Raw genomic sequence first — 115343 nt, 5'->3', positions numbered from 1 at the left:
GCATTTCGTCGACCACCTTTCCGTGAACAATGTGCCAGAGCGTATAACAGGTGTAGACCGCGCCGTCGATTACTTCATTTTTTACCGTTTTCAGCGTAGCGCCCGCTTTGGCGTCTACAGAATCGGCCAGATTCTCGGTCCCTTTTCCAACCAGATCCTCCATCGCTACATCTTTCAGGAGTGAGTTCGGGTTGTTCAGGATGTCCTGTAACTTGTCGTAATCTTCCTGCTTGAATTCCCGGTGATCCATCTTGGTCAGTACTTGTCCCGGCGGAAAATCATACCGGGTGTAATTGCCCAATAAATCCCAGTAGAAATTGATATACACTGGTTTGCATTCGCCCGTCAGACAAACCGGTGTAAATACATTGCGAAAGAAGTACGACGGTTGATCTGACTCATCGAAAGCCAGTTTCAGCGTATAGGAAGTCGTGTCGTTTTCGGTGATGGTAAACTCACGTATTTTGGCTGGCTTTTGGGCAAAAGTCGCTGGTCGTTCCGAAAAGCCGGAAAGCATCAGCAGAATTAGTATAAAAGCCGTTGAGGGTACCATTTCCATTATTGATTTGAAACCTGTGTAGAAACCTATAAGGTCTCAAAGACCTTATAGGTTTAGGCTATTCGTTTACTTCCAGTCCGGGTTTTGCTGCAATTTTGAATTGGCATTCAGCTCGTCCTGCGGAATTGGGAAGTATTTGTTTTTCGCCTGTACGGTACGAGTTGGGTAAACACTATTGACCGCTTTGGGAATCACGGTCAGGTATTTGCCGGTACGGGTGAGGTCATACCAGCGATCGCCCTCCGCGAAGAATTCCCAGGCACGTTCCTGAATAACCGCATCAACAAACGCATCTTTGCTCAAACCCGTTTGCAGATCAGGCAATCCGGCCCGTTTCCGCACAGTGTTGATATAACCGTATGCCGTTGGTGTTGCACCGTTCAGGCGGGCTTCTGCTTCGGCAGCAATCAGGTACATATCGGCCAGTCGGAAAATGGGAATGTTCGGAATCAAACCAATCGTTGAAACAGGGTCCTGGTATTTCTTGATCAATACGCCATCGGCTGTAATAGGCGTAATGCTTTTTTGCGGAAGGGTTTTGCCGTTTTTATCCACATAGGTCGTGTCGAGCAAAAGCCGGCGTTTATCCTGCGGGTTGAACGAATTGTAGAAAGCCTGATAGGCGAACATCGACCCGAACGTTGTTTTGCCGTATTCCGGCCCGGCACTGGCAGGCGGGCCACACAAACCCGTTAACTGGTGCGACCGACCCGGCGAAATCGGATCAACTTCATACGCCCACATATTCTCGATGCGAGCCGCATCTTCCTGATCGTATTTATACACATTGCGGACATCCGGCATCAGGGCGTATTTTCCCGATGCGATCACCGCCTGTGCTTTTTCGAGCGCTTTTTGCCACTCTTCGTTATACAAAGCCGCTTTTGCGTAAAGCGCATTCACCACTTCCTTAGATGGACGGCCTTTATCAACCGCCGGATACGAGGGCAAACCAGCTGCAAAGGCCAGGTCTAAGTCGGCATAAATCTGTTTGTACACATCGGCTTTAGGGCTTTTTCCAATAACGGCATCCGCTTCCGAATAGCTGGGTGTCGTTTTGATGGGTACATCCCCGAAGTTTTTGGTTAACATCCAGAGGTAGAACGCCCTCAGGTAGTAAGCCTCACCGATGATCTGTTTTTTGCGGGTTTCGTCCATGACGGCCGCCGGGACCTTGGCAATGATCCAGTTCGCTTTTTCAATGCCGTCGTAACCCGATGTCCAGATTTGCTGGGGTGCTTCATTGAGCCGGGAATTACTTTTCTGCGTCGTGTAGTTAACGTCGTAGGTGAAAAGTGTCAGTGTATTACGGCCCACAACCCCCCGTGGGTAGGTCTGGTCATCGCTAAAATCGGCGATCAATGTTCCGGCGGGACCACTGTACATATCCGCAAACGGATCGTAAGCCGCTATGAGCCCTTTCTCCGCATCGGCTGCGGTTTTGTAGAACGCTTCGGTATAGATGGACGAATAAATGGTTTCGTCCAGTTGGCAGGACGCCAGGCTGAAGGCAACTAATATAGGAATAAGTATCTTTTTCATTTGCTTAAAGAGCGAAAGAGTGAATGGGCGAAAGGGTGAAGGATTACAACAGTTGTGAATTGTATGAATGCGATTTATTTGCACGTTCACTCATTCACTCTTTCGCTCATTGATTAAAACGTTACCTGAAGACCGCCCAGAAATGATTTGGCTTGTGGATACACCAGATTGTCGATACCAATGGCGGTATTTGAACCCGCATACGTGTTAACTTCCGGATCAAAACCACTGTATTTAGTGATCGTGAAGAGGTTGTTGGTGCTCACATACACCCGAATTTGCTGGAGTCCTTTGATGCGCGGCAGCGTATAACCCAACGTCAGATTCTTGCAACGCAGATACGAACCATCTTCAACCACCTGACTGGTTACGGGCAGGCGACCTGCCTGAAAACCACTCACATACTGATTGCTTGGGTTGGTAGCCGACCAGCGATTGGCAAGCCCTGCCAACTGATTCCGTTGACCCAGTGGCATTTCGAACGAAAGACGGCTCGCGTTGTAAATGTCATTTCCCTGTGACCCCGACAGAAACATATTCAGATCAAAGCCTTTGAACGATAGATTGGTAGAAAAACCGTAAATGAATTTCGGGTTCGGATTTCCGGTAATCACCTGGTCCGCAGCCGAAATAGTGCCGTCGCCGTTGATGTCCTTCACTTTCAGACCACCTAAACGACCGTCATAACCAGGGAGAATGGCCTCGCCGGTTTGATTGATTCCGTCGAAAACATAGGTTTTGAAAACGCCCAGTGGCTGGCCAACTTTCAATACCGAATAGGCCGTAATAAATCGCTCCTGCGTTGTGCCGCCGTCCAGATCCAGCACCTTATTGCGGTTCATGGTCATGTTGCCAGAAACATTCCATTTCAGCGGGCCATCCAGAATCCGGGCATTTACGGCGAATTCCAGTCCCTTGTTTTCCAGCGAAGCAAAATTACCGGTGATCGTGCCGTAGCCAGAGCTTAACGGCAGGCCTTTCACATACAATAAGTCTTTCGTGGTCTTCTGATACGCATCGACAATGACGCTGATGCGGTTATTGAGTAGGCTAATGTCAAGACCAATATCTGCCTGAGTAGACTTTTCCCAGCGTAAATCGGGGTTGGCGATACCCGATGGGTTGATGCCTGTTGCAAACGTGTGGTTAATGTTGTAATCGCTGCCTGAAGCCGAAACCGTCGCCAGAGATTGATATGGATTTAGGCCACCGGCATTTCCGGTAATACCGTAGCTGGCACGCAGTTTCAAATCTGAAAGCCAGGAAATGTTCTTGGCAAACGGCTCCTCAATAATCCGCCAGGCTCCGGAAATAGCCGGAAATAAACCGTATTTGTTGTTTGCTCCGAATCTGCTGGACCCATCGACTCGGGCGGTCAAGTCCAGAAAATACTTGTCTTTGTAGCCATAATTGATACGGGCCAGATACGAGTCCAGTCGGGTACGAGACCGGCTGCTGGTAATCGTTCGGGTTAACGCCAGTTGCAGGGCTTCGTTCTGGGTGGCATCGTTCGGGAAGCCAGTGGCGTTAATTTGATTGGAATTATTGTCCTCCGATTGGGAAGCTACTACTGCCGTCGCTTTAAACGAATGATGCTGAGCAAACAGGGTGCTGTAGGTCAGGATGCTTTCGTGCAGCAAAGCCAGCCCGTTGTTATTCACCTTAAACCCTGATCCCGAATTATCATTCAAATCCGCTTTGTTAACAATCGAACGGGGCGAATACCCATCGCGCAAACTACTTTGCAGATCCGTATTGAACGATGCCCGATACGTTAGACCCTTCAGAATGGTGAAATCAGCATAGAGGTTGATGAGGGTCCGTTTGATGGCGTTCCGGTTCAGAACACTGGCGAAGTTGAGCGGATTGGTAACTTCCCGATACTGACCGCCAGCCTGCTCGCCAAATGGAAAGATCGTACCATCAGCACGGTAAGGCACCAGCGTTGGTGGTGCACCGATGGCCGCGCCGAGGATGGAAGCCGTGACAACACCCGCGTCACCGATTGTTTCAGAACCGGTCGTGATACCGGAGTTAATAGCATAACTGCCTAAGATACTGGTTCCTACTTTTAGCCGTTCACTTACTCTGTGGTCAACATTCAGCCGATATGAATACCGTTTGAAGGCCGAGTTAATGATGATACCGTCTTGATTGAAGTAACTAGCTGAAAGTGCTAGCTGGGTTTTTTCGTTTCCGCCGTTGATCGACAACTGGTGATTTTGGATGGGTGCCTCACGGAAAATGAGATTTTGCCAGTTAGTGCCTTCACCCAACGATGAAGGATTGGGGTAGAAATTGTTTTTGAAAACCTCGTTTTCCAATTGCGCAAATTGAGCTGCATTCAGAACCGGTAAGGTTTTATTTACTTTCTGCACCCCATAATAGCTGTCGAGCGTTACGCGGGTAGCGCCGGTTTTACCGCGCTTGGTTGTAATGAGCACAACGCCGTTGGCGGCCCGTGACCCGTAAATGGCAGAAGCAGAGGCATCCTTCAGAATTTCGACCGACTCAATATCGTTCGGATTGATGGTCGAAAGCGGACTGACATCGTTAATGCCGCCACTGTTCGAAATCTGGATACCATCCACGACATACAACGGTTCGGAACTCCCGTTAATCGAGTTTGTTCCCCGAATCCGTACACTGACGTTTCCGCCGGGAGCGCCCGTGTTCTGATTCACCTGAACCCCGGCAACCCGCGACTGGAGCCCCTGAGCCACGTTGGCAACTGGCGTTTGCACCAGATCAGCGGCTTTTACCGACGCAATAGCGCCCGTCGTTTCTATTTTTCGTTGCGTACCATAACCCACGACCACAACTTCGTTCAGCGACCGGTCGTCGGACTGAAGTGTCAGGTCGATCGTTGAGCGATTCCCTACCGTAACATCCTGCGAGACATAGCCGATGAAGGAAAATGTAAGTACTGCCGCTCCGTTTTCGGTCGATACGTTGGGGAAAGAATACCGGCCTTCTGCATTCGTGGTCGTACCGCGTTGGGTATTCTTCAGAATGACACTGACACCTGGCAACGCATTGCCGTCTGGTCCTGTTACACGCCCACTGACAGTAAGGCCCTGAGCCAGCACACCCGATGCCGCTGCAAGAACCGTTAGTCCCAGACAGAAGAGGAGTCGTATTCGTTTTTTCATGAGGTTAGTTATAGGAATAATTAAATTTTTTGGTCCTGGCGTCTGGTCCTTTCTTCTGTGGTCGTAAGTATTAAAAAAGACCCAAATCACACGGAAGTTGCCTATTCCAGCGCTGTTTGTTTGAATTTCTCTTCAGAACTGCCTTTTGTCAAGGAAAACTTTACTTATTTTTCTGGGAACATTCCCAATTTAAATTGGGAATGTTCCCAGAAAAAAATGACCTTTAAGTGCTGGTTTTAGATTTCTAATATAGTTAATTCGGAAAAGTACAATTTTATGCAACAGCACCTGCCCACTATTATCGACATTGCCCGTCAACTGGGTATATCAAAATCGACGGTATCCCGAGCCTTAACGGCACATCCTAATGTAAGTGCAAAAACTCGGCAGCGGGTGCTGGAACTGGCCGAACAACTGGATTATCAACGGAATCAGTTAGCCATCTCACTCCTGACCAATCAGACCCGGACCATTGGTATTATGGTGCCTGAATTCATCAGCTTTTTCTTTCCAAAAGTGATTATTGGAGCGCAGGAAGTGCTGGCCGAAGCTGGCTACAATGTCGTAATCTGTCACTCCAATGAATCGTATGAAACAGAGGTTGAGAATGCTAAAGCACTGCTGGCCAGCCGTGTAGATGGGTTGATCGTGTCGCACACAAAAGAAACCCGCAATTTTGACCACTTCCGCATCTTTCAGCGGAAGGGTGTTCCGGTCGTGTTTTTCAATCGGGTCTGCGAAGACATGAATGTGTCGAAAGTTACGGTCAATGATTACGACGGGGCTTTTCGGGCTGTTGAGCACCTGATCCAGACCGGCCGACGGCGTATTGCCCACCTGGCCGGGCCAGACAGCCTGCCCAATAGCCGTAATCGGCTCAATGGTTACCGGGATGCGTTGCGGCATTATGGCATTGCCGAAGAACCTGAACTGGTCATTTCGTATGACCTAACGCTGGAGAAGGCCAATATCTACGTGAATCACCTACTGAATCTGCCTCAGCCACCCGACGCGTTGTTTACGATCAATGACCCCACCGCAATCGAAGCACTCAAGGTGATCAAAAGCCGGGGGCTGCGCATTCCCGACGATATTGCCATTGTTGGATTCAGCAACGATCCGATTTCTGCGTTGGTCGAGCCGGGGATAACAACTGTTTCTCAGCCTGTTAGTGAAATTGGCCAGCAGGCCGCTGCCTTATTGATGGAGCAAATAACGGATAAGGACAATACTATCCCTCCGCGAACAATTGTGCTGGAAACGCAGCTCATTATAAGAGGATCGACGGTGTATTAAGCGCACACGGTTCACACGGTCCGAAGACCGTATCACGAAAACAAACGATCTGTGTTAATTTTTTGACAAAAAAAATGCTGAATAATAACAGCTTGAAAACAGTAGATTAAAATACGGGTAATGTTTAAGCGCTTCCTTTGTGCTTCGAAAATAGCCTATGAAGATCGTTCTGTCAGTTGCCTTGGTTTTGGTTGAAATTCAGGCGATTATCCCTAAATGGTGCCGATCTCACGGGCGCTTAATCCAATGCTTATGAAGATGCTACTATGCCTCGTAGCCTGTTTCGTTGGCATACTTTCCTTTTCAGGATTTGATGTTAATGTTATCCTCTCTCAATCAACAACAATCGATTCGCTGGGTGCCTGTCAGGGAGTGAGTTACCAGTCGGGCAAGGCCTACCTCTACGGCGATCGTGAAGTGGGTGTGATTCGTACCTATGCAGTTGGCAAAGATGCGCTGACCTATGCAGGTCAGGAAGTTAAATTAACGGTAGAGGGAAAGGATGTTATCAATCACCCGACCGGAATAGCGTACAATAAAACCGGCCCAACCTTCATCGGCAATAGTATACGATTGAACCCCGAAGGTACCCAATGGCGGGCAGTGATCTATTTGGTGAACTGGGCGGGACTGCTCCGTACCGGAACGCTCGATGGTAATTTGCTGAGTACAATTGAAGATGATGCCTGTATTCAGGGCACCCGGCCCGAATATGTCCAGTACCAGAAAAAGTGGTACGTGGCTACTGCCGACTATGGCGACAAACGCAATGAAGTCCGGCTCTACGATCCTGTCTTGCTGGCAAAAGCCAAAAAAACCAGCGAGCCAGGTGTGGTTGTGAAAAAATTTACCTGCTCACCCTGGGTGCAAAACCTGCACTGGATTCCATCGAAAGGGGTACTCGTGCTGATTCAGAATCAGATTGAAGGACGTCGCTGGCGATTTACGTTCGTGGATTTGAAAAAATCCATTGAGTCTGGACAAGAACAGGTTATCAAGGTAATTGACGTGGATAAAGCCGATGAATTAGAAGGCTTTACGCTCCTGAACGATCTCAGGACGGGGATTGCTGTTACGTCATCCCGCAGCAATAATGTGCATTTTATGAACCTCAGCTGGTGAGGTTTCCAGGCGAGCTTACCAAAATCTAATTCCAACATACAACTTGATATGAATCACTACTCAATTCAGTTGAGCAGAGGACTCTTGTGCCTGCTGCTACTGCTTAGTCCACTCGTCTATCGACCGGTTTGGGCGGCTAATGCCTCGCTCATGTCGGGCCAGACCAGCCGGTTAGTCAAACTGACGGGGATTGTAACGGACGAACAAAATCAGCCAATTCCGGGTGTCAATATTGTTGAAAAGCAAACACGCAAAGGTACCGTTACGGACGCTGCGGGACGGTTTACTATCGATGTGAATGCAGGGTCAACACTGGTCTTTTCGTCAGTCGGTTTTGCCACGCAGGAAATTGTCGTTGGTTCGCAATTAACACTGACCATAACACTGAAAGAAGACGTAAACCAGTTGAGCGAAGTCGTGGCGGTGGGGTATCAGACGTTGCGGAAGAGTGATGTTACGGGGGCCATTTCGAACGTAAAAGCCAGAGAGTTAAACATTGCTGCCCCAACGCTCGGACAGGCGCTGGTGGGTAAGCTGGCTGGTGTCCAGGTGTCGCAGGTAGGCGGTGCTCCGTATAATTCGACCAAAATTCGGGTGCGTGGTATCGGGTCGATCAACGCCAGCTCGGATCCGCTCTACGTCATTGATGGATTTCCGGCCGGTAACGACGTGTTTATCAACCCGAACGACATCGAAAGTATCGATATTCTGAAAGATGCGGCTTCGGCGGCTATCTACGGGTCACGGGCGTCGGGTGGGGTTGTTATCATTACGACCAAACGCGGTAAAGACGGCAAAGGGAAGTTCGATTATGAATATCAGTATGGCATCAACCAACTGGCTAAGAAAGTAGATCTGCTGGATGCCAGTGGCTTTGCTCAGGTGATGATTGATGGCCGGAACAACACCTACCGCGATCTGGTCCAGAACAGTGGTAAGCCCTGGACCGACGCGATGTTCTCCGACGACAATGCCACCCGCATCGCTAAGGTCGGGAATGCCAGCTCCGTCAGTATCCCGACCGATATTTATGATTTCGCCAGTCAGAAACTCATTACTCCAAAATACAATACGGATTGGCAGAATGAGCTCTACCGGAATGCTCCCGTTAGCCGTCATAACCTCACCTTCTCGGGTGGTAACAATGGGGTTCGCTATCTGTTGAGCGGTGGGTATCAGAATCAACAGGGTATCATTGTCAATACCAAGCAGGAACGGGTCAATTTCCGGGCGAACATCGATGGCGATATCAGCAAGAAATTCAAAGTGGGGGCCAGCGTGTTTGTTACATCGACCAGCAACCGCGAAGTGCAGGAGGGGCGCTTCAACCAGGGGCCAATTCTGGGTGCCTTGATTTATGCTCCAATTTTCAGGGCTTACGATGACAAAGGCAATCTGGTGAAAAATGAAATGGCCTCCCAGCAACCTGTTTATGGGTATCAGACGATCGAAAATCCGGTTGCGATGGCGATGGAAACCAACATTACGCGTAAAGGTCTACGCGGTACATACAACGGTTCGGCCAGCTATGAGATCATTCCGGGCCTGGTTGCCAAAGCCAGCCTCGGTCTACAAACCTATAACGAAAAGTATAGCTACTATTTGCCAACCAGCCTAAGCAACGGGAATAATCCACCCTATTCGCCCCAGGCCATTGCGGCTGCAACGGCCTCTGCACTACAGCTTACGACTCAGAATGTATTGGCTGAATTTACGGCGACCTACGCAAAACAGTGGGGCAAACACAGCCTGAACGGTCTGGTTGGATATACGGCTCAGAAAACAAACCTCGACCAGATCAGTGTGTCGGCGCAAGGGTTTCAGAACGACGCCATTCAGGAAATTACAGCTAAGGGAGCCGATCCAACGAACTTTTTCCTGAACCTGCCTCCCGCGCCGGGTAGTGGGGTTCCAAATACAACATCTTCACTATCAACAAGTAGCATTGGATTTACTGGAACCGGCAAACAGGAAGAAACGCTGCTTTCCTATCTGGCAAGGGCCGAGTATAACTACGACAGCCGGTATTTCCTGACGGCCGCGTTCCGTACCGATGGATCGTCGCGTTTTGGGCCGCTCAATCGCTGGGGTAATTTCCCGTCGATAGCGGGAGGCTGGACTATCTCGAACGAACCATTTTATACAGACTGGCTGGGCGCAGCCTCGACGCTCAAACTTCGGGGAAGCTGGGGGCTCACCGGAAATTATAATGTGGGTAACTACAATTACCTGCAAACGATGAATAGCCCTACCGGAGCCGTATTTGGATCTGGAACGATACAGACGGCTTTCTATTCAGGAGCCATCAAAGACCAGAAACTTGGCTGGGAGTCGACATCGCAGTATAATCTTGGTCTGGATGTCGGTCTGTTCAATAACCGGTTATTACTGATTGCCAATGGTTATCTAAGTGACTCGTATAACCTGTTGTTTAATCAACCGATTTCGGCTATTTCGGGTACGACAAGTATCCTGACAAACCTGCGGGATTCTAAAATTCGCAACCAGGGCGTTGAGTTACAGATCGATGGTCGGGCTGTTTCGACCCAGGATTTTAAACTGAATCTGAGTGGTAACATCTCCTTCAACCGCAATAAAGTCCTGAACATGGGTGGGGCCAATACGATCCTGTCGGCAGGTGCCGAGCGTTCGTACATCACGCACATTACGCAGGAAGGCCAGCCGGTGGGCATGTTCTATGGATTTAAGGCTATTGGAATGGTGCGGCAAAAAGACATGGATAATATTGCCGCCGACAATGCGGTGTATAACTCGGCCACCCAGTCGTTCCCGGCGGGTTATGTTCTGAAAGGGCCCGCTCGCTCAACGGCATCGACCAACCCGCTTCGGCCCGGCGACCTGATTTTTCAGGATGTAAACGGCGATGGTGTTGTGAATGATGCTGATAAGCAGGTGATTGGGTCACCGTATCCAAAGTTCACCTATGGTTTTTCGGTAACGGCCACCTACAAAGCATTCGATGCGAATGCTTCATTTAACGGTATATATGGTAGCCAGGTGCTCGACGGGCAGGATTATTACCTTTTCAATATGGAAGGCTCAGGTAACCAGTACTCGGTTGTGGCTGATCGCTATCGGTCAGAAGATCAGCCGGGCAATGGCCAGATTTTCCGGGCATCGCGGGGCGGTACACAGAGCAATAGCACCCGTCTTTCGACTTTCTATCTGCAAAATGGCTCCTACTTCCGTTGCGCAAACATCACACTGGGCTATAACCTGCCTGCTGCACTCATCAGCAAAGCGCAGGTAAGCGGTCTGCGCCTGTATGTTAACGTCAATAATGCCTTCACGATCACCAAATACAAAGGATATAACCCTGAAGTAGACTACAACAATGGCGCTAACCTGGCTCCTGGTGTCGATTATGGGAAATATCCGCTGGCACGTGGCTACAACATCGGTGCAAAAATCACTTTTTAAGTAATCAATACCGGGCTTTGTCAGATGAATAATGAGGATCTCTATCCAGTGTTCATCTGACACGGTTCACTGGCCAACATAATCATGAACTTTAGATCATCACTTCGATACATACCCCTGCTGACGCTGTTTTTGCTAGGATCGTGCAGTCAGGATTTTCTGGTTGAAACCAACCCCAATGCCATTGCAACGGCGGATTATTACAAAACCGAGAATGACGTACTGTTGGCACTAAACGGCGTATATAATGCCCTGCGCGACAATAGTGGCATTGCCGAAGGAAGTGGGCTTTATTCGGAAGAACGCTCCGACAACACCGGGCGGAACGACAATCAGTCAAACGCCGGAGAGCCGTTTCAGTTTAACGCATTCGCGATTTTACCGAGCAATTCCTACCTGCAAACGCACTGGACGTCGTTGTATCAGACCATTACCCGCGCCAACTATGTGCTGGCTGGCTCCGAAACCGTGACCTACGCCAAAGCGGATACGAAAGTCCAGTATCAGGCCGAAGCCAAATTTATTCGGGCCCTGATTTATTTCCATCTGGTACGGAAATGGGGTGATGTACCGCTTGTCACAAAGCCACTCACCACTACCGACGATGTGATGACGAATACCTTTCGCGAGAAAAAAGAAAAGGTCTACGCTCAGATTGTAGCCGATCTGACAGACGTGATCAATAGTTCGCTACCCGACGTTCGGACATCGGCCGATAAGGGACGCGTTTCGAAAGTGGCCGGTAATGCGCTGTTAGGACAGGTATACCTGACCATGGCAACGACGCTCGATCAGGCTAATCGGGCAGCTAACCTCAATCAGGCCAAGACCTATTTGACCAATGCCTACAGCAAGCGTACGTTCGGACTGCTGAAAGAAATTCCATATGCCGACGTGTTCGATGTGAGCAAAAAGACGGCCAATCCCGAAGCGATTTTTCAGATTGTCTATAAGCAGGGCGACATTAACTATTCGTCGAGCATCGCAGCAAACAATCAGGCGCAGGGCGAAACGATCAACTCACTGAAAACCGCAACGGGCGTTGGCGGTAACGTGACGCCCGATCTGGTAAAAGATTATGAAGAAGGGGATTTGCGGAAAGATTTTTCGATCAAATACGCGAATGCCGCTGTGGTGAAAGACTATTTCATCACCAAGTTCCGGGATGCGAGTTCAACGGCTGGCACGAGTGGCTACGGCGGAAACGACTGGCTGCTGATTCGCTACGCTGACGTGATTCTGATGCTGGCCGAGGTGAATCTGTATCTCGGTGACGAGGCTACGGCTATTAGTTTGCTTGATCAGGTACGCGACCGGGCAAAGCTGCCGCTTTATGCCGTTGCGAAAAGCAATGCGGCCTATAGTGCGAAATACCCAACGCTCAAACTTGCTATTCTGCACGAACGTCGCGTTGAACTGGCCTTCGAAAACCAGCGCTGGTTCGACTTACTTCGGTTCTTTGCCCCCGATGAACTGGTAACGTATTTCCGTGCCAAATCCCAGGCCGATTTTGGAGCAGCTCAGCTAACCAACTTTGGTCCGAAAGATTATTATTATCCGATTCCGTTCAATGAATACAAACTGAATCCAACCGGGATGGCCCAGAATCCTGGGTATTAAAACATGTTGACAATGGGAGGGATGCTTTCAGCGTCCCTCTTTTTTATACCATGAACAAGAAACTTTTTATTGGGCTGCTTTGCAGTACATTTCATACCCTTCTGGCTCAATCACCAAACGGGTTTCAGCCAGCCTACCGCCTGTTGAGTACGGAGAATAAAGTGGCTGATAAAAACTATTATTTGCTCACGGTTATTCAGCGCACACCGGCAGTACAGAAATTGCTCAAGCGGGATACTACACTTCAAACCATACTGCGCAAACGGGCCGATCTAATCAAAGCACATGCCCAGGATACCTGTCGAACGCCGGGCTCACTGATGACCGGATTCCGCTGGTCGACCAATGATTCGCTTCAGGTTATCACAGCGATGCAGACCCTCTATGCACAAAACAACGATATATTCGATAAACTCGTCAATAATCACCTCCGACCATCAGGTACGTACCAACGCTTCACCAATCTGCCTAACAAAGAGTTGCTGATGCGGGCCTGGGGGCAATATATACTTGGTATTAACTACAGTATCGACCAGTTTGGCTTAGGAAAAAAAATGCGGTATCCACGTATCGACTCGGCCAATTACCCCGTTAATGGGCGCTACTACGGGACCGTTCTGAAAGATTTGTTTGCTTATCTGGCCGAACAGGCCGATACAATGACACTATTTTACCAACCTTCGCTGGCGGTAGCGATGCAATTGATGGATGTAAACGATCGCGACGAACCCGCCCGGCACGAACCGATGGAACATCGTGACAACCAGAAGGCATATGCACAGGTGAAACAGACAATCTGGAAAAACTACAGATACGCGGCTATCGTCGTACCTGGTAACGGACCCGAGCTTACGACGACGCCCCTTAGTCCACTCAATAAAATGCGGCTGGATTTGGTTGCTGGTCGATATCGAAAAGGATGGGCACCGTTCATTGTGGTGAGTGGGGGTTATTGTTATCCCTTTCGCGGACCGTATGCAGAAGCTGTCGAAATGAAGAAATACCTGATTAAGAGACATGCCATTCCTGAATTCGCTATCATCATCGACCCTCACGCCCGACATACAACGACCAATCTTCGGAACGCCAACCGGTTGATGATCCGGTATGGTTTTCCAGCCGATAAAATTTGCGTATTTACAACGACACAAAGCCAGACAGAGTACGCCAATAATACAGCCTTCGACGAGCGTAACCGCCGGGAGTTAGGCTATCTGCCGTATCGAGACAAGAAACGCATTTCACTGCACGACATCGAATTTTACCCGACGCTGGAAAGCCTGCATATGGACCCCAATGATCCACTTGATCCGTAGTTATTTACGTCGCATGCTACACTGACAATGCCATTTGGCCCGTTATTTTAGCTGCCTTTAGTCCAGTTGGGCCGCTTTAAGAAAGCCACGAAGCGTTTGTAGATCGTGCTTTATGGCGGCTAAAACGGTTTCCCTGGGCATGGTAAGCTGCCGTTGGCCCGTGTCGGCCCCGCCCAGCGGAAACTCGTAATGGATTGACATTGGTCCCGAAAAACTGTATTGTTTCAGGAGCGCGAAGTACGCCTTGAAATCGACCATACCTTCGCCAAGTGGCACAACCTGATCGTGCCATTTATCGGATTTCTTCACCCAGATAAAATCCTTGATGTCAATGCACCGGATGTGTGCTTTCAGAACATCTAATCCATTGACCCACGACATGCCGCCTTCTGCAACGGCGTGTTTGATATCGTACTGACAGCCCAGCCAGCGAGGGTCGATGTCTTTGATGAGCTCCCACAAATCCCAGACCGCTGCCCCAACTCGTGTGCCGGCATGATTCTGATAGGCACCGTGAATCCCATATTTCTGGTTCAAAGCCGCCAGTTTCTGCAACTGCTCTTTATAACGGTCGAGGCTTTGGGCAACCCCTAAAGCCCGGTCGTAATTCAGGTAAGCTGTCCGGTAATTAGGAATGCCAAGTCTGGTTGCCGTTTTTAAGATCGGTTCGGTAAGCGGATCGTCCGGACTAATCACGTCAGTCGTGATCATGGGTACGTCTAAACCTGCTGTCCGAATAACCGATACGGCTTTGGGTAGATCGTCTACAACACGTTCGGGGGCAACATGCCCACCTTTCCGAACGGTCAGATCTACGCCGGAAAATCCCAGATTAGCGGCCGTTTCAGCCATTTCTGGTATGGATAACCAGTGCAGATGTTTGGAGAATATACAGATTGTTGAACCCTTGCCAGCCATCGGAGGCAAGGGCTCAGTGGCCGCAAAGTCCAGTGAAGGCAGTACTAGCCCGGCTGTCGCTACCGAACCCATAAATTGCCGTCTGCTTATAAAATGGGCTTGCTCTGTTCTCATCGATCACGGGGACAGAATCTGGCTTTAGGCAGGCTATCGCCCTCGAGTTGTGAGGTAATAAACCGGAATCCCTAACCCTGCAATTAACAGGCCCATACCTGTATTGAAGGTTTTGGTGTAAAGCAGAATAGCACAAATAGTCAGTGCTGCAATGATATAGAGCGCTGGCACAAGCGGATAACCGAACGCACGGTAAGGCCGCTCTGCATTTGGTTCGGTACGCCGAAGCCGGAACAGACCCGCAATAGTGACCATGTAGAAAAGGAGCGATGCAAACGTGCAGTAATCGAGCAGATCGCCATATTTCCCGGAAAGACACAGAATGGATGCCCAGATGCACTGAAGCCATAATGCCCGGCCCGGAACGGCATTTTTGTTGAGGTGCGATGCCTGCTTGATAAACAGACCATCTTTAGCCATCGCATAATAGAGTCGTGCTCCGGCCAGAATCAATCCATTATTACAACCAAAGGTCGAAATCATGATCAGAACGGCCATGATCGCAACGGCTACATTTCCGAAAACTGTTTCGACGGCCGCCGTTGCAACACGGTCGGCGTCGGCAAACTGGATGCCCCGGCCTACAATGTCCGTAGCTGTTGGTAAGCCTTTGAGAGGCAACAGAGAAAGGTAGGAAACGTTAGCCAGGAAATAGATCGTTGTGACAATGAGCGTCCCGAAAAACAGAGCGAGCGGAATATTTCGGCGCGGATTTTTGATTTCTCCGGCAATGAACGTTACGTTGTTCCAGGCATCGGCCGAAAATAAAGAGCCAATCATGGAGGTGCCAAAAGCGAGAATCAGGGCCATGCCCGCTAACGGAATAACGTCGCCCGTAGCCGATGTGCTGCTCGCATCCCAGGCATTGCTGAGGTTGGTTGAGAGCAAGCCACTGCTCAGTCCGATCGTAATTCCGATGACAATCAAACCAAGCAGAGCAATCAATTTGGCCGATGTAAACACGTTTTGAATCAATTTGCCACTCTGTACGCCCCGGCTGTTTAGCCAGGTAAGTAATACCAGGCTGGCAATGGCGAAGAGTGAGCCCAGTGTAACTTTAACCGGCCCCAGCGCCAGTAAAACATTGTCGGGACCCAATGCCGGGATAAAGACCGCGGTGTATTTTGTGAAGGCTACCGCTACGGCCGCAATGGTGCCCGTCTGGATGACCATAAAAACGGTCCATCCGTATACGAAGCCCGTCAGGTGGCCATAAGCACGTTGAATGTAAATGTACTGCCCGCCTGCTTTGGGCATCATGCCTGCCAGTTCGCCATAGCTGAGTGCTGCGGCCACCGTTAACACGCCGGTTAATACCCAAAGCATCAGCAGCCAACCCGATGAACCGAGGTTACGGGCCATGTCGGCAGTGACTATAAAAACACCCGAACCGATCATCGAACCCGAAACAATCAGGGTAGAGTCGATCAGGCTCAGTGAGCGTTTAAATTCGGTTGGTTCTGTGGTCTCATTGACCGACGAAACGGGTTGAGGTACGTTTTCTGACATTGAAGAAGAAGATATATTGACAAGAAGCGGTCTATTGTGCAAAAAAACAAACCTTTGCCCGTAAATGCCTAGTAACCGCATACTAAAAATTCTGGGAGTCGGCTTGATACCAGAATTTATTTTGCATGTTAGCGCCTGATTAACCCGCTATTTATAAGGATGATTATTTATGAAAAAGCCACCGACTATTCCTGAGGATGAACTGGTTGAGGCTCTGAAAGCCCGTAGCCAGAAGGCATATTCTGTTCTTTATGACAGATATGCGCCTACCTTGCTGGCTATCATCTGCAAAGTAGTGAAAGATAATGACGAAGCCGAAAATGTTCTTCAGGATACATTCGTAAAAATATGGAGACACATTGATAGTTATGATGCCGGTAAGGGGCGGCTTTTTACGTGGATACTAAACATTGCCCGTAATACGGGCATCAATTTCCTGCGTTCGCAACGAAATTCGGATCATACCGACATCCAAACACTGGCCGATAGTGTACATACAGATAGGAACGCTATATCCGATGCAATCAATGTTAATCACATTGGCGTAAGCGACACCGTAGCCCGGCTCGACCCGAAGCTTCGCCAGATGATTGACCTGATTTATTTTGAAGGCTATACTCAACAGGAGGTAGCCGACCATTTGAAAATGCCATTAGGTACGGTTAAAACCCGTACCCGTATGGCATTGCAACAACTGAAAGACCTATTTGACCGATGAGATTTAACGAGCAGGAATACCTCCAGTCCGATCAACTTGAACAGTATTGTTTAGGATTACTTAGCCCTGATGAAGCCGCGGAGTTAGAACAGTTAGCGCGTACTTATCCGGCCATTCGCGATGAGCTGGACCGGCTTACGTTGCTATTGGCCAATTATGCTATCGACGAACCCGTTACGCCCAGCCCGGCTCTGAAAAGCCGGGTGATGATGACACTGAGCCAACTTGGAGAAACGCCAACGTTCGATTTAAACAATTTGCCGCTCATTAATGCCTTCTCCGATGCTGACCAGTGGCAGCGGACGGTTGAAGCGATTCAGCCTCCCGAAACGTACAAAAATATCTTCGGTCATGTGCTCCGGCAGGATCAGGAAGCGGAACTGTTTTTAGTCTGGGTGCGCCACAGCATCAATCCAGAAGATCATCACGATGAGCAGGAGAGTTTCCTGATTCTGGAGGGTCGTTGCGAATGCTCCATCGGTGGAGAGCTGGTGCAATTATCGGCGGGCGATTACCTGTCGGTTCCGCTTGATCTGGAGCATACTGTTCGGGTTATTTCCGAAACACCCGTTAAAGCCATCATTCAGCGGTTGAAAGCCGCATAACGTAGGTTGTCAGATCGTTTTTTGACGGTAGTAGCAACACCCCGAAAGTCCAGAATTTTCGGGGTGTTGCTATTCATCCGGCAGCTACAATTTCCAGAGCGGGTGAGATTAAAGGCACGCGGACCAGAAACTTCTCGTCGTCGTGATGTACTATAACCGACGAATGATCCAGTAGCTTATACTTCATCATGATGTTCTGCAACCCAATCTGATTAGACGGAACGGCCAGTTTCTTTTTCTGCAAATTGTTTTCCACATACAGGTTATTGTCCTGAGTGTAGAGCCTGATTGTTAGCGGGCGATTCACCGAAATGACGTTGTGCTTAATGGCATTCTCGAAAAGAATCTGTAGGGTCAGCGGTGGAATCAGGTAGCGCATGTAAGTCCCTTCCACTGTATTTTCCATAAAAATGCCGTCCCCGTAGCGGGTTTTAAGCAAGTGGAAATAGGCGTTAATGAATGAAATTTCGTCAATAAGCGGGCACAGATCACGATTATTCTGCTGGAGCAAATAGCGGTATACCGACGAGAGTTCATCGAGAAATCGCTCGGCCTGTTCGGCATCGCTGGTGATCAGCGATGATAACGAGTTCAGGTTGTTGAACAGGAAGTGCGGATTTATCTGGGTTTTCAGTGAATCGAGCTGACTTTGAAGGTTCACTTTCTTTAATTCCTGCGCTTCGGTAAACGACACTTTCCAGCGTTGATACAGATAAACCCCTTCGTAGTAGGCTGCAACCTGGATCGTTCCGACGACCGATACGAGGGTATTGAAAAAATAGGGCTTAAAAAGCAGGTAGTCTTCCGATGGCCAGAGCCCTATGATATGGTAGAAAAACGTTTGCGTAATTCGGATGATACTCGAAAAAATAAAAAACCAGATGAGCTGATACAATACCCGCTGGCGGGTTTGGGCGAGTTCGGGATAATGTCGGCGCGACAGGATAATGCCCCATCGATTCAATTCCCAGACAATAATGGTTCCCAGGGTGAAAAAGAACGGAATACGCCAGTCGTCGGGGTATGGCATGTTGGTATAGCCATACATCATCCACTGACCCGCCAGGGCCAGCAACGGAACACCGACAATGCGCATCCACTTATCGTTCAGTTTCTGCATTTTATCTGCTTAGCCATTCGGTAAATTCGCTGGCACGGTCGCGATTCACTAGTACTTCGTGTTCTATTCCAGGGTTCAGGTCTACTTTAAGCCGCCCGTTCAGGGAGTGATGAATACGCGAAATGGACATTGTCTGAACCAGGAATTCGTCATTAAGACGGAAAAAGAAAGCTGGGTCAAGTAGGTTCTCCAAATCGTTGAGGCCGTAATCGATCAGGTAGCTGGTTTTGTTTTTACCACACAGATAGGTTGCCTTACCTCTGGTATAAAAATAGGCAATATCGGCTGTATCAATGGGAATCATTTGCTGGTCATGATTTACCAGAAACTGACTCCTGGCGGTTTCCTGCCAATTCTGTTTTTTGAGATCATCGATAAGTAGACCAATATCGATTGCGGTAACATGCCTGACTACGGATGCCTGTTGAAATTTATGGAGTGCCTGGTCTAATTCCTCTTTTTTGATTGGCTTAAGCAGATAATGCAGACTATTACCTCTGAATGATTTAATCGCAGATTCATCGTAGGAGGTGGTAAAAATAACCGGGCAAGTGATCGTAACCAGATTGAAGATTTCAAAGCTCTGCCCATCTGCCAGTTCAATGTCCATCAAAATCAGGTCGGGCTGAGGGTGCGTCTGGAGCCACTCAACGGTTGATTCAATACCATCAGTAACGCCGATTACGTCAGCAGGATACTCGCTCAGGCTCAGTAACTTCATTAACTTCTGAACGGCCAGAAATTCGTCCTCAACAATCAGGATGTCCATAGTTCTAAAATTATACGCCTTTGAATTAAAGACCAATTTTCTCCTCGAAAAATGCACCAGGCGGTAAGGCGGGATAAATAAGGCTTGAACCGTAATTCTGACCGCCTGGATTGAAAATATGTGTTGACAACACGCTCTATATTCGTAAGGAGAGCAGGTTATAGATTCCTTCGTATTGCGATTCAAGGGGTAGTTCTCGTGGGTTATACAGTGAATTCTACCAGTTGTTCATTGACGTTGGCTAGCCGTATTGAAGGCACCTACTTTTGTATCGTTCAATCGAACAAGAAACAAACAACAACAAATAAGCTAATGAAAACTTTCCTCTATTCTGTCGTATTGGCGCTGATTTTACTCGGTGCATTTTGTGGACTTCTGCTTCTTACGGCCCAATCAGCCAATGCCCGTCCAACGGGTGATCGTCCAGACGAAGCATTTCGGACTGCTGTTTTTAAGGCACATAATCAAGCCATGGTTTATGTGCTGGTTGATAAGCTTAACGATCAACCTAGTGTTATTAAAATTAAAAATAAGAATGGCCAACTGGTATGGGATCAGGTTGTTTCTAAAAAAACAACCAAATTCCGACTCAAACTAAACCTGACTGAACTACCCGACGGTCAGTATACGGTTTCGGTTGTCAGCGGTAAGGACAAAATGGATTATCCCATTTTGTTGTCGACTTCGGCTCCGATCGATGCTAAACGCGAGATTGAAGTCAACTAGTTGACGGCATGTCTACAATGAATGTAGCTCAACGCTGATCATGATCCTCAATAACTAATCAGCCGCCCTGCTAAGTCAGGTAGCGGCTGATTTTTTTTGTTTAGGGTAGGGAGCCGATGTGAACTGGAGCGATTTCCTGAATTGATATTTGCCATCGTGTGCTTGATCCGCTGAAACCTGTATCACTTTTTAAGCTGTTGCCATAGGCGTCTGTGCTTAGTTGGCAGATAGGTATAACGCTGGATAAAGAAAAACAAATTGCTGAAATCCAATACTATATCGCTGGTGTAAATAGTAGTGAAATCCATTTTTCGCTAAACTATTTCCTTTAACCAATGAAAACGACACATACTAAGTCTACTCTCAATTCAGGTACACGTTTTCCGATAACTATATTGCTATGGGACATTGCCGGGCTAGTGATTTATGGGGGAATTGCCTCATTTCTATGCTGAGTCTGAATCACCTTACTTCAATCTCGTCCACCATTAACTGTGCTGCCTTGCCCGGATTCCGTAATCCGGCGGGCACCCGTCCGATGTTCCGGGCAATAATTCGTACGTAGCGGGATGTGATAGGGGAGAAGTCAAATGGTAATCGTACAAAGCCTCTTTTTCCGGATTCTGCAGCATTGGTTTTGGCCGTGAGTACGAGCTGGAACGTTTTTCCATCTTCCGAAACCGAGATTTCAACCTGTTTGGGTAGACAAACATTCTTCGCAGTGTATTTCAGGAAACCCACCCGAACGCTCTCGATCGACTTTGACTGGCCAAGGTCGATCACGGCGTTGATATCATTGCTGAACGACACGACACCAGCTACTTCGTAGCCTCCCATGCCGCCAGTAACGCCATCGGTCAGGCTGTAGTTTTTGTCGGGTCGCCCGGCGCTGGGCGCATTCAGAAGAGTGTATGGCTTTCCGGTCGCTTTCGAGACAATATAGTCTTTCCGCACTTTGGCTAGCTGACTCAATGGCGATCCGTCGGCAAACGTTGCCGCCCTGATCGTTGTTGATTTGTCTAAAACAAGCGTTTTTTCGTATTGGAGCGATTCGCCGGAAGGGATGCTACCGTCGAGTGTGTAGCGAATTTGCGGAGCCTGTTTGTCTGCTGATAGCGCAATCTCAACCTTTCCATCGGCCGTTGGTTTGGCGGAGAAAGATACGTCATAAAACGTGCGGGCATAATTAACGTTCAGCGTTGATAAACGCTCAAAGAGTACCGGTAATCGCCGGGTAAAATCCTCGTAATTTTTCTGGTTCAGTGGGGTCCAGACTACTTCGGCAAGGGCAGCGGCTCTGGGCCAGAGCATATAGTTCAGTTGATCCCAGGTACTGATATATTCCGTCCAGATATTGCCTTGTGCTCCCAGAATGTGGGTGGCTTCGGCGGTCGTTAGTTCGGGCGGTGTGGGGTTATACGAATACACTTTAGCCAAAGGTAGTGAACCGCCAAATCCCGTTGGTTCCTGCGCCGGATCGCCCTGAAAATGGTCGAAATAACAGAACTGGCCCGGTGTCATAATAACATCGTGTTGTTGGCGGGCGGCTTGTATGCCGCCTTTTATACCGCGCCAGCTCATTACTGTAGCGTTGGGCGATAACCGAATACTGGGCCCGTTTCCCTCCAGAATCTCATCCCAGCCAATTATTCGTCGACCTTTTGAGGTCACAAATTTGTCGATGCGGTTAATAAAATAGCTTTGCAGGCCATTCTCGTTTTTCAGCCCTTCGCGTTTAATTAGCTGCTGACAAAACGCATTCTTTTGCCATATCGTTTTAGGGCATTCATCCCCGCCGATATGAATGTATTTGCCCGGAAACAGATTTATTACTTCCGTCAGTACATCCTGCAAAAACGAGAATGTTTTTTCTGTTGGGCAGAATACATCATCAAAAACGCCCCATTTGGTCGCTACCTGATAGGGGCCGGGGGAGCAGGCCAGTTCAGGATAAGCGGCCAAAGCGGCCAGCGCATGACCGGGTAATTCGATTTCCGGGACCACATTAATATACCTGGAAGCAGCATAGCGAACAACTTCACGAACCTCGTCCTGCGTGTAATAGCCTCCATAGGGTTTTCCATCAAATACCTGTGGATCATAATCATCGTAGTGGCCGACAATGGTTTCGCGACGCTGTGCACCGATCTGCGTTAGTTTCGGGTACTTTTTAATCTCAATTCGCCAGCCCTGATCATCAGTTAAGTGCCAGTGGAAATTGTTAAACTTATGCATGGCCATCAGATCCAGGTATTTTTTGATCAACGGAACCGGAAAGAAATGCCGGCCAACGTCAAGGTGTAGCCCACGGTAACTATAGCGTGGCCGATCCTGAATGCGGCAGGCCGGAATCGAAAGCGTGGTCAGGTTTGTGGCCGGTACTGGATGTCTTGTCGCAAAAATCGCTGGTGGAAGCAATTGATACAGTGTTTGAACGGCGTAAAAAAAACCTTTAGGGCTCGACGCTTCAATGGTTATGAGTTTGTTGGTGGCGTCGATTCGGTAACCTTCGTCGCCAAGGGTTGTATCCGTAGAGGGGATGAACTCGATCAGATTTTCCGGCACCGTCAATTTATTGACATTGCGCACAGACAGGCTCATGCCGGTGCTACGATTCATGTGATTTGCCAATGTGTCGACTATCGCTTTGAGGTCGGGCTGGGCAATTGGCACGCCAATAGTAGTCGAACGACTGATGATAAACTCACCGGCACGGGGTTCGAGTTGGGCTGGACGAGGAATAATCGAGTAACGCTCAATCGATTGGCCAAAGGCGGATGTCAGCACCCAAAACAGGCCGAGAAACACAACAAGACGGTTCAACATAAACACAACAAAATGGCAGGTAGTAACCTATGGCATCAACGTGTAAAGGTATTCAAACCATATAGACGCACCTCATTCCAGTAAACTTCTTCTGGAAGGCCATATTGTTTTGTCAATTTATTGACGAAGACGTTTTCGGTGATTTTCGCCGAAACGCTTTGACTAAAAAATAGATGCCTCCTGCAAAAGCGCCTAATGCCAGTAAGCCAACCAATACGGCTGCAAGTCCCTGATTGGAGCAACTTAAATTACAAGCTAAACCAGCACCCAGAAAGGCCAGGCCCACACCCACTAGAAAAAGGAGGATGTAGGCTGCCGTATCGGCATTTGCCGGGCGTTGATTGTGCTTTTGGCGTGATAACCGTCGCTCTTCGCGTAGTGCTTTACGGGTGAGACGTGTGCTTCTATGGTTATCGGGATTTATCTCTTTCTGGTTTTCTACTCCATCGATGGCGCCTTCGACCCGACTACTGGCTGCCCATACTGAGAAACTGTTTTTTTGAGGAGTGACGAAATGCTGGCAACGATTGCCCAATACTATTGACAGTATAAAACTGGCTGTAAACAGATAGAATGAGCTTCGTACGCGTAAGTCGTAGCTTCCTGTTTTTGTCAGAAAGGGTGTTGCTGCTTGGCGAAAGTAGTTTTTCTCAATCGCTAGAGCACCTATCGCAATGGCAACTACACTAAGCTCAATGAGCAAGCCTGGAAGTGCCGGAAGGAAGCGAAAGCCAAAACGTACGCCTATCCAGCCTTTTATGATTTCCAGAATAATTATCAGCGAGATGGCCGACCATGAATGCTGGCGAGCCCAGTATGACAGTTTTTTCATTTTTTTTGCGTGGCCTGTGGATCTCTTGATCGTGAATAGTAATGGAATATATTGGCTAATAAATGTAAATAATATAACTTATCTTACTCTATAGTTTTGAGAAAGAATAGCATGATTAGGTTAGCAACGCCACTTTCTGTTCCTAATGAATCTGAAAATACCCTTTTTATCCTTACTGGTTTCAGTCTATCCTTTGAGCTTTGTTTATGCTCAAATCTCCGTTAATCCAGGGCCCGCCGAAACTCACCATTATGCCATTGAAATGGCCGGAATCCGCGTTGGAACGATGACTGCTATTCGCCAGCTACAGGCGGGTAATCGTACGACTTACACGCTTATCAGCGATGTGAACGTGTCATTATTGGTGTATACTGTGAAAATTTATTACAAGGTCATTAGCCAGTTCGAGGGCAAAAAACTAACGCTGTCAACCGTCGAAGCACACACAAATCGAGGTAATTACGCATCACGGACTGAATGGAAAGGTGATCATTATGACATCTCTGCCGACCAATACAAGTACAAACGGCAGGCAACGGAGTCGCAAAACATTGATTTTTCCGTTTCCTCATTGTACTTTTACGAACCTACTGGACGCAGCAGGGTGTATGCCGAGTACTTTGGCGATTATTTTGCCTTTACTCAAAAAGCTCCCGGAACATACCGAGCTATGCTCAATGACCGGGAAGATGAGTACCTCTACCAGAATGGTCGATTGGTAAAGGTGATTAAACATAACTCAATAAAGAATTTTGTAGTGCGGCTGCTGGATTAGTGCAGCAAAGACAGAACAGGAAGAGGAGCGAGATGCCGCAGAGTATCGATTGCCGTTCAACGTGAACGGCCGAAAAGCGTACCAATCGTACCCACTGTTGTCAATGACGAAACTGATCCTGATGGTTACAGCCGGAATCGGCTGCTTAATCACCCTTGCCAGCCTGTCGGCCGTTGCCCAAACCAGCCATTTTCTAGCGCTCAATACGAGCAATCTGTCCTCTGAAGCTTCATTTTCTTCCAAAATCAACCTTGAGAAGGTTGTTAATTTTTGCGGAGAAAATCTGCCTACAAATCACCCGGCAATTTCTACGCACTGGACCCGAACCCTTATTCGGCAAGCCGCATTGGCCAGTAGCCTGACTTTGCTTAAACGTAGGGCTGCCGTCGTATTTCCGCTGATTGAACCAATCCTTAAACAGTATCGAATTCCGTCTGATTTTAAGTTTCTACCACTTCTTGAAAGCGCTGTAACAAACCGGGCTGTTTCACGGAAAGGCGCGGCTGGTTTCTGGCAGCTAATGCCTCAGACAGCACAGTCGTTGGGTTTGAGCGTATCGCGTCGCCATGATGAACGGTTTAACCTTCGCAAAGCAACTCATGCTGCCTGCCGCTATCTCAATGAATTGTACGATCAACTGGGCTCCTGGATGCTGGTAGCAACGGCATACAATGCCGGGCCGAATTATATCCAGCAATTGAGCCGTAAACATCCCGATGTTCATCCAATGGCATTGCCCTACCGGGCTGCCGAAACCAGAGCCTATCTATTTCAGACTGTGGCAATTAAAGAATTACTTACCCGGCCGGAAGCTTATCATGACCACTTAAGCAGTCATCATATTGCGGCTCTGAGTGATTCTGAAACGCCCGTTCCTTCCTCGGAGCGAGCGTCTATTCTGGCATCATTCGACATAGATGAAGCCACAATGTCGGCTGCTGTTGAAAGCCAGTCAGGAGAAACGGAACTGGCATTTATTGCTGATTCGACTACAACGGTCGTACTGTTAACCGAAGATGAGTCTTCTGTGGATGGAGTGGAATCGACAAATTCGGTAAGTAGTCCGATGGATGTCCCGCAGAAACTCAGTAGCGGCCAACCTGTTTCGTCCGAAGTAACGGTTCAGTCAGATCGACTGGTTACCAGGAGTTTAAGCGAGGGTTCTTTGACCGAAGGGCAGTTGTATATATTTCAGGTTGTGCAGCCTGTTACGATCAATGAACGGGCTTTTGCCGTTGGCGATGTAATTCATGCCCACGTCGAATTGGTCGATGCGGCATCGGGGCGAGTTTTTTTGCGTACAGACCGTCTTATAACTGCGCAGACCCAGGAAACAATCCCGTTAAAATTAGTCGCTACCGAGCAGCCAAAGCATCCGGGCGTTGCTGTTCCATCCCGGATTGATGGGTGGCGATTAACGTGGGAGCAACTTTAGTTTTTAATACAGTACAAACGGTAACGGGGTGATTGGACTTAGCTAAATCCAATCACCCCGTTACCGTTTGTACCAGTTTTTTTCAATGAACAACCTCGTGACTAGCCAGCACTTTAGGGCCTTGCCGGTTGATTTCTGAGACGTATGCTTCGCTCGTGATGCTCGCCGACAGGAAGGCCTGTTGCATGGCCGCGCCAACATGCTCGGCGGTCCGGGCATCGCGGCTAAGTGCAAACATCGATGGACCTGACCCCGAAATACTGCATCCCAACGCACCGTTTTCCAAAGCAGCCTGCTTCACTTCATTAAATTCCGGAATCAGGATAGAACGTACAGGTTCAATAATGACATCGACCAGCGAACGACTGATCAGCCCATAGTCGGGTGTCATCAGACCAGCAATCAGACCGGCCACGTTACCCATCTGTATGATTGTGTTCTTTAGCGAGACTTCATTTTTCAGAATGAACCTCGCATCTTTTGTATTAACTTCAATGTCAGGATGAACGATTGTACAGAATAACGTTGCCGGCGTTTCAATGCGAACGACATCAAGCGGTTGATAACTCCGAATAACGACAAAGCCGCCCAGTAAAGACGGCGCGACATTATCGGCATGGGCTGAACCACAGGCGATTCGCTCACCCTCCATAGCGAAGGGTAATAGTTTTATCGTTGGCAATGGCCGACCAAGCAATTCATTGATGGCATAAACACCAGCTACAGCGCTGGCTGCACTAGAGCCTAATCCACTGCCGAGCGGCATTTGTTTTCGCAGCACCACATCAACACCAACATCCGTTCGGTTAATGTGCTGAAGGTACGACTGAATGGCGATGCCAGCCGTATTACGGCCTGTCTCGCGAGGTAGTCGGCCTTCATCACCAATGATGTCGGTAATCCGAACCCCTGGTTCTGGGTTGGCAGTCAGGGTAATCTGGTCGCCGGGATTATCGACAGCAAAACCAAAAATATCAAAACCGCAAGCCACATTGGCTACGGTAGCAGGAGCAAATACTGTAATTGAATCCACGATGGAAGAGGGAGCAACGTCGCCACAAATTTAGCGTTTTAGGCCGGAAAATCAATTTCTCTGCTTCCTCGCCTAAAACAACGTAGCCAGACAACCTATTTTTTATCAAAGGTTTAGCGAGCCGAGTTATCGATCCGTTCGGGGTTTAAAGTTGCAGTACTTTGGTCAGCCAGGAATTTGAAGAAATATTACCCATGCATTAGTCGTTTAATACTATAGTTTTACTATGGATTTTAAGTCGTTATTCCGTTTTTTTTATACATGTGTGGGGGCAGTTGCCCTACATGCCTGCACGGGTATTGGTCCCGCTACAAATTTATTCCGCCCATCGTCTCCACATGACCAGTACGGCCAATCGCTGAAAGAAGCCAAACTCGAACAAACGGCATTGGGCGCTGATTGGGTTGCGGCTGGCGAACGGGCGTTACAGGATTCGCTTACGATCTCGATTCCGTATCGTGAACGGGGTTATTTTTCGGCTAATAAACCCACTGCAGTTGGTTACCGGATGAGTGCCCAGCGTGGTGATCGGTTTCTGGTACGTGTTGAAACGCAGGGCCAGAAAGATATGCAGGTATTTATTGATATTTTCGCGTTGGACGACCACAACCGGACCAGCCTGATAGCGGCCTCAAAAGCCGATACGAACGTGCTGGCCTGGGAACCCCGACGGACACAGAAATTTCTGATTCGTATCCAGTCTGAATTACTGAGAAGTGGTAGCTATACTATTTCTATTACACGGGAACCGGCACTTAGCTTTCCCGTTCAAGGCCGGGATAGTCGCCAGATCAGCAGCTTTTTTGGCGCATCACGCGATGCAGGGCGAAGGCGGCACGAAGGTGTCGACATATTCGCACCCCGAGGAACGCCTGCTGTTGCATCGGTTGATGGCATTATTACGAGTGTCAGTACAAACAGCTTAGGTGGAAATGTGGTGTTTCTGTCTGATAATCAACGTAACATTCGGTTGTATTATGCTCACCTGGATCGATGGAATGTCAATGCAGGCCAGCATGTAACCATAGGTGATACAATTGGGTTTGTTGGCAATACGGGTAACGCCCGTACAACGGGGCCTCATCTGCATTTTGGTATATACGGGTTTAGTGATGGAGCTACAGATCCCCTTCCGTTTATCCGACTCGGCCGTGGACCAGCTCGTCAGGCGCTGCTGACTGTATCTCGATTAGGTGATTCAATACGGGTTTCGTCAGCTCGTACCTTTGTTCGATCTGCGCCTTCCAGCGATGCCAGCATGGTCAATGAACTGAGCAAATCGACGGCGCTGATGATTATTGGCGGTACTGAAGCCTGGCTCCGTGTTGAACTCCCCAATGGACAAACCGGCTACGTGGCCAGTAATACAACTGAACCCATGCAACGTCCGCTTCGTCGCTGGGCTCTTACTGCACCATCTGATTTGCTGGATGCGGCCGACAGACGGGCAGCTGCCATGAAGACCTTACCAACCGGTTACTCTGTCGATGTACTGTCTACATTCGCTGGTTTTCAACTCGTTCGTGGTACCGATGGGCATACGGGCTGGTTAGCTCCTACAACTGCTCCGTAACTGCGGCATAAATTATTATTTAGAAGTGCTCTAAATTACGAGTTGCTTTGTATATTTGTGCATCATTTAGCGTGATCATGACGAGTAACCTACCGGCAACGTACCAGGTAATATTTAAAACAGATAAAGGGGTTGTTTATCAGTGCGATGCATCGAATCGGCTGATTCTTGAATTCTGGGACACCCACACAGCACTATCGGCGCGCGATTTTACCCATTTTCGGCGCATGGTCGAAACGGTCGACATTCGGCAGATGGCTCTGAGCACTGATGCTGCTTATGATCTCGAAATTTTGACGCCACCCCGCTCTGAGCGCTGCTATGTACTTACCCTCTGTGAGATTGTTCACCTGCGTGAATTGCTCAATGGAGCTAAACTTATGCTGGAGCTTAATGCCATGCTTCGTGAGTGTGGTTGTTCGTTAGCAGAATAACTATATATAGACTTCTTCTAAATTTTCTGATAATCAACCGGCTGTGTAACAATGGCCGGTTTTTTGTTGTTTTTTTGTTAATAAATTATCTCACCGCATACGGTAGCACACTATGAAAGACCTAGCAAGACTTCGTACGTCAATCAAGGAAAGCGTCGAATTAGCCCTAAACCAGCAGATACAAATGGAACTGATTTCTTCATCGAAATACCTGGCGATGGCGGGCTGGTGCGACCGTAACGGGCTGGACTATAGCGCAGGCTTCTTCTATAAACAGTCAGAAGAAGAGCGTAAGCATGGCATGAAGCTTTTTCATTATCTCTGCGATCAGGGAGCAACGGCTTATTCGCCTGAAATACCGGCAGTAAGTCAGGAGTTTGATTCGTTGCGTACAGTCTTCGAAGCAGCATTAGACCAGGAAATTGCAGTTACGGATTCAATCAATCGCATTATCGGTATCTGCCGTCGTGAAAACGATTATACTACTGAAGAACTCCTGAAGTGGTACGTGAAAGAGCAGATGGAAGAAGAGTATATCGCCCGTCGGTGCCTTGATCTTTTCGATCAGATTCCTGCTGATCAACTCTATTATCTGGATAAAAAAGTATCAAGCGTTACGTATCCCGATAACGTTTTTGAAGGGTAATTTTTTGCGAAAAAATAAAAGCGGCACTCTATCCGGGTGCCGCTTTTTTGTTAGAGGGAAGGTGAACTATAAATACTAAACAAAGGTCGATACAGTGAGAATGATTAGTTCAATACAGCACACTGTAGACCGGCTCGTGTCAGAAGCCGGATTATGTCGGACTCGGTGAGTGAGTTTGTTTCGATTCGCAGGACGCAGTCACAATCCTCAAGATCAATGCTCCAGCGACACACAGCATCGGCAGCTTGCCCCCGCAGTTTGCACAACTGGCAGGCCACCTGATGGACCCGTTGGTCGGTATTGATGTTGGTTCGAAAAACAAGTACGTTTAGCATACACCATACCGGGTTAATTCTGTGCGTTGCGGAGCATTTCGAACCAATGTAGCCGGGCTACAGCCTGGTTGAGCATCTTTCTTAGTTCAATCAGCTCATTTACCCGAAAACTGAAACTCAGGTAGCGGGAAGGTGTACTGAGATGAATGCGGTCTTCGTGCGGATGAGCATCGAAATAGGCCTTCGTATCAATGCTTCTTACATTCCATTCCAAAGCCAGAAAATCGTCGTAACAAAGCCATTGCGTGATGTTATTGAATTGTAAGGCGATATTATGCGTATCATCAGATGCCGTATGCCCATAGAGCACAATGCGTCCACTAGTAGATTCTGATAAAAGGTGACATTGACATATCATACGAGTTGAGATTTATAGAACGTTCTGTTTATATAGCTTCAACCGCAGCGATCTGGTGGGCAGTGGCTGGTTAAGGGCTAAACAGAACAGTGTTGTTCGAAGCATGATTTTATAACAAACCCAGATTATTGTCTGGATGGTTGAGGACGCCGTCGTTGACTGCACAAACCTATTCGTTGTTTATAATGATTCCAAATTATTTATCAGATTATTTGGAATCATTATAAACAACGAATAGGTTTACGACCTTAGCTTACTGATCACCTAAAGCAGCTTTTCTTATGCAAGTGGCCTTGTTTACTTCATTGGTATTGCTGGGGTTGAGTAATGTTGTAGCACAACCCCGCTCTGAAGATATTGCGGCTATTAAAGGCCAATGTGGCTGCCATGATGTAAGCTTTTTATACGCAGAGACCTTTGCCCCCGACAAGGCTTATTCTTTCAAAGATCGCTATGCGGCTAAAGGTGTTGAATGGGTATTTGTGGAAGAAGAATCCGGCCCGGCTGATCGACCTACGAAACTAGTGATTCAGCACCTATTGGTTATTGGTGATACACTGATCATTAAACACTGGCGGGAAGACTGGATCTATCAGAATACCAGTCTGCTTAAGTTTGATCAGAATGCGTCCTGGAAGCGGGCCGATATTACACCGGCGCAGGCAAAAGGGCAATGGACGCAGAAAGTATTCGAAGTAGACGATAGCCCGCGTTATGAAGGGTCAGCCACCTGGATTCATGCTGATGGTCGGCATTATTGGGAAAATACGGCTGATGCTCCGTTGCCGCGCCGGGAATACACCAAACGCACAGATTATAATGTCATGCGCCGGACGAATCACCATGAAATCCGGCCCGATGGCTATATTCATGAACAGGATAACGACAAGATTATTCGTTCGGAAGCGGGCGATCAACTAGTTGCTTCAGAAAAAGGCCTTAACACGTACCACCGGATCGACGAAAAAAAATGCCAGGCCGCCAAAGTCTGGTGGACTAAAAACAGGGCTTATTGGGCTGATGTCAGGGCTGTCTGGAATGAGGTATTAGCCAACCGAAATACGGTTGCTATCAAAGGACAGGTAAAAGGCAATGTGCTAAGCCGTGAGCTGGACGAATTGGGAAACGCGTATCAGAATCAACCTGTTGCATCAGAAGCGAACAAACAACTCATTCGTCAGACGATAGAAAAGTATTTCAAGTAACGGTGTCCCTTGATCTGCGTATAGAAATAAATACGTTAGCCGATGCACAGCTTATTTGCCCGGTGTATTCTGGCTAACAACTCGTATCGAATCACTGACAGTAGCCGCATTCCAGGACGTATCAACCGGAGCTTTGACCTCAAGGGTGTCACAGTCTTCAAGGCGTTGTTGTAAATTTTTAATCTGACCCTCCTGTTGGGTAAGGTTCCGTCGAAGGTCCTGCGTAGCATCCTCCAGCCGCTGATGCCTGTGATAAGCCACCGCGAGCAATGCTGCGATGCCTAATAGCAGAACAAATACTACGGTCAGGAGTGAATAAACGACTCCTCGGCTTGCAGCAGTCATGAGGTGTAGGCGGGGTACAGGGGAAAGCTGCAAATAAACAAAAAGCTACGACCATAAAAAAGCCTATAACTGGAATGAGTCATAGGCTTTTTTACTTAGGTAACAGAAACGCTTACCGTGCTGCGCCGTAGTCCTGACCGGCACTCTCCGGGAAGTTCTTCATAATACTAGTTACTGTTTCGCGGAAGGTCTGATCGCGGTCGCGTTCTTTATTCCGGTTATTGAGCTGACCGGTTGCCCAGCCCTGCCAGATGATATCGTTCGTTCGAGCATCCGCAACGTTAACTACAACACGGTTTTCTTCATATTGCCGTGAGTAAACGTTATTACCCATACCGCCATACCACCACGAATAGGGCGAGTACATGTTATTCGACTGGATCTGTTGACGATCACGCGAGTCCGTAAAGAAACGGACAATGAGGTCGGCTTCGCCCTGGGTTACTGGTTTATAGCCACGAGCTTTAAGTGACTGATCCAGTGCATCAGCAATCCTGCGTTGATTCAGGTTACTGCCTACAATTGGATCGGCGTTACGCTGACGGTCGGCTTCAATGCGGTAAGTTGCAAATTGCCGAACGTTCACTTTAGGGTCATAGTCATACTTAACCGTAATGGCCGGAGCGCAGGACGCCAGCGTACCGGCGATAAAAAGACTGCTGATTATGCCTTTGAGTTTCATTTGGTTTGAATCGTTATGTGCTGTCAAATCGATTAGTTAACGCTGAGAAATCCGTCGTTCGTATATGACAATTGAATAACTAAATAAAGAAACAATTCGTTCCGATTTCTGAACGTAAAGTAAGAGAGTGAAATGGTTGTAAACAACTGGTAATCAGTAATTAATTATATTTTAATTGGCAGGCAATATTGGCGTGCCCAATCCGATATTCTGTTCGTCGCCAGAACGGTTTACTCTCGGATTTAGTATAAAAAAAACACGGCCGAATCAGCCGTGTTTTTCCATAATCCAGAAAAAAGTTTTTAAGCGCTGGCCAGAGCCTCGGCACCACCCACGATTTCGAGAATCTCGGTTGTGATGGCTGCCTGACGAGTCCGGTTATAAACCAGTCGGAGCTCTTTCAGAAGCTCTCCTGCGTTTTCAGTTGCTTTATCCATAGCTGTCATCCTTGCCCCATGTTCCGATGCATTAGAATCCAGCACAGCTTTGTATAATTGAATCTTCAGCGTTTTCGGAATCAGCTCAGTAATGATCTCTTTTTCCGATGGCTCGAAGATGTAATTAATGGCCGGAGCGTTCGAACCTGCCGGAGCTTCTGTTGCCACAATCGGCAGCATTTGCTCTGTCCGCACGATTTGCATGGCCGCATTTTTGAACTCGTTGTAAATGACTTCAACAACGTCGTATCTACCATTGGCGAAGCCGTTCATGGCTTCTTCTGCGGCAGTCCGTACAGTAGCGAAACTCAAAGAGCCGAATGCATCTACGTGTGACGTATTTACTTTAAAGCCCCGGCGCTGGAAGGCTTCTGCCCCCTTTTTGCCAATGGCCATAATTTCGACGTTACCCGAACGAGCCTGCGACGCATATTTTTCATCAATTACAGTCAGTGCGGCTTTGACAACGTTTGTATTGAACGCCCCGCACAATCCGCGATCCGACGTGATAACGATCAGGAGTGCCCGCTCAACAGGGCGTGCCTGTTTGTAGGGGCTTTCTGACGCGGTTTCTGCACCCGCCGATACTGTGCCAAGCATCTGACTCAGTTTCTTCGCGTAGGGGCGGAGTTGCGTAATGTTATCCTGTGCCCGACGTAACTTGGCAGCCGCTACCATTTTCATGGCTTTGGTTATCTGCTGCGTTGAATTGATCGATGTTATCCGGGCGCGTACTTCTTTTAGTGATGCCATAGCTAGTTTTCAGTTTTCGGTTCTCAGTTTTCGGTTGCTGTCGCCAGAATGAACCTATGCGGTCAGCAAACCGAAAACTGAAAACTGAAAACCAGTTTAGTATTGTGCCGACAGATCAGCAGCTACTTTCTTGAGCGCAGCCGTTGCTTCATCGGTAAGCTTACCCGCCCGGAGGTCATTAAGAACCGCCGGATACTGGGCGTTCAATACCATGGCGAACTCACTTTCAAATGCTTTCACTTTATTGACGGGAACCCGGTCGAGCAACCCATTCGTAGAGGCATAAATGATCGCTACCTGCTGTTCTACCTGAACCGGCGAATACTGAGGTTGTTTCAGTATTTCCTGATTCCGGCGACCCCGTTCGATGGTCAGCTTCGTCGACGCATCAAGGTCTGAACCAAACTTGGCAAAGGCCTCCAGCTCACGGAACTGGGCCTGATCAAGTTTCAGTGTACCGGCCACTTTCTTCATCGATTTGATCTGGGCGTTACCACCTACACGTGATACCGAGATACCTACGTTGATGGCTGGCCGGATTCCTGAGTTGAACAGGTTCGACTCCAGGAAGATCTGCCCGTCTGTAATCGAAATTACGTTGGTTGGAATATAAGCCGATACGTCACCAGCCTGCGTTTCGATGATCGGAAGAGCCGTTAATGAACCACCACCTTTTACTTTATCCTTCAGGGAAGGAGGCAGATCGTTCATGTTTTTAGCGATCTCATCGTTCGAATTGATCTTGGCGGCCCGCTCCAGTAAACGGCTGTGCAGGTAAAACACGTCACCTGGATAAGCCTCACGGCCTGGTGGGCGACGCAGTAGGAGTGATACTTCGCGGTAAGCAACAGCCTGTTTCGACAGATCGTCATAAACAACCAGAGCGGGGCGGCCTGTGTCGCGGAAGTACTCACCGATGGCGGCACCCGTAAACGGCGCAAAGAACTGCATTGGTGAAGGATCCGACGCGTTGGCTGACACGATAACCGTGTAATCCATAGCTCCTGCCTTACGCAGTGTTTGCTCTACCTGCTTTACGGTTGATGCTTTCTGACCGCAGGCAACGTAGATACAGAATACAGGCTGGCCTTTATCGTAGAATTCTTTCTGGTTGATGATCGTATCGATGGCCACGGCAGTTTTACCTGTCTGACGGTCACCGATGATCAATTCGCGCTGACCCCGGCCGATGGGAATCATGGCATCGATCGCTTTGATCCCTGTTTGCAGCGGCTCATTTACGGGCTGACGGAAAATAACACCCGGCGCTTTCCGTTCTAGAGGCATGGGAAACAGGTCGCCCTGAACAGGACCCATACCGTCAATTGGATGGCCAAGCGTGTTTACAACCCGACCGAGGATGCCGTCGCCAACGTTTACATAAGCGATTTGATCGGTGCGTTTAACGGTATCGCCTTCTTTAACGTCCGAATAATCGCCGAGCAATACAGCTCCAACGTTATCTTCTTCGAGGTTCAGCGCCATAGCCTGAAGCCCGTTGTTGAACGACAGTAGTTCACCGGCCTGCACCTTCGAGAGGCCGTAGATACGCGCTACGCCGTCGCCGATTTGCAGCACCGTACCGACTTCTTCGAGTTCAGCCTCGGTTTGTGTACCGGCTAACTGCTGGCGCAGAATGGCTGATATCTCGTCGGGTCTTACGGATTCCATATAAGTAGGATGAAATTTAGAGATTGATTTTCGGCCGCAAAGGTACGATTAAAATTTGATAAAAATGCGATGATTTTTATAATCAATGGCTGAATGTTAGACTTTTCCGATAAATCGGTATATAATGTCTAAACCATTGAGCGAACAATTAAACCGTTTGTCCAAATTTGGAGTATTTTAAGAAAGTAAGATTAGCAAAAGCAGACAGTTTGCGCTACTTTTATTGGCTATACAGAATAGTCTTTTTAGGGTAAAATACAGTACCTTGCGCGTTAAGGATCAGGGTTAAATTTTAGTGAAAGTGTTGTTCTCCAAACTTTTCTGCTATCTGTTCACGTTTTATCAATAAATCAGTTTAGTGCATATCACTCCGTTTTTAGTTCGCATGAAGTTCAACCAATGGATGCTGGCCAGTGTTGCGTCAGCTGTTTTTGTCGCCGGTGCTGCGACTGCCCAAGTTAAAAAGCCAGCTGTTAAAAAGCCCGTTGCGGCTAAGCCCGCTTCTGCCGCTAAACCAGCCACAACTGGGGCGTTAGTATCATCTCAGGATTCAATTAGCTATAGTATTGGCCTTTTTATGGCGCAAAATCTGAAACAGCAAGGCATGACCGACCTGAATAGCGCATTACTTACACAAGGTCTTGAAGATGCATTACAAGGGCAAAAGACTAAATTGTCTCAGGAACAGGCAGGTCAGCTACTGAATGCATATGCCCAAAAACAGATGGCCGTTCGGAATGCCGAAAGCCTGAAAGTCTCTTCTGAAAATAAAAAGATTGGTACCGCTTTTCTAACCGAGAATAAAGCGAAGGCAGGTGTAGTGACAACAGCCAGTGGATTACAGTATTCTGTTGAAAAAGAAGGAACCGGTGCTAAACCAACAGCCACGGATCGGGTTAAAGTACATTATACGGGTCGATTGCTGGACGGAAAAGTATTCGATAGCTCCGTTGAACGTGGTCAGCCCGCCGAATTTGGTGTGAACGAGGTCATTAAAGGATGGACAGAAGCGCTCCAGTTGATGCCGGTTGGTTCTAAATGGAAACTGTACATTCCTTCAGATCTTGCTTATGGCGATCGGGGAGCTGGTGCTGATATCAAACCAGGCTCAACACTGGTATTTGATGTCGAATTGCTTGATATTGTTAAACAATAAGTGAATGGTGAATAAACGAATGAGTGAATTCGTAAGGAATACAGAATTAATTCACTCATTCGCTCATTTATACATTCGCAATTAACTTGGGTAATGTAGATGAAGAAGTATCTGGTGACCCTATTGCCCGTGCTGATGCTAAGCTTTCAGCCGGATTCGCCTTCAGGAGCTTCCACTCCGGGCGGTGCACCCCTTCAGGGGGCGCTAACGTCGTCTCCAACAGACGACCTGAAACCATCAATCTCGCAGGAGAAAGTAGAAACGCTGGTAGCTAAACTACTAACAACCTACCATTACCGCAAGGTACGGCTGAATGACTCACTGTCATCCGTCGTATGGGATAATTACTTGAAAGAGGTCGATAACAGCAAAACATACCTGCTGGCGTCTGATGTGGCCGCTTTCGAGAAATATCGTTACCAGATTGACGATGCACTCGTTAATGGTGATCTTACGGCGGCCTATGATCTCTACAATGTATTCCGGAAACGTTACCAGGAGCGTAGCGATTTTATCAAGGACCAGCTTAAAAAACCATTCTCATTTACTGCCGACGAAACGTTCAATACCGATCGCGAAAAAGCCGCCTGGCCTAAAACGGTAGATGAACAAAATGAACTCTGGCGTAAGATTCTGAAAAATCAGGAGCTGGAGCTTCGTCTGGGTAGCCGTAAGGATAGTGCCGTAACGGCCTTGATGACGCAACGCTACTCGAACCTCGACAAAGCAATTAACCGCATTAAGAGCGCCGACGTGTTTCAAATGTACATGAACTCGTTTGCGGAGGCTCTTGACCCACATACAAATTACCTGTCGCCTACCAACGCCGATCGTTTCAATCAGGAAATGAGCCAGTCGCTGGAAGGTATCGGAGCTATGCTTCGCGAAGATGGCGATTATATTCGCATCACCGATGTTCTGCCCGGTGGACCGGCTTTCAAGAGCAAACTGCTCAATAAAGACGATAAGATCGCTGGTGTAGCACAGGGCGATAACGGACCAATGGTCAACACCATGAACTGGCAGGTCGATGATGTGGTCAAACTCATTAAGGGGCCTAAAGGTACGGTTGTACGATTGCAGGTTATTTCGCCTAATGCGTTGGCAGGTGCTCCCCCCAAAGAGATTCGGCTGGTACGCGAGAAAATCAAACTGGAAGAGCAGCGCGCCAAGAAAGAAGTCATTGAAGTATCCGACAATGGTCGGCCTTTCAAGATCGGCGTTATCAACATTCCGATGTTCTATCGTGATTTTGAGGGAGCCCGGAAGCGCGAAGAAGGTTTTAGCAGCACAACGAGTGATGTTAAAAAGTTTGTAGAGGAATTGAAAGGCGAAAAAGTTGACGGTATTGTCATCGACCTGCGCGACAACGGAGGTGGTTCTCTGACCGAAGCCATTAACCTGACCGGATTATTCATTCCGAAAGGCCCCGTGGTACAGGTTCGTGAGTCAACAGGCGAAACGGAGGTATATACAGACCCTGATCCATCAGTAACCTACGATGGACCAATGGCCGTGCTTGTAAACCGCTTCAGCGCTTCGGCTTCGGAGATTTTTGCTGCGGCTATTCAGGATTATAAGCGTGGTATTATTGTTGGTGGACAGACTTTTGGCAAAGGAACCGTTCAGACGCTGATCGACCTGAATCAATGGTTGCCCAAAGAACCGGAGAAGGTTGGTCAGGTAAAGATGACGATTCAGAAGTTCTATCGCATCAATGGCAGCAGCACGCAGCATAAAGGTGTTACGCCGGATATTGAACTCCCATCCGCTTTCTCGGCTGAAGAGTACGGCGAAAGCTCGCAGCCAAGTGCGCTACCCTGGGACCAGATTAACTCAACTCGCTATGAGCAATCGCATGGCCTTGACGATAAAATTTTAACCCGTCTACGGGATCGTTTCGATCAACGTCTTAAATCGGATCCAGAATTGAAGCAATTGGCCCAGGATCTGGCTGATTTCAAAAAAGCAAAAGAGAATACGGTTGTATCGTTGCAGGAAGCTAAGCGCCGGAAAGAACGGGATGAGGCTGAACGCAAGCGGGCTGCGGCTAATAAAGTTTCGCAGGTAACGGCTCCGGTTGACGAAACCGGATCACCTACTGCACCAAAGAAGAAAAAAGATCTGTATCTGACTGAGGCAGGTTTGGTGCTGGCCGATTACATTCTGGCAGTTAATAAATAACTCGGGTACGATTACCGGAACACTAAACAAAAACCCTGCATAGCATCCAGTTATGCAGGGTTTTTGTTTAGTGCTGTAGAACCAAAAATCAAATGTGGTATTTCCTGATCAAGCAAGCGGATCTTGAACCGAGACAGTATCGGGCTTTGCTGAAAAAAGCCTCACTGACCGAAGTAGAGCTCTTTAATGAACCTTATGAGAACTGGTATATATTTTCGGTCGAAAAGGGATCTTACCCTGCTTTTATGAATTATCTTGACCTGGAAGGTATTAGCTATGACCTAAACGCTGACCGCCCTACCAGAGACGAAATGCTGGCAGGCATGCGATAAGGGACGCTGGAAGTCTGAAAATCAACCATTAATTGCCAGATTACAGCATTTATTTTTTCCAGGTCAGCGCGTTAATATTAGCGCCTATTTTCTTTCCCTCGACCAATCCTGTTTCGTTATCCTGGCGGGTATGAATATTTCCATAGAAGCGCGAATCCGCCGATTCCTGAGCTGATTCAACAAAGGATTTAAAGGAGCGAGGCTTAAATTCAACATTTCGGCTTACGTCTTTTCCACGACCCACGTGTGAGTCGTCAGTAAAAGCGAAGTTATCGCCATATAGATCAGTCAGAACCGTAGCTGCCGAAGACGATTGAGTCGCATGACCTGACGGGTATCCAGGAAATGGCGGGGCAGGCCAGAACGGAATCCATTTTGGGTCAATCGCCAGTCGGACGTAGGTATATGGACGGAGATTGTTATATACGAATTTACACCGCCAGCACAGAACAAAAGCATCAGATACGGCAATACCTGTTCTGGCGAAGGTTTCGGCGGCTTTCGCCAGATTTGCTTTCGCTGTTTTCACCGCAATGGTAGCGATACTGTATGAATGACCCGGAGGAGTGAAGGTATCGGTGGGGTTGTCGGCCCACCAAACTGCAATTTCTTTTTCTGTCTGGGTTAAATTCTTCGATTTCGCATAAACATCGAGATACTGTGCGAAGATTGGCGACTTAACATCAGTAGAATACGGCAACGGTTTGGGCATTGGCAACTCATTGTTTGCTTTCACAAATGTCCGGTTTTGTCCCCAATAGGGTTGCATAGGAATTTTCAGCCCATTTTCGGTTGGTTGCCAGAGTCCAGGACCAGTAGGAACCACAAAACTAGCCGGGAAATTACGACTGTAACCTTCATGGCCTCCGTCGGTTTTTGACCACTCAAAGAGTGCATCAGCTATCTTTTGTCCAAACGCGATCGAACGTTGATTGACGGGCTCATCCAACTCTTTAAATTGAGCGTTCAAGGATTTCTCCAGAGAATCAATTAGTGCTTTATTTGCGGCCGACGTAGTGACGTATAAATTACGAATGATGCTCGCTTGTGCCGCGTTGGCACTTAATGCCCAATTGTAAGTCTGATTTGCCTCGGGTAAGGGCAATGTTGTTAAACCCTGAAGCTGCCCAACCAATGATTTATGGTCGATTATACCCGGAGCAATGGATTCATACATGGCTATACCCGCATAGCCATACGCCCGTGATGCAACTGGGGGGGGAAAACCGGCCGTTGATTTTGTTAATTTCAGCTGGAGGCTTGCCCACTGAATGGCTACATCAGCACTATATTGATCTGCTGTTTTGCCGGTTGGCGATCCAGTACCCGGTTGAGTTGGATCAACTGGTTGAACACGACAGGAGTGAATAAATACGAGCATAAATGCTAGTGCCCATATGCCGTGTCGTTTATAGATTTTACTTAATGACGGTGGTAAATAATCGTTCATACGCTACAAGTTGAAGTATTGATCAGTAACCACGTAAGCGTCGGATTACTTGAATATAGCTCCATTGTGCAATAATGTTGCCAGACAGTAGGGTAACATTATTGTTTTTATGACAGCAAAATTCCGAATGGGTCAACTTTCGGCGTAAATTTGATTTCTCATTCTCACTGGCTTCTCCGCTTTGCATGCGAATTCCCGAAGAAACTGTTGACCGAATCCGACAGGCTACTGATATTCTGGAAGTAATCAATGATTTTGTCTCGCTCAAGAAACGAGGCAGTAATTACATTGCGTGCTGTCCATTTCATAATGAGAAAACACCTTCGTTTAACGTTAATCCAACGCGTCAGATTTATAAGTGTTTTGGTTGTGGTAAGGCTGGTGATTCGGTGAAATTCGTAATGGATATCGAAAACATCGGTTATGGCGAAGCACTGCGTTATCTGGCAAAGAAGTATGGCATAGAGATTGAAGAGCAGGAGCAGACACCCGAAGACCTCCTGCGCCAGAATGAGCGTGAGAGTCTGCTTATTGTTCTGAATTTTGCTAAAACATTTTTTCAGGAAGCGCTACAAAAATCAGATGAGGGTAGAGGCATTGGCTTGAGTTATTTTAGGGAACGGGGTTTTACCAATCCAACCATCGATGCATTTGAACTTGGCTACAGCTTCGACCAATGGGACGCTCTGATGCAGGAAGGATTGCGCAAAGGCTATAACCGCGATCTTCTTGAGAAAGCCGGACTAATCCTTGTCAAAGAGGGGGCCGATGGCCGGAGCCCAAAAACATTTGACCGGTTTCGGGGACGTGTCATGTTCCCGATTCATAATGTTTCCGGTCGTGTCATTGCCTTTGGCGCACGTATTCTCAAAATAGACAAGAGCCAGCCCAAGTATCTAAATTCACCCGAAACGACAGTTTATCATAAAAGCCAGGTACTCTATGGAATTTATCAGGCTAAACAGACTGTTAGACAGGAAGATGTTTGTTATTTAACCGAAGGGTATACCGACGTAATCTCACTTCATCAGGCGGGAATAAAGAATGTAGTTGCCTCGTCGGGAACCTCACTTACCACCGAGCAAATCAGGCTTATTGCGCGTTTTACACCCAATATTACCATCTTATACGATGGTGATGCTGCCGGTATAAAAGCGGCCTTACGTGGGCTTGATATGGTGCTTGAGGAGGGATTAAACCTGAAACTGCTCCTCTTGCCCAACGGTGAAGACCCAGACAGCTACGTTCATAAAGTTGGTGCCGAAGAGTTTAAAGCCTATATAAAGGCGAATTCGAAGGATTTCATTGATTTCAAAGCTGGGCAATGGCTTACAGAAGCTGGTAATGACCCGAATAAACGTGCAGAAGGAATCTCCGATGTATGTGCCAGTATCACTAAAATACCTGATCCCCTAAAGCGACAGACACTCTCGCAACGGGTTGCTCAGGTTTTCCATGTGAGTGAACAGTCGGTTATTTCTGAGATTAATCGCCTGCTTAGGAAACAACAGGAACAGAATCAGAAGGATTTTGATCGCCAGTCACGTCAACAGACCACCGTACAGAATGAACCATCGGTTGATGAACTGAATGCGTTATTTGCTGATGCAGGCATTAATGGTGTTGAACCAGCTATTTCTAACAGAACGCCTGTTAATGCGCCTGGTGAGCGTATAAAAGCCGTACGGACCCCTTTATCGTATCAGGAAGAAGAGTGTATTCGACTTTTGATTAATTATGGTGCTCGTGAGCTCGAACCTGGTATTACACTTTGTCAATATATCTTAAGCGAGCTTCATGAAATTGAATTTCAGACACAGCCTTATGATTTAATCCTAAGTCTGTTCCGTGAAGCTTACCATCGGGGTGATATTCTAACGGCTGGTGATTTTCTTAATCGTCGGTCTCCCAGCGAAGTAGACATTCAAAATCAGGCAATTCATCTGACAACACCTCGCTATGAAATCAGCGAAGGTTGGCTAAAGCACGAAATATACGTGCCCTCAGAAGAAGAAATTGGTATTCTGGCTGACTCAGCCTACAGAAATATTTTACGCATTAAAAAGATGCTGGCTGAACAACGCATGACTACGTTGCAACAGGAACTTCGCGATGCTAAAGGGAAAACGCCTGAAGAAGCAGACCAGCTTCTTACAGAGTTCATGCATTTTAAACGGATTGATGTAGAGATATCACGCTTATTGGGCACTGTAATATCGGGATGATGTAGGTATATCCTGCAAAAAAGCTGCAGAATATGCATCTGGCAATTGATCGGGTTTTAATTCTGTCAATTACCTGTTTTGCCGGGTGGCGTAGTAATTTTTTACTATAAGTACTCATAAAAAAAGCTTCCTGACTAGTCAGGAAGCTTACCTTTATCAAGCGGGAGAGGTGAACACTATGCAAGAGCTACTGTTTTGACTGATGGAGTCAATTCAGCATCGATTTCTCGGTTCAGTTCAGCTAGCAGACGAGCGTGCGAGTGAAGTTGACCTGGTTTAGAAGGTTGCGATGAGCGGCCGTTTTTCTGGCCAGTCATATCCAACATCAAAGTCATCAATACATCACTCATGTGATGACGTAATGTGATCAGTTTACGCAATCGTGGCCGGTTCGTAGTTGCCTGCCGACGACCAGCAGACTGGAGCGAGTTGATGACCTCAGTGAGTTTGGCGTAGCGACGATGAAACTGTTCAGTCGCTTCTACCCATTCCATAATTATGTTTTGTATCTCGGTCGAGGACGCTTCGTAAGCTGACGACACTGTTTCTTCCTGGATCATCATACACTAGTTTCTGAATAGACAGATATTTGGCTGATGATCAAAAGTAGTACGGTACTATAAGGTAAAACAAGTCGTTTTGCGTGAAATCACCATTTCTCCGGACGAAATCACCCATATAATATCACCCATTTCGTTGATTTCATCCGGAGAAATGGTGATTTCAGTAAGTTGCTATTGCTTATAGAGTGATTTGGATAGTAGATTCAACCACTCGTTACATCTTATAGATATGAATCAGCCAACGATAGGTCAGGAGGCCACAAAGAATTTCGCACTACGTCGACGGGATTTCTCGATTCTTGTGGCGCAGTCTGAAGTGTTCAACTGCGAAGTGTTAAGCCAGTTATTAAAGGAACAAGGCTACAATGTTGTTGGGCGCGCCGTTGAGATGGAGGACACTCTTCAGCAAATTCGTGTCAAGCGTCCGCAGTGTGTAATTCTGGAGTCAGAAATATCGGGCCAGCGAACCTTTGATATAGTACAGGAGATGCAGGAGGCTAATTATCAGACCAAGTTTATTCTCTATACCAGCAAACCGGATTTACGTATGATTGCCAAAGCTATGCAAATGGGCTTTTTTGGCTTTTTATACGCTAGTGATGGTTTAGATGAACTTTATCGCTGTTTCCAGACCGTAAGCTCGGGAGGCTGTTACTATAGTAATGGCTTCATGAATCTGCTTAAGAACTTCGGCGTTGAAGTTATATCAGATACAACCCGAAATGAATTGAGCAGACTGAGCGACCGTGAACGGGAAGTATTGCGTATGATTGCTAATGGCTTGACTGCTAATGAAATAGCTGACCAGCTAGGGATTAGTTACCGAACAGCCGTAAACCATAAAGCACATATTGCAAAAAAACTGGAGCTGAGCAGTTGCCGCCAGTTACCTCGTTATGGTATTTCGGTAAAGAGTTACTTATGAGAAAGGACTACTAAGAAGCCAAAATGAAGGAATCGGTGGAGCTGTCGGCGTAGGGACGCTGATTGTTACCATTTCCCTGTAACCATTCACGAAATTCCTGCATACGAGCACGAGGAACGACTATTTCGTGTCGATCAGGTGTATTCAAACGAACAATGTATTTACCATTTTCCCAATAAGCATAGTTGAGAACCGATTGCCGGTTCACAATGTAATCCCGTTTTATACGGAAAAAACGGCTTGGGTCTAACTCAGTCTCTAACTCATTTAGGGTTTTTCCAACTAAATATTGGCCCTTTTCGAGTTGAGCATAATAATAACGATCTTCAATGGTGAAAAAGTAAACATCTTCAACGGGAAAATCAAGTTCACCGTGCTGATTTTTTCCTTTTAGGTGTGATAAATAGTTATTCGGAGACGGATTTACAGCCGTTGTTTGCGCTGCTAAAGCTGCCTGTGCAGCCTGGACAGCTAATTGAGCCTTATTTTCGGCAGCTTCCTGAGCTTCCTGTCGCTGTTTAAAATAATCAGAGATCAGGGAGACATTGAGCGTTGTATAGCCAATTAAAAATATAGGGATCAAATAACGGAAATAAATGGCCATCGTAAATGTGCCCCCCAAATAACTATGCCAATAATTGGAAAAAGTATAGTTCGGAAAGGCTTCTAAGAAAAAACGGGCCGTTTGCGTGGCTGGGTTAAACAGAAAGTAGGATAACAGTATGGTTGGAAGAAAAGTCAGTTCATACCGGCTTATATCTTTTAACGTCAATCCAACCGAGCTTAGCTTAAGTCGAATGTGTTGTTGATCGAGTAAAGTTGTCAGAATAACAACTGTACAGATCTCAGGTAAGAAGAGATTCTTGAAAAGAGCACTTACATAGGGGAAAAAACCGCCCGCACGGGCAACAAGGGCCAGCTTTGGATTATAAGCAATAGTCCACGATAGTCCTTCTATGATCAAAACCACACACAGCAGAAGCCCAATACTATAAATGGGTTTTCTCAGAAGTATCCTGGTGAGGTATATCACTTTCATGCGTCCCTTAGCAAAAATCCGGACTAAAATAGTGGTAATAATTGACTAATCCAATATGGCAGAATGAGAATTTTCTGCGATTGATGACCCTGCCTGGCTGATCTAATTTTGTATCAGTCAAACGGCGCAAACAAACCAGCGCTAATCAGGCAACTAACATTCAATCGAAAAACAGAAAAATCATGAAAAAGCAATTCGCCATCAAAGCAGTTCAGGTCTCTAAAGCTATCACTTTGTCTGCCGCTAAAAAAGAGTCTTCCAAATTACTGTGGCTGTTTGAAGACAGCGTGTGCTGCGGAAGTTTTACGCCAACATTTCAGGGACTTACCCCTAAAACATCATTCTCTCTTTAATTTTATCAGTATAAGACTATGCCGTCTTCACTGCGTCTTTACAAACAAGAACTTACCCGTTGTCGTGATCACTTCCGGCAGCTTAACCTACAAAAGGAAAGAGGGTATCTGATGAAACTCACCACGTTCTCGGCGAACGTTGAAAACATCATGCCATCTATATCCCGTAGCGAACATGAAACACTGTTTCAGGAGTTATTGTTACAGCAGATCTTTACTAACTTCGATCAGAAGTGCCTAACGGCAGGTGATCTTGTGAAGACGCGAGGAGCGCAGGAATATCTTGCCAAACAAGACGGCCCCAGGATTTACTGTACCTATCACCTTGGCTCATATCGGCTCCTGACAAGTGTATTGTTTCGCCGGGGAGTAGATTGTATATTGCTGGTCGGTAACAATATGAACCGCACTCAGGGTGATGATATGACTGAACATATCGAGGCTCTGCGAGAGAAACATGGTTTGACAAATGTCTTCCGTGTTGTTGAAGCGGGGCATCCATCGGCGGGATTAACGGTTCTACGTGAGCTGAAAGCCGGTCGATCACTAATTGTCTTTGTAGATGGCAGTCCAGAAACGGCTCCTGAGCCTGGCGAGGAGGATAAATTCCTATCAGTTCCGCTAGGGAGCCGTCGCGTCCTGACCAGAAAAGGCGTAGGCTACCTGTCACATGCCACTGGAGCGCCAATAATACCGGTTGTCAGTTATCGACAGCCTGATCTGACAAACGTTCTTCATTGTCTCGATCCGATTCGACCTATTCGGAATAGTGATCGGGATATGTATTGCCGTGAGGCAATGACGCAACTTTATAAGGCTTTTTGGCCTTATCTGAAGCGATACCCGGCTCAATGGGAGGGATGGACATTCATCCATTTGTTTTTAGAGCCGGAGCTAGCAAAAAATACACGGTTTAGTGGTTGGCCAACGCGACCGACCTTTAATCAGGACCGCTATTCACTTTGCGATCTGGAACAGGCACCGATTCTTTTTGATCGGCGACTCTATCAGACCTATGAAATTACGGAAGACCTGCGTGATCTGCTTCTAAACATCAATTCAGTTGATTCGGTAGAAGGACTCGTCGGAAAAGAGATGTTCGGCGAGTTAATGGAAATGGAGGTTCTCCGCTAAGACACTTCCTGCATAATTGAAAACGGGCTCAATCCATTCAATGGATTGAGCCCGTTGATTTATAGGGGTTTATAGCTGTTCTTTTAGAGCATTACTAGAAGAAACTAAGCACCACTACCTGTTTCAATCTCTTCACCAGATTTATTGAAGAATTTGAAATTCACAATACCTAATGAACTGTCTTTAACGAGTTTAATCCATGATTTATACTTGATATACCATTGGATTTGTTTGGAGTATAATCCCTTGGTATAATAGGCATATAAAAATGGGTGCATTGCAATTGAAATACCCCGCTCGTTCTGTTTTGTTAAAATGTAATCGAGATTGTTTTCGATAACATCAGTAACCAGAACACTAGCCTGAATGGTGCCAGTACCACCGCATGTTGGGCAAACCTCGCGCGTAACAATGTTCATTTCGGGCCGTACACGCTGACGTGTAATTTGCATTAGCCCAAATTTAGTCAGGGGTAAAATTGTAAACTTCGAGCGGTCTGTTTTCATCTCATCGCGCATGATGTCCTGCAGAAGCTTTTTGTTTTCTGCTTTCTTCATGTCAATAAAATCAACGACGATAATGCCGCCCATATCACGCAGACGAAGTTGCCGGGCTATTTCTTTGGCAGCCTCACGATTGACGCTGATGGCTGTAGCTTCCTGATCTTCTTCTGAATTCGACTTGTTGCCGCTATTGACATCAATTACGTGTAAGGCTTCAGTATGCTCAATAATTAGATAACCGCCACCCGGTAAACTCACCGAGCGACCAAATAGAGATTTTAATTGTTTTTCTAATCCTAAGGCTTCAAAAACCTTTGCCTTACCATTATGAAGTTTAACAATTTTCTCCTTATCGGGAGCAATGGTATGAATGTATTCCCGAATCTCGTCGAACGACTCGCGGGTATCTACTGTGATGCTCTCAAATGTTTCATTGAGCATGTCCCGTAGAATAGAGGAAGCCCGATTCATTTCACCCAATACTCGATCTCTGGGTTTGGCATCGGCTAACGTCTTAACAGCCTGCTCCCACTTGGCGAGTGAGTGCTGAAGGTCGCGGTCAAGTTCTTCAACATCTTTGTCCTGTGCAACAGTTCGCACAATAACCCCAAAATTCTGAGGCTTTAATGACGACATAAGCCGTAGCAAGCGCGACCGCTCGGCTCGGTCCGTAATCTTCTTTGATAAATTAACGCCGTCTGAAAACGGCACGAGGACCAGATAACGGCCCGCAATGGAAATGTCGCAGGAAAGGCGTGGACCTTTGGTTGAGATGGGTTCTTTAACCACCTGGACCAGGATGGGCGCGTTTTTCGTCAGTACCTTATCGATTTTCCCAATTTTTTCGATGACCGGCTCCAGCTGTGTGCTGTTGAGCCGACCGGTGGTGACGCGCTTGGCGATTACGTCTTTAACAAACTTATTGAGCGAATTGATATTCGGCCCTAAGTCCTGATAGTGCAAAAAACCATCTTTTTCATGGCCTACATCCACAAAAGCTGCATTGAGGCCCGATGAAAGTTTTTTGACTGTTCCTAAATAAAGATCGCCAACGGTAAAGCTGCTGTCTAACTCTTCTTCGTGATATTCCAGCAATCTCTTGTTTTGCAAGAGCGCAATCCGATCACCTTTCTGAGTCGAACTGATAACTAATTCATTACTCACAAGATGAATGAACGGTTAAGAATGGCTATATAAAAAAAAAGAAGCCACGCTCGGGCTTTACAGACCGGCACGAGGCTTCCAAAATGAGTAGGCAGTAGGCAAGTTTACAATAGGCAGCTATCGGCAAAATATCGACTGTAAACTGCCGACTAACTTACTACTTTTTCTTGTGCCGGTTTTTTCTGAGCCGTTTCTTCCGCTTGTGAGTGGCAATCTTGTGCCGTTTCCGTTTTTTACCGCAAGGCATAGTGCGAATGCTGTTTAATGGTTGAAAATACATGCCGACTTACCACTCGGTAAGTCCTGAAAAGTTGTATAGTTTTAAAGTTGAATAACAATAGAGCGTTGACTTACTCATCAACCAGGCGGCTCTATAGTTTTTCAACTGTATAACTCACTTACTTTAACCGCTCTTCGTATTCCTGAACAGCGGCCAGAACCTGTGGATCTTTCTCCTGCTTTTTTACCTGAGCCAAGACTTTCTTTGCTTCCTCTTTTTGCCCTGACTCGGCCAGACTTACACCCAGGTAAAATTGTGCTTTTCGGCTAGCCGGATTCGTAACTAAAATCTGACGGAACCGTTCAACAGCACGCTCATACTGGCCTGACCGCATTGACAGAAGCCCGAGGTTAAACAAGGCCAACTCATTGGTTGGGTCCTGCTTCAACACATCGCGCAAAAGCATGATTCCCTGCATTGGCGTATCCGTGTTAACATAGGTCATCGCCATATTGGCTTTGGCCGCTAGCAAACCTGGATTCTTTGCAAGGACTTGTTGATAAAAATCGCGGGTTTTTTGACCCAGCATTGCCGTTTTCGTTTCGTCGACAGCAAAGGTGTACGCTTCAAAATACTGATCACCTGCCTGAAGCAAATTCTGTTCGGTTGGTTGATCCGTGGCTAATAGACCGGCATAATAAGCCGCGCTATCATACTGGGTAACCTCCCGGAACAGGGCAATTAACTTGGTTGCCGATGCTTCTTTCTGAGCCGATCCGGTCGCCAAAAACTGTGTTTTCAACCGATCCAGTTGTTTCTGCTGTTCGGGTGATAGCGGCTTTTGGTGAATCGTTGAGCGATCTGGCGCTCCGTTACCAGCGGTTGCCCCTGGCTGAGTAGCCATGGGCGCCTGCGTCGTGCGACTTCCCGGCATGGATTCACTCAACTGTTTGGTCTCGTTACGTACAACAACCTTAGGCAAAGTGTATAACCCTGCAGTTAAGGCCGTAGCCAACACAACAACCAACAATATTGACTTATTCATGGTGGGAACTAATCACGTCGCAAATGCCTGGACTGATGCTCAGCCGGTGGGGACCGCTTGTTTGCTTACTCAGCCGCTACTTTGGCTTTGTCGCTGGTTTTCACTTGCTCAACGAAAACCTTGGCGGGCTTGAAGCTCGGGATGAAATGCTCATCAATCACCATTGCGGTGTTTTTCGAGATGTTCCGGGCTACCTTCTTGGCTCTTTTCTTGTTAATGAAACTGCCGAACCCTCTCACATAGATATTCTCTCCCTCGGCCAACGAGTCCTTAACCACCGAAAAGAAGGTCTCAAGAGTGTTCGTTACCTCGGCCTTATCGATTCCGGTCTTATCGGCGATCTCTGCAATTACGTCTGCTTTCGTCACGACTTCTTAAACTTTAACGTTTACTGTGTTGTTGAAAATTCGGGTGTCAAAAATGGGAGCACAAAGGTAGCGGTTTCTGAGAAATTATAAAACCCTGTGTTCCAGTTTTTCATAATCAACGACGCTTTTTCTTTTTTTATTTTGAATTGGCAATCAGACCTTAACGTCATTGAAACCGTATTTGTACCTAGTCTGGAACGCTGGTATGAGTACCATAAACGCGACTTGCCGTGGCGTCATACTCGCAATCCGTACTATATTTGGCTGTCGGAAGTCATTCTGCAACAAACCCGCGTCGCGCAGGGAAAACCGTATTATGAACGTTTCATAGCGGCTTATCCAACGATTAACGATCTGGCTCATGCCGACGAGCGCGAATTGCTCCGTCTCTGGCAGGGGCTTGGGTATTATTCCCGTGCCAGGAATTTACATCAAACAGCTCGTCATATAACCGAACAACTCAACGGAAAGTTTCCAGAAACATACCATGAGTTGTTGAAAATGAAGGGAATAGGTGTTTATACGGCTGCCGCCATCGCATCTTTTGCCTTTGGAGAACGGGTGTCGGTTGTTGATGGAAATGTTTATCGAGTGTTAGCCCGCGTGTTTGGGATCGACGAAGATATAACCACAACCAGTGCTAAAAAAACATTTGCGGCACTGGCAGCCCGGCTTATCCAGCAAGCCAGTGATCCGGCAACCTACAATCAGGCAATCATGGAGTTTGGCGCGATTCAGTGTACACCGGTAGCACCCGATTGCCTGTTATGTCCAGTCCAGCAACAGTGTGTGGCCTATTTGACAGGTCAGCAGAATCGGTTACCCATCAAGGCTAAAAAAGCGCCTGTCCGGAATCGATATTTTCAGTATCTTATTTTTAAGAACGGTGATAAAATCGCTATGCGTGAACGCACGGATCGGGATATCTGGCAAAATCTCTACGATTTCTATCTGCTTGAAACAGACGAGCCTAAACCAATGTTACGCGACCTGTTATTGCCTGATTCAGTGAACGAATTAGTGCAGCAAGGCGTTCTGTCGACTATGCCGACTGGAGCAATGCAGTTACTATCTCATCAACGAATTCAGGCGATGTTCTATGTAATTGACCTGCCGGATAAGCTGGCAGGACATTTGCCGACAGGTTTAAAGTGGTATTCACAGGCAATGATTGGAGACCTCCCCAAGCCTGTTTTAATTGCTAACTATTTGGAAAAGTCGTTTGGATAAGTGCGTTTATTTCAGTATCTTTAATCTCTTTAAGCCCTACGCATTTTTTCATACGTAACTAACAAAACACAGAGTATGGCAAGCCTTAATAAAGTAATTATTATTGGTAACGTTGGCAACGATCCGGAAGTCCGATACCTGGATGGAGGCTCAGTCGTTGCCAAATTCAGCGTTGCTACTAATGAACGATACACAACCCGTACTGGGGAGCAGGTTGAATCAACGGAGTGGTTTCGAATAGAAGCTTGGAATGATCAGGCTAAGACAATTGAAAAATATGTACGCAAAGGCCAGCAAATTTATGTAGAAGGTCGCTTGCGGACAGAGACATATACGGACCGGGAAGGTAAAGAACGGTTTTCGCTTGGCGTTCGTGCTACCACCTTTCAATTTTTAGGTGGGCCTAATGATCGTCAGGATGGCGGTTCATTCGAAGCACCGACGCAAACCCAGCAGCCTGCTCCGCGCCAGCAACCGGCACCGCAGGCAGCACCAGCCCCGCGTCAGCAAGCTGCCCCTGCTCCACAGGCTGCACGTCAGCAGCCACCGCGTAGGGAGCCTGACCCGGTTCCTTTTGAGAGCAATAGTGGTGACGACGATCTTCCGTTCTAAACCGCTCAATGCTCTATTGTTGAACGAGATTTAATATACATGGACCCTAGTAGTGATCCTCTTCCCCGACAGGTGCTCCCAGCTGCAGATGGCTGGAGCACCTATTTTGATTTATATGCCCCTTATGCGGGTCTGATTCTGTTACTATTGTTGCTGGCCGGTCTGGTGTCAGCTTCCGAAGCTGCATTCTTTTCTCTTTCCCCGGATGACCGTACGCGTTGTCGAAATAGCATACAGCCTGGCGATCAGCGTATTGCCATGTTACTCGACCGCCCGAAACGATTGCTGGCGTCGTTGGTCATCTTTAATAATTTGCTGAATATTGCCATTGTTGTGATTGTTACTTACCTGACCTGGGAGTTTTCGCAGGCTTACCATGCTTCGGGTTGGATATTATCAGGAGTGACATTGACCACAACGCTGGCAATTGTACTTTTTGGTGAAATCGTGCCGAAGGTATATGCCAGCCAGAACAACATGACAGTTGCCCGCCGGACAGCACCATTAGCACAAGTTGGTCTTGCTGTACTACGCCCACTGGCCATGTTGCTTGTTAATCTGAGCAATCAGGTCGATAAGCGGGTTGAGCGACGGGGCTATAAATTGTCGGTTGAAGAGCTTAGTCAGGCCGTCGAACTAACAGGCACTGATGCGACGACAGAAGAAAAAGAAATTCTGAAAGGTATTGTCAATTTCAGCAACCTGACGGCTCGTCAGGTCATGCGGGCACGACTCGATATTTCGGCAGTAGCAGACGACTTGACATTCTCTGAATTAATGACTCAGATCAACGCATCTGGTTATTCACGAGTGCCTGTTTATAAAGAATCACTGGATCAGATTGATGGGATCTTATACATCAAAGATCTGCTGCCGCATATTCATGAAGATGACTCGTTCCGTTGGCAGTCCTTGGTGCGTCCTGCCTTCTTTATTCCGGAAAACAAGAAAGTCGATGACCTTTTACAGGATTTTCAGAAACGTCGGGTACATATTGCCATTGTTGTGGACGAATATGGCGGTACGCGTGGCCTGGTAACGCTTGAGGATATTATTGAAGAAATCTTTGGGGATATCAACGACGAATTTGACGATGAAACGCCCGTCGGCTACCGCCGTGAAGATGACCGGACGGTGGTTTTTGAAGGTAAAGTACCCATTACTGACGTTTGCCGGATTCTGAATGTCGATGCCACTACATTCGAGGCTGTGCAGGGGGATAGTGAGTCGCTGGGAGGATTATTACTCGAATTATTCAGTCGTTTGCCAAAACCTGCTGATCAGACAACATATGCCGGGTACACATTTTATGTGTTATCGGCCGACGACAAGCGTATTAATGAAGTCCGGGTTACGAAAGATGATCCCGCGGATGATAAAGCCTAATATGACGGTTCGTCTAGGGACGGGACAAGTCGGAAAGTGGCCAATCGAATAGCTCTCAAACCCAGAGTCCGCGCCCCTGATTATAATCTTCACCAATTCGCTGTATGTCTTCGGTTGAGTAGGTCAGAAAATTCTTGGTACGAAGCTGGCGCAGCCGCCGTTTCTCAAGCCAGGATAAGTTGCCGTCTACTAACACCCCAAAAACAATAAGCCGCTCCAGACTTTTACGCACTTCAACCGGGGCATTGGCGGCCTGCTCGGCAAAATGACCTGTGAGCGTAGAGTTTGTTCGAAGATTGAACCGGTCTACCAATGTTTCTGTCAGCAGAAAATGGGCGTAATTATATTGCCGTTTCAGAATGGCAACATATTGTAAGGCTTCTAGAATAAGTGGCCTGAATTGCTCATTATCACCCCATTCGTCGTGAAGTTCATTGACAAACTCACGAATTGTGAGCGGAGCCATCACACGAATCTGTGCTTCGTGTAACACTTGCCAGGAAGCATACGCATTCCAGGCGGCATAAATTGGCATCCCTGCGAGATCGGTCACCTGGCGGAGAGCAAATCGGCCCAAAAAACGCTTCAGAAAAAATTTTAGCGCCAGATTACTTAGTGCAGCTTTAGTAATATTTAGCAGGAAAAAGATCGTTAATCCCCAGCGCGGCATGTTCAGGTACGGATCAATCCCGAAGCGAAGAATGCCTCGATTTGTTTTCTCCAAAGCTGCGTCGGCAAGAGCCTGCAGATGGCGGTCATACTGTGCATCGTGAGCGCGTGGAAACTGGCACACCTGCATAATTGCCTTTACACCCAGCAAATTCAGGCCAACTAAGAGATTTACTTCTATATAAACCAGCAGTAAACCGTATAGAGTGGTGACAATTGGGAGGTTATAGGTTGTTCCGAACAGCGTTACTGGTGTATTCTGGAACAGAGCAGGCCAATTGTATTGAGGTACGTAAAGGAACAGAACGCCCAGAACGCCTAGCAGAGAGGCTAAACCAAGCGTCAACGTTTTAGTACGTCGGATAACGCGACTTTCTACAGGGCTTAGTACATAAGGCTCATCAGTCGGATGCGACGTGTCGAGTGCCTGCCGTAAATAGCGCATAGCCAGATGGTCTAATGGACCAAAACTGTTGTTCGGTGGCCGGGTTGACATGATCGTAGTGTGACAGTGGATTTATTTCTACAACTAATGAACAGGTCGGGTTGTTGGCAAAAAGAAAGTAAATAATGAAAGATCAGTAAGTAATTCGTGCAGGAGAGTCCATACTCGCCCGCTAATCATCTTGCTCGAAATCCGTGTTAGAGTACAATTCTACATTCAGTAAATTCAATGAGGAGAGTGCTTTACTCAAAAAGACTTACTGATGTCGGTTATGATTCGTATCCTTTTCTTCTGCTTGATAGTGGGCCAGGCTGTGGCACAGACTGTAGCCCAGCCCAAAGCTAAATCGTCTGCGCAACAGGTACGCGATGAGATGCAAGAATCTGCTCAGGCATTTTTACAAACCTTATCGCCAGAACAGCGGCAAAAAGCTATTTTCCCGCTCGATGATGCGGAGCGGTTCAATTGGCACTTTGTGCCGAGAGAGCGTAAAGGTCTTCCCCTGAAACAGATGACCCCTGAGCAGCGTCAGGCTGCAATGGCTATGCTTAAAACGGGACTGAGCCAGCAAGGTTACGATAAAGCAACGGCCATTATTGATATGGAGAATGTGCTGCGTGTAATTGATAATCGCCCTCCAAATGATGTGTATCGTGATCCGGAAAATTATTCGTTCACCATTTTCGGCGATCCATCAACGAAAAATCCATGGAGCTGGCGAATTGAAGGACACCACTTGTCGCTTCAGTTTATGTCCGTAACAGGCCGGGTAATAGCGCAAACTCCCACATTTTTTGGTAGCAATCCGGGTATTCTGAAATACGACCCATCCATGGCCGATAAACGTATGGGTGATCCGCGCGTATCTGATCTGCCCCAGAAAGGTCGTGAAATATTAAAGCAGGAAACAGAGCAGGCTTTTGCCTTGCTGAAAACCCTGAATCCAGATCAGCGAAAAAAAGCAGTGCTGGCTGCTGTTGCCTATCCCGAGATGGTTACGAGTAATAAACGTAGTGCTGTGCTCGAAAAGATGGATGGTCTGATGCTCTCTGAAATGACGGCTGATCAACGCAAATTGTTTTTGGGTTTGTTGCAGGTTTACCTAAACAACTACCGCATTACGCTTGCCAACCAGCAAATGGCAAAACTGCAAAAAACAGGCCTGGATAGCCTTCGATTTGGTTGGGCTGGCGATCTTACGCCCGAGTTAGGAGAGGGCAAGGGATGGTATTATCGGATTCATGGGCCAACGATTCTGATTGAGTACGATAATACACAAACCAATGCGAACCATATTCATACGGTTGTGAGGGATTTAACCAATGATTTTGGGGAGGACTTATTACGGGAACACTACAGAACTACGGCCCACGGAAAGCCCTGAAACCGCTAGTTCAATAAAGCGTCCTTAAAAAAAGTTGACCTTAGGAAAGCCTTGAACTCCCTAAGGTCAACGCTTGTATAAACCTGTTTTTGGAAGTTTATGGCGAATCTGATCGGCGACAGTCTGGCTGCCCGCACCTTCGACGCTATTGTAGTCGGTTCTGGTATCAGTGGGGGATGGGCTGCCAAAGAGCTAACGAAAAACGGCCTGCGCACATTAGTTCTGGAACGGGGACGGGATGTAAAACACATTACCGACTACCCCACTATGATGCTCAATCCGTGGGAAGTAGAACATCGGGGTCAGTTGCCACTCAAAGTTCGGCAGGAGAATCCAATCGTTAGCCGGAATTATGCGTTTCGGGAGGATACCATGCATTTCTTTTCGAAAGATAGTGAGCAGGCTTATATTCAGGAAAAGCCGTTCGACTGGCTGCATGGGTACCAGGTTGGCGGACGTTCACTAACATGGGGGCGGCAAACGCAGCGATGGAGTGATTTTGATTTTGACGGCCCAGCCCGCGATGGTTTCGCCGTCGACTGGCCTATCCGGTATAAAGATATAGCGCCCTGGTACAGTTATGTCGAGCGATTTGTTGGCATAACCGGTAATCGCGATGGTCTGGCAACATTGCCCGATGGTGAGTTTCTGCCTGCACACGAAATGTCGTGTGTGGAGACGCATTTCCGAAACGAAATCGGAAAGCGTTATTCAGATCGTCATGTCATTATGGGTCGGGCGGCTCACCTAACCCAGCCAACGTCTGTTCATACCCAGCAGGGCCGGGCGCAGTGCCAGAATCGATTGCTGTGTGAGCGGGGATGTCCGTATGGCGGTTACTATAGCAGCAATGCGTCGACACTGCCCTGGGCGGCTAAAACTGGTAAATTAACCCTCAGGCCGCATTCGGTTGTTCACTCACTGATTTATGATGAGGCAAAAAAACGGGTGAAAGGCGTGCGGGTTATCGATTCAACTACCCGCGAACTGGTCGACTATTTTGCCAGCGTTATCTTTCTGAACGCATCGGCTCTTAATACAAACCTGATCCTGCTCAATTCCACATCACATCGGTTTCCAACTGGATTAGGAAACGATAATGGATTGTTAGGCAAATTCATTGCTTTCCATAGCTACCGGGGCCGTATTTCGGCAGAATATGACGGACTGCTTGACTCAACCAACCGCAGTCAGCGGCCCAATAGTTGTTACATTCCCCGATTTCGCAATGTCGTTAAACAGGAAACGGATTTCCTGCGCGGATACGCGTCTACATTCAGTGCATCGCGGTCGGCTCTGCAAAACTCGGATCTGATCGGTGCGTCGTTAAAAGAAAAGCTACTGGAGCGACAATTGGGCCCCTGGCAGATTGGCTCCAGCATGATGGCAGAAACTATTCCGAAAGAAAAAAGCACGGTTCAGCTTGATAAAACCCAGACCGATGCCTGGGGTATTCCTCAGCTTCGCATTTCGGTTGCTTTTGACGATAACGACGAGAAGATTCTCAATGACTTTTTTCAGCAGTTTACCGAAATGTATAGTCAATGCGGTTTTACGAACATCAGGACGCTGGACACGCAACGACGGCCGGGCAGTGAAAACCACGAGATGGGCGGTGTTCGGATGGGAAAAGATCCGCAAACGTCTCTATTGAACAAGTGGAATCAGTTGCACCATTGCCCAAATGTGTTTGTAACGGACGGTGCCTGTATGACCTCTACCTCTACCCAGAACCCATCATTGACCTACATGGCGCTTACGGCTCGTGCTGCTGACTATGCCGTAAAACAACTAAAAGCAGGAAAGTTGTAGTATTAAAAATAGTTCAGGCAGATTTTGTTGTAACGCAGGCAGCAGTAGTATCCTCAATTCACTCTTTATGAACGAACTCAATCGCCGATCCTTTTTGCAGTCGACTATTGGCTTACTGGCAACTGTTGGTACGGCAAATGCCTTAAGTCCTGGCAGGCAAAAACCATTATTGGCATTTTCGACACTTGGTTGCCCGAAATGGTCGTTGGCGATCAGTCTGGAGGCCGCTGCAAAAAATGGCTACGATGCTATAGAAATCCGGGGTTTGCAGGGGGAAATGGACCTGACAAAAACGCCGGTGTTCGATAACGCCCAACATATCGCCAGTGCCCGGCGACTGGCTGCTGACAAAGGTGTAAAAATTATTAATCTAGGGGCGTCTACCCAACTTCACCATGCCGATCCGGTTACCCGCCAACGGCATTTAGACGAAGCGAAGCGATTCATTACACTAGCCGATCAGTTGCAGTGTTCCTTCGTTCGGGTTTTTCCGGATGCGTTGCCCAAGGATCAGGAGCGTAGTGCAACGCTCGATCGAATTACGAAGGGCCTGATCGACCTGGCCGACTATGCTAAGGGAAGTGGGGTAAGTGTATTGCTCGAAACTCATGGCGATGGCGTTCAGACAGACGAGTTGGTCAGCATGATGAACGGGGCTAAATCGCCTAAAGTTGGGTTGATCTGGGATGTGTTTAACATGTGGTCAGTGACCAAAGAACCGCCCGCCGATGTGTACAAAAAGCTAAAGCCTTATATTCGGCACACGCACATCAAAGACGCCAAATTGATCGATGGGAAATTCCATTACACCTCCCTGGGCCAGGGCGAAACCCCTATTTTTGATGCGATTGCCGCGTTAGCGAATGGGGGCTATACTGGCTATTATAGTTTCGAGTGGGAGAAAACCTGGCACCCTGATCTGGAAGAACCAGAAGTCGTTTTTCCGCTGTATCCGAAAGCGTTTAATGAGTTTTATTATTCGGACAAAATGGCTAGACAGAGCAAGTAAGGTAGGATATCAATTAGTAAATAAGTCATCAATTATAGACTATAACTAAAAATATGTGTGCCATTTAACAACTTTTAAGCCTCACAACTACTTGTTTATACGTAATTTGTGAAGATTTTTTGTTAACAATTCATGAAGAAACTCCTTATCAGCGCGTCGGTCTGCCTGCTTTCTGTAGCAGCTTTGGCGCAGGAAACGCAGTGGTATCTGCGTGATAAAACCGATAGCACAGCAGGTATCAGCGTTGAGCGCACCTACCGCGAACTCCTCAAAGATCGTAAAGCTACGCCTGTAGTGGTCGCTGTGATCGATGGCGGTATCGACACCACCCACGAAGACCTGAAGCGAGTGCTTTGGATCAACCCCAAAGAAGTTGCCGGTAACGGTAAAGATGACGATAAAAACGGCTACGTTGACGATGTTCATGGCTGGAACTTCATTGGTGGGAAAGATGGTCGTAACGTTAGCTATGAAACGGCCGAAGTAACCCGGCTCTATGCTCAGCTTAAGCCAAAATATGATGGCAAAACCCGTGCTTCACTAAAGCCGGATCAGCAGAAAGAATACGATCTATACGTAAAAACAAAAGCCGAAGTCGAAAAGAATCAGGCACAGTACAAGGCACAGTATCAGGGGATTAGCCAGTTTTATGAACAGTATACAACAGCCGTCACTGCCTTGAAAAAAGCACTGAACGTAACAAAGCTGGATACGATCACCCTACGAAAAGCTGCCGATACCATTACGAATGCGGCCCTGAAACGCCCAGTGATGGGTGTGTTGCGTCTGTTAAATCAACAGGGGGCTGCCGACGCCGACGTGGTGACGAACGAACTTGAAAAGGCAAACGAGCAACTGAAGTCACGCGCCGAATATAACTATAATCCTGACTTCGACAGCCGGGCCATTGTGGGCGACAATCCAAACGATCTGACCCAGCGCGATTACGGCAATTCTGACATCGCTGGTCCTCGGGCCGATCACGGCACCCACGTTGCCGGTATCATCGGTGCCGACCGCACCAACAAATTAGGGGTGATGGGTATTGCTGATGCCGTTCAGATTATGGGTGTTCGGGCTGTTCCCGACGGCGATGAGCGCGATAAAGACATTGCCAATGCCATTCGCTATGCTGTGGATAACGGCGCGCAGATTATCAATATGAGTTTCGGCAAGGACTATTCGCCCCAGCGAAAAGTTGTTGAAGATGCTGAACGCTATGCACTTTCGAAGGGTGTACTGATGATTCATGCGGCTGGCAACGACGGTAAGGATATCGATACGGCCGCCAATTATCCGGCTCCCCGGTTTATCGACGGGTCGTCTATTCCAAACGTCATTACGGTGGGCGCGAGTGCCGAACCGAACAATGCCGATCTGGTTGCCAGCTTTTCGAACTACGGCAAACAGACTGTAGACGTTTTTGCGCCGGGTAAAGATATTTATTCGACGGTGCCAGGCAGTAAATACGAAAACAACAGCGGTACGAGCATGGCTTCGCCAGTGGTAGCGGGTGTGGCTGCGGTATTGAAATCGTATTTCCCGAAACTGACCTATGCCGACATCAAGCGAATTATCGTACAGTCTGCAACGCCTTACAAAACGAAAGTCCACAAGCCTGAATCGAGCGACACGGTTGATTTTGCCAGTCTATCAAAAACGGGCGGGATCGTGAATCTCTACGATGCGGTCAAATTGGCGCTGGCGCAGGAAGGCGGTTCGAGTAAAGGGAATTAAGTATTGCGTTGTGCTGGCGTGTAACTGTAGAGACGCGACCCTTCGCGTCTCATTCTCATTCATATCCAGATGTTTTTGTCAATTTATTGCTGACGCGCATGAGACGCGAAGGGTCGCGTCTACATGTATAATCCTTCTTTATTTTCGTAATCCTGTGCCCATTGGGCAGGATTGTTTTCGATATACTGGCGAATTCTGCTCAGTTCGTTGTCATTACGAATAACACGGTCATGATAGCGGGGTTGCCAGCAAAAAGGAATCTGATGGATCGTGGCATAGGCTGTTACGCCTGATTTGAAGCCCCTTATGATTGATGGTATGTTATTGCTCTGTGGTCCGAAGGCATTGGGCCGCCAATCGTTATAGTCGGGTTTGTTGATAAAAAGAATGCCATGTAAGTGATTGGGCATTAGCTGAAATGCATCTAACTGAACGAACGGATAAAACTCAGGGATAGAAAGCCAACCGTCGATGGCCCTTTGCCCAATAATAGTTGGCTGAATAATAGGTCGATCATTATCTCTAACAATATCGCCGAAATAACAAATTTTGTTTTTGGAGCAGATGGTAATAAAATAGGCGCCATTTGCCCCATAATCATAATCCTCCAGTCGCGCAGGTTCAATACGATATTTATTTTGAAATTTTGTTTCATCCATGTTGTAGAGACGCAATCTCTTGCATCTTATAGGCGTCAGCAATCAGTTGATTAGTAAAATTTGTTACCCCATCAGACGGAGGTGAACATAGTTGGTCATCTATATGAAGACCATTCGGTCCTGAAACAGGAAGCCTGGTAACGGTCGCTTTTCTACATTACATATGTATTTCTCAGGAAACTACCCTTGCCTGTTTTACGTTGTTCTTTAGAATAAGCCAATCCAACGTGACAGAAGAAAAAGCAACCGAGCTTCGGCCCGGACTTACCGATGTTGACCTGACGGGTTACGACCAGATAGAAGTCCTCGGAGCCCGCGAACACAACCTGAAAAATATTGATGTCACCATTCCCCGCAACAAGCTGGTTGTCGTGACGGGTATCAGCGGCAGCGGCAAATCGTCGCTCGCGTTCGATACGATCTACGCTGAAGGCCAACGGCGTTACATGGAAAGTTTTTCGGCTTATGCCCGTTCGTTTATTGGCGATATGGAGCGGCCCGATGTAGACAAAATCAACGGGTTGAGTCCGGTGATTTCCATCGAACAGAAAACTACCTCCAAAAACCCCCGTTCAACGGTTGGGACCACGACCGAAATTTATGACTTCCTGCGTCTGTTCTACGCCCGCGCAGGTGAAGCATTCTCCTATGTGACAGGCCGAAAAATGGAACGGCAATCACAGGACCAGATTATTGATACCATTCTGGAACAATATGCTGGCCAAAAACTGACCTTGCTGGCCCCAATCATTAAAGGTCGGAAAGGGCACTATCGCGAGCTTTTTGTCCAGATTGCCAAGACGGGCTATACCAAAGTTCGTGTCGATGGCGTCGTGCAGGATATAGCGCCGAAGATGCAGTTGGATCGCTACAAAATCCACGATATTGAAATCGTGATCGATCGACTGGTGCCGAAAACGGAAGATCGTTATCGGTTGAGCCAGTCAATACAAACGGCACTGAAACAGGGCAAAGGTGCCATGCAGATGCTGGATGGCGCGGGGCAACTGGTCTATTTCTCGCAGAATCTGATGGACCCGGAATCGGGTATCAGTTATGACGAGCCTTCGCCGAACTCGTTTTCGTTCAACTCACCCTACGGAGCCTGTCCGGTTTGTAATGGTCTTGGCGTGGTTGAAGAAATTACGGAAGAGTCCGTTATTCCAGATAAATCATTGAGTATTAGCCGGGGAGCTATTGCCCCTTTGGGTGAATATCGCGAATTGTGGATTTTTAAGGAAATCGAAGCAATTCTGAAAAAATACAAACTCAACCTCACGACGCCCGTTGTTAAGTTTCCCGAAGACCTGCTCCATGCACTCATGTATGGCACGGAAGACGAAGCTGCTATGCCTTCGAAAAAGGATACCGGCCGGGCCGACACTCGTGAAGACTATTACAGCTTTAAGTTTGAGGGAATTGTTAATTTTCTGAAACGGCAGCAGGAGAACAGCACCGATAAAATTCAGGAGTGGCTTAAAGATTTTATGGTCGTTAAGAGCTGCCCTGAGTGCGATGGTGCACGATTGAAAAAAGAGTCACTGTATTTCAGGATCGACCAGAAAAATATCTCCGAACTGGCCCGTATGGACATTTCGGAGCTGACCGCCTGGTTCGATGGACTGGAAAGTCGCTTGAGCGATCGTCAGAATACAATCGCTAAGGAAATATTGAAAGAGATTCGGAAGCGCATCGGCTTTCTGCTCGACATTGGCCTGGATTATCTCACGCTCGACCGGCCGCTACGTACGCTGTCGGGGGGCGAAGCGCAGCGTATTCGTCTGGCAACGCAGATTGGGACACAACTGGTGGGCGTGCTCTATATAATGGACGAGCCAAGTATCGGTCTGCACCAGCGCGATAACGTTAAACTGATCGATTCGCTGAAGAATCTGCGCGATCTGGGCAATACGGTGCTGGTTGTTGAGCACGATAAAGACATGATGCTCGAGTCTGATTTTATACTCGATATTGGTCCCGGCGCTGGCCGTCACGGCGGTCAGGTGGTTGGTATTGGTACTCCCGCTGAATTCATTCGAAATGGTGGTACAACAGCCGATTATTTAAGCGGTCGTCGGAACATCGAAGTACCGTCCGAACGCCGTAAGGGGAATGGTAAGTTTCTGATTATCAAGAATGCAACTGGAAATAATCTCAAAAACGTAACGCTCAAACTGCCACTTGGCCGGATGGTTACCATTACGGGTGTGTCGGGTAGTGGGAAATCGTCGCTGATTCACGAAACATTGTTTCCGGTTTTGAATCGCCATTTCTATAAGTCGAAGCGTGAACCACTGCCATTCAAATCGGTAGAGGGCCTGGAATATCTTGATAAGGTTATTGAAGTAGATCAATCGCCAATCGGTCGGACACCCCGCTCGAATCCAGCGACTTATACCGGCATGTTCTCTGAAATCCGGACGTTATTTGCCGAACTGCCTGAAGCCAAAATCAGAGGTTATAAACCTGGTCGGTTCTCATTCAATGTAAAAGGTGGTCGTTGTGAAGATTGCGAGGGAGCGGGTATGAAGAAAATTGAAATGGAATTTCTGCCCGATGTGCATGTCATGTGTGAAACCTGCAAAGGCAAACGGTTCAATCGTGAAACGCTTGAAGTGCGGTTTAAGGGTAAATCCATTGCCGATGTGCTCGATATGACGGTTGAGCAGGCGCTTGATTTCTTCGCCAGTCAGCCGAAAATTCTGCGTAAAGTAACGACACTGAACGATGTAGGGCTGGGTTATATCACACTTGGCCAACATGCCACCACCTTATCGGGTGGTGAAGCTCAGCGCGTAAAGCTGGCCGAAGAGTTGTCCAAAAAAGATACGGGTAAAACGCTCTACATTCTCGACGAACCCACTACTGGGCTGCACTTTCAGGATATTGCGCACCTACTCGATGTGTTGAATAAACTCGCCGACAAAGGCAATACGGTACTGATCATCGAACATAATCTGGACGTGATCAAAGTCTCCGATCACCTTATCGATCTTGGTCCGGAAGGTGGGAATAAAGGGGGCAACATCATTGCCGAAGGAACGCCCGAAAAGGTAGCCGAGGTGAAAGGAAGCTATACCGGGAAGTTCCTGAAAATGGAGTTGGCGGGATAGGAAGACAGAAAAGCTGTTATCTTCGTTGTTCTTAAAAACAGCCTGAGAAAACAGTTTTATGCGTAATCCATTCTTTTACATTTTACTCCTTGTGCTGGCCGTGCTTGACGGCTGGCTCCTGGCACACCCCAATCTGATTGGTCAGGCTGGGGTGTTCTTTTTTGATTATACAGCGATCGAAACCTTTCCGAAAGCGATCGGTTCGGTTGCTCTGGTTATTGTAGTGTCCCTTCTGATAACCTGGATTGCCGGACGGTTTAGCCAGCCACTGGCTATCGGTATAACCGTTGCTTTATTGGCTGCATCTGTCTACTATCTGTTTCAGAGCTTTACGCAATATAATACAGGCGTTTACAAGCTTACCGGAGCGGGTTTTCGAGCTGGTGCTATTTTGCTGCCGGGATTAGTCGTTCTCGTATTTGGAAAGGGTGCGTGGGATGCAATTAACAGAAAGCATAGTTAATCGATCAATAACAGATAGGTAGTGGTAAAGAGGAGTCAAATGGCTCCTTTTTGCGTATTTTTGGTTTTACTATGAACCTTACTTCATGAACAGACTCTATCTTCTGGTTGTATTCTGCTTACCTGGTACTCTTTTCGCTCAAACAGCCTATTTATTGCGTCCCGACCGTGTTTTCGATGGTGAAACCATGCATGAAGGTTGGGTCGTACGGGTAAAAGGCGATAAGATCGAAGCGGCTGGCCCTTCTTCTTCGGTTTCAGCAAGCGGGGCCGATGTGTCGGTTGTCGACTTAAAAGGCGCAACCTTATTACCCGGCTTAATTGAAGGCCACTCCCATCTCTTGTTGCATCCCTACAACGAAACAACCTGGGACGATCAGGTATTGAAAGAGGCCAGGTCACTGCGGGTAGCGCGGGCCACAGTTCATGCGCAGAAAACGCTCATGGCAGGTTTTACAACCGTGCGCGATCTGGGTACTGAAGGTGCCGATTATGACGACGTAGGACTCAAACAAGCCATTAACCAGGGCATTATTCCTGGGCCACGGATGATCGTGGTTACACGTGCGCTGATCGCAACGGGCAGCTATGCCCCCAAAGGTTTCAGTGCCGATATCGATGTACCCCAGGGAGCCGAAGAAGCCGATGGACATGATGCGTTGATTCAGGCTGTTCGGCGGCAGATTGGTAAAGGAGCTGATGCCATAAAAATATATGCCGATTACCGCTGGGGACTCATGGCCGAAGCCCGGCCGACCTATACTGTTGATGAAATTAAGCTTATTGTCGAGGTGGCTAAAAGCAGTGGTCGCTCGGTAGTGGCGCATGCCAGTACCGCCGAAGGAATGCGCCGGGCTATTCTGGGTGGTTGCGAAACTGTAGAACACGGAGACGCTGGCACCCTCGACATTTTTGCGCTTATGAAACAACATGGTACTGCTCTTTGCCCAACGCTGGCCGCTGGTGATGCCGTTAGCCAGTATCGTGGTTGGAAAAAAGGCCAGGACCCCGAGCCTGCGCGTATTCGTGAGAAGCGTGTAACGTTTAAACAGGCGCTTGATGCGGGCGTAACGATCTGCGCCGGGGGCGATGTTGGTGTGTTCAGCCATGGCGACAATGCCCGTGAATTGAGCATGATGGTCGATTATGGAATGAAACCACTCGATGTGTTGCGATCGGCTACGTCGGTCAATGCCGATGTGTTTCACCTGGCCGACCGTGGGCGGGTTAAGGCGGGGCTACTGGCCGATCTGGTCGTTGTGGAGGGCGATCCAACAAAAACAATTGCCGATTTACGTCGCGTTCAGGCAGTTATGAAAGGGGGTATTTTCTATAAACAATAGAGAAAAACTTATTGTGCTTTCTACCTGTTACATTTTAATACAAAGGTAATGCGGCTTTTTTCACATAATTTCATCCGCCGTTTGGGTTTTTGGCTTAATTTCGCCCGGCATGGACGTGCTCCGGTGCTCGACAGGCTCCTAATTCGATATTTCTGAATACTCTACCCTGATTTTTTGTATGGCCAACACTGCTGAACTTACTGTCGATGGTAAATCGTACCAATTCCCGACATTTGAAGGAACGGAACACGAAAAAGCCTTCGACATCTCCAACCTCCGTGACCAAACCGGCTACGTTACCTTAGACCGGGGCTATAAAAACACCGGTGCCACAAAGAGCGCTATTACGTTTCTAGATGGTGAGCAGGGCATCCTGCAATATCGGGGCTACTCGATTGAAGACTTAGCCGCCAAAGCGTCGTTTCTGGAGGTTGCTTATTTGCTTATCTATGGTGAATTACCCACCAAAGAGCAATATGCTCAATTTGAAAACGGTATCCGTCGTCATACTCTCGTTAATGAGGATATGCGGAAAATCTTTGACGGGTTTCCGGTCAATGCCCACCCAATGGGTGTTTTATCGTCACTGGTGAGTGCCATGAGCGCTTTCTATCCTGATTCGCAGGACGAAAAGAATGATCCGGCTCTGCATATTGTGCGGTTGTTAGCCAAACTGCCAACAATTGCTACCTGGTCGTATAAGCGGTCGTTAGGGCACCCGACCAATTATCCCAAAAATAACCTCGACTACATTCCGAACTTCCTGAATATGATGTTCGCTCTGCCAGTAGAGGATTATAAAGTAGATCCAGTTGTCGCTGAAGCGCTGAACGTTCTGCTTATTCTGCACGCCGATCACGAACAAAACTGTTCGACGTCAACCGTACGGCTTGTTGGTTCGTCACAGGCAAATATCTATTCGTCTATTTCGTCAGGTATTAGTGCATTATGGGGCCCATTGCACGGTGGTGCCAATCAGGAAGTCATTGAAATGCTCGAAGCCATCAAAGCCGATGGTGGTGACGTCAGCAAGTACGTTGATATGGCGAAAAATGCCAAAACAACGGGCTTCCGGCTCTTTGGTTTCGGTCACCGCGTTTATAAAAACTTCGATCCCCGTGCCCGAATCATCAAGAAAGCTGCCGATGACGTGTTGAGCAAACTCGGTGTCAATGACCCGGTTCTGGAAATTGCCAAAGGTCTGGAAGAAGCGGCTCTGCACGATGAGTACTTCATCCAGCGTAAATTGTATCCGAACGTTGATTTCTATTCTGGAATCATCTATCGGGCGCTGGGCATTCCAACGAATATGTTTACGGTTATGTTTGCCATTGGTCGTTTGCCCGGCTGGATTGCGCAATGGAAAGAAATGCGTGAACAGAAAGAGCCAATCGGACGCCCTCGTCAGATTTATACCGGGGCTACACTCCGGGAATTCAAGGCGATCGACCAGCGTTAATAAAGGGAGCCAAAACGGACTCCATCTATTTACAGGAAAGCCCGGCTATACAGCCGGGCTTTCCTGTTTTTATGACCTTAAGGTTTAAAAGGTAAGCAGTCCAACACCGAAGGAGCCGATCAGAAAAATCGTTGCGACAAACCAATACATCACACTGAGCAAGAGAAACTTCAAAATGGTTTTACCCCATGATTGCTGGTAAACCCGTTTTAGCGAGAGTAAAAAATACAGCCAGCATACCCATAACGTCCAGCCCAGAATGGAAGTAGTTACTGTTGGGTTTACGTAATAAGTAGAGAGTAACACTACTGAAAAAATCAGGAAGAGTACGGTATGAATGTGGACAGAAAAGATCAGGTGCTCATAATAATACCGCCCACGTCGGAAATAGATTAAAAGCAGAAGAACGGCAACAAATGGCATAAGAACAAACATGACAACCGAGAGATTCTTCGTACTGGCGTGCAGAAACTTCTCTGTATTTTCGCCTTTACCTAAGTGTGCGAGTTTGCCCTGTCGCCGATAGAGCTTTCTCATGAACCAGTTTGGCGTGTCGCCTTCGGCCCGAATGAGCGAATCTATCTGAGCATCGGGCATGTGGCTTAACTTCTCTTCATATTCCTCTCGTTCGGCATCTGTTTTAAACTCTTTGGTACTGAGGGTGGGTCCAAAACTAAACGACACTTTTGGGTTGGCCGGAACAAGCTCAATTAACTCCCGAAGCTTAGCCCGGTTCGAGTCTGCCAGGGTTAGGTTAGCTTTGGTCAATAATGAATCCAGCTGGTAGGGTTGAAGCCGTTTAATACGACGCGATGTTCGGGCCAGACCCACCGAATCCACCAACGTATTAAAGTCGATCCTGGTCGCTATTTTGTGCAGACCATGACTATCCAATAAGCTGTCGTTGTTTATGAGCCCCTCCAGATCAATCTTTATTCCAGTGTCACGATCAGTCGTGTCAGCCTCTGTTTGATCGGTAGAAATCCCATTCATCCGCCTGATACGTTCCTCTAACTGATGATCAGCAAATTTGCCGATCAGGAAAAAAAAGATAACGCTCACAAATACATACAACCTTGCCGGTGGTACATACCGTGCTCGCTTCCCTTCCAGAAATTCGGCGGTCATTTTCCCCGGACGCGTGAAAATTGCTTTTAATGAGTTCCACAATTTATTGTCGAAGTGGGTGATACTTTCAGCAAACTCATAGAAAATATGGCCAAGTGGCAGTTTGACTTCGTGGTTTTCCTGACCACAGTTCGGGCAGAAATTGTCTTCCGGACCTAAGTCTGTGCCACAGTTAGGACAGACGGTGAGTTTGTTGTGATGATTCGACATTGCCTGGTTGCTTGGTTGAGGCTGGTGTATCAGCAGCCACATCCGGGTGGGTGTGTAGGCGAACTAATGCGTAAACCGGGCAGCCATAAAACCTTCCGATCTGGATACTCACTTGCAAAAATAAAAAAAGAGGTGGCCGAGAAAACCCAACCACCTCATTCTACAAAGAATAATAAAACTTAATCGTCAATTTCGCCTTCGTCGTCGGCTTCAGTAGCTGCAAGAACCGGATCGATCAGGGCTTCCTGATCATCAGCGATTTTTGCCCGGATTTTTGCTTCCAGTTCAGCCATCAGTTCGGGGTTATCGAGCAGTAACTCCTTGACGGCATCACGCCCCTGTGCAAGACGGCTAGTGCCGTACGAGAACCATGAACCCGACTTTTTAACGATCTCCATTTCAACAGCCAGGTCAAGAATTTCGCCAACTTTTGAGATACCCTGACCATACATAATGTCGAATTCAACGACTTTAAATGGAGCCGCCAATTTGTTTTTAACGACTTTCACTTTAGTCCGGTTACCCACAACGTTATCGGCGCCTTCTTTGATTTGGCCAATGCGACGAATATCGATCCGAACCGATGCGTAGAATTTCAGGGCGTTACCACCGGTTGTTGTTTCAGGGTTACCGAACATCACACCAATCTTTTCGCGAAGCTGGTTAATGAAAATGCAGCAGCAACCTGTTTTATTGATCGTACCGGTCAGTTTGCGCAACGCCTGCGACATCAGTCGTGCTTGCAGACCCATTTTGCTTTCGCCCATTTCGCCTTCGATTTCGGCTTTTGGTACGAGTGCGGCTACGGAGTCAATAACGATAATGTCGATGGCACCCGAGCTAATCAGGTGTTCAGCGATTTCGAGGGCTTGTTCGCCATTATCAGGTTGCGAGATAAGCAGGTTTTTCGTGTCAATGCCGAGCTTTTCAGCGTAGACCCGATCAAAAGCATGTTCAGCGTCGATAAATGCAGCCAGACCACCCGCTTTCTGTGCTTCGGCGATGCAGTGCATCGTCAGCGTGGTTTTACCTGATGATTCAGGGCCATATATTTCAACAACTCGCCCACGCGGCATTCCACCAATACCCAATGCCAAATCAAGCCCTAGCGAGCCCGTCGAAATGACAGGAACATCTACGACTTTGCTTTCGCTCAGGCGCATTACAGTGCCTTTCCCAAAAGCTTTATCTAACTTTTCAATAGTGGTTTGCAGAGCCTTTAACTTGTTGTCATGAGCAGATGCTGTGGCTTGCGCCGTATCTGATTTTGCCATGTTAGGATGGTTGTTTTAAACAGATAAAATTAACCAAAATTGCCCGGATTACCAAACGGTTTTTTGAAATAGTTGGGGCTTGTTGACGCGTTTAAAAAGAGATTTTATTGCTGAATTTTATAAGCTACTATTGATATAGATTTAAATAAAGTGTCTACTTGTTGATTGTCAGCTTATAAGACTGCTTTTGCTTCTTTTAGCGATGAGAGACGGCTAAACGCAAGCCGTCATTTCTGATTTAGTTACTGTGCATGCCTGGCGTAAGTTATTGGAAATCTTATCATAGGCTCTTGTAATCAGGATTGGCGGCCATAATAAAAACTATCTGAAAATAAAATCGGACGTACCCATTATTAGGGTACGTCCGATAGTAACGATATGAAACGAAGAAACTTAAATTGTAGAATCGACAGTGGCCGATTGTGGCTGCGGTTGAGTTGGTTGAGGCTGCTGCGGAGTGGTTTGCTGTCCACCCGGATAGGCTGGATTCGTACCGTAAGGCGAAGGGGGAGGGCCCACCACTTCTAAACCGGTGATGTAGTATTTTGTCTCGCCATTCCACGGAAATTTCAGGATCTTTTCTTCGTAGTGGAGCGTAACGCGCTGCCCGGTTTTCACTGCGTTGGTAATCTGTTTCGCTACCGCTTCATCTTTAACAGAAAAATCGAAGTACTGCGGAGTGAGTGAGCCTGTTTCGCCGGAGAATCCGCCAACATTGAGAACACCTTCATAGGTTTTAAAAAGATAACCCCGACGGCTAAATTTAGAGATCGTACCGGCTCGTTCTCCATCGCTGAAACTCCAGCCGGTAAGTGCATACAGAACACCAAAAACAACTAATAAAAATAACAGGAAGTACAGTAACCCTCGCATGGACTTGTTTGGTTAAGTTGCGGTTTTATACCGTGCAAATAGACGAAATTTTTGTATATGTTCAGTAAACAGAACGGAGTCGGGCAGGAATTGTTCGTAAAAAGGCTGCTGACTGACGGTGGGAAGCGCCAGAAATATCCTTAAACTTACTTGGCCCGGATTGCAATAACAGGATCGAGCCGGGCCGCCGAAAAGGCAGGGATGATGCCTGACAGAATACCGATCACGCTCGATACCCCTAAGCCCAGTATGATGTTGCCCGCTGTCAGGTGGAGTTCCAGACTGCCTAACTGCATAAAAGAAAGCAGGTACACCAGCGCTATGCCCGCCAGGCCACCGACTAAACTTAGCAGAACAGCCTCGAATAAAAACTGGAAAAGAATAAAGTAATTCTTGGCGCCCAGCGATTTCTGAATGCCAATAATGTTGGTTCGTTCTTTCACACTTACGAACATGATATTGGCAATGCCAAATCCACCAATCAGAATAGAAAAGCCGCCAATAACCCAACCCGCCACGGTTAATACTGCAAAAATGCCGCTAATGGCCTGTGCAGCCGCTTCAGGTCGGTTAATGGCAAAATTATCATCCTGGGTTGGGCGAACGCCCCGTCGGGTACGTAACAAGCCCTTAATTTCGCTTTCCAGTTCGAGCAGCCCTTCGTCGTCATCGTATCCTTTAACCGCAATATCGATACTGGGGTTAATTGAATGGAACATTTTTGAAAATGCGCCGTATGGAATGAGGCATTTAATGTCGGGGTTGCCGCCAAAATTGACAAGGCTTTCGCCTTTCTTCTCCTGAACGCCAATAATGGTAAAGTTCATGCCATTTATCTTGAACGATTTACCGACAGGTTCTTCAGCAGGAAACAGATTCTCAGCCACATCAGCGCCAATAATGGCTACGTTGCGGGCCACATCAATTTCCTGTTGGGTGAAGTAGCGCCCACTGGCGACCTCCACCTCAGAAATTTTATTGTACTCGAATGTCGTTCCCTGAATCAGCGACATCATGCTGTTATTGTTGTGCTTGACCGTAATTCGGCCTTTAAAATCCATCGCTACTATAGCCTGCGCATTTTCGAGCTTGTCGGCCAGAAATTTATACTCCTTAAAGGATGGTTCGGGGCGCTGAAAATACTTCCACCACTGGTATTCACCTTCAAACGACCACGGCCATTTTTGTACATAAACGACCTTATCGCCGATAAAAGAGAGACTATCCTTGATATTTCGTTCCAGTGAATCGACCAGCGTAAAAACGGCAATAATCGCAAAGATCCCGACGGTTACGCCCAGCAGTGAGAGCGTTGTGCGAAGGAGATTGGAACGCAGGGCCTGCCACGCAAACCGAAAACTTTCTAATACCTGACGAAGAAACCGCATGGTGTTTTATGGTTCTGGCAGACTTTAATCTGGTGAGAGTAACAAAGAAATAAATAAAATCCTTCCCTGCCCAATCATTTCGGACAAGTACAAGATTCTGACGGATAAATGGTTGCCACTAATCGTAAATCGTGCTTTCGATTGCATGTTGCGTTAACAGATTTCTTTGAAACGATAGCGTCGGCTGATTCGAAAATGTGCTTTTAGCAAGCAGCTTGTTTGCCGACATAACGCGCTCAGATAAAGCAATTTTTGTAGTTTAGGGGTTTACAACCGCCTAACCGGACCCCCGTATGAAAAAAAATAGTATTTATTATCCTTCCCTAATACTGTTTGCCCTTGCTGTTGCTTCCTGCAAAACCCAGGCTCCATCTACTACGTCCAGTTCAAAAATAGAGCAGAGCCAGGGAGTTTATCAATACCGCGACGAAGACCCAACCGTAAAGCCATTTTTCTCGGATCGGCAAGGTGTTATTGGGCGGAATGGTATGGTTGCCTCCGCACATCCCGAAGCCTCTCAGGTAGGTCTGGCTATTCTGCAAGCGGGCGGTAATGCGGTCGATGCTGCTGTGGCGATTCAGTTTGCCCTGGCTGTCGTATATCCCGGAGCAGGCAATATTGGGGGGGGAGGATTTATGGTGTATCGGGATAACGCAGGAAAAGCGTATACGCTCGATTATCGCGAAAAAGCTCCTGGTAAGGCCAGTCAGAACATGTACCTCGATTCGCTTGGCAATGTTCGGCAGGGACTAAGCATAAGTGGCCATCTGGCAAGTGGCGTACCCGGATCGGTAGACGGTATGGCCGAGGCTCACAAACGGTTCGGCAAATTACCCTGGAGCCAGGTAATACAGCCTGCTGTTGATCTGGCCGAAAAAGGCTTTGCGCTCACCGAACGGGATGCATTAGGTTTAAACCGAATCAAACCGGATCTGAATACGATAAATCCTGGCAAAACATACTTCCTGAAAAGCACAGTGCCAACAGACACGGTCACCTGGCATAAAGGAGATGTATTTGTTCAAGCCGATCTGGCTAAAACGCTGCAACGGATTCAGGGGCAGGGGCGGGCCGGATTCTACGAGGGCGAGACAGCGCGGCTGATTGCCGAAGAAATGCAGCGCGGGAAAGGCCTGATTACTGAAGAGGACCTTAAAAATTATCATTCCGCCTGGCGCGACCCGATTCAGGCGAAATACAAAAACTACAACGTTATCACGATGCCACCGACTTCCAGTGGGGGTGTAGCGCTCGTGCAACTGATGCGTTTTACAGAACCCTATCCGTTGCGTAAATGGGGCTGGAATCGTGATTCAACGGTGCAGGTCATGATTGAGGCTGAACGTCGCGTATATGCCGACCGGGCCAAGTTTTTAGGTGACCCCGATTTTGTGAAAGTGCCGGTTGACAAGCTAATGAGTCCGGATTATCTCAGCACGCGCTGGACTGATTTCTCGTTTGCTAAAGCAAGCGATAGTAAAACCGTAAAAGGGGGCATGATTCCCGGCTACGAAAGTCTCGAAACAACTCACTTTTCGATCGTCGACAAAGAGGGCAGTGCCGTCAGTATTACCACAACGCTCAATGGTGGTTATGGAAGCCGGGTTGTTATCGGTGGAGCTGGTTTCTTCATGAATAACGAGATGGACGATTTCAGTGTTAAACCAGGCGTTCCGAATATGTTCGGATTGATTGGCAATCAGGCGAATGCCATTGCGCCCAACAAACGAATGCTTTCGTCCATGACACCAACTATTCTGGAAAAAGATGGTAAGCTATTTATGGTGGTAGGAACACCGGGCGGATCAACCATCATAACCTCGGTTTACCAGACTATTCTGAACGTAATCGAGCACGGAATGACAATGCAACAGGCCGTCAATGCGTTGAAATTCCACCATCAGTGGCTTCCCGATAAGACTACATTTGAGAATGGGGCTTTCTCCGATGCTACCGTTCAGGCCCTGCAAAGTCGTGGCTATATACTCGAAAAACTGACGAACACCCTTGGTCGAATGGATTGTGTACTGATTCGTCCCGATGGTTCGTATGAAGGTGCATCGGACCCACGAGCCGATAATACCGCAAGAGGATATTAAAAGTCAATAGCGCGGGCGATCGGTGATCGCCCGCGCTATGGGTTAGTCCAGTACATTTTTCAATTGCTTGGCTTGCTTTTTATGTTTCTCGTCGTCGTCTAAAAGCTTTCTGGCGAAGGTTTTGACGGCATCATTAGGGGCGTGATCGCGGAGGTCGTCGGCAGAATCGAGTGCATCATCGTTCACGCTGATCATATTTTCGAGGTATTGTAAATCGAATTCAGTACCAGCCTTCATACCGGTTAGTTTGCCTAAATGGCCGTTGCTTTTGTCGGAGAGCCCGGTTGGCAGCGTGACGTTCATTTGTTTGGCAAGTGATTGCAGATTTTTATCGTCTTGCTGGTGATCATTCATGACCCGTTGCGCATACGCTTTCACTTCGGGATTGGTGGCTTTTTTGAGCGCAACCTTGCTCAGTTCGAATTCGGTCAGGCTACTATTGGCCAGCTCGACCATATTTTTACTGACACCTTTCGCTTCTTCTTTCGCATCATTGCTGACCGCGATAGCCTGTTTGTCAATTTTGTCGTTGTTGATTTTCTCGGCTTTTTCTGTGTTGTCGCTGCTCGATGAGCATCCATACGTGAGCATGAGGCCGACGAGTACTATTGAGAGTGAGGTAGTGGGTTTCATGGTGTTGATTCTGTTTTGTTGTTTTTAGGGCTTTCGCCAGGAGTCGTCGCGTGGAGCCGTGCCACGGTTACTCATATGCGCAAACAAACCGTGGCACGGCTTCACGCGACGGCTCCTGGCGAAAGCCCCGGTTTTATGACAACTCACTTTCAGTGCTCTTGTTTTTAGGGCGCTTGCAGCAATGTCAGCCAGGCGTCTTTAACCTTGTTATCTGCCAGCAACTGTTTCGCTCGCAGGTGCAATAAATCCGGCAAATACTGGCAACCGTAGCGTGCTTCATCAATTAACTCCTTCAATTGGTCTGATGCTCCGAATGCGCTTACTTCGTCGGCAGTTGGCAGGGCTATGAAACTGCCTAATTTGCCCAGATCGTTGCCCGACAGAATCGTGCTATTCCGAATCGAATGAGGAATCTGATCGATACCAATACCGATTTTAGGGCGGGCCACTTCAAAGAGTGCGTCGCCATGAGCGCGGGCGTACCAATCGCCACCCATCCGACCAATCAGGTCAAGGCGATGGGGATCAATGGCACCGGCTTCATTGAAAATCGTGTCGTGAATATGCGCCATCACGACTTCACAAATGACCAGATAGCCCGCGCCGGGAGTCTCATGAGCGGGCCGTTCATTCGTTGGAATAATCTGCCGGACTATACATTCGAATGCTGCCGGTGATTCGGCAACTCTGGGTGGACGAACCTGATCGGAGGGAATCGCCGTAAAGCCCGCTTTATCGAACTCATTGATACCGCGCTCAAACTCCGCACTAGCCAATGACACCTGCTCAACCATTGCGTAGTTGACTATATTGATGACCACTTCGCCAACTTCTTCCAGATTCAGGAGCGTGTGTTTTTTGTGGCCATGCCGGTTAATACTCGGGGCAAAAACCAGTGTGGGTGGGTTATACCCAAATACGTTGAAGAAACTGAACGGACTAAGATTGACCTGGCCTTTAGCGTCGATAGTGCTGGCAAATGCAATTGGGCGCGGGCCAATCGTGCCGATCATATACCGATAGAATTCGCTGGGTTGCAGATCGGCCGGATTAATGGTTTTGATCATGTCGGGATATGAATGGTAGGTCAATAAGACTACTGCTGTTTTTGGCTAATCGTTCCTGACACCTCGCCCAAATCAACCCGAATCCCTTCAGCAAAGCCCCATCCTTGTAAAATCAGGCTGTCGCCGTCCTCTAAAAACGTACGTGTCGTTTGGGCTGACAAATGTAAAGGCCGCGTACCATTCCAGCTGAGTTCGAGCAGTGAGCCGTATGAGCCGGGTGTAGAACCCGAAATAGTGCCCGTAGCCAGCACATCACCAATGTTGAGGTTGCACCCACCCACCGTATGATGAGCAATCATTTGCGCAAAGCTCCAATACAAATTCCGGGCGTTTGTGCGGCTAATCACGACGGCGTCGCCAGCCGCTGTGCGCAAAATGACTTCTAACTCTAGGTCAAAGTGAGAGGCTTTTGCACAGCGTAGATAGGGGAGAGGAATTGGTTCCTGCTGGATGCCCGTAACACGAAAGGATTCGAGGTCGTCGAGCGGAACAACCCAGGCAGATAGGCTCGATGCAAAGTTTTTTCCCAGAAATGGCCCTAGCGGCTGGTATTCCCAACGCTGAATGTCGCGGGCCGACCAGTCATTAAAAAGCGTAAGGCCGAAAATGTAGTCTTCGGCATCATCGACAGCGATGGAATTGCCTAGTGCATTGTTTTTGCCGATAATAAGCCCCAGTTCAAGCTCAAAATCCAATGCTTTCGACGGGCCGAAAACAGGCTGATTATCCGGGCCTAAATACTGCCCATTCGGTCGCTGGATAGACGTGCCGGATACCACAATGGAGGAGGCCCGTCCGTGATACGCCACCGGTAAGTGCCGGTAGTTGGGCAATAGCGGTTCGGCATTGGGCCGGAACATACGACCGACATTTTCGGCGTGGTGAATGCCCGCATAAAAATCCGTGTAGTCGCCAATACGCACGGGCAAATGCATCTTTGCGCGCGATTCGTCAATGAAAACCTGCTCGTAAACGTCTTTGAAAGCAGCGTTTTCATCACTCAACAACTCATTCAGGCGTTGTCGAATAAGCCGATGTCTTGGTTTTCCTAAAGCAATAAACTCATTCAGAGCCGGTTGGGCGAATACTGCCGGATCAATAGTCAGGTCATTAAAATAACCCAGTAGTCCGACTACTTCGAGGTCAAGAATTCGGCTGCCGTGTTTTAATCCTACGCGGGGCGAAGCAATATCGTAACTGAAAATGCCGTACATCGTGTCTGAGCCAATTTTCAGATTGTTTTCTGTAAATAATCCTGCCAGCTAATCAGGAGATTATTCCAGACTTTACTCACTGATGTTACTATAAATTGAATCCATGATCCGAACGAAATGCTGATAATCGTCGTCGCTTAAGTCGCCCCAGCCTTTTCGTCGCATAGCCGACACAACGGGCAGTACCTCGCTGTATTTGGCTTCACCGGCTTCGGTTAAATAAACCAGAAACTTACGCCGGTCGTTATCGGCCATGCGCCGTTCGGTCAGGCCCTTTTGCGAGAGAAGGTCAATGATTCGGGTAACGGTTGGGGCGTCTTTGGTTGTCATTTCCGAAATCGTGTTCTGACTAATGCCTGGATTACGATAGAGATGGTCAATGACAACCCACTGGTCCACCGTCAGCTCAAATCCAGCGTCGTTAAATTGCTTCTGGAGCGCATTCCTGATTTTCTTGATGGTGGTGTCAATTTTAAAAAAGTAGGCCCGGTTATCGGAGGGATGCGTCATCGGCAAATGTTATTGGTTAAAAATTATCCTTACAGAATCAATGGTAAGGATGCCCTAATAACGCGAAGCTAATGACAATAACGTTAACTGACTAATAACCCTTCCAGCGTCGCTTCGATTTCAGGAACTGAATGATACAGTTGCTCGTAGGAGTCGATAATAAAATACTGCATCTGGAAGTGGTCGATGATGTACGGTGTCCGGAGTAAGGTATCGACATGGTAGGGCAGCCGCTTCGGTTCACTGCTATACAGGCTATAAGTCGTTTCGCCAACAGACGATAAAATACCGCCACCATAAATCCGAAGGCCGTCCGTTTCCTGAATCAAACCAAATTCAACAGTATACCAATACAATCGGGAAATCATGTCAATCGCTTCTTCATAATCCACAAACCGCAGGGCAATGCGGCTCAAAGCGGCCAGGAAATCGCAGAAGGCCTGATTCGATAGCATCGGAACATGGCCAAACGTGTCGTGAAACATATCCGGTTCGGGCAGGTATTCCAGTTGATCACGCCGACGCAGCCAGGTCGTTGCCGGAAAGTTTCGGTTAGCCATCAACTCAAAAAACGCGCGGTTTGGTATTAAGCCCTTTACGGCACAAACCCGCCAGCCCGTCAGCGGTTGCAATCTTGGATTTAAATCACGGTCAAAATCAGGTATCCGGTCAGGCCGAAAACCCGTTGCCGAAATACCGTCCAGATAAGCCTGACTGGCTTTTCCCGGTAACTGCGCCATCTGCCGCTCGAACAACAGCTGCCATACCGCCTGATCGTCGGGAGTATATTGTGAATAGGTCTGGAACATGGTGAGTGATTAATTGATTGAATGATTAAATGATTGAGTGATTAGGCCTACTCGATCATTCAATCACTCAACCATTCAACATTAGTTACAACGTTCCCCGCATGGCCTGTTCGCGCTCGATGGCTTCAAACAGCGCTTTGAAATTGCCCTTTCCGAATGATCGGGCTCCTTTCCGCTGAATGATCTCAAAGAATAAGGTAGGACGGGGACAAACCGGCTTCGTGAATATCTGGAGCAAATAACCCTCGTCGTCTCGGTCAACCAGAATTCCCAACGATCGTAACCGGCTGATTTCTTCGTCGATAGGGCCTACCCGTTCGGCCAGATGGTCGTAGTAGGCATCGGGAACGGTCAGAAATTCAACTCCACGATCGTGCAGCGCCATGACGGTCTCAACAATGTTGTCGGTTGCTACGGCGATATGCTGAATACCCGGTCCGCCATAAAAATCCAGATACTCCTCGATCTGGGATTTCTTCTTGCCTTCGGCTGGTTCATTGATCGGGAATTTCACGCGCCCGTTGCCATTGCTCATGACCTTGCTCATGAGGGCTGTGTAATCCGTTGAAATGTCTTTGTCATCGAACGAAACAAGTTGCTGAAAGCCCATTACATCATGGTAAAAGTTCATCCAGACATTCATTTCATTCCAGCCGACGTTCCCAACCATATGGTCTACGTATTTTAACCCGACATTAGCTGGATGGTAATCGGGAGTCCAGGATTCATAACCGGGCAGAAATACGCCTTTATAGTCATTCCGTTCCACGAACACATGGATCGTGTCTCCATAGGCATGAATACCCGACCGCACCACATACCCGTGGGCATCCTGTTCGCGGGTTGGCTCCATAAACGCTCTGGCCCCCCGCTGAACGGTTGCTTCGAAAGCACTGGTCGCATCATCGACCCATAAGGCAACCACACGAACGCCATCGCCATGTTGGTCCAGATGTGTTCCTATTGGAGTATTGCCGTGCAAAGGAGACGTTAGAACAAGCCGGATTCTATCCTGTTGCAATACAAAGGATTCCCGATCTTTCAGACCCGTTGATAGCCCTGCATGGGCAACGGGCTGAAAGCCGAACGCTGTCTGAAAATAGTGTGCAGACTGACGGGCGTTGCCAACATAGAGTTCAATATAATCGGTCCCGTTGAGTGGCAGAAAGTCGGTTGTTTGAGGTACTAGAGTTTCTACTGCTTCCATTGTCTTTGTTGATTGATGTGTCATACCGGTGGCGTCGCTACAGGTCCAGCCATGATTTATAATAGGTCCCGTCATCAAGTTTCATCGCCTGTTCGGTGAGCATCAACGGGCGAAATGTGTCGACCATAACGGCGTATTCCTGCGTTTCTTTCTTGCCGATGCTGCGTTCCATGGCTCCCGGCGCTGGTCCGTGTGGAATACCGCCCGGATGTAGCGTAATGTGACCCGGTGCGATGTCGTTGCGCGACATAAAATCGCCATCCACGTAATAAATGACTTCATCGGAGTCAATATTGGAGTGGTTGTAGGGGGCCGGAATAGCCTTTGGGTGATAATCGTACAGACGCGGAACGAACGAGCAAACCACGAACGAATCGGTCTGAAACGTTTGATGCACAGGCGGTGGCTGATGTACGCGGCCCGTTATGGGTTCAAAATTTAACATAGAAAAACTATACGGAAAGTTATAACCATCCCATCCCACGACATCGAACGGATGGCTGGCGTAAACCAGCGAGTGAAGCGAACCTTGTTTTTTGATTTTTATCAGGAAATCGCCCGTTTCGTCATGTGTTTCCAGGTTGGCTGGCCGAACGATATCGCGCTCGCAGAAAGGCGAATGTTCGAGCAATTGCCCGAATTGGTTTCGGTATCGTTTAGGCGTATAAATCGGGGAATGAGATTCAACATACAGCAGCCTGGGCTGATGCTGTTCAAGATCTGCTGTATCAAATTCGATCTGGTAAATGGTTCCGCGCGGAATAACCAGGTAGTCACCGTATTGGAATGGGATTGAGCCAAATAGAGTCCGGAGTTTTCCTGATCCCCGATGCACGAACAGCATTTCGTCGGAATCGGCGTTTTTGTAGAAGTAGTCTGTCATCGACTGTCGGGGCGCTGCCAGGCCGAAAATCAGGTCATTGTTGATCAGCAGGGGAACCCGGCTATCCAGAAAATCATTAGCGGGTTCAATCTTAAAGCCAATCAGTTTGCGCGACAGCATATTTTTCCCCACTGCAACTTTTGGGGTGACATCGACGCTGTCGAGCATTTCACGAACCATCGTTGGCCGATGAACGTGATACAACAGTGACGACATTCCCTCGAAACCTATCGTACCGAACAATTGCTCGTAATAAAACCCCGAAGAGCTTCCAGACGGGGCAGTTTTCTCAAACTGCGTATGCCGTTTAGGGGGAATCTGGCCGAGCGTATGATAGAATGGCATAGGGTCTGGCAAACCGCACCGCTTGGCTGGTAACTGGTCAGCTGAGCGCAGCAAGTCGTTTGTTTATTGATGAACTAATATACTTGTTAAGGCAATTATTGTTTTACATACAATTATAACGCTAAGAACCTAAAATTGTATGTTATTGAGAAATAATTTTCTTAAAAACTGATTTGGCGGATAAGTCCAGTGATAAAGCCGTTAAAATTTTAGGGGAAGGTTATAAAAGGGGCCTTTTGATCTGGGCTAACGGATAGGGCGAACTTTCCATCAACCCGGAAGTGGGAGACATTGGCTAGAGGTCGTAGGGCGAAAGGGATAAGTTTGAAAAATAATACGACTCATTCAATTTGCCCACACCCTTTACCTAAACTTCACTCTGGATAAAAAGCCACAAGATTCATTAACTATTCACGCCCAGACTGGGACTTATTCAGAAGTCGTTCGCGGGTAAGATTTGAGTAAATATCGCCAAACGGAGCTGATCGCGAGGTAGGAAATCCAGTTTATATTACTGACAATTCGTTGCGTTCATTACTTTGCTGCAATACTCACTGGGATTAACGCCGAAATGTTTCCTGAATTCTTGGTGGAAATATTTTCGGTCTTCAAGAGCCTGGCGACCAATGTCGTCCTAAAAGCCGACATAAGGAACGGGAATTGGTACAACCTGGATAAGCGGAATACGAATGCTGCTGTTTCGGTCAACATATTTCAATTAGGCATTAATCACGGCAATCTACCCCATAAAATCCGCCAATGGATCAGATGCTAGTCGGATTGGTATTGTCGGACAGCCGATGCTGCTGATGGCTTTTAAAAAAGCGGGGAACTCGCTGATCATCCGCGCCCCATCAGAAACATGGGTCCAGTCTCGATAAACGACTTTGCCGGTTTGGGTATTGAGCCGCGCCACGGTGGCCATCGACGACGATTAATGTGAAGAAAACCTGGTGGCCTCGGAGTGGAAAAGCGTGAACCATACTGGTGGAAAAGAAGCCTTTGGAGAGTAGATTCTTCTTATGGGGATTTGTCGTGATCGGTATTTTTCTCCTCAATATGTATCTAACAAGACAGCATCCTACCGATCGATAGAAGTCAATTCAAATTCTCCAGAATAAACTCGGGTAACAGAAACTAATGATGGGCAAGAAACTCTCTAAAACTAGTGGAAACGCACAAACCTAAAAAAACAATGCCCCACAAGTTTTTGAATTGATCCAGATTTAGAAGCACATCATGGTTGATTTTTCTAAATAATCAGGATAGACTCGCCCAAATTTTCGAGTTTATCCACAATATACAAAGGCATGTTAAAATCATATCGCCTTCTTTGACTCTGGATGCTGTTTCTTCTTTTGGACAATGACACATCACATTGTAAGTGCCTGCACACCTAGAAAAACAAACGTAATGATGGAAAACCACTGACTACTACGTTTGCCGATGCAAAAGAAATTTAAAACCTGACTCAGAAGCATACAATTAAAGTCCTGGCCAATTTCAAAACGTCCTGGTATGCCGGCAACCAGGACATTAATGAGTTGATAAGAATTTATTTAGAATTATTCTACATAAAACAATTGTGGCAGATTATCTTTGCGCATTCTCTAGTTGTATGCCTGAAAAGATACTTTGTACCAATCCTATTAGAATCGATGAACAATCGTTTCGGGAGATGTATTTGCAGTATTGGGAGCAGGTGTTTAACGTTTGTTACAGTAATTTACGCGATGTTGAAGCTGCCAAAGGAATGGTGCAGGATATTTTCAAGTCGCTTTGGGAACGGCGCGATGAGCTGGAAATCACAACATCGGTAGAACGGTATTTACTTCGCTCGGCTAAGTTCAAGGTTTTTGAATACCTGCGAAACAGTAAGATTCGGCAGGAACACACGGCAAAATCAGTGGCTTATGAGTGTGCAGCTGCTAATAGTACCGAAAACGAGGTACTCTATAATAGCTTGAAAGAAAAGGTCAGTCATCTTGTTGATACTTTACCCGCCCAGTGTCAGAATGTGTTTAAAATGAGCCGCGAGCAGGGATTATCCAATAAGGAAATCGCTTCAATGCTTTTGATTTCGGAACGGGCCGTCGAGTACCACATTACCCGCGCCCTGGCAACGCTGAAAACTAATCTTTCTGAATACTTCATCTAGTTTATCTCCACGACTTACGGTTGTTCCTGATTTGTGCTACTTTTACTTAAAGCAGCTATTTTGCCGAAAGCGCATTCATGAAGATTAGTAAGGAACTTATCGAAAAATACCACAACGGCCACTGTTCTCCCGAAGAAATTAAGGCGGTAGAGGCCTGGCTTTTCGATGATGAATTCACCACCGAACCTACGTTACCGTTTCCCTTCGGCGAAAGCAAGACCAGGATTCAGGACGATATGTGGGAAGAAATATCGACGGTGCTTCCCTCCCGGCGAAAACCCACTGTGCAGTTTTTTTTCAGTCCATTCTGGCGGCAGGCCGCTGCTATTCTCCTGCTTGCGCTGGCCGGGCTTAGCGCTTATTTCGTTAAAAATCAGGCTACTGATTCCGGTGTGATTGTCGTCAATAACGTATCGGCAACCACCAATCAAGACCTTCAGGAAAGCGCCTATTCGCTATCTATTGGCCCCAAAAGCAATGTTGAAATCAACAATGAAACGGGACGTATTGAATTTTGCGGTGCCGTGATGATCAACCCCAAACGCGATCTTGAACTAACAATCCAGGGTAGCTGCACCCGACCCGACAAAGCAATCGAGAAAATGACCTTAAAAAAAGGCCAGAATTACATTGCGCTGAACTACGGCAATTCATCCAATGACAACGAGGTCATTATCCTTTCACAAGGTTCTCTCTCCGGTCTGCCACCTTTGATGCAGCGTCACCTTATGCGGCAGTTCAATATCTGAGAAGAGGGTATGAATGAGTTTTCCAGGAACTGTTTCGTTACAGTATTACTTTTTTTTGGCTTAAGTCAAATCATTACCTGTACGCCAGAAAGAGCTGGTGATGAGCGGAATGCAAAGAAAAAATACAGCCTTTATGTAATGATGAAGGATGGAACGGAGTATATCGTTCAAACCGATACGATTGACTCTGGCCATATCGACCCTATCGCTCAGGGCGCCCGAGTAACTCCTTCCCGAATTTTTTATGAACTGATTGTTCATAACAACAGCTACTACCGACTCAGCTGGAAGAACGGCCAATTCGTACGGAACACGATTATAAACAAGCAGTACGCCCAAACTGACTCGATTCAGTTAACGGGTACCTGGAGTGTTGACAACTACAACTGGCTCGGCGACACGCTACTGATCATGGGGCACGACTCCCAACATTCGAAAGCACGGTACGCTAAAATTACCTTTGATCCGATGAAGGCTATGGAGGGAGTGATTGACCTTCCGGCTCCAGCGAACGGGTTTAACTCCATGTCTATTGGTTTCTCTACGTTTTTGAACGGCAACCTGTATTTGGGGTATACCTATCACAAATCCGACTTAAACCGCTACACCACCAGTGATACGTTGTACGTAGCCGAGTTAACCTATCCCGGTCTAAAAACCATCCGCACCTTTACCGATACCCGCTCGACCTACCCTGGTGGCGTCAATACGCGTCAGTCACATTTCTTTACGGACGAGAAGGGTGATTTCTATTTTATTTCCTGTCCGGGTATTGCGTTGGGCAACAATGCGTTAAAGCCGACCGGCATTTTTCGCATCAATAAGGCAGACGGAGCACTCGATCCAGATTACTTTTTCAATCTCTCAGCTTCACCCATTCATAACCACGGTTACGGATTCTGGTACATCGGGAATAACAAAGCGATTGTCCGTACCGAACGGAAAGGCCTTTTTAAGGGGATGCAGGATCATTACCTGGTTCCGCATTTCGATTTTTACGTACTCGATCTGGCCAAACAAACGACGGTCCGTCTTGATCTCCCGCTCGATAAAGGAACGGCCCGCAATTGCATCCTGGTTGAAAAGGGATTGGTCTATATTGCTGTCAACCCCAACTCAGGTGGCAACTACATCTGGATTTACGATCCTAAAGCCGGTTCGCTACGTAAGGGTCGCCACTTCGACGACCAGGTTGATTACATCCTGCGGCTAGACCGGCTGAACCCTTGACAGGGTAATATTGCCGAGTAGTACAAATTTCGTAATGCGCATTTTGTACTTAAATTGCGTCAATTGGCATGTTATGGCAATAGTATAACAAAACAATACGCAGATTGACAACGACAAACGCTTTAATCCAGCGAATAGCGCATAATTCGAATTGTGAGTGAATATACAAATCGACAAATCCTTTTTTGAAAGTATCAGACAGTTACTGCTAAAGGCGCAAACTGGCATTGTCAAACAGGTCAACCACATTATGGTCCAGACCTATTTTGAAATGGGGGAACAGATTGTGGAGCAGGAACAGCATGGCCAGCATACGACAGATTATGGCTCGTATGTTTTAACCGAATTGTCCAAACACCTTAATGCTGAATTTGGGAAGGGTTTTTCGAGGAGAAATCTTGAACTGATTCGTAAGTTTTATATCACTTATAAGAATGCGAAATCGGTGATTTCGCAAAGTCTCAGCTGGACGCATTACATCCATTTGATGCGTATCGACAACGAAGATGAACGAAGCTTTTACCAGATAGAAACTGAAAACAACCAATGGAGCGTGCGTGAGCTGGAAAGGCAAATCAACTCCGGATTATTCCAAAGGCTGCTCGTCTCCAAAGACAAAAACAAGGTAAAAGACCTAGCGCTCACCGGACAAATATTAGAAAAACCGCTGGACGCGATCAAAGACCCTTATGTTCTTGAGTTTTTGAACATGAGCGAACAAAGCACTTACTCCGAATCGCAATTAGAGCAAGCATTGATCGATAGGCTCGAACATTTCTTATTGGAATTAGGCAAAGGCTTCACGTTTGTAGGACGACAGGTACGATTCACGTTTGAGGAAGAGCATTTTCGGGTAGATCTGGTGTTTTATAATCGTTTACTAAGGTGTTTTGTGCTAATCGACCTTAAAATCGGCAAACTCAAACATCAGGATTTAGGCCAGATGCAAATGTATGTGAATTACTACGACCGGTACGTTAAGACAGAAGATGAATTGCCCACTATTGGTATCATCCTTTGCAAAGACAAAAAAGACGCCATAGTAGAGATCACCCTGCCTAAAGACAACAAACAGATTTTTGCCAGCAAATACCTGTTGTATCTTCCAAATGAAGAGGAACTGAAAAGATTATTAGAGTAATCCAACTCAGGTGGCAACTACATCTGGATTTACGATCCTAAAGCCGGTTCGCTACGTAAGGGTCGCCACTTCGACGACCAGGTTGATTACATCCTGCGGCTAGACCGGCTGAACCCTTGACTAAAAAAAATTCAACTTTTTTCTCTCCCTGACCTTCGGGAAGTTGGCGGTGACGCTACTCATTGGTTGATAGCTACTTTTTATATCAACCAATGCAACCTGTCAAATCTGTACTTTTTCAGTTACTAATTCCTCTCTGGCTACTGTCGTTTGCGGCTTCCGGGCAAAGCGTCGCGGTGCTTTCGGGTTATGTCAAATCCGAATCGGGTGTAGTCATTCCTGGCGCTACCGTCGCCCTTAAAAATACAGCTTACGGCACCACCTGCGATGCGAACGGCTTCTATTCATTCGTATCGATCAAGCCGGGCAACTATACCATTGGTAGTTCGGCCATTGGTTACCTGCCTGTTTTCAAGGAAATTACGATTAAGTCCCGCCAGTCCCAAACGGCAAATTTCAGCTTAAAGGAGAATCAGCAAAACCTGAATGAGGTTAGTGTTTTTGGCAAGACCGAGGTCCAGCAGGTAAAAGAACAGGCCTTTACGGTCAATGCCATCGAGACTAAGCAATTTGCCAATACGACGGCCGATCTGAATCAGATTCTGAATCGTAGCGCGGGCGTACGTATTCGGGAGCAGGGCGGCCTGGGGTCCAATTTCAATTTTTCAATCAATGGGCTTTCGGGCAAGGCGGTCAAATATTTCATCGACGGTGTGCCACTGGAAATTCTGGGTAGTGCGGTATCGCTCAATAGCATTCCTGTTAATCTGGCCGAACGGATTGAAGTCTACAAAGGCGTCGTGCCTGTACAACTGGGTTCCGATGCGATGGGCGGAGCTGTGAACGTAATCACGAACCAGCGTCAGCAAAATTATCTGGACGTCAGCCATAGCTACGGTTCGTTCAATACGCATCGGTCGGCGCTGACGGGGCAGTACGTTCATAAACCAACGGGCATCACCCTCAAAGCCAGCGGCTTCTACAATTACTCCGACAATACCTACAAAATGAAAGGAGTGGAAATCCTGGAAGGTGGCAAACGAGTCGGAAACGAGATCACCGATCTGACAGGGGCTTCTTTTGTGGTGGCCGATGTGCCTCGGTTTCACGATCACTACCAATCGGCCATGGGGCAGGTGGAAGTGGGTATTTCCAACAAACGCTGGGCTGATGTTTTCTACGCAGGATTTGGCTATTCGGAAGGGCAGCAGGATTTACAAACTGGTTTCGAGCAGACCATTGTATATGGCAACGTGACCCGAAAAAGCAAAGCCTCAACGGCTACGCTACGCTACAAAAAGAATGATTTGCTGGTGAAAGGACTCGATCTGAATCTGTTCGCATCGCGGTCAAAAGACACCTACATCACCGCCGATACACTTTTCCGGCAATATTACTGGGATGGTTTCTGGACGGCCAAAGCCGCCAGCGAAATGGGTGGCATCAAGTCGCTTTCCTACATTATTCGCCCCCGAACATTCATGCGGGCCAATCTGAGCTATGTGCTGAACGAGCAGCATTCCTTCAACCTCAACTATACCCTCGACCATCTCAAAAACGAAAGCTACAATTCGCTATTGGTTTCGGGCGACGATATGCCGGGCCTGATGAGCAAGCAGATCATTGGTTTCGCCTATCAGCAGGAATTTCTGGACAAACGGCTGACTAACACTTTTTTTGCCAAATACTACGGTCTGGGGCTGGAGCGAAAAAAATACGTTGACCTGGCCTATCAAACCCTGAATACCCATTTCGACAAATACGGCTATGGCCTGGCATCGCGCTTTAAAATTCTGCCTGATCTGGGTATCAAACTATCGCTCGAACGGGCTTACCGCTTACAGGAAGTGGAAGAAGTATTTGGCGATGGCCTGAACGTTCAGCCTAATCCTGACCTCAAACCTGAAAGCAGCTACAACGCCAACCTGGGTGGTTATTACGGTTTACGATTTAACAAACACCGCTTTTTTGCCGAAGCTTCGGGCTTTTACCGCGATGCGCAGGATTTCATCTATCCCGTTCCCGACCAACGGTCGAAGGCGCTAAAAAATGAGAATAAATCGAGTGTGCAGGTTACGGGTTTTGAAGCCGAGTTACGCTACGACTACGCCGATCTGCTTTCATTCAACATCAATGCTACGTATCAAAGTGCGGTCAATATGACCAAGTTTGGTAGCACCAGTTCCACGGTCTACGAGGCAACCTACAAGAACAAGATTCCGAACCAACCCTGGTTTTTCGGCAATGCCAATCTGAGCCTTGGCAAGAATAACGTTTTCGGCAACGGCACTCGGCTGCAATTTAACTGGTACACCCAGTATGTACACTGGTTCTATCTGACCTGGGCGGCCTTTGGCAATGTAAACGGCAAATCGAGCATTCCCAATCAATTGATCCACAACGCTACGTTGAGCTACTCCTTTCTTAACGGTCGCTACAACATTTCGGGTGAGTGCCGCAACCTGACCGATGCACTGGCTTTCGACAATTTCCGACTGCAGAAACCCGGACGAGCTTTCTCGGTGAAACTCCGCTATTTTCTTAAATAACAACCTCTCGTTTTATACTAATCAATGCAATGAACCGATTTCTCAATTTCCCTGTCCAAACAATTCTGATCGCCCTGCTCGCATTCCTCCTGAATGGCTGTAGCAGTAGCAATGATACACCAGCACCGCAGGAAGCGGGCACCTATTCTGCCGTACTGGCGGTGGGCTCCTGGCCAAATATTGCCTATTACATCGCCGATATTCCGTCGCTGACCTCTGGTACGATCAGCCTACAAGGCAACGGCGCTGAAATGACCGGTAAGGTGTACGCGCAGGACATCATCCAGAAAAATGGATTTTATTACCATGCCAATTTTGGCAGTGGCCGGTTGGGTAAGTATCATGTTGCCAATGGTGCTGTAGTGGTCGATAAAGAAGTACCCTTTACGTACCTCAACTGGAGTTCCTACGCCTGGGTCGATGATCAAACACTGGTCATTTTCGGTACGGGCGAAAACGCGGGTAAAAATGAAGGCCGTTACGCGGTCATTAAAGTCGCCGACATGACCGTTACGACGGGCAAGCTCGATTTAAAGGCATTTCCGACGGGCTTCGATACGTATTCGATGGGCTTTGCTGAATATCGTGCCGGTAAGTTGTTTCTGGGATACAGCTTTGCGTCATCCGATTTTTCGACATACCCAATTATGCCAGTCTATCAGCAGTTGAGTGTAGCGGTCATTAATGCATCGACAATGGCCGTAGAAAGTACTATCTCGGATATACGCTCGACCAATCCCGGCGGGCCAACCGTCTATGCGCCCGCTTCTTTCCAGGATGAGGGCGGGGATATTTACTTCATGACCGACCCGGTTTATAACTACGATTACAAATCACCTTCAGCCGTTTACCGGATCAAGAGTGGCAGCACGACGCTGGATCAGTCGTACTACTTCGATTTTTCGTCTAAAGTTAACAAAGGTATGGGCGCAGCCATGTGGTATGTCGGCAACGGCAAAGCCATTGTTCGCACACGTGTAGCTGGTGAGTCGATTGATGCCGATCATTCCTTCTCGGTGATCGATGTTAAAACCGGTGCCTTTGTTAAAACACTGGCTCTACCTGTCGATAAAGGCGAACGAATGGTACAGGCCGTAGTTGTAGAAAATGGCAAAGCGTACATCGCCGTCAACGCGGCCGATAAAGACTACATCTGGGAATACGACCCAACTGCCGACAAGCTGACCCAGGGCGCTGAGTTCGTGGGGGGTATCAACTACATTCTTCGTCTCGAAAAAACGAAATAATTGTTCTGGTCGCCCGCTACGTAGCGGGCGACTTAACCTTGCTATCATGATCCTGAAAAAAATCAATGCCTGGCTGCACTTATGGCTTGGCCTGGCATCGGGCATCGTTGTTTTCATTGTATCGATCACGGGCTGTATTCTGGTCTTCGAGCAGGAGCTTAAGCCACTGACCCAGCCCTGGCAAAACGCGAAACGGCCTGCCGAAGCCGTCTACCTGCCTCCGTCGGCGATTCAGCAGAAAATGAAAACCGCTTTCCCCGATAAAACGATGTCAAGTATCTGGTACCAGGGGCATGGGCGGACGGCTAAAGTTACACTGGATTCCGATTCACTGATCTTTGTCAACCCCTACACGGCTGCAATTACGGGCATCGTCGATCATGAAGATTTCTTCCATTTCATTCTGGAAGGGCATACCGGGCTTTGGGTTGAAGGGAAGGTTGGCCATCAGATCGTATCCTGGGCGACGCTGATTTTTTTCGTATTACTGATTACCGGGCTGATTTTGTGGTGGCCCAAAAAATGGAACAAAAGCAACCGGGAAAAGAGCTTTTCCATCAAATGGAAGGCCCGATTCAAGCGACTTAATTATGACCTGCATAATGTGCTGGGCTTTTACTCGCTGATTATTGCGCTGGTTCTTACCCTCACCGGCCTTATCATGGGCTTTCCCTGGGTCAACCAGGGTGTCTACTGGCTCGCATCGGGTGGTGGCGCTCCGGCTCCTTACCAACGGGGCGTATCCGATACAACGCAGGTTGCCCTGAAAAACGGCCTGAAAAACGTGGATTTAGCGTTTAAAAATGGCCTCGAAGAACTGGGCGTTTATAACAAAGATGCCATCATTGTTTCGATTCCAGACAGCCCCGCCGAAGCCATTTACGTTTGCACGGACATGGACAAAGGCTCCTGGCGCGATATTTACCTCGATCAATACACACTCAGGGAATTACCTTCTACGGCCCTTCAGATCGACCAACTGAACTTTGCCGACTGGCTCCGTCGGACCAACTATGCCCTGCATGTAGGGGCCATTGGCGACATGCCGACCAAGATTATCTATTTCATTGCCAGCCTGATTTGCGCCAGTTTACCCATCACCGGCTTTTACGTCTGGTGGGGCCGCCGTGGATTCGGCAACCGTGGACTCGGGCAGCGAAAAAAGCCCAGACCGGCTTCCCGTAATCGTTCAATTCGTTATGAAGTATAACTTTCTCCTGTCTTCCATTCTCTTCTTTTGCTTCACCCACTCAACACCTGCTAACGCCCAAAAGACATCACCTTACCTTATCAAAGGCATCATTGCCGATTCCCTGACCCAAAAACCAATCGAATTTGCCACCATCGGCATTCAGGATGCGTAGAAAAAAGTCATAGCGTTAACGTATTCCGACGAAAATGGCGTTTTCAAGTCCGCCGATATAACCGAGGGTTCTTATTTTCTGAATCTGTCATTTGTCGGATATGCGCCTAAAATCATTCCCTTTTCGGTTTCTCAGGCATTATCCATCGTTGATCTCAATACCATTTACCTCAAGGCAGAGATCAAACAACTAACGGCCGTCACCGTAACGGGTACGCGCCAGCTGGTCGAACAGCAGCCGGGTATGCTGATCTACAATGCCGAAAAGGACATTAGCAATCAGGGTGGAACGGCCGCTGATGTACTCCGCAAAGCGCCCATTCTGAATGTCGATGCGGCTGGTAACGTAACGATGCGCGGCAACCGGAATCTACGCATTCTCATCAATGGGAAATATTCGGGGCAAATGGCACGTAGCGCAGCCGATGCACTGAACATGATGCCCGCCAATTCGATCAAAGCCATCGAGGTAATTACCAGCCCATCGGCTAAGTATGATGCCGAAGGAGCCGCCGGGGTAATTAACATCATCACCAAAAAAGGACAGCAACAGATGAGTGGTACGGTAGAAGTGGTAGCGGGGAATCTGGAACAGGCCATCAATCCGCGTATTTCGGTCAGCCGCGATAAATGGAACGTCAGCTCCTACCTGCATATCCACCAGTTTCGGAACAGGGAAGAAGTTAATCTGAACCGATTGACGTTCGAAAACGGAACCCCAACGGGCCGGATTCAACAGGACGTTACCCGGGATAATACCAAGCCACACGGCTCGGGTGATCTGCAAATTGAGTTTACCCCCGACTCTACGAATGTGTTTCACTTTTCTGTGAATGGATGGCTGGGCAACTGGCCAAACAACAGCGATCAGCACAATCGTCGCTTTGCAGCGAATGGTACGTTGCTGGAAGACTTTCGCCAGAACGTTACGACCAAATCGCCTAACCGGGGAATCGACCTAAACCTGGGCTTCACGCACAAATTCAGAAAACCGGGTGAGGAGCTTTACATCATGGCGCAGCATACTAATTCTGTAGATGATTATTACTATGATGCCCGGCAAACGGATGTCGATCAGCAACTTCTCTACCGTGAAGTGAACGACAACCATACCAACAATCAGGAATGGACATTACAGACCGACTATGTTCGACCTTTTGCGAAGCGTAGTCAACATGCCTGGGAAAGTGGAGCCAAATTAATTCTCCGCGACAATCGCAGTACGTATCAGCTATGGGCCAGCCAGATTGAAAATCCCAGCCAACTGGTGCCAGTAGCGTCACGTAGCGACCTGTTTACGTATTCTCAAAACGTATTGGCGGGGTATAGTCAGGTTAAGTTAAAATGGCAAAATGGCTGGGCACTACACGCCGGAGCCCGCCTGGAAGGTACGTTTCTGAAAGGCCGACAACAGAATCAGAGCATTACCTTTCGCAATGAGTTCTGGAATTTTGTTCCGAGCGCAACCCTGTTTAAAAAGCTGAACGCCAACAACAATCTGACGCTGAGCTACACCAAACGCATTTCGCGACCTTCCATCTGGGATTTAAATCCTAACCAGAACTCACAAGACCCCAAGAATATCGAAATGGGTAACCCGGCGCTTCGTCCCGAAGGAGTAAACCAGCTAGAATTCACGTATGCACTCCAAACCGACTCCGATTTCTTTCTCAATGCATCGCTATTTGGACGGGAAACCAGCAATTCCATCGAAAGCATTATTCGAATTGACGCAGCAGGAATTGCAACCACCACCAAACAGAATCTGGCGTCGAACCGGCAATTCGGCCTTAATCTATCCACCTCATTCAACGTACTGCCTAACTGGAAAATCAACAGCAATGCCAACCTGCGGCATGCCCGTTTCCAGAGCGGAGCAGTGGCGATCAGCAACAGTGGTATGGCCTGGGGTATCAATGTAAACAGTAGCTGGAAATTTCCAAACCAGTTTAGCCTACAAGCCTACAGCGACTACGATGCCCGAAGTGTGACCTTGCAGGGTTACGAAGGCTCCTGGTTTTACTATAGCTTTTCGGCCAAAAAAGAATTTCCTGCGCGAAAACTGACCGTTACACTTACCTCTGTCAGTCCCTTTGGCGGCTACATTAGTCAGACGGGACTCACACGAGGCACCGATTTCGAAACCACCATTCAAAACCGGTATCTGATGCGCACAGTCCGTCTTTCGCTGAACTGGGAGTTCGGCACCCTATTCAAAGCAGATAATAGCCGGAAAATCAATAACGACGACCAGAAGAACACAAAGCGTGGTGGCTGAATTAAGGTTGATGACTATTGGTGAGGTATGAGCCAATTATCTAAGAACCAAATTTACAAACATGGTTGGCTATCGCCGACATCAACCAATTTCCTGAAAGCTTTGCGGATTCGGGAAATTTCTCAGCAACTTCTCTACTGCATTTTATAACGCCCTGATCACTAATCAGGTGACAAGAGGTAGAATAATAACACCAGTCGTTTGCACGGGTTATTATTCTACCTTAAGTTTGTGATGTTATTTATAATTGGTCTAAATAAATATAACGATTAAAAGTATCTTTTGAATCAAGTCAAGTAACGAACAATAAGCATCCTGATGCGCACTTAAAGTGGTTAACGACTCACTGAATTTCCAGTGAGTGATTTACTGATTCTTGTGTTTTCATTACCCAGTTCAGTCAATAAAAATCCGGTGCACTGTCGCCAAACCTTACACCGGATATCCGTCAATTCATTCTCCAAAACGATTAACAGAGTAAACAAAAGTATGAAACAGTTTAAGTACCTAATCAGTAGGTTACCCATTTGTGTTTTTCTACTCCTACCGTTTCTTCTGTCGCTTCACAGCGCTTACGCTGAAACGCACGCTTCAGAAGCAGGCAGGGGGGCCATTAGAGGAACTGTTCAAACCGCAGACGACAAGCCTGCGGGATTCGTAAACGTTACCATCAAAGGGCTAAATAAAGGCTCGGTAACGAATGAAAACGGTGAATATCTGATAAAAAACGTACCAGAAGGCGCACAAACGGTGGTGGTTCAGTTTGTTGGCTATTCACCGGTGGAACTGACTGTGGATGTGGTCGCTAATAAAACGACCATTGCGCCTACGATTAACCTGAATGAAGATTCGAAAGTGTTAGAGGAAGTATTGGTCAGGGGAAATCAGAATAAATTTGCGGCTAAAGAATCGGATTACGTAGCAAGGCTACCCATCAGGAACCTCGAAAATCCGCAGGTCTACACGGCAGTCAACAAGGAGCTGATTAGCGACCAGGTAGTTACTGATTTTAAAGATGCGTTACGAAATGTTCCCGGCGTAGCGCCCAACAACAACCCGGCGGGTGGAACGGGCGCTACCATCCGTGGATTTACGGCAACCACAACCATTCGTAATGGGATGGCCGTTCAGATTTACCAGTCGGATGTTATCAATCTGGAGCGGGTTGAGGTCATCAAAGGGCCATCTGGTACGTTGTTTGGTTCCAGTTTGATAAGTTTTGGGGGCTTGATCAATCAGGTCACTAAAAAACCGTTCGAAACCTTCAAAGGCGAGGTATCCTATACAGCAGGAAGCTACGAACTGAGCCGATTTACAGCCGATATAAACACGCCGTTAAACACAGATAAAACGGTTTTATTCCGGGTGAATGCCGCTGCACATTCAGAAGGCTCTTTCCAGAATTTTGGTCATAATCGTCGCTTCACGGTTACGCCCAGCCTGTCGTATAAAGTCGATGATCGGCTATCGTTTTTATTCGATGCGGAACTGAATTCGACGAATCGGTCGACGGTGGCGTATTACCAGACCTTGAACCGGACATCCTATCGCAATTTCAAGGATATTCCCATTAGCGTCAGTACATCGTTGGGGGGTGAAAATATTGATGCCGACCTGACGTCATTGAACTACTCGGCTGGCGCAAAATACATCCTTAATAAACAATGGACGTCGCAAACCACGGTAGCCATTGGTACGAACCGGATTGAACACAGCAATCAGATTTACCCAAACTGGACCAGCGACACAACCTTTAACCGAAATATATCCAACTATGGACCACGGATTTTTACATCAATTAATGCGCAGCAAAACTTTGTAGGCAATTTTCAGATGGGTAGTATCCGGCATCGTTTGTTGGCAGGCGTCGATTTATACACGTTTTCGAGCCAGCTACGATTCACGGACGTAGGCACTTACGATGTCATCAATACAAAGCGCCCGATTCCCGGCATCAATCTGGAAAAGGTAAACGCCTTAATCGCGACTAAAACCAATTCGAATAACGAGACGAAGCTTAGTACCTACAGCGCCTATGCATCCGATGTGATCAATCTGACGCAGAATCTGATTGTGATGCTGAGCCTGCGGGTTGACCGTTTTGTGAACAATCCGACCATTACCAACGGAGTTGCTGGCACCAACAACTACCAGCAAACAGCGCTCTCGCCCAAATTTGGGTTTGTCTATCAGCTTGTGCCCGAGCAGTTGTCCTTCTTTGGCAATTACATGAATGGATTCCAGAACGTAGCGCCTGTGGTGCAGCCCGATGGCACTACGTCGGTTTTCAAACCACTCAATGCCAATCAATGGGAGGTGGGCGTAAAAGCAGAAATCGTCAATCGGAAGATGAGCGGAAGCATTAGTTATTATGATATTGCCATTAGCAATGCTACCCGTGTCGAAAATAGTTTCGTCCTCCAGGATGGCTCTCAGAAAAGTAAAGGCTACGAAATCGAATTGATTGCCAACCCGGTAAGGGGCCTCAATATCATAGCTGGCTATTCTAAGAATGAAAATAAGGTCGTTAAAGCAGCCGATTTCGTAGGCAATTTTGTGGCGCAGTCACCCACAAATTTCGGTAATCTCTGGGTGACGTATAAGTTCTCCGGCAAAGCACTGCGTAACCTCGGCTTGGGAATCGGCGGCAATCACGTGTCCTACTGCTATTTCGACGCGGCAAACCTAATTACCATTCCTGGCTATACGCTGCTCAACGCGTCGGTATTCTTCGACCAACCGAAGTGGCGAATTACGCTCAAAGGCAATAACCTGACCAATGAAGCCTATTATTCGAACTGGGCTTTGCCGCAACCCCTGAAACAATTGTCGGGCTCACTGACATTCAAGTTCTAGCATCTGATGGAGGTTCGTAGATCGACATTGAGCGTCGATCTACGAATCTCCATCGAAAACCTCCAACCTCTTAGTAGTTATGGCCCGGCAATCGACGGAAAAACCAAAACGTTCTCTTTTTAGGCGGATTAACGAATGGCTCCATTTATGGCTGGGGCTAGCGTCGGGCATCGTCGTCTTTGTGGTATGTCTGAGCGCCTGTTTTTGGGTGTTTCGATACGAAGTCTGGTATTTTACGGAAACGTATCAGCGGGTTGAGCCTCAAAATCGTCCGTTTCTGGCCCCCTCCCTATTGCTAAAAAAAGCCCAGACATTTGCGCAAAAAGCCGAAGGAAAGTCCGTTACGCTGATGGGTATTACATACGGAGGGCCGAATAAATCAGCTTTCGCCAGCTACAAACCCGCCGAAGGTAAATTCTATTCCATTTTCTTGAATCCGTATACGGGTGAAATAATTCACCATAAGAAAGGGCCCTCGAAAGCCGAAGCATTTTTCATTTTTGCCCGAAGCGGGCATCGCTTCTTCTTCCTGCCGCCAAAAATCGGCAGCCCGATCGTTGGAAGTGCGTGTATCATTTTTGTCATTCTGATGATTACGGGGCTCATTTGGTGGTATCCGAAAAAATGGACGAAATCGACCCGCGAAAAAAGCTTTACCATCAACTGGAAGGCGAACTGGAAGCGGGTTAATCTGGACTTACATAACGTACTGGGATTCTATGCGTTGCTGGTCTGCCTGGCCTTAACGATTTCGGGGATTGTCTATAGTTTTAGCTGGTTCGACAACGGGTACTATTGGTTGTTAACGGGCAAAACCCAGACCGGTCATCATGGTCTATCGGACGAACACCCCTTCTCCGACACCACCATAACCACTCGCACGTATTCGCAACCGGAAGATATACTATGGCAATTGATTCGCCGGGAGCATCCGGGCAATTTCGGTCGGTTGAGCCTATCCTTTCCTGAAGAGGCCAAAGACCCTTTCGAGGTGACTATTAATCCGGAAGACGGCACCATTTATAAAACGTTCACCCGCTTTTTTGATCAGAAGACCCTAAAAGAATTACCATCGGATGAATCACGACGGTATGAAGAACTATCTGCTGGGGAAAAGCTTTACCGGATGAATTTTGATATTCACGTTGGCCAGATTTGGGGTTTACCCACGCGAATTCTGGCATTTTTCGTCAGTTTGATCGGTGCCAGTTTACCGGTGACCGGCTTTATTATCTGGTGGTTCCGGGGAAAGAAATCAAAAAAGACTCCCAAATCTTCCGGAAAAGAGGCCAATGTGTACCTACGGCAGTAGGCTTGAGGCAAATCATCCCACCCAGGTTTGACTCGTAAGTAGCGGATAGTCATTGAAAAAATTAATCAGATTACAGTTCGCGAAGGAAAGAACCATAAAGAGATCTGTAAATTGGAATTCGTTGGCTCCCTAAAATGACAAAGTCATTTTAGGGAGGTGGATTTCTTGCTTCCCTGTGGCTTCAGCCAAAATCGGGCAATGACCAGTAGTGGAATACTTAGTGTAAGCCAGGAAAGGACATCCCAAATTGTATCGCCGACCAGTGCTGATATAAGCCCTCCAAGGCTAATAATCCCCAGCAAAAGAGGTATTGTCCAGATGTGCCAGAACCGATTAGTCATGTTGTTCCTCTTCCCGTAGGCTAAGCGTTAATATTTCGGCCTCTTCAACTTGTTGGCTGGTTTTGTCTCCCTTTGTTTTACCTGTTCGGACAATCTGCGCTCTGGTGGCTTTATGCCGGGCAAACCATAAGTATAGGCCACTAATGAGGACAACAATGGTAATGATGTCAAATAATGCCCAGATGATTTTCAGGGGCAACCCGCCATAGTCGCCAAAATGCAACGGTTCCGACACGAATAAAGCATTTACGTACCAGGGCATAGAACGCATATCGGTTAATTTCCCGGTTTTGGCGTCAATAAGAGCAGGTTTTAATAGCCGCTCCGTTAAGGGTGTATCGCCACGCATGAAAACGGCATAGTGGTGCTGGCTGGAATACGGCGTACCTGGAAAGGCAACAAACGATGGATTCATGTCGGGAGCAGCTCCACTGGCCACTTTCATGGCCTGATCAAGCGGGCTAAGTTTTCCCGTTAGCGGACGGGCATCCTTGTAAGGGGCTACCATCTGAGCCAGTTGCCCCTGCTGCCAGAGTGCCAATACCACTTCAGACAGAGTATTGATAACACCCGTTAGCCCGACCACCGTCGCCCAGACGACGGTGACTACCCCCAGCAGGTTGTGCAGGTCGAGCCATTTGAGCCGGGTTGACTTCTCGGTGCGGACCATACCAAAATTAAACCGACGCATAATCGGGCTGTATAACATTAGCCCGGAAAGGATTGCAACGACGAACAGTATGCCCATCAGCCCCAGAAATAACTTCCCCCCAATGCCCATGAACATGTCCACGTGGAGCTGAAGCATCACGTACATAAAACCTTCCTGAAGATTCGGTTCTTCGAGCACCTTTCCTGTCCGTTCGTCGAGAATGACGAGTTGATAGTTATCTGCCGGGGCCGTCAGCGAATCCGATAGTGTGAACGTCATCGTGTTAGGTTCATGCTCGTCCCAGTAGGTATAGCGGATTACTTTTTTCGGAAATCGTTGGCGGATGATCTGAGCCAGTTGTTCCAGCGGCAGTTTTGGGGTTCCAGCCGATAGGTGAGGAGCTAGATGGGGCTTTCCTTCCAACTCATCAATTTCTTCATGGAAGATTAAGGGTAAGCCCGTCAGACACAGCATCAGCAGGAAAGCCGTACAGATCAGGCTGGTCCATTTATGAATGTGAAACCAGGCCAACACTTGTTTTGTGGTGCTCATAATCGACATCGGTTTAAGCCCAATTGCTAAAGCCAGTGGTTTTAAAGTCCTAAAATTTATAGCTGATACTACCAACCAAACTTCTCAATTTCTGCGGATTGGCTGTCGTATACCCAATCCAGTACTGTTGATTGGTAAGGTTATCGACCTTAGCTGAAATCCGGAATTTCGGCCGGTCGTAAAAGGCGGAGGCATTCAATACCGTATAGGCGGGTAGTATAAATTCGCCCATGCTGATACTGTTGAGGATTTTGTTGTCGCTGGCATAATTGCCACCGAAACCAAAGCCCAGCCCTTTCAACAGGTAATCGGGTAAGCGATAACTCAGCCAGAGGTTGGCCAGCACGGGCGACGAAGCTGTAGTAGGCCGGCGACCATTCACATCGGCATCCGCTTTTTCCAGCTTTGAATCGTTGTAGCTGAAACCAGCCACCACATTAAAGCCGCTGAAGGGGTTGGCAATAATATCCACTTCAACGCCTTTACTCACTTGCTCGCCATCCTGTGTCTGCGCAAATTTGGCAGCTGCTAATGGATTAGGATCTGTGCGCAATAGGTTATTCACCCGAATGGCATAGTAACTGATAGTAGTGCTCAGCTTCCCCGAAAAGGCATCCAGCTTCAGACCGGCTTCAAACTGATTGGCCTGTTCGAGCTTGGCAAATCGCAGGGTAAGGCTATCGCGGGCCGTTACGTCGTATGCATTGTAAACACCCCGGTTCGTAAAGCTGTTTTGGTAATTGGCAAACAACGAAAGCCGGTCTTTAAGGGGTTGAAATACCAGACCAAACTTTGGCGAGAGTGCCGTTTGCTCATAGCCCGTTACGGTTGCTCCTTCTGTTCCACCTTTGTTTTGAAAGCGATCAACGCGTAGTGCAGCCAGTATGCTTAACCGGTCGGTAAGGTTAAGCACATCCGAGAGGAAAGCACTGTACGTGTTCCGTATGCCCGTTATCGGATAGGTAAATTGTGGAGGGCCACTTGCGTACAGTGCCTTCATGTTTATACCGTTGAATTTACTGTAATCATACCCAGCGACGTTTATAGGAACCACATCGTACTGGCTGCCAAAGAAGTTCTGATTGGCATTGATACGCAGAAAATCCAGCCCTAACACAATACGATTTCGTAATGTACCCAGGAGAAAGTCACCATTGAAGTTTTGTTGAACCTCAAAAACATCGTTTTTACTATTGGCCGTCGATTGATCAGCCCGGACCAGGTAGTTGGCCTTACCCGCATCGGCGGCATTCTCCGTTACTACGGCATCCGGGATCAGATAAAAGTAAGGGCCGAATCCCTCTGAATAGCTATGACTGGAGGTCAGATTCGTTGACGAAGTAAAGCTATCGGAGATTTTATAGTTGATCTGTCCAAAAATATTTGCGCTTCGGGAATCCTGAGTTAGCCCATCGCCGGTATAGGAGTTCCGGTAATCCACCTTGAGCTGATCGGCCCGGGATGCACCCAGCGCAGCCGCCGGGAAGTAAAAGAATAGAATCTGTTTTCCGATGTTTTTGCTCCGAAATACTTCAGCATCAACCAGTATCGACAGGCGATCATTAGGCCGGTATAGTAGACTTGGCGCAATGGCTACACTTCGGTTAAAACCCTGGGTCTGAAAAGTACCTTCGTAATTAAAGGCCGCATTTAGTCAGAATAGAAGCGTTTTTGCCGGATTGACGGGTGTATTGACGTCGGCACTCACCCGCTGGAGCCCATAGCTACCCGCCGAATAGCTTACCTCACCACCAAAGCGCTCGTAGGGCTTCTTCGTTACCCGGTTAATTAAGCCCCCGTAAGAAGTCAAGCTACTGCCAAACAGCGTTGCCGATGGCCCTTTGACCACTTCCAGTTTCTCCAGATTGGCCGCGTCGATTGTCGTGGTAACATTGCCCGCCAGGCCGTTTCGAAGCTGGCTCTGCACAATAAACCCACGTGAGCTATAAAAGCTACCGCCATCACCACCGCGACCGGTTGCTTCCCACATCTTCTGAACGCCCGGCGCATTACGCATGGCATCATCGACCGAAAAAACCAGTTGTTCGGTCAGTAACTCTTTGCCAATGGTATTGTACACCTGCGGGTTTTCCAGATTCTTAAGCGGCATTTTGGAGACGTACTCACTGGAGGTTCTGGAAAATTTGTTAATTCGTCCGGTACTCACAATGACCTCCTGCAACTGGGCAGTGCTCTCGGCTAAAGCGAAATCAAGCGTCACGGCTTCGTCTCCGATGACGGTCACTTGTTTTTCACTGGTTTTTAGGCCAATAGCCGAAGCCAGAACCGTATAGGAGCCGGGTTTCACCCGGTTGATGATGTAGTCGCCCTTCGCGTTGGTAATGGCTCCCTGACTACGGTTTTTCAAACTGATCGTTACATATTCGGCGGGATCGCCGTCGGCAGATATTACTTTCCCTCGGATACTCCCAAGTTGCTGCGACAGCGAAATAGTAGATAAAGCTGAAAGAAAAAGCAATGTAATTAATCGTATGTACTTCATTTTCTGAGTGTCAAGAATTCAGAGAGCAAAGCAACACGAAAAAATACAGGATTAAAAATTATCTTTAATTATTCTAAATAAGAATTAATAGAAAATAGTAATGCCTCTGCTTGGGATTTTGGCGACGGGCAATCTCCAACTGAAAAAGAACCAGTGAACGATTATAAAAAGAGAAAGAAGTATAAAGTTACCTTAACTGCTAAAGGGCCCGGCGGTGAGAATAATTTTTCTTATGAAATTAGTGTAGATAATTTGCCCGCCTGAAACTTGTCTCCCCTTTTGTCAACTTTCTGCTGACGGTATGCAGTAAAAACTACATTTAGGGCTCCCACTTATAAATAAAGCCGCTGGAACTAGGCAAACTAAAATTGAGAAAACGACCATCGTTACTTTGTAGGGTGCTCGACTCATGACTAGAATTTGTACCCTCGGGCGAAATATCATTGACGGTGTCCAGATCAGCTAGCTTGACCCAACGGCCCGCCCGCCCAAGCTCAATATCAACATTAACCGAGTGATTCTCAAAATTGAGCAGGATAACCATGCGCTCATGGGCCGACGAGTTGGGCTGAAGCCGCCAACCCAATAAGCGTTTGTTCTGTCCATGACGATTATCCAGCCAAGGCCCTAAAATCCAGCCAAATCGCCCATCTGCGGTTAACCGATCACCAGTTAATTTAAGGGAAGGATAACGTCTTCTCAATCGAATCAGCCGTCTTGCCCAGCGGAAAAAGCCATTGCTATCTGGGCCGTCGGCCGGCCAGCTAAAGCTCACAATATTGCGGTCACGCTCCACGTTAAATTCACCACCCATGTAGAGCATGGGCTGCCCTAAAGCGACCATAGTGGCAAATAAGCCTAACCGCCCTTTTCGGTCTTTGGTAGCTGAATTATTTAAGAGAGGATTTGTGCTCACTTCATAAGCCACACTGGTTTCATCATGGCTTTCGACGTAATTGATCACATTATTGGTGTGGGTCGCATACAGGGATTTACAGAAGAAAAAGATGTCGGCAAGCTTGTCGGTATTATAAAAATTTGAGTTGTCAAATGTCCCTTCGCGAAGAAGCGCCTTTAGCTTATCGTGAAAGGGATCAGCCCATTGCATAAAACCGTCAAAACCAGACCGGTTTAAATCACTCTGGTTGGGCAGATTTTCCACGACCAGAATCACTGATGGTTTGATGGCTGTTAATTCGGGGGCTAATCGATACAAGAATCCATGATCCATATACTGAGTATTTGTCGCATCGAATCGAAAACCGTCTACATGATACTCTTTTAGGAGTAGTTTGCAGGTATCGATTAACAAATTTTGCACATCCAGCTTTTCGGTGGCTATCCGATTTCCCCAGCGTGTACTTCCGTTAAAATAAAGCCCCCCCTCATCATGATCAAATTCCTCATTTGGGTGTTCCAGGATCATCCGCCATAATGGGTTAAACGCATTATCGGTATGATTGAACACCTGATCAAGGATTATGGCAAGGCCACGGGAATGAGCCGAATTAACCAGCGTCCTGAGGTCATCTGGCGAACCAAAGTCTCGCTCAACGGCGCAAAACAGGGAAGAGTTATACCCCAGTGTTCGGTCGCCCTGAGGTGTGGGGAATTCAGCCAAAGGCATTAGCGAAAGAGCCGTAATGCCTAAGTCATTAAAGTAACCGCCCTCAATCCGCTCCGTAATTCCGGCAAATTTACCCGGCTGGTTAATGCCCGGATCTCCCTCAGTAAAACCGAATACACTCAATTCGTAAATAATCAAGTTGGCTTTGTCAGGTGTTTCCCAATCACCATCTGTCCACTCAAATTGTGTGGGGTCTACGATGACACTATTATTAGTACTAAAGTTAGGCCCTAACTGACGCGTATATGGATCCGAAAAGTATTGCTGAAAGCGGCCCTTCTCATCGCTGGCAACTCCTCCCTGAACGCAGAATTTGTATTCATCACCCGCTTTGGCCTCCGGGATTACGCCTAACCACAGATTCGGTGTCCCAAAGTAGCCTTCATAAAGTCGCAACTCACAAAATTTATTCGGATCCGGGTTATCATGACCAGGCCGTTGCCACTCATTGAAACTCCCCATGACATAGACCCGAGCTGCATTCGGATGATAAAAGCCAAAAAGGGTTCCCTCTCCAACGAGCAGTGTGGCTCCTAACCCTGACTTTCCGCCCGTATCTGAAAAAGCAATGCCCGGTTTGGGCTTAACAGTAGCTAAAAAGCTGGAAGCCGGAATCGACTCAGCTTCGCGCGGAAGTACCGGATAGACAAAGGCTTTATCCCCTCTGCACCAGACCTCTGTTATGAAAGTGGTTACAGTAGGCTCTCCTTCGAGCTGTCGAAATGAGCGACTCAATGAGTCACTCTCCCAGGGCCCTTCCGTACCGACACCATCTTTAAATTTAAAGAAGAAGGTGGGACGTTTGACATCAGCCGTGAAGATATGGCCAAAACTGTCCATTCCTGTTGGAGCAAACTGATCAGGACTATTTGACCCTGTGTACCACACCCAAAGATGAGGTTCAGCAAACTGCTGCACATTTTTATAATGGATTGTGACCGATAAGCTCATGGGGCATGCCAGTTGAAAGGTACTTATGCAACTAGTGAGCAAATCCGCAATAAGTCAACGGGGAAAATCCGGTATTTATAATATTTTTCTCTTTTAGGAATTCGTGCTTTAGGCCAGTGTACAACTAGTTATTAAGCTAGCTGGCTTAAGTACTTCAGTTGTATTTCATCATGGCCCAGACCCCAGCAAAAATGGTAGGAAGCATAGGTAGTTTTTGACACAACCGCAGTAGCGGCCGCCATTTTAGGAAATCTGTCCAACACATCAAGAACTAAGACATTATAAGTCATTTTAAAATCTGGAAGTAAAAGCAGGCTCAAAAAAGTGTCCGACATACCAATCAATAAATAATTAATAATATTTACAGAGGTAAAGTCGAAACGCTTAATTTTCAGGTGTTTAGCGTGCATACTCAACGAACTTTAAGTTGATTTCATATAAGTATGATCATCCTTAATCTCTTTGGGTATGGCTCTCTTAAATAATTTAATAAACACCTTCAGATTTAGCCCTCCTCCTCCACCACCTCCTCCAGCCGGTGGAAACGGAAGTGAAGGTGCACCAACAACCCTTGAGCAGAATAAGCTTAAAATTCTTATTGGCCTTTTGGGCATATTACTTCCTTTTATTCTTTGGGGAGGTCTATCCGCTTATACGTATCATCCAGCAAATTATTTTCCCCTTGAGTCAATAAGTCATTATTACTACACGAGAATGAGCACTTGGTTTGTGGTCACTCTTAGCCTACTGGCCGTAGTGTTACTCCTTTATAGAGGTAAGGATCCAGCGGATATTTGGTTGTCATCTATTGCAGGTGCATGTGCTTTACTTGTCGTCCTATTACCAACTTCTGATTTAGGTTCAAAATCTGGAGTCCCGGAATATGCGGTGACTTTTCTTGGAAAAACTGGCTATTATGACATCAGGACGAAAACTCACTTTTTTTCTGCCGGAGTATTTTTGCTCTCTTTGGCATTAATATCAATATTCAGATTTCCTAAAACGGACCCATCTCCTGAGTTTAGACAACATCCAACTTTTTATACAACAGTATATATCGGCTGCGGAATTGTCATGATTCTTGCAATACTAGGTATCGTTATGGGTAATTATGGTATACTATTAAAGCGGGAATGGTTTGAAAGAGAAACGAATGGTATTGGCACTTTTATCGGTGAATCGATTGCCGTATTTGCTTTTGGATACTCATGGCTCCTAAATGCAGGATTCTTCAATAAGTTTGTGCTGTATGTATTTGGGAATTTTCCGCCAGGTGGGCCAACAGGAGCAGCAGGTCGAGCAGGACCAAAAAAGCCCGATTAGGCTTAATTTACTATGTGATATTAATAAATGGTTTAGCACCAAAAACGAAGAAAGCCAACTACACGACACCCTTTTGTTGCCGGACTAGGAATCGAACCTAGGTCACCCGAGTCAGAGTCGGGGGTAATAACCGCTATACTATCCGGCAATAGTTGAGGTAGATGGAATCGAACCACCGCAATCTGAACCAAAATCAGACGTACTACCACTGTACTATACCCCAATTTGCACATCTGGAGCAATTCAAACGCCCGTCAACGGTTTATTTTCGTTTCGCTCCATAAAACATAAACTTCTCAGTCAAGCTATGACAATTTGGACAGAGTATGATCAAATTATCAAGAGCATTGTTACTTCTATCTCCGTCAATGTGATCAATCTGAACTGGAATGAAGCCGTTGTAAGGATTAACTTCCGCCCATTCACACCTTTCACATTTACGACCTCTTAATTTAAATAATCGATCCCGTATTCTGGTAAAACTAGCAAGTTGAGTAAGGTCATCTTTTCGAAACCTACCAAAATTAGTCTTACCCATTTTACTAAATTTGGCCCTCTTTTCGTCCGTTAATACAAACGGTTTAGTATCTAAACCTAGGATACCCTCATTCTTTGCCTGTTTAATAATAAGATAGATAAGGGTATTGCTTTTGGAAAGGATTCATGAACCTACCCGTACTGCATTTTCACAAAGCCTCCTAAGTGGAGAAATGGTCAACGTATGCGGGATACGTTCGGCGCAGAGTTCATCAACTCCCGATGGGTATATACCGTTTGGTAAGTACCTGTTAGAGTGTCTGTACCCAGCACTGGGTACAGCCCTTTCTGGGTCTAAACAGCCTAAAAACGTGCGTTAGAAGCGAACACCCGGTTTCTATGAGATCGGATGGTTTTATACACAGCGCCTATGCTACTTCAAATGAGCACAAACTCATGAATATTAAGTGAGTAGTTTCTTTGTAAATAACTAAAAAATATACTTGAGTAGCAAAAATAATTAGCTTATTGTAAATCTAAATAGACATCATATGCGGATATATTCTCTAAAATTTATGTAAAAACCTACTAATGAATAGTTTATATTGCCATTTCTAGTCCTTTGCTCTCTCATTACTACGGCTGCTTGGGTACGATCAATTGGTTTCCTCTGGGTGGCACGGGGCAAGCTAACGGCAATGTGTACACCTTCTCGCAACCGGGCAACTACACCCTGTAAGCCTCCTGCACGGTGGGTACTGGCACGGGCCCAGCCTCGGCTCCTCAGGCGCTGCAAGTACTACCCAAAGTCTTTCGATAACGAAGGTGACAATGGTCAACTATACGCTCATCGATGAAGCCAAAGGTGGCTATCAGGCTCAGTTTACCCCCCAGTCAACTGGCTGGCTTCCTGTCAGACGGGCAACGATCCGAATAGCCCCCCGACGACTAGTGGTATTCCGAACCAGACCATCCTGGTGGGTCAAGCTTATCAACTGAATCTCAATAACTACTTCTCGGATACCGATGGGCAAACGCTAATCTATTCCGCGACGGGTTTACCCAGTGGACTCTCGGTCAGCGGCAGCTTCATCAGCGGTACACCTTCGACTACTGGTGTCAACAATGTTCAGGTAACGGCGCTGGATCCGGGTGGTTTGTCCGCCCAAACCAGTTTCCAGTTGACGGTCAATCCGATGCCTTCGACGCCCGCCGGCTTTACCATTGTGGGTGTTTCGACGGTAAGCTGTGACATGCTCAGCGCAGGGCTGAAACGAGTGACCTTTACGCCCCAGTACGGAGGAGTGGACAGTTCACCTATTAGTTTCTCGGTCGTCAATGAGATGCCAGCTACCCCCAATCCGAGTCCCTATAGCCTGAATCTGTACACCGACAATCCGAGTATCACCCTGGTGGCTAAACGGGGTGATACTCGGTGGCCAGCTATGTCTACAACTGGTTAGTCATCTGCACGGCTCCTGTCCGGGTGGGTGTAGCAGAAGGCGGAACAGGCTTAGAGGTCAAGGTGTTGGGCAATCCGGTGGAAGGCAAATCCGTCGAGGTCGAGATTTGGGGGGGTAGCCGGTCAGGCTGTTGAGTTGAATCTGGTGGACCTGCGGGTCAACCTGTTGCATCAGCAACGGCTTGAGGATGCAGCCTCACTAGATCGAGTGCGTGTGCCTATTAGTAGGGCAAAGGGCTAATCCTCTTGCAGATCAACACGGCACCGAGCACCAGCAAGTGAAGCTTTTAAAGCCATGTTTGCCCTTAATTTGATCGAATGCAACCCCGGTCTCAAGCCGGGCGTTGCATTCGCTAAATAATTTTGCACCACGAACGTATGTTCGGGTTAGTACGTTCCTATTAGAATAACAACAAAACAAATAACTACATGAATATCAAAGAAATATATCAACTCCAAAAAGGTAATAAGGTCAAACATTCTCTTTATGGCACTTGTACTGTTGATGGCGTAATCAGGGGATACGGCCCGTTGTTGCTTGCCGATACGATCGCAGGGCGTATTTTGCTTAGTAAGGATTCCAGAACACCCGCTGGAACATCTGTTGTTGAACCGTTATTCCACCTTTTGACCCGAATAACCTTACCCACTTCGGTCAGTCAATCCGATAATCCCAACCCCTTAACGGGAACATTACCCAGATTTTAATGCTAGTTCAGGCCAATACAGGACACAGCCCAAGTTCATCTTGACAACTATGACACAAGAGCAATATGATTGGCTCGTTACTGACAGCAAAGACAAACATAGTTGCCTTTGCTTTGCCGATGAATCAATTCCTCGGCATCAGATTGGCCTATTCATTCCCAGTCGCACTCTTACCTTCCCGCAACTAAAAGTCTATCTGACTGGCTTCGGGCTGATCGAGGCTGATATTGTGCTGATACCCATCCATAAGCACCCCAGGAATGCGCCCTTTGGCGGCTATGTGGTCATGATTCCACTGCCCGAACCTTAATCAAACCATCGATTTGTTATCCAACCATAGGATTAATCAATATAATCCTATAGAGGCCTTTAAGAATCGTCAGGCTGAATAACGGAGCGAAAACAGGTGGTTTGCTGACCAAGTCAGTCAGGCTGGCGAACTACTTGGCGGAGCCACTACATTATAAGTAACCGTAAATCAATTGAAACCAGAATAGCCCTTATATGTATAAAATGAATGAAATCGGATCGCCAAAGTTAGCCTTTTGGCTATCCATTCTGCCAATTAGCCAGTGCACCTATGGCCGAAGATATGGCTATCAGGGTAAAGTAATCGGTGGCTATTCAATATGTTTACGGTTGTTTGCTGTTAACTTACTATAAAGACATAGCCAGCAGAAAGTGGCCAGTCAGCGTTGCTTTGCCACCGTGTAAGCATCATACGTAATATAACCTCCTGGTCGGAGGGTATAGGCAGGGGAGAGGGTTGTTCCCTTTTGCTTTTGAGTGAAAGCTAACCTTCAGGAAACCATGGCTAAAAATACTACCGGCTTACTGCGCAGCCTTTTGGTATCCGGTTTGAGTTCAAAAGCGATAGCCTACTACGGCTTTCTGGAGAATTATTAGGCAGTGATCAGGGGGTACTCCAGGTAAGGTTATCCATCAATGATATTGGGTTTGGCCCTTATAAAACAGATATTCATACAACTCGGGACGTTTTTGAATGGAGGCACCGTTATAAACCATCTCAAGCCAGCGTATTGCTATTAAAGGAGATAAAGATCCTTACTCGACTATTAGAAGAAGCACATACACTCCTGGAGGCTAGAAAAGAACTAATGATTGGCTACGAAATGATCCGAATAGCTCGATTGCTGAGTGGGGTAACTCTAAACTAATTGGCATCTTTTTTTCAGTAAGTAACTTTTAGGTGGAGTTAATGATCATCAACCAGAACAAATAGACTAGCCACTGCTTATACCTAACAGAAGACCATTTTCATCGATTCGAGCAAGGTGCTTTGGAGATTTTTCAACCTGCTAAATGGAGAGAATAATAGAGAAAGTTGAGGGAAAATTTGGGAAGTTTCTTCCCTTACGAGTCTCAAAGTCAGCCTAATAGCACCTAAGGGGTGCAACTCTTAAAACTATTGATAATCAAGGGCGTCCGAAAAAAGGACGCCAACTCTTTTTCCTCATCGTACGTACGCCGTCCAGTAGGTATATCAAACCTGGCTGGCATACATCAAGAGGATTGATCCAATTCGTACTGTATAAAAGGATACTTCATCCGGGGCCAGCACAAGCAGAATGAAAGTCATTAATCAGGTGCGGTCACAGCTGTAAATGAGTAATTTGCCTATAACTATAGATTGAATTCTCCGAAACAAGCTGCTGCTGTGCCATGAGCCGATTCCGTGTCGTTTTTATTACCCTGATGATAGCCACTGCATTTGACCCCCACAGCGCCTGGTCTCAAGCCCATAATCGAATTGATAGTCTGAAAAGACAGCTATTGCATTTACCAGCTGACACCAGTCGAACTAAATTATTGCTGCAAATCGGTCGACAATACTACGATCAGTATAAAGAAAGCCGAAAAGGTAGAAACCATGCTGCTATGCCTGAAATACATCATCTGTTGGATAGTGCGATTAACAATGCCAGGCAGGTAGTGCAGGTAAGTTCAGCGGCTAACCAACTCCCTCAGCAAGCACAGGCCCTCTATCTGCTAGCAAAGTGTTTTAGTTTCGGTGAAAGCTACGATTCCACCCGAACAATCGATTACTACCAGCAAGCTCAGAAGGCCTATCAGCAACTAGGGAATAAACCCAAGGCGGCCGAAGTACTGGAAGATTATGCCGATATGGTTCGCTTACATGTTGGTTCTCATAAAGCCCTCCCTTTATTTATGGAGGAGTTAGCCATTCAACAATCGTATCGGGATACAACCATCTACTTGACCTTCGAGCGAATTGGGGTAATACATCAAGACATAGGGAATTACCAACTAGCCTTACAGGCCTATTTACAAAGCTTACGCCTGGCTGAGCAAAGGAATAATCTAAATTATCAAATCGATATTAATGGGCGCTTGGCTGATATCTATGAGCTATTAGGCAATTACGAAAGAGCCATAACTATTTCCCATAAACGACTTCGCTTAATCCGTTCTCAACGGGGTATTGAGTCCATTAACCTGCTTGTAGGACAATACAGAATACTGATGAAGTTATACCCAAAGAACCATCAGTACCCTCAGGCTCGTCAACAGGCATTGGCTATTATTGAACTGGTTCGCCAGAACCCCGATCCGCAAAGTCTTCCCTTAACCACCTGCCTGGCTGAGAGCTATGTTGTTTTAGGCCAGTATGAACAGGCTGAACGCTTATACATTCGCTTGCTGCCGTTTTATGAGAAACTTAATAACTTATCCGGTTTAATCTATATCAATACGCAGTTTGGTGAGCTTTACTGGCTTACCAGACGTTATGAACAGGCCCGACACTTGTTCCAAAAAGCGCTGACGGTCAGTCAGCAAGGCCGCTTCCCGGATAGAACGGCCATCCTGCATCAGGCCCTCTACAAGGTTGACTCGGCCCAAGGCCATCTGCGCTCCGCCTTGCTGCACTTCCAGCTCGCTACCGCCATCAACGATTCCCTTTTCAACCAGACCAAGAACCGTCAGCTCGAGGAACTCAGAACCCAGTACGAGACCGAACAGAAAGACAAAGACATCCGCCTGCAAAACCAACGCATTCAGGTCCTCTCCCAACAGCAGCAACTTCAGACCCAGCAACTCCAGCAGGATCGCCTGGTGCGTAACTCGATTGGCCTGGGAGCCGTTATGCTCCTGTTGTTGTTGGGTCTTACCTACAACCGCTACCGACTCAAACAGCGCAGCAACCAGCAATTGCAGCATCAGCATGAGCTACTCCTGACTCAACAGTATCAGCTTCAAGCCCAGCAAACAGAAATCAACCACAAGAACCAGGACTTACGGCGTCTGCTGGCCGAGAAAGAACGGCTACTGAAGGAGATCCACCACCGGGTCAAAAACAACCTCCAGGTGGTGATGAGTTTACTCAACTCCCAGGCCAGCTATCTCTCCGATAATGCCGCCCTGTCGGCCATCCAGCAGAGTCAGCATCGTTTGCAGGCCATGGCTCTGATCCACCAGAAGCTCTACCAGGCTGAAGGCATCGCCCGCATCCCAATGGATGACTACATTCAGGAGGTTGTGGCTTACCTGCGCGAGTCCTATGAGTTGCCCCAACCGATTGGTTATGATGTGCAGGTGGAGCCCATCGAGCTGGACGTCATCCAGGCGGTGCCCTTAGGCTTGATCATCAACGAGGCTATCACCAACGCCCTTAAGTATGCCTTTCCCAATGGGCGTAGAGGTCAGGTAAGTCTAGGATTTCTACGGAAGGACAGTTATGAGCTAACCATCCGGGATGATGGGGTGGGCTTACCGGTGGACTTTGACCCCAGTCGGAGTCAGTCGTTGGGTATGACTTTGATCCAGGGGTTCAGTGACCAGTTGGGGGGTCAGTTATCGATCATCAGCCAGGAAGGTTTAACCATCCGGTTAACCTTTTCGGAGCATCAGCTTACTTCGTTGGGTTCTCATACTGATTACAACTATCAATAATTCGCTTCTAGGGTGACCCTGGTCAAAATGATTAATGATGGCAAAAGAGGAATGAGCAATGACTTGGCTCTACCCTGCAAAAACTAGCAATTAAAATCATCAGCATTGGAAGCTGGAACGGGCTTAAACTACCAGTCTAGATCGCCACACCGACTTTTATAACAGCCACATCTCTTATGTTAAAATAGAGGCTTCTACTCAGCTATATAGCTCGTCCAGAAACAAAATAGTATAAAAACTAGCATAACAACAGAAATAAAAATGTCTGAAATCATCGCGATCCATTCATTCGAGCTAACTGGCTTCTTGAGGAGGTGAGTTGTCCCTGCAATCCCAAAGAAAAGGCCACCCGCGCAGGCCGCTATAAGACGAGATGGCGGCACAAACAATGAAAGTATCGCCACCAGACCTAGACAAATGTTGGCAAAGCCAAGCTCTTTGACAATTACATAACTTTCTTGAGTAGTTAGGTGAAAGATATCTTTTGCCGTAAAAGCAGGATTTACCGCTTGTCTGATTCCTGCTGTAAATAGCCGCATTCCCACCGCCCAAAACAAAAACCACTTCCCCGTCAAGTTCATAATTGGAAGTGAGGAGTTAGTAAAGGAAAGCTCGACCAAAATTGAACTAAGGGGTAGAACAAACATTAACAAAATGACGGTGATCAAATACATATTATTGGATTTAGTTTGAATTTGATGTTCCATTTGCGTTTGGTCCTTTTAGGATAAATTGAGTTCTATAATCAGTGTGTCTGTTGCAAAAGTCAGTACGGGTTTAGATTTTACTTTTAACCCTCTTGGCTCAAATGCCAGCTGCACCAATTGGCAATGCTATAGGATAAGCGTAGGCCGGGTGATCAGGTAAGCGTTGGGGCTGCTCTCACTTGGCCTGGCTCCGTCGGGATTACCCAGGATCATGTTATCGTCACGAGTAGGCGCCGTGTTTTGCGGAACAGGTGCTGACGGCTGTTTACACTTGTAAAGTGGGAGGGTAAGTATCGATAGTCACAAAAGTGCGAAAGTGGGTGAGCTGAATCGGAGGGATCAATTCTAAAAGTTGTGGATCAACTTGGATTAAGCATATAACTGAGTTAGTCGATACAGAAAGAATTCCACATTCCGAACCCCTCGAAACTGAGCCCGAAAGGCCTTGATTTTGGCATTGAAGGACTCGGCCGAGGCATTCGTACTGCGGTTATCAAACTAGTTGAGAATCGTCTCATAATGATTTTGGATGGAACGAGCCACCGTATTGAACGCTTTGAAACCGGCCTGTCGAACTTGTTCATACCATTTTGCCAAACGAGCTAAGCCGTAAAGTTTGTCGGTCGTGTTCTCAAAAATATGACTCAGCGACTGGCTCAACTCATAGGCGCTCTTCAGATCAGGATACCGCTCAAACAGCAGGACAGCCTGCTCTTGCTGATTTTGGGTCCAGTCGGTAGGCTTTTTATAGAGCACGTAGCGACTGCGAGCCAGCAGTTGTTTCAGCGTGTCGCCATTGGAGAGCACCTCCGGTTGGTAGTCATCGGGCTGAACTTAGTATTGGTCAGGATCGTATACAGTTCACCATGGGATAAGCTGGTTTCATCAAGGGAGAGATGGGACCCTAAGTTAGCCGGAAACAACAGCCGCTGCCTGGCATGCGATCGCCGGGACCAAGCCGAAAAATCACTTAACTGAGTGCGGTATTGTCGTGCCAGCCGGTTGCCATCAACGCCATAAAGGTAACCAAGGCTAGTGGTACTGTGGGGGGATAAATCCGTCAATTTCTTTTAAAAAAGCCCGTGACGGCGTACCGTGCGAACTCACTCGTCATTCGCGTGCCCTGTGCCACTTGGCTCCAATCCCTTGTCTCTACTCGGCCCGTTCTGGAATTGAGCCGTGCCACGGTGGCCAACGTCGGCGTTTGATGTGCAGAAATACCCGTTTGTCTCGAATGGAGAAGTCATGGATAGTCATTTCTGGCAGAAAGCCTTTGGATAACAACTGGTCTTTGGGCTTAGCCGACTCGTCGTAGTTTTTCTCCTCCAGATATAGATGAAGTACTTCTAAAGCGTGTTCGACACGAGTTAATTGGTAGTATGTTAAGATAAACTCTGGTAAGAGGTATTCGACTAAGGGCAAGAAACTTTCCAAAATGAGCTAGACTTGGGTGAAACCACAAACCTAGAAAAATACAACGCCCTCCACAACTTTTGCACTTGATCCTAAAAATATTAAATCGTTACTTATTAACTGATGTTACGCCACTTTTTGGATGGCTGGTTTAATTTTGAGTATGCAGACAACCCTCGACCTCTATACTGACTACTTACTTAGTAGTTTTGGCCAGACTACCGCGACTGGCTTGTCACGGCTGACCGATGGAGCCGTAGGCC

General features: G+C 47.3%; 97 protein-coding genes, 2 tRNA genes and 1 pseudogene (1 of these 100 running past the window's edge). 52 read left to right on the top strand and 48 right to left on the bottom strand.

Translation table 11 applies throughout. The features are described from left to right. The 3 genes from GJR95_RS09325 to GJR95_RS09315 all read right to left on the bottom strand — a co-directional run. Nucleotides 1-553 carry the 5' portion of a hypothetical protein gene (locus GJR95_RS09325; RefSeq protein WP_232541132.1) on the bottom strand. Its footprint begins 566 nt before the window's first position, so the window shows 553 of its 1119 coding nt (coding positions 1-553); it begins with the start codon at nucleotides 551-553; its stop codon lies off the left edge, out of view. 72 nt (nucleotides 554-625) lie between these two features. Beyond that, on the bottom strand, nucleotides 626-2101 hold the full coding sequence (locus tag GJR95_RS09320; RefSeq protein WP_162385608.1) for a RagB/SusD family nutrient uptake outer membrane protein: 1476 nt from the start codon (nucleotides 2099-2101) through the stop codon (nucleotides 626-628). Between the two features lie 113 nt (nucleotides 2102-2214). Continuing rightward, nucleotides 2215-5253, bottom strand: a complete 3039-nt coding sequence (locus GJR95_RS09315) for a SusC/RagA family TonB-linked outer membrane protein (protein ID WP_162385607.1) — start codon at nucleotides 5251-5253, stop codon at nucleotides 2215-2217. A 276-nt stretch (nucleotides 5254-5529) separates the two neighbouring features. Between GJR95_RS09315 and GJR95_RS09310 the strand changes: the two genes are divergently transcribed. The 5 genes from GJR95_RS09310 (at nucleotide 5530) to GJR95_RS09290 (ending at nucleotide 14048) form a co-directional block, all read left to right on the top strand. After that, nucleotides 5530-6549 carry a LacI family DNA-binding transcriptional regulator gene (locus GJR95_RS09310; RefSeq protein ID WP_162385606.1) on the top strand — a complete coding sequence of 340 codons (1020 nt, stop codon included), beginning with the start codon at nucleotides 5530-5532 and terminating at the stop codon, nucleotides 6547-6549. 252 nt (nucleotides 6550-6801) lie between these two features. Further along, nucleotides 6802-7671 carry a hypothetical protein gene (locus GJR95_RS09305; RefSeq protein WP_162385605.1) on the top strand — a complete coding sequence of 290 codons (870 nt, stop codon included), beginning with the start codon at nucleotides 6802-6804 and terminating at the stop codon, nucleotides 7669-7671. A gap of 48 nt (nucleotides 7672-7719) precedes the next feature. Continuing rightward, nucleotides 7720-11112, top strand: coding sequence for a SusC/RagA family TonB-linked outer membrane protein (locus GJR95_RS09300; protein WP_162385604.1), 3393 nt, complete (start codon nucleotides 7720-7722; stop codon nucleotides 11110-11112). 84 nt (nucleotides 11113-11196) lie between these two features. Continuing rightward, a complete protein-coding gene (locus GJR95_RS09295) occupies nucleotides 11197-12732 on the top strand; it encodes a RagB/SusD family nutrient uptake outer membrane protein (RefSeq protein ID WP_162385603.1) in 1536 nt (511 codons plus the stop codon). A gap of 50 nt (nucleotides 12733-12782) precedes the next feature. Beyond that, entirely contained in the window at nucleotides 12783-14048 is a 1266-nt protein-coding gene (locus GJR95_RS09290; protein ID WP_162385602.1) for a YdcF family protein, read from the top strand. Between the two features lie 57 nt (nucleotides 14049-14105). Here the strand turns inward: GJR95_RS09290 and GJR95_RS09285 are convergent, their stop codons facing one another. Together GJR95_RS09285 and GJR95_RS09280 are read right to left on the bottom strand one after the other, a co-directional pair. Beyond that, nucleotides 14106-15080: a sugar phosphate isomerase/epimerase family protein gene (locus GJR95_RS09285; RefSeq protein ID WP_162385601.1), complete on the bottom strand. Its 975-nt coding sequence runs from the start codon at nucleotides 15078-15080 to the stop codon at nucleotides 14106-14108. 33 nt (nucleotides 15081-15113) lie between these two features. Then, the gene (locus tag GJR95_RS09280) at nucleotides 15114-16589 is read right to left on the bottom strand and encodes an APC family permease (protein ID WP_162385600.1); all 1476 of its coding nucleotides are present in this window, start codon (nucleotides 16587-16589) and stop codon (nucleotides 15114-15116) included. Nucleotides 16590-16758: 169 nt separating this feature from the next. On the opposite strand from GJR95_RS09280, the gene GJR95_RS09275 reads away from it, so the two are divergent. Both GJR95_RS09275 and GJR95_RS09270 read left to right on the top strand, forming a co-directional pair. Further along, nucleotides 16759-17307, top strand: a complete 549-nt coding sequence (locus GJR95_RS09275) for an RNA polymerase sigma factor (RefSeq protein WP_162385599.1) — start codon at nucleotides 16759-16761, stop codon at nucleotides 17305-17307. After that, the gene (locus tag GJR95_RS09270) at nucleotides 17304-17912 is read left to right on the top strand and encodes a cupin domain-containing protein (protein ID WP_162385598.1); all 609 of its coding nucleotides are present in this window, start codon (nucleotides 17304-17306) and stop codon (nucleotides 17910-17912) included. The genes GJR95_RS09275 and GJR95_RS09270 overlap by 4 nt, the downstream gene beginning before the upstream one ends. Nucleotides 17913-17985: 73 nt before the next feature. Here the strand turns inward: GJR95_RS09270 and GJR95_RS09265 are convergent, their stop codons facing one another. Both GJR95_RS09265 and GJR95_RS09260 read right to left on the bottom strand, forming a co-directional pair. After that, nucleotides 17986-19032 (bottom strand): sensor histidine kinase, encoded by a 1047-nt coding sequence (locus GJR95_RS09265; protein ID WP_162385597.1) that lies wholly within the window; start codon nucleotides 19030-19032, stop codon nucleotides 17986-17988. Nucleotide 19033: 1 nt separating this feature from the next. Further along, entirely contained in the window at nucleotides 19034-19801 is a 768-nt protein-coding gene (locus tag GJR95_RS09260; protein ID WP_162385596.1) for a LytR/AlgR family response regulator transcription factor, read from the bottom strand. 312 nt (nucleotides 19802-20113) lie between these two features. Between GJR95_RS09260 and GJR95_RS09255 the strand changes: the two genes are divergently transcribed. Then, nucleotides 20114-20527, top strand: coding sequence for a hypothetical protein (locus GJR95_RS09255; protein WP_162385595.1), 414 nt, complete (start codon nucleotides 20114-20116; stop codon nucleotides 20525-20527). A 462-nt stretch (nucleotides 20528-20989) separates the two neighbouring features. Here the strand turns inward: GJR95_RS09255 and GJR95_RS09250 are convergent, their stop codons facing one another. Both GJR95_RS09250 and GJR95_RS09245 read right to left on the bottom strand, forming a co-directional pair. Further along, nucleotides 20990-23353: a glycoside hydrolase family 20 protein gene (locus GJR95_RS09250; RefSeq protein ID WP_162385594.1), complete on the bottom strand. Its 2364-nt coding sequence runs from the start codon at nucleotides 23351-23353 to the stop codon at nucleotides 20990-20992. 112 nt (nucleotides 23354-23465) lie between these two features. Further along, nucleotides 23466-24185, bottom strand: coding sequence for a hypothetical protein (locus GJR95_RS09245; protein WP_162385593.1), 720 nt, complete (start codon nucleotides 24183-24185; stop codon nucleotides 23466-23468). 145 nt (nucleotides 24186-24330) lie between these two features. Here GJR95_RS09245 and GJR95_RS09240 point away from each other — a divergent pair, with 145 nt between their 5' ends. Together GJR95_RS09240 and GJR95_RS09235 are read left to right on the top strand one after the other, a co-directional pair. After that, the gene (locus GJR95_RS09240; protein ID WP_162385592.1) at nucleotides 24331-24960 is read left to right on the top strand and encodes a DUF6134 family protein; all 630 of its coding nucleotides are present in this window, start codon (nucleotides 24331-24333) and stop codon (nucleotides 24958-24960) included. Between the two features lie 103 nt (nucleotides 24961-25063). After that, nucleotides 25064-26395 (top strand): lytic transglycosylase domain-containing protein, encoded by a 1332-nt coding sequence (locus GJR95_RS09235; RefSeq protein ID WP_162385591.1) that lies wholly within the window; start codon nucleotides 25064-25066, stop codon nucleotides 26393-26395. Between the two features lie 82 nt (nucleotides 26396-26477). On the opposite strand, the gene GJR95_RS09230 is transcribed toward GJR95_RS09235, so the two are convergent. Next, nucleotides 26478-27428, bottom strand: a complete 951-nt coding sequence (locus GJR95_RS09230; protein ID WP_162385590.1) for a homoserine kinase — start codon at nucleotides 27426-27428, stop codon at nucleotides 26478-26480. Nucleotides 27429-27654: 226 nt separating this feature from the next. Between GJR95_RS09230 and GJR95_RS09225 the strand changes: the two genes are divergently transcribed. The 3 genes from GJR95_RS09225 (at nucleotide 27655) to GJR95_RS09215 (ending at nucleotide 30081) form a co-directional block, all read left to right on the top strand. Further along, nucleotides 27655-29001: a peptidoglycan DD-metalloendopeptidase family protein gene (locus GJR95_RS09225; protein WP_162385589.1), complete on the top strand. Its 1347-nt coding sequence runs from the start codon at nucleotides 27655-27657 to the stop codon at nucleotides 28999-29001. A 77-nt stretch (nucleotides 29002-29078) separates the two neighbouring features. Continuing rightward, entirely contained in the window at nucleotides 29079-29435 is a 357-nt protein-coding gene (locus GJR95_RS09220) for a DUF6686 family protein (protein ID WP_162385588.1), read from the top strand. Between the two features lie 112 nt (nucleotides 29436-29547). Further along, entirely contained in the window at nucleotides 29548-30081 is a 534-nt protein-coding gene (locus GJR95_RS09215) for a ferritin (RefSeq protein WP_162385587.1), read from the top strand. 104 nt (nucleotides 30082-30185) lie between these two features. Here the strand turns inward: GJR95_RS09215 and GJR95_RS09210 are convergent, their stop codons facing one another. Beyond that, on the bottom strand, nucleotides 30186-30416 hold the full coding sequence (locus tag GJR95_RS09210) for a hypothetical protein (protein ID WP_162385586.1): 231 nt from the start codon (nucleotides 30414-30416) through the stop codon (nucleotides 30186-30188). A gap of 13 nt (nucleotides 30417-30429) precedes the next feature. After that, a complete protein-coding gene (locus tag GJR95_RS09205) occupies nucleotides 30430-30774 on the bottom strand; it encodes a DUF6686 family protein (RefSeq protein ID WP_162385585.1) in 345 nt (114 codons plus the stop codon). A 281-nt stretch (nucleotides 30775-31055) separates the two neighbouring features. On the opposite strand from GJR95_RS09205, the gene GJR95_RS09200 reads away from it, so the two are divergent. Beyond that, entirely contained in the window at nucleotides 31056-31979 is a 924-nt protein-coding gene (locus GJR95_RS09200; protein WP_232541131.1) for a DUF6607 family protein, read from the top strand. Nucleotides 31980-32030: 51 nt separating this feature from the next. On the opposite strand, the gene GJR95_RS09195 is transcribed toward GJR95_RS09200, so the two are convergent. The 4 genes from GJR95_RS09195 to atpA all read right to left on the bottom strand — a co-directional run bounded on the left by GJR95_RS09195 (nucleotide 32031) and on the right by atpA (nucleotide 35867). Continuing rightward, nucleotides 32031-32324, bottom strand: coding sequence for a hypothetical protein (locus GJR95_RS09195; RefSeq protein ID WP_174260200.1), 294 nt, complete (start codon nucleotides 32322-32324; stop codon nucleotides 32031-32033). Between the two features lie 112 nt (nucleotides 32325-32436). Next, nucleotides 32437-33006, bottom strand: coding sequence for a DUF4136 domain-containing protein (locus GJR95_RS09190; protein ID WP_162385584.1), 570 nt, complete (start codon nucleotides 33004-33006; stop codon nucleotides 32437-32439). 302 nt (nucleotides 33007-33308) lie between these two features. After that, nucleotides 33309-34196 (bottom strand): ATP synthase F1 subunit gamma, encoded by an 888-nt coding sequence (atpG, locus tag GJR95_RS09185; protein WP_162385583.1) that lies wholly within the window; start codon nucleotides 34194-34196, stop codon nucleotides 33309-33311. Between the two features lie 96 nt (nucleotides 34197-34292). Further along, a complete protein-coding gene (atpA, locus tag GJR95_RS09180) occupies nucleotides 34293-35867 on the bottom strand; it encodes a F0F1 ATP synthase subunit alpha (protein WP_162385582.1) in 1575 nt (524 codons plus the stop codon). 385 nt (nucleotides 35868-36252) lie between these two features. On the opposite strand from atpA, the gene GJR95_RS09175 reads away from it, so the two are divergent. From GJR95_RS09175 to GJR95_RS09165, 3 genes are all read left to right on the top strand, one after another. Then, nucleotides 36253-37023 (top strand): FKBP-type peptidyl-prolyl cis-trans isomerase, encoded by a 771-nt coding sequence (locus GJR95_RS09175; protein WP_262889775.1) that lies wholly within the window; start codon nucleotides 36253-36255, stop codon nucleotides 37021-37023. 99 nt (nucleotides 37024-37122) lie between these two features. Continuing rightward, nucleotides 37123-39207 carry a carboxy terminal-processing peptidase gene (locus GJR95_RS09170; RefSeq protein WP_162385581.1) on the top strand — a complete coding sequence of 695 codons (2085 nt, stop codon included), beginning with the start codon at nucleotides 37123-37125 and terminating at the stop codon, nucleotides 39205-39207. 92 nt (nucleotides 39208-39299) lie between these two features. Continuing rightward, a complete protein-coding gene (locus GJR95_RS09165; RefSeq protein ID WP_162385580.1) occupies nucleotides 39300-39539 on the top strand; it encodes a hypothetical protein in 240 nt (79 codons plus the stop codon). A gap of 49 nt (nucleotides 39540-39588) precedes the next feature. Here GJR95_RS09165 and GJR95_RS09160 read toward each other — a convergent pair whose 3' ends face one another. Further along, nucleotides 39589-40920 (bottom strand): vanadium-dependent haloperoxidase, encoded by a 1332-nt coding sequence (locus tag GJR95_RS09160; RefSeq protein WP_162391637.1) that lies wholly within the window; start codon nucleotides 40918-40920, stop codon nucleotides 39589-39591. A gap of 254 nt (nucleotides 40921-41174) precedes the next feature. Between GJR95_RS09160 and dnaG the strand changes: the two genes are divergently transcribed. Continuing rightward, nucleotides 41175-43214, top strand: a complete 2040-nt coding sequence (gene dnaG / locus GJR95_RS09155) for a DNA primase (protein ID WP_162385579.1) — start codon at nucleotides 41175-41177, stop codon at nucleotides 43212-43214. A gap of 176 nt (nucleotides 43215-43390) precedes the next feature. On the opposite strand, the gene GJR95_RS09150 is transcribed toward dnaG, so the two are convergent. Next, nucleotides 43391-43777, bottom strand: a complete 387-nt coding sequence (locus GJR95_RS09150; protein WP_162385578.1) for a hypothetical protein — start codon at nucleotides 43775-43777, stop codon at nucleotides 43391-43393. A gap of 229 nt (nucleotides 43778-44006) precedes the next feature. Here GJR95_RS09150 and GJR95_RS09145 point away from each other — a divergent pair, with 229 nt between their 5' ends. After that, on the top strand, nucleotides 44007-44702 hold the full coding sequence (locus tag GJR95_RS09145) for a response regulator transcription factor (protein WP_162385577.1): 696 nt from the start codon (nucleotides 44007-44009) through the stop codon (nucleotides 44700-44702). 10 nt (nucleotides 44703-44712) lie between these two features. Here the strand turns inward: GJR95_RS09145 and GJR95_RS09140 are convergent, their stop codons facing one another. After that, the gene (locus tag GJR95_RS09140; RefSeq protein ID WP_162385576.1) at nucleotides 44713-45741 is read right to left on the bottom strand and encodes a LytTR family DNA-binding domain-containing protein; all 1029 of its coding nucleotides are present in this window, start codon (nucleotides 45739-45741) and stop codon (nucleotides 44713-44715) included. Between the two features lie 182 nt (nucleotides 45742-45923). On the opposite strand from GJR95_RS09140, the gene GJR95_RS41680 reads away from it, so the two are divergent. Together GJR95_RS41680 and GJR95_RS09135 are read left to right on the top strand one after the other, a co-directional pair. Next, nucleotides 45924-46094 (top strand): hypothetical protein, encoded by a 171-nt coding sequence (locus GJR95_RS41680; RefSeq protein ID WP_167206114.1) that lies wholly within the window; start codon nucleotides 45924-45926, stop codon nucleotides 46092-46094. Nucleotides 46095-46112: 18 nt separating this feature from the next. Next, nucleotides 46113-47228 carry a lysophospholipid acyltransferase family protein gene (locus tag GJR95_RS09135; RefSeq protein ID WP_162385575.1) on the top strand — a complete coding sequence of 372 codons (1116 nt, stop codon included), beginning with the start codon at nucleotides 46113-46115 and terminating at the stop codon, nucleotides 47226-47228. A 104-nt stretch (nucleotides 47229-47332) separates the two neighbouring features. Here the strand turns inward: GJR95_RS09135 and GJR95_RS09130 are convergent, their stop codons facing one another. From GJR95_RS09130 to GJR95_RS09120, 3 genes are all read right to left on the bottom strand, one after another. Continuing rightward, nucleotides 47333-48895: an Rne/Rng family ribonuclease gene (locus GJR95_RS09130; RefSeq protein WP_174260199.1), complete on the bottom strand. Its 1563-nt coding sequence runs from the start codon at nucleotides 48893-48895 to the stop codon at nucleotides 47333-47335. A gap of 398 nt (nucleotides 48896-49293) precedes the next feature. Further along, the gene (locus tag GJR95_RS09125) at nucleotides 49294-50160 is read right to left on the bottom strand and encodes a tetratricopeptide repeat protein (RefSeq protein WP_162385574.1); all 867 of its coding nucleotides are present in this window, start codon (nucleotides 50158-50160) and stop codon (nucleotides 49294-49296) included. Nucleotides 50161-50225: 65 nt separating this feature from the next. Then, the gene (locus GJR95_RS09120; RefSeq protein ID WP_080237187.1) at nucleotides 50226-50528 is read right to left on the bottom strand and encodes an HU family DNA-binding protein; all 303 of its coding nucleotides are present in this window, start codon (nucleotides 50526-50528) and stop codon (nucleotides 50226-50228) included. 141 nt (nucleotides 50529-50669) lie between these two features. On the opposite strand from GJR95_RS09120, the gene mutY reads away from it, so the two are divergent. The 3 genes from mutY to gldE all read left to right on the top strand — a co-directional run bounded on the left by mutY (nucleotide 50670) and on the right by gldE (nucleotide 53756). After that, the gene (mutY, locus tag GJR95_RS09115; RefSeq protein WP_162385573.1) at nucleotides 50670-51758 is read left to right on the top strand and encodes an A/G-specific adenine glycosylase; all 1089 of its coding nucleotides are present in this window, start codon (nucleotides 50670-50672) and stop codon (nucleotides 51756-51758) included. Between the two features lie 75 nt (nucleotides 51759-51833). After that, nucleotides 51834-52370, top strand: a complete 537-nt coding sequence (locus GJR95_RS09110) for a single-stranded DNA-binding protein (RefSeq protein ID WP_162385572.1) — start codon at nucleotides 51834-51836, stop codon at nucleotides 52368-52370. 39 nt (nucleotides 52371-52409) lie between these two features. Continuing rightward, nucleotides 52410-53756 carry a gliding motility-associated protein GldE gene (gene gldE, locus GJR95_RS09105; RefSeq protein WP_162385571.1) on the top strand — a complete coding sequence of 449 codons (1347 nt, stop codon included), beginning with the start codon at nucleotides 52410-52412 and terminating at the stop codon, nucleotides 53754-53756. A gap of 55 nt (nucleotides 53757-53811) precedes the next feature. On the opposite strand, the gene GJR95_RS09100 is transcribed toward gldE, so the two are convergent. After that, nucleotides 53812-54921, bottom strand: a complete 1110-nt coding sequence (locus GJR95_RS09100; RefSeq protein WP_174260198.1) for an LBF_2804 family protein — start codon at nucleotides 54919-54921, stop codon at nucleotides 53812-53814. Between the two features lie 220 nt (nucleotides 54922-55141). Between GJR95_RS09100 and GJR95_RS09095 the strand changes: the two genes are divergently transcribed. The 4 genes from GJR95_RS09095 to GJR95_RS09080 all read left to right on the top strand — a co-directional run bounded on the left by GJR95_RS09095 (nucleotide 55142) and on the right by GJR95_RS09080 (nucleotide 60812). Continuing rightward, the gene (locus GJR95_RS09095) at nucleotides 55142-56254 is read left to right on the top strand and encodes a DUF3500 domain-containing protein (RefSeq protein WP_162385570.1); all 1113 of its coding nucleotides are present in this window, start codon (nucleotides 55142-55144) and stop codon (nucleotides 56252-56254) included. A gap of 99 nt (nucleotides 56255-56353) precedes the next feature. Continuing rightward, a complete protein-coding gene (locus GJR95_RS09090) occupies nucleotides 56354-58066 on the top strand; it encodes a GMC oxidoreductase (RefSeq protein ID WP_162385569.1) in 1713 nt (570 codons plus the stop codon). A gap of 67 nt (nucleotides 58067-58133) precedes the next feature. Further along, nucleotides 58134-59075: a sugar phosphate isomerase/epimerase family protein gene (locus GJR95_RS09085; protein ID WP_162385568.1), complete on the top strand. Its 942-nt coding sequence runs from the start codon at nucleotides 58134-58136 to the stop codon at nucleotides 59073-59075. A gap of 132 nt (nucleotides 59076-59207) precedes the next feature. Further along, nucleotides 59208-60812, top strand: coding sequence for a S8 family peptidase (locus tag GJR95_RS09080; protein ID WP_162385567.1), 1605 nt, complete (start codon nucleotides 59208-59210; stop codon nucleotides 60810-60812). Nucleotides 60813-60931: 119 nt separating this feature from the next. On the opposite strand, the gene GJR95_RS09075 is transcribed toward GJR95_RS09080, so the two are convergent. After that, entirely contained in the window at nucleotides 60932-61471 is a 540-nt protein-coding gene (locus tag GJR95_RS09075) for a transposase (RefSeq protein ID WP_162385566.1), read from the bottom strand. 227 nt (nucleotides 61472-61698) lie between these two features. Here GJR95_RS09075 and uvrA point away from each other — a divergent pair, with 227 nt between their 5' ends. From uvrA to GJR95_RS09055, 4 genes are all read left to right on the top strand, one after another. After that, nucleotides 61699-64584, top strand: coding sequence for an excinuclease ABC subunit UvrA (gene uvrA, locus GJR95_RS09070; protein WP_162385565.1), 2886 nt, complete (start codon nucleotides 61699-61701; stop codon nucleotides 64582-64584). A 58-nt stretch (nucleotides 64585-64642) separates the two neighbouring features. Then, entirely contained in the window at nucleotides 64643-65047 is a 405-nt protein-coding gene (locus tag GJR95_RS09065; RefSeq protein WP_162385564.1) for a hypothetical protein, read from the top strand. Nucleotides 65048-65132: 85 nt separating this feature from the next. After that, nucleotides 65133-66389, top strand: a complete 1257-nt coding sequence (locus GJR95_RS09060) for a metal-dependent hydrolase family protein (RefSeq protein WP_162385563.1) — start codon at nucleotides 65133-65135, stop codon at nucleotides 66387-66389. A 178-nt stretch (nucleotides 66390-66567) separates the two neighbouring features. Continuing rightward, nucleotides 66568-67848: a citrate synthase gene (locus GJR95_RS09055; protein ID WP_162385562.1), complete on the top strand. Its 1281-nt coding sequence runs from the start codon at nucleotides 66568-66570 to the stop codon at nucleotides 67846-67848. 84 nt (nucleotides 67849-67932) lie between these two features. Here the strand turns inward: GJR95_RS09055 and GJR95_RS09050 are convergent, their stop codons facing one another. The 4 genes from GJR95_RS09050 to GJR95_RS09035 form a co-directional block, all read right to left on the bottom strand. After that, entirely contained in the window at nucleotides 67933-69186 is a 1254-nt protein-coding gene (locus tag GJR95_RS09050) for a DUF3667 domain-containing protein (protein ID WP_162391634.1), read from the bottom strand. A gap of 179 nt (nucleotides 69187-69365) precedes the next feature. Next, nucleotides 69366-70460 carry a recombinase RecA gene (gene recA / locus GJR95_RS09045; RefSeq protein WP_162385561.1) on the bottom strand — a complete coding sequence of 365 codons (1095 nt, stop codon included), beginning with the start codon at nucleotides 70458-70460 and terminating at the stop codon, nucleotides 69366-69368. A 393-nt stretch (nucleotides 70461-70853) separates the two neighbouring features. Beyond that, on the bottom strand, nucleotides 70854-71333 hold the full coding sequence (locus tag GJR95_RS09040; RefSeq protein WP_162385560.1) for a hypothetical protein: 480 nt from the start codon (nucleotides 71331-71333) through the stop codon (nucleotides 70854-70856). Nucleotides 71334-71479: 146 nt separating this feature from the next. Continuing rightward, entirely contained in the window at nucleotides 71480-72721 is a 1242-nt protein-coding gene (locus tag GJR95_RS09035) for an ABC transporter permease (RefSeq protein ID WP_162385559.1), read from the bottom strand. A gap of 293 nt (nucleotides 72722-73014) precedes the next feature. On the opposite strand from GJR95_RS09035, the gene ggt reads away from it, so the two are divergent. Next, nucleotides 73015-74820 (top strand): gamma-glutamyltransferase, encoded by a 1806-nt coding sequence (ggt, locus tag GJR95_RS09030; RefSeq protein ID WP_162385558.1) that lies wholly within the window; start codon nucleotides 73015-73017, stop codon nucleotides 74818-74820. Between the two features lie 42 nt (nucleotides 74821-74862). Here ggt and GJR95_RS09025 read toward each other — a convergent pair whose 3' ends face one another. From GJR95_RS09025 to GJR95_RS42055, 8 genes are all read right to left on the bottom strand, one after another. Next, entirely contained in the window at nucleotides 74863-75453 is a 591-nt protein-coding gene (locus GJR95_RS09025; RefSeq protein ID WP_162385557.1) for a DUF4142 domain-containing protein, read from the bottom strand. Nucleotides 75454-75617: 164 nt separating this feature from the next. After that, complete coding sequence (locus tag GJR95_RS09020) at nucleotides 75618-76517, bottom strand: flavin reductase family protein (protein WP_162391633.1); 900 nt, start codon at nucleotides 76515-76517, stop codon at nucleotides 75618-75620. Between the two features lie 32 nt (nucleotides 76518-76549). Next, nucleotides 76550-77734, bottom strand: coding sequence for a fumarylacetoacetase (gene fahA / locus GJR95_RS09015; protein WP_162385556.1), 1185 nt, complete (start codon nucleotides 77732-77734; stop codon nucleotides 76550-76552). A 72-nt stretch (nucleotides 77735-77806) separates the two neighbouring features. Continuing rightward, a complete protein-coding gene (locus GJR95_RS09010) occupies nucleotides 77807-78244 on the bottom strand; it encodes a MarR family winged helix-turn-helix transcriptional regulator (protein WP_162385555.1) in 438 nt (145 codons plus the stop codon). An 83-nt stretch (nucleotides 78245-78327) separates the two neighbouring features. Then, entirely contained in the window at nucleotides 78328-79053 is a 726-nt protein-coding gene (phhA, locus tag GJR95_RS09005; RefSeq protein WP_162385554.1) for a phenylalanine 4-monooxygenase, read from the bottom strand. 85 nt (nucleotides 79054-79138) lie between these two features. Continuing rightward, nucleotides 79139-80260, bottom strand: a complete 1122-nt coding sequence (gene hppD, locus GJR95_RS09000; protein ID WP_162385553.1) for a 4-hydroxyphenylpyruvate dioxygenase — start codon at nucleotides 80258-80260, stop codon at nucleotides 79139-79141. Between the two features lie 37 nt (nucleotides 80261-80297). Beyond that, on the bottom strand, nucleotides 80298-81488 hold the full coding sequence (locus GJR95_RS08995; protein WP_162391632.1) for a homogentisate 1,2-dioxygenase: 1191 nt from the start codon (nucleotides 81486-81488) through the stop codon (nucleotides 80298-80300). A gap of 739 nt (nucleotides 81489-82227) precedes the next feature. After that, nucleotides 82228-82413 (bottom strand): hypothetical protein, encoded by a 186-nt coding sequence (locus GJR95_RS42055; RefSeq protein WP_232541130.1) that lies wholly within the window; start codon nucleotides 82411-82413, stop codon nucleotides 82228-82230. Nucleotides 82414-83106: 693 nt separating this feature from the next. Here GJR95_RS42055 and GJR95_RS08985 point away from each other — a divergent pair. The 11 genes from GJR95_RS08985 (at nucleotide 83107) to GJR95_RS08940 (ending at nucleotide 98431) form a co-directional block, all read left to right on the top strand. Continuing rightward, nucleotides 83107-83646: an RNA polymerase sigma-70 factor gene (locus GJR95_RS08985; protein ID WP_162385552.1), complete on the top strand. Its 540-nt coding sequence runs from the start codon at nucleotides 83107-83109 to the stop codon at nucleotides 83644-83646. Between the two features lie 77 nt (nucleotides 83647-83723). After that, nucleotides 83724-84395, top strand: coding sequence for a hypothetical protein (locus GJR95_RS08980; protein ID WP_162385551.1), 672 nt, complete (start codon nucleotides 83724-83726; stop codon nucleotides 84393-84395). A 9-nt stretch (nucleotides 84396-84404) separates the two neighbouring features. After that, nucleotides 84405-85625: a DUF4374 domain-containing protein gene (locus GJR95_RS08975; RefSeq protein ID WP_162385550.1), complete on the top strand. Its 1221-nt coding sequence runs from the start codon at nucleotides 84405-84407 to the stop codon at nucleotides 85623-85625. 157 nt (nucleotides 85626-85782) lie between these two features. Next, nucleotides 85783-86766: a PDDEXK nuclease domain-containing protein gene (locus GJR95_RS08970; RefSeq protein WP_162385549.1), complete on the top strand. Its 984-nt coding sequence runs from the start codon at nucleotides 85783-85785 to the stop codon at nucleotides 86764-86766. 212 nt (nucleotides 86767-86978) lie between these two features. Beyond that, nucleotides 86979-89375: a TonB-dependent receptor gene (locus GJR95_RS08965; protein ID WP_162385548.1), complete on the top strand. Its 2397-nt coding sequence runs from the start codon at nucleotides 86979-86981 to the stop codon at nucleotides 89373-89375. A gap of 29 nt (nucleotides 89376-89404) precedes the next feature. Beyond that, the gene (locus GJR95_RS08960; protein ID WP_162385547.1) at nucleotides 89405-90622 is read left to right on the top strand and encodes a DUF4374 domain-containing protein; all 1218 of its coding nucleotides are present in this window, start codon (nucleotides 89405-89407) and stop codon (nucleotides 90620-90622) included. 46 nt (nucleotides 90623-90668) lie between these two features. Further along, on the top strand, nucleotides 90669-91832 hold the full coding sequence (locus tag GJR95_RS08955) for a PepSY-associated TM helix domain-containing protein (RefSeq protein ID WP_162385546.1): 1164 nt from the start codon (nucleotides 90669-90671) through the stop codon (nucleotides 91830-91832). After that, nucleotides 91822-91986, top strand: a complete 165-nt coding sequence (locus tag GJR95_RS42050) for a hypothetical protein (protein WP_232541129.1) — start codon at nucleotides 91822-91824, stop codon at nucleotides 91984-91986. Before GJR95_RS08955 ends, GJR95_RS42050 begins: the two co-directional genes overlap by 11 nt. 243 nt (nucleotides 91987-92229) lie before the next feature. Further along, nucleotides 92230-94263, top strand: coding sequence for an outer membrane beta-barrel family protein (locus GJR95_RS08950; protein ID WP_232541128.1), 2034 nt, complete (start codon nucleotides 92230-92232; stop codon nucleotides 94261-94263). A gap of 489 nt (nucleotides 94264-94752) precedes the next feature. After that, on the top strand, nucleotides 94753-97119 hold the full coding sequence (locus GJR95_RS08945; RefSeq protein WP_162385545.1) for a TonB-dependent receptor: 2367 nt from the start codon (nucleotides 94753-94755) through the stop codon (nucleotides 97117-97119). 79 nt (nucleotides 97120-97198) lie between these two features. Beyond that, a complete protein-coding gene (locus GJR95_RS08940) occupies nucleotides 97199-98431 on the top strand; it encodes a PepSY-associated TM helix domain-containing protein (RefSeq protein WP_162385544.1) in 1233 nt (410 codons plus the stop codon). Nucleotides 98432-98574: 143 nt separating this feature from the next. Here GJR95_RS08940 and GJR95_RS08935 read toward each other — a convergent pair whose 3' ends face one another. The 4 genes from GJR95_RS08935 to GJR95_RS42040 all read right to left on the bottom strand — a co-directional run bounded on the left by GJR95_RS08935 (nucleotide 98575) and on the right by GJR95_RS42040 (nucleotide 102479). Continuing rightward, complete coding sequence (locus GJR95_RS08935; protein WP_162385543.1) at nucleotides 98575-98772, bottom strand: hypothetical protein; 198 nt, start codon at nucleotides 98770-98772, stop codon at nucleotides 98575-98577. Then, nucleotides 98765-99976: a PepSY-associated TM helix domain-containing protein gene (locus GJR95_RS08930; protein WP_162385542.1), complete on the bottom strand. Its 1212-nt coding sequence runs from the start codon at nucleotides 99974-99976 to the stop codon at nucleotides 98765-98767. Before GJR95_RS08930 ends, GJR95_RS08935 begins: the two co-directional genes overlap by 8 nt. A gap of 49 nt (nucleotides 99977-100025) precedes the next feature. Further along, nucleotides 100026-101417 carry a TonB-dependent siderophore receptor gene (locus tag GJR95_RS42045; protein WP_232541127.1) on the bottom strand — a complete coding sequence of 464 codons (1392 nt, stop codon included), beginning with the start codon at nucleotides 101415-101417 and terminating at the stop codon, nucleotides 100026-100028. Nucleotides 101418-101630: 213 nt separating this feature from the next. Continuing rightward, nucleotides 101631-102479, bottom strand: coding sequence for a carboxypeptidase-like regulatory domain-containing protein (locus GJR95_RS42040; protein ID WP_232541126.1), 849 nt, complete (start codon nucleotides 102477-102479; stop codon nucleotides 101631-101633). 87 nt (nucleotides 102480-102566) lie between these two features. Here GJR95_RS42040 and GJR95_RS42745 point away from each other — a divergent pair, with 87 nt between their 5' ends. Beyond that, nucleotides 102567-102743 carry a PKD domain-containing protein gene (locus tag GJR95_RS42745; RefSeq protein WP_162391631.1) on the top strand — a complete coding sequence of 59 codons (177 nt, stop codon included), beginning with the start codon at nucleotides 102567-102569 and terminating at the stop codon, nucleotides 102741-102743. 55 nt (nucleotides 102744-102798) lie between these two features. On the opposite strand, the gene GJR95_RS08915 is transcribed toward GJR95_RS42745, so the two are convergent. Together GJR95_RS08915 and GJR95_RS08910 are read right to left on the bottom strand one after the other, a co-directional pair. Continuing rightward, complete coding sequence (locus GJR95_RS08915; RefSeq protein WP_162385541.1) at nucleotides 102799-105057, bottom strand: alpha-amylase family glycosyl hydrolase; 2259 nt, start codon at nucleotides 105055-105057, stop codon at nucleotides 102799-102801. 131 nt (nucleotides 105058-105188) lie between these two features. Next, nucleotides 105189-105467 carry a hypothetical protein gene (locus GJR95_RS08910; protein ID WP_162385540.1) on the bottom strand — a complete coding sequence of 93 codons (279 nt, stop codon included), beginning with the start codon at nucleotides 105465-105467 and terminating at the stop codon, nucleotides 105189-105191. Between the two features lie 58 nt (nucleotides 105468-105525). Here GJR95_RS08910 and GJR95_RS08905 point away from each other — a divergent pair, with 58 nt between their 5' ends. Then, on the top strand, nucleotides 105526-106380 hold the full coding sequence (locus tag GJR95_RS08905) for a hypothetical protein (RefSeq protein WP_162385539.1): 855 nt from the start codon (nucleotides 105526-105528) through the stop codon (nucleotides 106378-106380). Between the two features lie 76 nt (nucleotides 106381-106456). Here GJR95_RS08905 and GJR95_RS08900 read toward each other — a convergent pair. The 3 genes from GJR95_RS08900 to GJR95_RS42740 all read right to left on the bottom strand — a co-directional run bounded on the left by GJR95_RS08900 (nucleotide 106457) and on the right by GJR95_RS42740 (nucleotide 106918). Further along, a tRNA-Gln gene (locus GJR95_RS08900) sits at nucleotides 106457-106528 on the bottom strand. 4 nt (nucleotides 106529-106532) lie between these two features. Next, nucleotides 106533-106603: transfer RNA gene (locus tag GJR95_RS08895), tRNA-Gln, on the bottom strand. A gap of 39 nt (nucleotides 106604-106642) precedes the next feature. Continuing rightward, entirely contained in the window at nucleotides 106643-106918 is a 276-nt protein-coding gene (locus GJR95_RS42740) for an HNH endonuclease signature motif containing protein (RefSeq protein WP_162385538.1), read from the bottom strand. Between the two features lie 770 nt (nucleotides 106919-107688). Between GJR95_RS42740 and GJR95_RS08885 the strand changes: the two genes are divergently transcribed. The 6 genes from GJR95_RS08885 (at nucleotide 107689) to GJR95_RS08860 (ending at nucleotide 112960) form a co-directional block, all read left to right on the top strand. Continuing rightward, the gene (locus tag GJR95_RS08885; RefSeq protein ID WP_162385537.1) at nucleotides 107689-107856 is read left to right on the top strand and encodes a hypothetical protein; all 168 of its coding nucleotides are present in this window, start codon (nucleotides 107689-107691) and stop codon (nucleotides 107854-107856) included. Continuing rightward, on the top strand, nucleotides 107835-108320 hold the full coding sequence (locus tag GJR95_RS08880) for a putative Ig domain-containing protein (RefSeq protein WP_162385536.1): 486 nt from the start codon (nucleotides 107835-107837) through the stop codon (nucleotides 108318-108320). The genes GJR95_RS08885 and GJR95_RS08880 overlap by 22 nt, the downstream gene beginning before the upstream one ends. Next, a complete protein-coding gene (locus GJR95_RS08875; RefSeq protein WP_162385535.1) occupies nucleotides 108293-108454 on the top strand; it encodes a hypothetical protein in 162 nt (53 codons plus the stop codon). The genes GJR95_RS08880 and GJR95_RS08875 overlap by 28 nt, the downstream gene beginning before the upstream one ends. Nucleotides 108455-108748: 294 nt before the next feature. Continuing rightward, the gene (locus GJR95_RS08870) at nucleotides 108749-109027 is read left to right on the top strand and encodes a hypothetical protein (protein WP_162385534.1); all 279 of its coding nucleotides are present in this window, start codon (nucleotides 108749-108751) and stop codon (nucleotides 109025-109027) included. A 49-nt stretch (nucleotides 109028-109076) separates the two neighbouring features. Further along, the gene (locus GJR95_RS08865; protein WP_162385533.1) at nucleotides 109077-109337 is read left to right on the top strand and encodes a hypothetical protein; all 261 of its coding nucleotides are present in this window, start codon (nucleotides 109077-109079) and stop codon (nucleotides 109335-109337) included. A gap of 1373 nt (nucleotides 109338-110710) precedes the next feature. Further along, a complete protein-coding gene (locus GJR95_RS08860) occupies nucleotides 110711-112960 on the top strand; it encodes a tetratricopeptide repeat-containing sensor histidine kinase (RefSeq protein WP_162385532.1) in 2250 nt (749 codons plus the stop codon). A gap of 194 nt (nucleotides 112961-113154) precedes the next feature. Here the strand turns inward: GJR95_RS08860 and GJR95_RS08855 are convergent, their stop codons facing one another. The 3 genes and pseudogenes from GJR95_RS08855 to GJR95_RS08845 all read right to left on the bottom strand — a co-directional run bounded on the left by GJR95_RS08855 (nucleotide 113155) and on the right by GJR95_RS08845 (nucleotide 115101). Next, entirely contained in the window at nucleotides 113155-113667 is a 513-nt protein-coding gene (locus GJR95_RS08855; protein WP_162385531.1) for a DUF6790 family protein, read from the bottom strand. Between the two features lie 369 nt (nucleotides 113668-114036). Then, nucleotides 114037-114423, bottom strand: a pseudogene (locus GJR95_RS42735) (ISL3 family transposase). A gap of 396 nt (nucleotides 114424-114819) precedes the next feature. Beyond that, nucleotides 114820-115101: an ISAon1 family transposase N-terminal region protein gene (locus GJR95_RS08845; protein ID WP_232541124.1), complete on the bottom strand. Its 282-nt coding sequence runs from the start codon at nucleotides 115099-115101 to the stop codon at nucleotides 114820-114822. Nucleotides 115102-115343: the final 242 nt, after the last annotated feature.

Source organism: Spirosoma endbachense, assembly GCF_010233585.1.
GTDB classification, from domain to species: Bacteria; Bacteroidota; Bacteroidia; order Cytophagales; family Spirosomataceae; genus Spirosoma; species Spirosoma endbachense.
The sequence above is the reverse complement of the archived record's forward strand: the minus strand, read 5'-3'. Positions and strand labels throughout refer to the sequence as shown.

Excerpts from the sequence above, each read along its gene's own strand:
- GJR95_RS09085 (WP_162385568.1), top strand. The coding sequence starts at position 58,134 with ATGAACGAACTCAATCGCCGATCCTTTTTGCAGTCGACTATTGGCTTA.
- GJR95_RS09305 (WP_162385605.1), top strand. The coding sequence starts at position 6,802 with ATGAAGATGCTACTATGCCTCGTAGCCTGTTTCGTTGGCATACTTTCC.
- GJR95_RS08960 (WP_162385547.1), top strand. The coding sequence starts at position 89,405 with ATGAACCGATTTCTCAATTTCCCTGTCCAAACAATTCTGATCGCCCTG.
- GJR95_RS08950 (WP_232541128.1), top strand. The coding sequence starts at position 92,230 with ATGCTGATCTACAATGCCGAAAAGGACATTAGCAATCAGGGTGGAACG.
- GJR95_RS08860 (WP_162385532.1), top strand. The coding sequence starts at position 110,711 with ATGAGCCGATTCCGTGTCGTTTTTATTACCCTGATGATAGCCACTGCA.
- GJR95_RS09160 (WP_162391637.1), bottom strand. The coding sequence starts at position 40,920 with ATGCTCGTATTTATTCACTCCTGTCGTGTTCAACCAGTTGATCCAACT.
- hppD (WP_162385553.1), bottom strand. The coding sequence starts at position 80,260 with ATGGAAGCAGTAGAAACTCTAGTACCTCAAACAACCGACTTTCTGCCA.
- GJR95_RS09225 (WP_162385589.1), top strand. The coding sequence starts at position 27,655 with ATGGATTTTAAGTCGTTATTCCGTTTTTTTTATACATGTGTGGGGGCA.
- GJR95_RS09035 (WP_162385559.1), bottom strand. The coding sequence starts at position 72,721 with ATGCGGTTTCTTCGTCAGGTATTAGAAAGTTTTCGGTTTGCGTGGCAG.
- atpG (WP_162385583.1), bottom strand. The coding sequence starts at position 34,196 with ATGGCATCACTAAAAGAAGTACGCGCCCGGATAACATCGATCAATTCA.
- GJR95_RS08940 (WP_162385544.1), top strand. The coding sequence starts at position 97,199 with ATGGCCCGGCAATCGACGGAAAAACCAAAACGTTCTCTTTTTAGGCGG.
- GJR95_RS09135 (WP_162385575.1), top strand. The coding sequence starts at position 46,113 with ATGCCGTCTTCACTGCGTCTTTACAAACAAGAACTTACCCGTTGTCGT.
- GJR95_RS08905 (WP_162385539.1), top strand. The coding sequence starts at position 105,526 with ATGGCTCTCTTAAATAATTTAATAAACACCTTCAGATTTAGCCCTCCT.
- atpA (WP_162385582.1), bottom strand. The coding sequence starts at position 35,867 with ATGGAATCCGTAAGACCCGACGAGATATCAGCCATTCTGCGCCAGCAG.
- GJR95_RS09265 (WP_162385597.1), bottom strand. The coding sequence starts at position 19,032 with ATGCAGAAACTGAACGATAAGTGGATGCGCATTGTCGGTGTTCCGTTG.
- GJR95_RS09025 (WP_162385557.1), bottom strand. The coding sequence starts at position 75,453 with ATGAAACCCACTACCTCACTCTCAATAGTACTCGTCGGCCTCATGCTC.
- GJR95_RS09050 (WP_162391634.1), bottom strand. The coding sequence starts at position 69,186 with ATGTCGAATCATCACAACAAACTCACCGTCTGTCCTAACTGTGGCACA.
- GJR95_RS09235 (WP_162385591.1), top strand. The coding sequence starts at position 25,064 with ATGACGAAACTGATCCTGATGGTTACAGCCGGAATCGGCTGCTTAATC.
- GJR95_RS09260 (WP_162385596.1), bottom strand. The coding sequence starts at position 19,801 with ATGGACATCCTGATTGTTGAGGACGAATTTCTGGCCGTTCAGAAGTTA.
- GJR95_RS09075 (WP_162385566.1), bottom strand. The coding sequence starts at position 61,471 with ATGGATGAAACAAAATTTCAAAATAAATATCGTATTGAACCTGCGCGA.
- fahA (WP_162385556.1), bottom strand. The coding sequence starts at position 77,734 with ATGTACGGCATTTTCAGTTACGATATTGCTTCGCCCCGCGTAGGATTA.
- GJR95_RS09250 (WP_162385594.1), bottom strand. The coding sequence starts at position 23,353 with ATGTTGAACCGTCTTGTTGTGTTTCTCGGCCTGTTTTGGGTGCTGACA.
- GJR95_RS09275 (WP_162385599.1), top strand. The coding sequence starts at position 16,759 with ATGAAAAAGCCACCGACTATTCCTGAGGATGAACTGGTTGAGGCTCTG.
- GJR95_RS09060 (WP_162385563.1), top strand. The coding sequence starts at position 65,133 with ATGAACAGACTCTATCTTCTGGTTGTATTCTGCTTACCTGGTACTCTT.
- GJR95_RS09270 (WP_162385598.1), top strand. The coding sequence starts at position 17,304 with ATGAGATTTAACGAGCAGGAATACCTCCAGTCCGATCAACTTGAACAG.
- GJR95_RS08865 (WP_162385533.1), top strand. The coding sequence starts at position 109,077 with ATGACACAAGAGCAATATGATTGGCTCGTTACTGACAGCAAAGACAAA.
- GJR95_RS09170 (WP_162385581.1), top strand. The coding sequence starts at position 37,123 with ATGAAGAAGTATCTGGTGACCCTATTGCCCGTGCTGATGCTAAGCTTT.
- GJR95_RS08975 (WP_162385550.1), top strand. The coding sequence starts at position 84,405 with ATGAATGAGTTTTCCAGGAACTGTTTCGTTACAGTATTACTTTTTTTT.
- dnaG (WP_162385579.1), top strand. The coding sequence starts at position 41,175 with ATGCGAATTCCCGAAGAAACTGTTGACCGAATCCGACAGGCTACTGAT.
- GJR95_RS42040 (WP_232541126.1), bottom strand. The coding sequence starts at position 102,479 with ATGAAGTACATACGATTAATTACATTGCTTTTTCTTTCAGCTTTATCT.
- GJR95_RS42055 (WP_232541130.1), bottom strand. The coding sequence starts at position 82,413 with ATGGCCACCGTGGCGCGGCTCAATACCCAAACCGGCAAAGTCGTTTAT.
- GJR95_RS08965 (WP_162385548.1), top strand. The coding sequence starts at position 86,979 with ATGCAACCTGTCAAATCTGTACTTTTTCAGTTACTAATTCCTCTCTGG.
- GJR95_RS09145 (WP_162385577.1), top strand. The coding sequence starts at position 44,007 with ATGAATCAGCCAACGATAGGTCAGGAGGCCACAAAGAATTTCGCACTA.
- gldE (WP_162385571.1), top strand. The coding sequence starts at position 52,410 with ATGGACCCTAGTAGTGATCCTCTTCCCCGACAGGTGCTCCCAGCTGCA.
- GJR95_RS09280 (WP_162385600.1), bottom strand. The coding sequence starts at position 16,589 with ATGTCAGAAAACGTACCTCAACCCGTTTCGTCGGTCAATGAGACCACA.
- phhA (WP_162385554.1), bottom strand. The coding sequence starts at position 79,053 with ATGTTCCAGACCTATTCACAATATACTCCCGACGATCAGGCGGTATGG.
- GJR95_RS09190 (WP_162385584.1), bottom strand. The coding sequence starts at position 33,006 with ATGAAACTCAAAGGCATAATCAGCAGTCTTTTTATCGCCGGTACGCTG.
- GJR95_RS09290 (WP_162385602.1), top strand. The coding sequence starts at position 12,783 with ATGAACAAGAAACTTTTTATTGGGCTGCTTTGCAGTACATTTCATACC.
- GJR95_RS08870 (WP_162385534.1), top strand. The coding sequence starts at position 108,749 with ATGAATATCAAAGAAATATATCAACTCCAAAAAGGTAATAAGGTCAAA.
- GJR95_RS09300 (WP_162385604.1), top strand. The coding sequence starts at position 7,720 with ATGAATCACTACTCAATTCAGTTGAGCAGAGGACTCTTGTGCCTGCTG.
- GJR95_RS09285 (WP_162385601.1), bottom strand. The coding sequence starts at position 15,080 with ATGAGAACAGAGCAAGCCCATTTTATAAGCAGACGGCAATTTATGGGT.
- GJR95_RS41680 (WP_167206114.1), top strand. The coding sequence starts at position 45,924 with ATGAAAAAGCAATTCGCCATCAAAGCAGTTCAGGTCTCTAAAGCTATC.
- GJR95_RS09040 (WP_162385560.1), bottom strand. The coding sequence starts at position 71,333 with ATGCGAGGGTTACTGTACTTCCTGTTATTTTTATTAGTTGTTTTTGGT.
- GJR95_RS09095 (WP_162385570.1), top strand. The coding sequence starts at position 55,142 with ATGATTCGTATCCTTTTCTTCTGCTTGATAGTGGGCCAGGCTGTGGCA.
- GJR95_RS09195 (WP_174260200.1), bottom strand. The coding sequence starts at position 32,324 with ATGACTGCTGCAAGCCGAGGAGTCGTTTATTCACTCCTGACCGTAGTA.
- GJR95_RS09065 (WP_162385564.1), top strand. The coding sequence starts at position 64,643 with ATGCGTAATCCATTCTTTTACATTTTACTCCTTGTGCTGGCCGTGCTT.
- GJR95_RS08945 (WP_162385545.1), top strand. The coding sequence starts at position 94,753 with ATGAAACAGTTTAAGTACCTAATCAGTAGGTTACCCATTTGTGTTTTT.
- GJR95_RS09205 (WP_162385585.1), bottom strand. The coding sequence starts at position 30,774 with ATGATATGTCAATGTCACCTTTTATCAGAATCTACTAGTGGACGCATT.
- GJR95_RS09100 (WP_174260198.1), bottom strand. The coding sequence starts at position 54,921 with ATGTCAACCCGGCCACCGAACAACAGTTTTGGTCCATTAGACCATCTG.
- GJR95_RS09080 (WP_162385567.1), top strand. The coding sequence starts at position 59,208 with ATGAAGAAACTCCTTATCAGCGCGTCGGTCTGCCTGCTTTCTGTAGCA.
- GJR95_RS08980 (WP_162385551.1), top strand. The coding sequence starts at position 83,724 with ATGAAGATTAGTAAGGAACTTATCGAAAAATACCACAACGGCCACTGT.
- recA (WP_162385561.1), bottom strand. The coding sequence starts at position 70,460 with ATGGCAAAATCAGATACGGCGCAAGCCACAGCATCTGCTCATGACAAC.
- GJR95_RS09310 (WP_162385606.1), top strand. The coding sequence starts at position 5,530 with ATGCAACAGCACCTGCCCACTATTATCGACATTGCCCGTCAACTGGGT.
- GJR95_RS08885 (WP_162385537.1), top strand. The coding sequence starts at position 107,689 with ATGGTCAACTATACGCTCATCGATGAAGCCAAAGGTGGCTATCAGGCT.
- GJR95_RS08995 (WP_162391632.1), bottom strand. The coding sequence starts at position 81,488 with ATGCCATTCTATCATACGCTCGGCCAGATTCCCCCTAAACGGCATACG.
- GJR95_RS09150 (WP_162385578.1), bottom strand. The coding sequence starts at position 43,777 with ATGATGATCCAGGAAGAAACAGTGTCGTCAGCTTACGAAGCGTCCTCG.
- GJR95_RS09165 (WP_162385580.1), top strand. The coding sequence starts at position 39,300 with ATGTGGTATTTCCTGATCAAGCAAGCGGATCTTGAACCGAGACAGTAT.
- GJR95_RS09125 (WP_162385574.1), bottom strand. The coding sequence starts at position 50,160 with ATGAATAAGTCAATATTGTTGGTTGTTGTGTTGGCTACGGCCTTAACT.
- GJR95_RS42050 (WP_232541129.1), top strand. The coding sequence starts at position 91,822 with ATGAAGTATAACTTTCTCCTGTCTTCCATTCTCTTCTTTTGCTTCACC.
- GJR95_RS09010 (WP_162385555.1), bottom strand. The coding sequence starts at position 78,244 with ATGACGCATCCCTCCGATAACCGGGCCTACTTTTTTAAAATTGACACC.
- GJR95_RS08935 (WP_162385543.1), bottom strand. The coding sequence starts at position 98,772 with ATGACTAATCGGTTCTGGCACATCTGGACAATACCTCTTTTGCTGGGG.
- GJR95_RS09175 (WP_262889775.1), top strand. The coding sequence starts at position 36,253 with ATGAAGTTCAACCAATGGATGCTGGCCAGTGTTGCGTCAGCTGTTTTT.
- GJR95_RS09200 (WP_232541131.1), top strand. The coding sequence starts at position 31,056 with ATGCAAGTGGCCTTGTTTACTTCATTGGTATTGCTGGGGTTGAGTAAT.
- GJR95_RS42740 (WP_162385538.1), bottom strand. The coding sequence starts at position 106,918 with ATGGGTAAGACTAATTTTGGTAGGTTTCGAAAAGATGACCTTACTCAA.
- GJR95_RS09320 (WP_162385608.1), bottom strand. The coding sequence starts at position 2,101 with ATGAAAAAGATACTTATTCCTATATTAGTTGCCTTCAGCCTGGCGTCC.
- ggt (WP_162385558.1), top strand. The coding sequence starts at position 73,015 with ATGAAAAAAAATAGTATTTATTATCCTTCCCTAATACTGTTTGCCCTT.
- GJR95_RS09140 (WP_162385576.1), bottom strand. The coding sequence starts at position 45,741 with ATGAAAGTGATATACCTCACCAGGATACTTCTGAGAAAACCCATTTAT.
- GJR95_RS08915 (WP_162385541.1), bottom strand. The coding sequence starts at position 105,057 with ATGAGCTTATCGGTCACAATCCATTATAAAAATGTGCAGCAGTTTGCT.
- GJR95_RS08930 (WP_162385542.1), bottom strand. The coding sequence starts at position 99,976 with ATGAGCACCACAAAACAAGTGTTGGCCTGGTTTCACATTCATAAATGG.
- GJR95_RS08855 (WP_162385531.1), bottom strand. The coding sequence starts at position 113,667 with ATGGAACATCAAATTCAAACTAAATCCAATAATATGTATTTGATCACC.
- GJR95_RS09215 (WP_162385587.1), top strand. The coding sequence starts at position 29,548 with ATGAAAGACCTAGCAAGACTTCGTACGTCAATCAAGGAAAGCGTCGAA.
- GJR95_RS09295 (WP_162385603.1), top strand. The coding sequence starts at position 11,197 with ATGAACTTTAGATCATCACTTCGATACATACCCCTGCTGACGCTGTTT.
- GJR95_RS09255 (WP_162385595.1), top strand. The coding sequence starts at position 20,114 with ATGAAAACTTTCCTCTATTCTGTCGTATTGGCGCTGATTTTACTCGGT.
- GJR95_RS09110 (WP_162385572.1), top strand. The coding sequence starts at position 51,834 with ATGGCAAGCCTTAATAAAGTAATTATTATTGGTAACGTTGGCAACGAT.
- GJR95_RS09240 (WP_162385592.1), top strand. The coding sequence starts at position 24,331 with ATGAATCTGAAAATACCCTTTTTATCCTTACTGGTTTCAGTCTATCCT.
- GJR95_RS09055 (WP_162385562.1), top strand. The coding sequence starts at position 66,568 with ATGGCCAACACTGCTGAACTTACTGTCGATGGTAAATCGTACCAATTC.
- GJR95_RS09315 (WP_162385607.1), bottom strand. The coding sequence starts at position 5,253 with ATGAAAAAACGAATACGACTCCTCTTCTGTCTGGGACTAACGGTTCTT.
- GJR95_RS08985 (WP_162385552.1), top strand. The coding sequence starts at position 83,107 with ATGCCTGAAAAGATACTTTGTACCAATCCTATTAGAATCGATGAACAA.
- GJR95_RS09210 (WP_162385586.1), bottom strand. The coding sequence starts at position 30,416 with ATGCTAAACGTACTTGTTTTTCGAACCAACATCAATACCGACCAACGG.
- GJR95_RS08910 (WP_162385540.1), bottom strand. The coding sequence starts at position 105,467 with ATGCACGCTAAACACCTGAAAATTAAGCGTTTCGACTTTACCTCTGTA.
- GJR95_RS09220 (WP_162385588.1), top strand. The coding sequence starts at position 29,079 with ATGACGAGTAACCTACCGGCAACGTACCAGGTAATATTTAAAACAGAT.
- GJR95_RS08955 (WP_162385546.1), top strand. The coding sequence starts at position 90,669 with ATGATCCTGAAAAAAATCAATGCCTGGCTGCACTTATGGCTTGGCCTG.
- GJR95_RS09245 (WP_162385593.1), bottom strand. The coding sequence starts at position 24,185 with ATGAAAAAACTGTCATACTGGGCTCGCCAGCATTCATGGTCGGCCATC.
- GJR95_RS09090 (WP_162385569.1), top strand. The coding sequence starts at position 56,354 with ATGGCGAATCTGATCGGCGACAGTCTGGCTGCCCGCACCTTCGACGCT.